Below are 115,343 nucleotides of genomic sequence, written 5' to 3'. Positions count from 1 at the left end.
GATAACTCTTTAACATTTCGGTCTGTTCGTATTCTAATTGAAAGCCACTAATAATTAAATTTTGCCATATTAACGTAAGCTGTAAAGTGATGTCGATTTCATAAAACGGCAATTTTTGTTCAATCAATCGATGAATTGTTTTTATAGAATCTAAAATCTTTTCCCCCCACTTCTTGTTTGCATTTAAATACAAATAAGGTAGATTTGTAGCTTGAATATAGGGATATACATAGGTTGTATAGAGTTCTTGTGATAAAACGAAATGAGGAGAAACATTTAAACAAAGATAGACACAGCCCGAATGATTGTCATCCTTCGCCATATGAAGGCATCCACTATTAATAAATACTCCATCCCCTTCTCGAATGACTACTTTTTCTTCATTTATTTGAAAGGTTGCTTTCCCTTTTACAATTACAACAAATTGAAATTCATCATGCCAATGAAGTGGGATATACCCATGTATATTTTCGTTAATCATTGTTTCATAACAAGCAATCGGCAACACGACTGTACGATGTTTTGTTAACTCTTTTAAGTTATGATCAACCGCGAAATTTTTTGTTTGCATAGGATCACCTCAATATATTTATATTTTTTAATTAAATTTATGTATAATTAATGCTATTTCCCGCTTATTATAACACTATTATTATATTTAAAGGTGGAGAATCAATCATGAATAAGCATACTAGGAGAACTGGATTATTTCTCGTTATATTTGGAGCAATATTTTGGGGTATTGGCGGAACTGTTTCACAAAAGCTTTTTCAACAAAATTCTATCGATGTAAATTGGCTGGTAACGACAAGACTACTCATCGCAGGTTTTTTACTCTTAACCGTTCAATTTTTTATAAAAGACCGTTCTCAAATATTTGGTGTCTGGAAAAATGGAAAATCAGCTATTAAACTAATTATCTTTGGTCTACTTGGAATGCTTGCGGTTCAATACACATATATGGCATCCATAAATCATGGGAATGCGGCTGTTGCTACTCTTTTACAATATTTATCACCTGCAATGATTATCATTTACTTAGTTTTACGAAAGCAAACAGTCTTAACAGGAAGAGATGTGTTAACTGTTTCGCTTGCATTAATTGGCTGCTTTTTCCTATTAACAAACGGCTCTATCTCTCAATTATCAGTGCCGACCCTTGCCATCGTTTGGGGTGTTTTATCAGGACTAGCTGCATCATTTTATACTTTATACGCTGTAAATTTACTGAAGCAATACGATTCACTTGTCATTGTTGGCTGGGCTATGATAATCGGTGGGGTAAGTTTAAGTTTTATCCATCCCCCATGGAAAATAGATTTCGAAAGCATGACAACTACGACTTTTTTATACCTACTATTTGTTATTATATTCGGTACAATGCTCGCTTTTTGGTTTTATATCGAAAGTTTACAAAGTCTTTCTGCGAAAGAAACAAGTCTCCTAGGTAGTTTAGAGCCTCTAGCAGCTGTTTTAACAACTGTCTTTTGGTTAAATGAATCTTTTGGATTTTATCAATGGGTTGGTACCGCTTGCATCTTAGGTATGATTTTATTGTTGGCTTTAAATAAAAATGCTGCCTCAAATACTAAACAACCCCACAAAAATCAAAAGCCCCTTAAAGTTTAGCTAGTTTAACTACGAGGGGCTTCACTGGGGCATGCTAACGACTATCGTTTTCATAAATTAAAAAAATGATGATTCCTGCAACGATAATTCAAATTTGTTTTACATGCCGATAAACATGTTTCTGCTGAAAGGTCCCCAGTTTGCATCATCAAAACCTGTCCTTCCTTCTAAATTAACAAAACATGGGAGAACAATATGCATAAGACCTGATATACATTAACCTTGAATGTCATAACAAATCTCATTTTCGTAATATCGATAGGTTTAATCATTCCTGCATCAGGACGTTGAATTTTTTAACTCTACCATTTTTATATTTTGCAGGTAAATAAATGGAGTTTATCGAATATTATTACTATTAATACAAAAGGGGGAATGTGAATGAAAAAACGTCATGAAGTATTATTTAATCAATTGGAAAGTTATAGAAATTACATCCTAAGTGTACTTAAATCTATAACAGATGAGGAAGCAGAGATTATCCCAAGGGGATTTAATAATAATATTCGTTGGAACCTTGGGCATATTTATCTCGACCAAATTCTATGGATTCAAGCATTAACTAAAGAAAAAAATGATGTTTCTGAACAAATGAATACTTGGTTTGGATTTGGAACGTCCCCAACTGATTTTAACTCTGAAACACCTTCATTCAAAGAGTTAAAGACACTATTAAAAAAACAGCCTGCTCAAATAAAAGAAACATTTGGTGATAGACTAGAGGATGAATATCCTCCTACAGAAATGGGGATGCATACCATTGAGCAAGTATTAATTAGAACTATTTTTCATGAAGGCATGCATTTACAAGCAATTCTAGATATAAAAAAATGTATAAATAGTTCTAAAGAATCTGCTAATATTACTGTTTAAATAATGAAAGGCTCTTTTCTAAAACTTTGTTGCTTTTTTAAAAGAAAATCTTAATAAAAACTACAATATCATGTTAGATAATAAATTATATTTTAGAAAAGATGCCCCGAAACCGAGCTATATTTGAAGGCTATCTTTTTACGATGAATCAACAATCTTTACGAAAACAGCTTTATCAAAAGACAAGGACTGGTTATGTCTTTGTCTTTTTTACATTTCATCCCTGCTATAGATATTTCAGCACAAATATTCCAGTCCTATATTGGACAAAACTATTTCTCTCAACAAAAAAGCGCTCTTCTCCTTTATGAACAACACCCTTTTGCCGAAGAAAAAATTTTGGATTTATCGTATAACTCCTGAAAAATTCCCTTTTAATACTACTTTCTCATTCTGATTTCTACATAAAAAAGATGCGGCAATAGAAGTTCTATTATCTTGCTTTTCGAGTTTCTCAATTGTTACTTCACAAATTATTCTATCCCCTGTAAATACTGGTCTTAAAAACTCAAAATTCATAGTACGTGCAAGTACGTTGTTATCTCCACCTATTTTTGTCGGTAATGTAGCAGTTAGTAACCCCTGAATTATAAGTCTTCCATGTTCGTCAGGGTTAATATGATGTGATCCCTCATCACCTGAAATCTTAGTAAACAATTCAACATCTTCTATTGTGAAAGCCCGTTCAAACTTAATTATGTCTCCTACTTTTAACGCCAAAGTAATCTCCCCTTATTTTAAATGCTATTATAAATATATTAGAATATTAAAACAATTTTTAGTGTTCTTCAACTATTCTGCAATTGATATTTGAATAAGAAAAAGAAACTCAACCTTTACTCTTTTTAATTAAATATGGATTGTATTTTTTCAGCAACTTCTTTTGGTCTTACATCAATTAAAGATAACTTGTCTATATCTACCCACATAGGTTCATAAGTACCACGATTCCTATTTGCGTCAGTAAATTCTTCACCCGTACCAATTCCAATTTCACCTTCAACAATATCAGCTAAAAAGAAAAATTGTGTTCCCTTATATTCAACTTTTCCAAATATTTCTTTAACAATAATTTTTACACCTAACTCTTCATATGCTTCTCTTTTGGCAGCAAGTTCAGGAGTTTCACCTTTATCAATTCCTCCACCTGGAATTACATAATATACTTGACCATCCCTGGATCTTTTTATCAAACAAACTCTACTATTTTCGATTAGAATAGATGACCCTCTATTTCTCAATATGATATCATCTCATTTCTTAATTAAATTCTCCTTCATTTTTAACAAAACTTATCTTTTAGTTCTTTATAATAGGCTGCTTTGATAAACTTATAGTAGATTTTATAAGTTTTCAATCAGAAACAAAGAAATACGTTACCTAAGTTTTTTATCAAACAGTTTACCAAGTTTTTACTACATTGATTATTCGAAATTGTACGATATAAACAATTATAGAACGACCACCGTGAAGGCAAGTGGTCGTCCTAAGAGTAGTCCCATGCACTTATTATTCCTCAATAAGTTTTATTACATCATTCAAACTTTTCTCTGCCATTGATTTTAGTCTCAAGGCATGATTTTCAAATGCTAAAGACTCTGTCACAGAATTTGGTACAATCACACACTTAAGTCCAGCCGATATAGCCGACATGGATCCATTTAAGGAATCTTCAAATGCTACCGCTTCATCTGCTCTGATATTTAAAGCATTAATGGCTTTTAAGTACAGGTCAGGTGCTGGCTTTACCTTATTGACGTCATCACTTGTGATGATGACATCAAAATAGTTTAATAACTTTAGTTCATCTAAATATTGAGTTACCCACTCCTTCGTTGAACTTGAAGCAAGACCAATTTTATATCCTAAGCTTTTAGCTTCATCTAAATAGTCTTTCACACCTTCACGTGCATTTAGCTCTTTCATCTTTTGATTATAAAAACCTTTTGCCATGGTTTCAATTTCTTCAATATTACACTTTTCCCCTAGCTGCTCTTTGAAAAATTCATAAAGTACATTATTATCTGTTCCAATGCATTTCGCAAAATGTTCAAGAGGCAGATCAGAATTATAATAACCCATTGTTTCTTTATAAGCTTCATACCAGGCCGTCTCTGTATCGATAATTAAGCCATCAAAATCAAAAATAATAGCTTTAATCAAAATTTTTTCCCCTTTCATTTATCAGATTATCAATATGGAAGTTTACTAAGTCTCAGAAATAAACCTTAACATACATCGCTTTGACGCATTAATGAATGGATATGCTTTATTCCCTTATCAATAGATGTTTCAATATAACCAACTATCTGGTCAAAGGTAAAAACAGTTAGTGGTTCATCCAAATACTTTGGATCGAAATTCATATCTTCTAATACAAATGGAATAAATTGATACAAATTTCCGATCGTCACTTCATCTAGATCCAGAGCACTACCTTCGTGTTGCAAAGTTTTCATTAAGTAAGATGTTAATCCATAATGGTTGAGTAATTTTCCGTTTAACAATCGAAAATCCTGATGATATTGTTCTAAAATCGACTGATTATTATCCATTCGGTTTTTCAACCAAGCCAAATAAAACCCTTTTAACCAAAGATCATCGGCAACAAGATGGGTATAGTAACCTAGTATATAATTAGAATATTTATACGAATCATACTTATGTAGGAATTCTACAAAATCGATACTCCGAGAATAATCATTTATATCCCCGGTATAGAAATGTGACTGCTCTTTAGATGAAGCGGCATCTGGAGCAATACCTCCGAGTAAAAATGATGTACGATCCTGTATAGAAAATTGTTCAGCAATTTGATTCGCAATTATTAAATGCATTATTCTTGAACCCAACTGTCTTCACCCCTCTCTTGATTTCACCATATTACCATTATTCGTATTCTGATATTTTTACAAAATCCTAGTTTTGTTGTATTTAATGAATATTTTAATGTTGTTCAAGCATATACCTGAACTTTCACATATTTTAAACATAACAATTGTTGAACCAAACTAAATCATTTTATTTTGATAAATTAAAAACTTCCAAGAGATTATTTTTCGATTTGATTATTTTCGTGTGCAACAATCGTTTTTTCATTTATATAGTTGATTACTTTTTGGAGATCTATTTTTGTTCCAATTGGACCATGTCCGGGAATTGCTACCTCGATGGCCATATTTTCAATCATCTGTAATATATGTATCCATTTTTCTAGATCTGTTTCATCAAAAAAGGAGGGATGACAATCAACAAATAATAAATCTCCCATAAATATGACTTTATCTTCTGGAATATAGAGGAAGGAGTCGCAGAATGAATGTCCTCCACCTAAAGTGCAAAGTTTCGCGCTCCGTTTTGATCCATAAAAGTTTATTTCATTTTTAAAAGCTAATTGTGGTAAAGTCAATTCCAATGTTGGCAAAGATGCTTCTATTTCTCTTAAAAAATTGATTTGGTTCTCTAAGCTTATATCATTGGTTTGATTAAATTTCTTATTTAATGATTCAATATACTCCTTCAGACCTAGAATATCATTTTTTTGATGATTGATTCTTGATGGATGATTTTCCTTCATTTTCTCATATGTAATTTGACTTGAAATGATGCAACTATCCTTAAATACTTGATTGCCACGAATATGATCACCATGCCAATGACTATTTATTACCCAACTAACCGGGCAGTTCGTTATGCTTTCTGCGATCGATTTTAAATCTTCTGCTGCTTGTTGCGTATTAAAAGTATCAAACACAATGGTTTGATCACCTAAATCTACAATACCTGCATTCGCAACGGCACCACCACCCTCTTTTGCGATTGCAACATATAACCCCTCATTAACTTTTTCAATTCTAAAATGTTTACTAAAAAATTTCTCGCTCACTCAAAATCCCCCTCAGAATATATTTCAAAGTGATAATATCGTTCATGATTAAATGCATAATAAGATAATATTTTCCAACCAATTTTGTCACTTTAACGTCTATTCCATCATCTCTCACAGCCTAGTTTTACCCAATGAAAAACCATCAAATAACTCACCACCATAAGGCTGGAGGACTTGTTCAACTATTTGAATAATCCTTTGTTTCTCTCCAGTTTTATAAAAAAGATCAAATGCTTCAACAAATTGATTGGCAAATGTTTCGTCAAAATTCTTTAATGTACGGACTAACCATTTCGAAGTTCCAATCCATTTGCCATTGGTTCTCAACACGAATTCGCTTATCAAATCTGCAAGGGAATTTGCAATAAACAGTTCTTCGGACCTGTCTGAGCAACCTTTAAAATCATCCAACGCATCAGTAAGAAAGTAACGCTTGATTCTTATTGTTTCTGCTGACCATTCTACTGGTCCCTTTTCTAAAAGCTCATTCGCTTCTCTTTTTATCGAATCAATGAAGCCCTCATCTCTTAGAATGATTCCCTCAGAAACCATTTGGGGCATAGAAGGTTTCGCTCTTTCACAATCACTTTTAAAAAAATGTTTATATGATGTTAAATTATGAACAAAAGCCTCTATTGCCCAGCCAAAATCAATGAAAGATTCTCTATAGGACGAATTCAGGTTTTTATCAAAAATAACAATATCTAGGTCAGATGTTTCAGTTGCTTCGCCACGTACAACACTTCCAGCTAGAAGTGCTCCATGACAATTTGGAAAATGTTTATTGATAAATTGTTTTGCTGCTTCAATTGGCATTAATTTATTCATATTTCCATACACCCTCTTTTAATTATGGCAGCTAACCTTTTTTCCTCATGGACTTAGCTCTTGTGTAAATTCAATTTCTTCTTCAGTTAAGATAAGTAAATTTTCTATATCTCCACTTGAAGATGAAAAGCCATTTCCGTTTAAAATATTATTAAGATTAGCTTCTTTTCCTTTTTGATTATATGGAATCCATCCAAAGTATATTGATGGATTAGAAAAAAGACTAGAAAAAAATAAGTCAGGCTTCTTTCCTGATTCTATATTTTTAATTGAATCCATAACAGACACCCAATCATTCGGCAGTTTTAGGACTCCATATGGCTTTCCAAGAAGTGATATTTCTTTATTCATTTGAATTTTCGGTTCATAATTTCCAATTCCTTCAGTCACATGATAATTTCTGTCTTTAATTAAATAGAATTGAATCGAACTCAAATTATCATTAGGAGGCATATTCCAAATAAAACGATACGTTGATGGATCTTTTTTATTAATCCTCCACAAGGATGGTTCCCCAATCGAATTTATTGCTACTAGCTTCCATTTATTCTTTTTCCATTCCCAGCAGCTAAATCCATATTGGTTTTCACTTGTTATAAATGGTACAAATACATGACGTTCATCCAAATTATATGTATCTTGAATCTTTTTTACAGATGCTTCAGGAAATAAGTGGTTTATATCTTTCATTAATTGTGCATTTCCCGGAAACAAGGCTGGCTTAGAAAAATAAAACCAATAAATGAAAAGAAAAGAGACAATGAATACAATTCCACCTAAAGCAGCTATTACACCTTTTTTCTTCAATATCATTCTCCTCCCTTCATCATGAATGTCTGATTACTACGAAAGTAATATTGCTTATGCGTAGTAGATATTAAAATTCCCTTACCATCCTTTTCAATATTTATCACGTATGATAATCCACTTCCCCATTTCGCCGATGCTCCATGCAACTGATAAGGAAAACGTTCTTTCATAGTTTTTCGATCATACTTCATAAACGTTTCGTCATACCATGTATCACTAAAAAAATTTTCCTCCTTCATAGTCGGTAACTGGCTGAGCAAGCTCTTCTTATTTAGTAAACTCTTCTTTCCTGAAGGGTGTGTCACGACAATGGATGTATCCTCAATATTAGATAGATACGTAGATGGTTTATCAGGAGGATAGATGAAATGCTGAATGGGTATCGAAACAAAATATGTGATTAGAAAAATAAAATTAGCAAAAAAACCGATCCATGCATATGGTCGATACTTCGTCCAGTTATTTTCTTTACCTCTAAAAAATAAATACAATATCCATACACCGAGTGGCAAAATTGGAATCCTTACTATTTCATCAAATATGTACCAATTTAAGGAGAATGAAAATAAGCCAATGAGTAGGGTAAGAACCACTTTCCATACTTTTGGCTTCTCTTGTCGTTTTTTATAAAAATGAAAGACAAGATAACCAATGATTGCCCAGGCTAAAATCGTTAGAACTAGGTTTATTAAACTTATAGAAAAAAAGAAATTTTGAATCATGCAAACACCTCAGGAATTGTTTTTTATATTTACGAATAGATAGGTATAATTGTTTCATATTTTCTGAAAACAAATAGCAAGAACTTCGTACAAAATATTTGAAGGAAAACTGTCAATCTAGTAACTTTAAAACTACATTTCATTATTCCAAACAATTCATGGCATCGAATCAGCTTCTAAATTTTTAAGTAAATGTACACTCTGTTTGAAGACATAGTTTTAATAATTTTCTATAATAGGAAATTTACCCTCGTACAATGACAATCGTTGTTTTTTCAAAAGTCTTAAAAAATTCCACGTTGCTGTTGACAGTTGTCCATTACTTTTTAACAAATATTGAATATCTTATATTACGAGCTAACCATTCCCCACCCCATCCATTTAGCTCTAAACCGAATCCCCTCTCCAGAAAGGTAGTATATATATCATTTACTACCTTTTTGGTATTTTCTAAATTTGATTTTTTAAATATCGTTACATAAAACTAAAAACAATAATATATGTTATAAAAAAACATATACAAAAAGAGATAAAGAAAACTGATTCCTTATCTCTTTTTATATCGTACTATCCGCTTATGAAAATAATATATTTTAACTCAAAAGGAAAAGACGCCTAGAACGATGCCTCTTTTTCTAAGAAGAACATCCACTAATTATTTTAAAAGATAAGGAACGAGAGTATTGTTTAATAAGATTTTTAATAAATGGACTAAGTCCTTCCGACAATTCATTTACTTTAAAAAACTTTGCATCCATTGTTTCAATTCCATCCGCCTTTAATTTCTTTTGTCACATAGGCTACTGTAACTGGATAAAATGTTTCACCATTTGGTAATTGAACATAATATTGTTTTCCTGAAAAAACTCCAATTAAATCAAGTCCCCCCAATTTCTTCCCTGTTTCTTCCAAAACCTCACTCCTACCAGCTTCCTCAGTAGATTTGCCTAATTCGATAAATCCCACTTGAATTCCCCAAACCCCATCTCTTCTTTTTTGTAATAGAAGTTCTCCATCTTCATTAATCACTGCAACAGCAACTCCAACTAATATGAGAGGCTGATTCCCAACCACTTTTCGTAAATCTTCAATATAACCCATTTATACCTCCAAAAATAATAACTAATGATTTATTCCAACTTTTTTATGAACTTCTTCCCTTTTCTTCATACCACCGTATTATTCTCCACTTTCCGTCTGATTCCTTCTTCCAAACTTCAAGGGATAGCGCTCTAACCATTTTATCTCCGTTTTGATGGGTAATTTCATATGAAACAGCTGCTTGATTTTCAGTTTGAGGAACAATCATTAAACCAGAGTAGATAAATTTAATATTTTTGTTCTTATAATACTCAGCTGCTTCTTGATTTCCTTTCCTTATTTGTTCTGCATTATAAAATTCCAATTCTCCACTAATTGGCATATAAAGCCAGCCTTGAAACTCATCCGAATATAATGCATTCATTTCTTCAAATTTTCCTTCAGAGAAATTCTCGTGAAGTTCTCTTAAACGATAAACCTGAGTTGCAACCTCTGATTCAATATTCATAACTCATACCCCTTTATAGTATATTAATAATATAATTTTCAACGAAATTCCCAAAATTCCTTCAATCACATTATCAATTGTCCCCTTTTCTACATACCGTTAAATCATTTTCCGATTTCCTTTTGACTTCTCCTTGCAGACTTTAAGTTTTTTTGAAAGAAAATTATTAATTTTGCGTTAAAATAAATTTATAAATTAAGAAAGGATGACCTTATAATAAGGCAAAGGTTCGTTACCCAAAACCCAGATTAATAATTAGAGAGAAACAAAGAAGTACTAAAGATATACTTTCATTACTTTGAAGGAGGGATAAAATGAATTATATTAAGTTTGTCATCTTTACATTTATAGTTATGATTGTTGAACTGGTTCTTTCTTATTTGATTGCATACAAATTCAATATTCGACTACTAGATGCAACTTTTTTTGTAGGAGTATTTTTCTCTGCCATTTTTATCTTTTTTTCAAGTTCGGGAGGTCTATTCACTAATGCAAGTGAGACTTTAGTGGCAAAAAGTTATATAGGATTAAAAAATAAATATAAAATTAATAGAACTATTGGTTCCTTAAGAATCAACTGTTTTAACTTTGGTTCTGTTTTATTTTTATTAATAGGATTTATACTAGCTTTCTTCCTTTAAAATTCCTTTTTGGTAAGAACTATATGTAATAACAAAGAAGTGGATAAAAAATCCACTTCTTTGTTTTATATTAAATTGTTAATCTTAATCGTTTGAAGAAAAGAACCTTAATAAAAACTGTACTAAATAGCTTACTTTACTGGAACCAAACCATAAACATTTGTATCATGAGGAACACCGTTCTGATAAATATAATTTTTTAGGACCCCTTCTTTTTGAAATCCCAATTTGGTTAGCATTTGATTAGAAGCTGTATTTTCTAAAAAGACGACAGCACCGATTCGAGTAAGACCGAGCTCTTTTATTCCATATTCAAGTACTTTTTTAGCCGCTTCTGATGCATACCCTTTTTGCCAAAAATCAGGATGGAGTTCATATCCTATTTCTGCTCTTTTATGATGTGGTATCCATGCATTAAATCCAATCGTTCCAATTAGGCCATTCTCTTCTTTTCTCTCAATTCCCCATCTAATCCCGCGTTTATCAGTGAAATTTTTTGAAAATAGCTCTACAAACTTCTTAGCCTGTTCAATACTGACAAATGTTTCTTGTCCATAATACTTCGTTACAATATCCTTTGAAAAATAAGAAAAGATTGCTTCAGCATCATTCTCAGTTATTTCTCTTAATCTTAGTCTTTCTGTTTCTAGTACTGGAAACATGCTATTTCCCCCTTCATATTTTTAATATAATTTGTATATTTATCCAACTTTACCATTATTCTAATTAATTGCAAATAGCATTTTATTTTAATAGAACAAGTTAACTATATTTTCTTGTATTTCTTAAAGGAGAATATCCGACAAAAAGCGAACATTATCTTTAAAACAATCATTTAATTCTAAAAAGCTAAATCCTAATTATATGGATTCCAGCCAAAAGTCCGTATAACTACAAATTTAGACATTTTTATAAATAAGGTTGGTGAATGTATGTTAATAAACAAATTCGTAATGCCAGAAGTGATTTTTGGAAACGGCTCCATTCATCAAGTCGGGGAGAGCTGCATTAGATTAGGGGCAAAAAATGTCCTCATTGTCACTGATCCAGGTGTAATTCATGCTGGGTGGCTGGAGCATGTAGTGAATGGATGCAAAAAAGCTGGACTAAAATATGCAACATTCAGTGATATTACTGAAAATCCGAAAGATTATGAGGTAGATAATGGAGCTGCCATTTATAAAAAAAATGAATGTGATGCTGTTATAGGAGTTGGGGGCGGAAGTGCTATTGATTCGGCAAAGGCTATCGCTATTCTCGTATCAAATGGCGGCAAAATCCATGATTATGAAGGGGTTGATCAAATCGATTTTCCATTGCCACCACTGATTATGGTACCAACAACAGCAGGATCCGGTTCTGAAGTGTCGCAATTTTCAATTATTGTCGATTCGATAAATAAAAAAAAGATGACCATTGTCTCTAAATCACTTGTTCCTGATATTGCCATTGTTGATCCACAAACCTTAACCACTAAAAGTCAGAGATTAACAGCTTCTACAGGACTGGATGTACTGACACATGCCATTGAAGCGTATGTCAGTATCGCTGCAACACCTTTAACAGATGTTCAAGCAAAAAACGCTATCTCGCTCGTTGCCAAGTATTTACGTCCATCTGTCGCATCTCATTTGAATCAAGAAGCAAAAGAAAAGATGGCAATGGCAAGCCTGCAAGCAGGACTTGCATTCTCTAACGCCATATTAGGCGCTGTACATGCGATGTCACATGCCATTGGCGGTCGCTTTCCATTATTACATGGTGATGTAAATGCCTGTCTCCTTCCACATGTTATGGAGTTTAACTTTATAGCAGCTCCGAAAAAATATAAAGAAATGGCCATGCTTTTAGGTGAAAAAGTTGACACCCTCTCACCGATAGAAGCTGGTAGAAAAGCAATCGATCATGTAAAAAAACTGTCCTTAGATATTGGCGCACCACAGCGACTAACTGAAATGGGATTGATAGAAGAGTCCATTATGGAAATGAGCCAAATCGCTATCAAGGATGCATGTATTATTACTAACCCACGCGATATTACGATTGAAGATATTGAAGCTCTATTTAGACAAGCCTTGTAGGAGGAAATTCAAATGGTCAAAAGGGATGAAATGATTGAACTTTTGACAGGTGTTCAATCATCCAAAAGAAACTACTATACAGAATTGAAAAAAACAATCGCTGAAACAAAAAAGAAAAACTTACAGCTTGAAATCATTAATGATGTGATGAAAAGCTTTAATGTAAACATGTCCATGGATGGGATGTTAAAAAACATAAGCGATAAATTAAAAACGATCTTTTTCATTGACCATATCAGCCTATCTATTCGAAAAAACAACCAATTAATGATGTCCAATTTATATCCAATGGAGTGGAAAGATTCCGGTTATGAATTGATCTTTTATAAAGAGAAGTCCTTATTTTGGGAAGCAATCGATTCAAGGGAAATGGTCTATCAAAAGATTTCAAATGGGAGCCGTATACAGCAATATTTAGAATTAGATATATTAGCCAAAATGAAAATGAAATGTGTTCTCGCCATTCCCCTTTTTAGTAAAGACAATATCATAGGCGTACTTTGTATTAGCAGTAAAAAAGAGACTCAATATAATCACGCAGACCTTTCCTTTTTCCAACAATTGTCTGACCAACTAGCTGTCTGCTTAGAAAATGTCCGACTTTTCAATGAGGTTTTAAATAGTAAAAAAGAATGGGAGAATACCTTTCGCGCAGTAAAAGATATGATTATTGTAGTTGATATTAATGGAAAAATATTGCGTATGAATGATGCAGCAAAAAACGATTTAAACTTAAAGGATGAACGAAATCTAGAAGAAGCATTCGGACAGGAAACGGATTTTAAAAAACTGTTACTCAAATGCATTCATACAAGGGAACCTTCCTATGAAGAGTTAAAATTGTTTAATCAAAGAATATGTGAGGTTCATTCATACCCAGTGTTTAATGAAATCGATGAGATGGATGGGATGATCCTTTATTTAAAAGATGTATCTAATAAAAGAATAATCGAAGCTCAGCTGATTCAATCAGGTAAGCTTGCAGCTATTGGTGAAATGGCTGCTGGTGTAGCCCATGAATTAAATAATCCGTTAACCGCTGTATTAGGAAATTCCCAATTGCTTTTAAGAAATACAGAAAAAAATGACTTGTCCTACAAGCTACTTACAGATATCTATCATTGTGGCAAACGATGTAAGCATATCATTCAAAATTTACTTACCTTTTCACGGCAGGATGAGTATTTATTTGAAGAGTTCTCTGTTAATGAGGCAATAGATCAAGTATTAAGCATTATTGGTTACCAAATTGAAAAACAAAATATTCATATCGAAGTAAAAAAAGAGGAACCGATGCTCCCAATTAACGGAAGCATTCAGCAAATAGGACAAATCATAATTAATTTATTGTTAAATGCAAAAGATGCATTGGAGAACTGTCATTCCAAGCAGAAAAAAATTACGATTGCATCCAACATACATATGGAAGGTGAAAAAAAGTGGGTTACACTATCCGTCACAGATAATGGCGCTGGAATTCAAGCAGATAGGATACAAGAGATTTTTAACCCCTTCTACACAACAAAAAAAGCTGTTAAAGGAACAGGACTAGGATTATCAGTAAGCTTAGGAATCGCAGAGGCACATGGCGGGACAATTAAAGTAAATAGCATGTACGAAAATGGAAGTACCTTTACATTAATCCTTCCAACACATATTGAAGGCGGGTTAGAGTATGGCGAACATTTTAATTATCGATGATGAACGAGAAGTAGGAAATTTTTTATTTCATTTACTAACTAGTAAAGGATTTGACATCACAATAGGATATAGTGGAAAAGACTTTCAACAGCTAGCCCCAAAAAAGAACTATGACTTAGCGATGATTGATGTCAAGCTTCCCGACATAAATGGAATCGAACTATTAAAAAAGCTGAAACAGTTAAATCCATTATGTAAGGTTATTATTATGACTGGCTACAGTACGGTTAAAACAGCAGTTGAAGCAATCAAATTTGGAGCCAATGACTATATTGAAAAGCCTTTTGATAACATCGACGAGGTAGAATCTTTAGTTGAACAGCTTTTAGTCAGTACACAAGCAAATTCACAACATGAAATGCATCAGCTTGCAGAAAATCTTGGACTAATCGTGGGAAACAGCACAGAAATGAACCATTTAATTACATTAGCTTATAAAATTGCGAAAAAAAATGTCAATGTGCTAATTGAAGGTGAGACTGGTACAGGCAAGGAGGTTTTAGCCCACTTTATCCATCAAGCAAACGAACGAAAATCACAGCCGTTCGTTGGTATTAATTGTGGTGCTATATCTGAATCCCTTCTAGAAAGTGAGCTGTTTGGTCATGAAAAAGGAGCGTTTACAGGAGCAGTAAAAGACCGAAAAGGAATCTTTGAAATTGCGAATAAAGGAACTTTATTTTTAGATGAAATAGGTGAAGCTTCATTATCCACTCAAGTGAAACTTTTACGAGTTTTAGAAACAGGAGAATTTATGCGAATAGGAGATGAATCGGTAAGAAGAACTAATACGAGAATCATTGCTGCTTCACATGTTAATTTAGCGGAAGCTGTAGAAAATAAAACATTCAGAGAAGACCTTTTATATCGGATCGATGTAGTAAAACTAATCATTCCACCACTTAGAAATAGAAAAGAAGACATCCCTTTATTTTTATCCTATTATTTAAAAAAATACAAAACGGATCTATCCTTCTCGGAGGATTCTTTGAAACTGATGCAAGAATATTCATGGCCTGGAAACATTAGAGAACTAGTAAATATGGTAAAACTAGCTCTTACTTTAGCTGAGGGGGAAACGGCAATCATAACCCCCTCTTACTTGCCAGAAAAAATCAGGAAAGAATGCAACTCTTCCATTCTCGAGCAAGAATTACCATCTATGAACAAAAAACATAATCCACTTGCATTTGATGTTTATATTAATCAATGGGTCGCAGAATTGAAGGAAATTTGGCAGGAAGAAGAGAGTTCCTATGATCAAGTCATTGATTGTATTAAACAGCTTGAAATCACAGCAGGAAAAGCATTTGTTATGAGGACATTACAAGAAACTATGGGGAATCGAGGGGAAGCTGCAAAAAAACTAAACATTAGTATACGCAAATTAAGATATATCTTAAATGAAAAAGGACACTCGATCGCTGAATAGATGGCGAGTGTCCTTTTTATTCGTTTTAGCGTAATTATAAAAGACTCGCACTGTGAATAACTTTACGAAGAGCGAGGTTTCCGTCTAGCTCCAGCGCCTATCGGCTAGCGGATTTCTCCGTCTCCTCCCTACGATAAGTCAACATCGGCTCGTCCCTCGCAGTGTTTCCTTTATCTCAGTCGAAGACTACGAAATCCGTACGCCGATGAGCAAGGCGCTTGCGCTTTTGTTCTTAATCTTGCGTTTTAACATTTAGAATAAGCGCTCCAAACCGATTAAAAATGTTAAAGACACAAGTAATTTGATAATTTCCACTTTATCACATGAACTAAAGTGTTAAAACTACCCTTCCATTGATTTGACCTTTTTCCATTCTCTCAAATACATCATTAATATCTTCAAGTGAAGCAGTTTCAATGTTTGTTTTGATTTTTCCTTGCGCTGCAAATTCCAGGGCTTCCTGCATATCTTTTCTCGTTCCTACGATCGAACCTCTAACAGTAACTCCATTTAATACTGTTTCAAATATAGGGATTGGCAATTCATCATGTGGTAATCCGACGATTACTAATGTCCCCCCGCGTTTCACTGACTGATATGCTTGTTCAAAGGCTTTCTTTGTTACGGCTACACTTACAGATGCCTGGACTCCTCCAACTTTATCATGAATTTCTTGGACAGGGTCTGTTTTTAAACCATTAATAGTAAGATCGGCACCTAGCTTCTTGGCAAGATCAAGTTTTTCATCTTGAATATCCACAGCAATCACATTAAAGCCCATTGCTTTCGCATATTGGAGGGCAACATGTCCAAGACCACCGATACCATAGATTGCAACCCAATCACCTGGTTTTGCATCTGATACTTTCAAAGCTTTATAGGTAGTAACACCTGCACAAAGAATAGGCGCAATCTCAACAGAATCTACATTTTCAGGAATTTTAGCAACATAATTAGCCGGAGCCTTACAATATTCAGCATATCCCCCATCTACTGAATACCCTCCATTTAATTGGTTCAAACATAATGTCTCTTGCCCTGCTAGACAATATTCACACTCTCCACAAGCGGAATATAGCCATGGGATTCCTACACGATCTCCCACTTTAATCGAGGTAACTCCTTCACCTACTTCTTCAACAATCCCAACTCCTTCATGTCCAGGAACAAGTGGAAGCTTCGGTTTTACCGGCCAATCTCCGTGTGCAGCATGAAGGTCTGTATGACAAACTCCACATGCTTCAATCTTCACTAGTACTTCTCCATAATCAAGTATAGGAATTGGAATTTCCTTAATTTCAAGCTTCTTTTTAAATTGATTAACAACTGCAGCTTTCACAACATATTCCCCCTTTAAAATAGTTTCACTTATTAATAATGCAATTATCGTGCCAAACTCTTTATCTTTGAAAATACTAAATAAATATAATTTTTCGTTAATTAAATTGCCGAAATTTCGGCTATTTCGGACGAATGTTGGGCTTGTATTTCTATTTTTTCGGCTGATAAGTATCTATTTCTTTTATTGATGGTTGAATTCGCTTGGTTATCGTTGAAATATTATCTTTATCGTAGATTTCCTTCACTCATTTAAGAATTCTTTGAAAATAAAGAGGAGCCTAGTGTTAACCAAGCTCCTGCCTCTCATGAAATAAATATATTCTCCATCTATATATTCTTGAATAATCGTTAATACTTCCTTGGGTAATACATTTTGTGCATTCAAATATTTCATCGGCTTTGCTCCTCTTTAAAAAATTTAAAGATTTTGCAAAGACTACTAACCTATAAAAACTTTACTCAACAAAAACTTTATTAGCAGTCTTTGCTAAGAGCAAGTAGAAAATAGTTTAAACGCTGGATACTTTGCCATAACTATCCCTCCATATATTCTTACAATTGAAATGTTATCCAGATTTTGTATTCCCCTTAATACGATCTTACTGGTGAAATAAGTTGCAGATATGTAGGATTCCCCACAGGTTCAATTAAGATGGGCCTCATCGAACCACTAAAGCTAATTTTTATTTCTTCTTCCCTAATAACTTTTAATGCATCCTTTAGAAAACTTCCATCTAAAGATATATACAGTTCATCTTGACCAGTTATCTCTTTTAAAGTTTGAATTTCCTCTATTTTTCCAACTTCTGATGAATTCGAGGATATTTTTAACTTAGACCCCTCTATTATCGATAGGTTTACATTATTATTTCTCCATTCACTTGCAAACAAACAAGCACGATCAATCCCTTTTAAAAACTGTTTCGTATTCAAAGTAATAGTTGTTTTTACATCAGTTGGTATTAAACCCGAAGTGTTTGGATAAACTCCTTCTATTAATCTGGAATATAAAGTAGTTGAATCGGATTGAAATACAATATAATTTTCTGTAATAAATAGTTTGATTTCACTTAATTCAAATTCCGTCAATTTTAATAATTCATTTAAACTTGTACTAGGTACAACGATGGAACATTGAATATTCGATTGGATCATTCTTTCCCGCATCGCTAAACGATGAGAGTTCGTTGCTACACAAGTAAGTTTATCCTTTGAGAAGGACATATGTACTCCTGTTAATACTGGCTTCATTTCGCTTTTTGAAGCTGCAAATACGGTTTGCTTTATGATCTCCGTTAATTCATTCCCATGAATTTTTAGGTCATAGTTTTTATTTATCTTAGGGATACGCGGGTATTCTTGCGAATTTAAGCCATTTAAGCTTGTAACAATTTCATTTGATTGAATTGTAATCAAGTGATTATCATTCACTTTAAGATGAATTTTTCCTGGTAATTTCTTAACAATCTCACTTAAAAATTTTGCAGGAATAACAACACTACCCTCATGTACTATTTCTATTATCTTTACTCCATCTTTCATTAATGGAATACTTTTTTCAATGATAATATCCGAATTGCTTCCAGTTAAAGTTAAACAATCGGAGCTTGCAGTCACCTTAATACCTGTTAATATTTGAAGTGGCGTTTTTGTAGAAACTGCCTTACTAACTTCGGAAATTGCTTCGTTAAAATTTTCACTGTTTATAATAAATTCCATGATTTAAATCCTTTCCAATGAGGTTAATTAAATATGCAATTCTTTTTAAAAACTAAAAAAAGATAAAATACTATTTTATTAAGGACAATTCCTCTAACCATTGTTGATTTTAATCCCAAAACCCGCCATCAGAATGAATCACTTGCCCTGTAATCCATTCTGCATCATCACTCGCTAGAAAAACTGCTAGTTTAGCCGCATCGGTTGGTTGTCCAATTCTTCCCATCGGAAATTTTGGTAATAAATGTTCTTTAAGTTTTTCATTCATCCATCCTGTATCAGTTGGACCTGGATCTATGGCATTTACAGTAATTCGCTGTCTAGCTAAATGTGGAGCAATAGATAATGTAAAGGCGGAGATAGCACCTTTTGTTGTTACATAAGCCAAATTCCCAGGCTCGGGTGCTTTATCTTGTCCTGAAACTAAGTTTATTACTCTCCCACATTGTAAGCCTTCGATTCTTTTCGCAAACTCAGTCGTAAGCAAACATGTACCACGAACATTCACTGCATAATGCTGATCAAGAATAGCTGCAGTGATCGTCTTATAATCTACATCTATACTAAATGTTGCATTATTGACAAGAATTGATGGCAGACCTAATTGTTTTTCTACTTCATTTAAAAGTTTTTGTGGTGAATCTGGAAGACTCAAATCAATTTCCATCGAACCAACTCGTACACCCATTTTATTCAAGCTATTAGCTAACTCATTAGGATAATCCCCATCCTCCTCTAAGTAATAATCCATTTTTCGATCGTATGGTTTAAAATGGGTAAAGAAAATATCAGCGCCTTCACGAGCTAGTTCTTCACAAATCGCTGCCCCTATCCCCCTGCGACGACTTGCACCAGTAACGATAGCAATCCTATCCTTTAAACGATTCATTTTGTTTTCCTTCTTTCAAATAGATTTATCAACAATTATTCTTTCTGTAATCAGTGGAAAACTCTTTTTTCTACATCCTCGAAAAATGATGTATAGAAAAAGATTTGATGGAAAAATTATCATCGAGGTGATTTGAATGAAAAAGGCAACTATACTTATCCTTTTTTTCTTTCTGATTGGCAATTCTTCACTTGTGATGGCGGAGACGATTCATCATGATGACAAAATGAAAATTAAACCGCCAACTCCAGAAATGATAATCAAAGCAGTAACACCTGCTGTAACAGAAGCAGTGAAAAAGGAGCATGGTGACAAGGCGACTTGGACTCCTGATCGAATTACCAAACTTTCAATCAATAATGATCATACGGTGCAACCGAAAAAAACCTGGTATGAAATTAAATTGAAAATCCATGTCCAATCTCCTGACAAAAACGAAAAATATGCCGATATGGTTATTTTAAAAATTGATTTCCAAAAGCCAAATCTTGAAGATGCAAAAGTTACACCGCTTGAATATATTCATGATGTAAAAGAATAAGACTCTTCACTTAAACCTAACAAACAGTCCCCCTAATTATTTGGGGGACTATTGTCTAATTAATTTTCCTTTCGCATTAAAAATGATTAATCTCGTAATGCAGCCATTCCGAATTAGTTTGCGTACCGCCCATTTTTTCATATAAAGATTGCCCAACATAATTATCATGTGCGGTTTGCCAAGACATCCCTGCATAACCGTTCTCCTTTGTAAATGCTAAGCTTTCTTTAAAAAGCTGTTCCCCAACCTTCATTCCCCTCGCATCTGGAGAAACAAATAGATCATTTAAGATTGCAGTTTTTTTCACCCGTGTTGTTCTGAATGTAAAATATAAGGTAGAAAAGCCAATGAGCCTTCCTTCTGATTCTGCAATAAATTGAACACCTGCTTCTGGATGTTTTAATAAATGATGGATAAGCTCCTGAACATCCTTTTCATCTGGTCGGGGTCTTTTATAAAAATCTACAATATATTGATACAATAGATTCATTAATTGGTCGACATCTTCTCTTATTGCCCTACGAATGGTGAAAGAATTCATTCAAATAGCCTCCTATTTGCATCTCATTCATCTTTAGATTCGCTCTTTTAGGAAAGAAATCCTGCTTAAAGCTTTGAAAAATATAAATAGAACAGGTAAAATTCATGTAGTATAGATAAAATTCGTCATTAATAGACAGATTTAAAATATCCGCGATTTTTTCAATATATTCGCGGAAATAGCCTATTTATTTTCGAATGAATAAACGGTATTATTAAAAGATTAATCTTTAAGGATGATTTGATTATGGTAAAAAACTCTAGATATTTAGCCCGTACGTCACTTTCTATTATGGGAGTAGGATTTGTTGCAACACTTCCTTTTGAACATACGAATCCTTTTCTGGGCTTACTACATGGAGGTTTTGAAGCAGGAATTGTTGGAGGTTTAGCCGATTGGTTCGCGGTTACTGCCTTATTTAGACATCCGCTTGGGATACCAATCCCCCACACCTCTTTATTAGCGAAGAATAGAAAACGAATGACAAAAGCACTAGTTTCAGTAATTGAAAGAGATTGGCTCTCAAAAGAAAGTATCGTAAATAAATTAAAAAACATTCAACTAACAGAAAAACTTATTATAATTGCTAAAAAAGAAATTTATTCCGAAAGCTTTAAAAAGAGACTACTATCATTTATTGAACAATTGATCCTTCAGATAGATATTAAAAAGTTCGCCCCTATTATTACAAAGCAAATTAAAGGTTACCTTGGTTCATATAACATAAATTCTCTTCTTGCAAATGTTGTTAATCTTATACTTGATCGTCAATATGATCAAAAAACACTGGATTACCTATTGAACCAAGGGGAAGAATGGGTTTCAAAAGAAGAAAGTAAATTACAATTAGGTTCAGCAGCGGTGAAGGCACTTAACAAAATAGAATTAGATGGGTTTTTGCAATTTGCATTAAAATCATTTCAAAGTTTAGTAAACGAAGAAAAACTTGGAAAACTTATTCAAAAACTTCTAAAAAATATTATTAGTGATTTAAAACAACCTGATAGCCAGAACCGTGAAAAACTTCTTTCTTCCATCCATTTCAGATTAGACAACCTTAAAAATAATGAGAAGGTCGTTCATGAAATCGAAGGCTTAAAGGAAACATTTTTACAACAATGGGATCCTAATGAGCAATTAGAAGTCATTTTGGAAAACTTGTCCAAACAATCGATTGAATTTATTCATAATGATCATTTTTGGGATAATTACCTATTTCCATTATTAAATGATTTACTCAACAAACTTAGTGAAGATGAAAATAAAATCACAAATATCGAAAACTGGCTGCATACACAAATCACTCATTTTATTGAAACAAACCATTCTAAAATAGGAAAACTTGTTCAAGAAAATTTAGATAAACTCGATGACGAAATGTTGATCGATATGATCGAGAATAATGTGGGTAAAGATTTGCAATGGATTAGAGTAAACGGGGCCATTTGCGGATTTATTATCGGTGTTTGCATTACGGGAATTAAGCTATTAATCCAATAATTGTTTTCAAAATCCAAAAATAATCCCTAGCTTGGACAAGATAAAATTTCATTTTCTCTATTCTATATTTTTTTGTATAAAGACTACAATCACATTCCATAAAAACACATGAACTGTGTTTTTATGTGTAGAAGTTGAAACAATAGACAAGGAAAAGGAGATACCCATCTCCTTTTTTTATTTTAATTAAAAATAATGATTACTCCACCACCAAAAAAATATTTACTAATCATTCTTATAATGCAAATACATATATTTAAACTAATAACTATTTTGAAAAAGGGGTAGATCTATGTTTATATATGTAGTGAAAATGGGTGACTCCTTATATTCCATAGCTACAAAATACAAAGTTACTTTGGAAAGTATTCGGATAATGAACGGATTAACATCGGATCGATTGGTTCCAGGGCAAGATTTACTTATTCCAACAAATGTGTATACTGTTCAGCCTGGTGATTCGCTATATTCCATCTCTCAAATGAGTCTGATTTCTTTGGAAACGATCCGTCTCATTAATGGTCTGCAATCCGATCTTTTAATGGTAGGAATGCAGTTATATTTACCGCCCAGACCAAAATATGAATCAGAAGGTTTTAGTTATATAACTCCTTCTACACCTGAAAGAAATCTAATGACTGTTCAAAACTTTGCTCCTATTAATACTTATTTCGGAATTTTCGAGTACCATTTTCTCGAAGATGGGAGTTTAAGTACATTAGATGATGAGCAACTAATTAGGATCATGAGAGAGCATAAGGTTGCACCACTTGTAGTTATAACAAATCTAACAACGACTGGATTTAGTCCCGAATTAACAAGACGAGTCTTAAATTCGCCTGAATTAAGAGAGCGCTTGATTAATAATATTTACAACCTAGTCAAGAGTAAAAACTATGCTGGAGTAAATATTGATTTTGAACGAGTTCGTGAAAGTGAAAGGGACTTATATAGTGGCTTTTTACATTCATTAAGAGAGCGTTTGAAACCCGAAGGATATTTTACAACTGTTGCAGTACCAGCTAAAACAAATGATGAAGTTTCGTGGTTAAAGGGGTATGATTACGGAGGAATTGGTGCAGCTGTTGACTTTATTTTTATTATGGCTTACGACTTTCATGAGGCAAGTAGTCTACCTGGACCTGTTGCCCCTATTACAGAAGTAGAAAAAACTATAAGATATGCCCTTAATCTAATAAGATCAGATAAAATTATTCTTGGTGTTCCACGATATGGATATGAATGGACAATGTCCAATGGAACCGTAGAGAGTGCCCGTGCTGTTTCTGTTGCTAGTGCAACGGCAACAGCTATGAAATATCAAGTTCCAATCCAATATTCTACTGAATATCAACAGCCTTTCTATTCCTATAGAGATGAATCAGGAAAGAGACACATTGTATGGTTTGAGGATTCAAGGGCTCGTGCCCAAAAGCTGGAATTAGTGGTTAAATATCGTTTAAGAGGAATTGGAGCTTGGCAATTAGGATTACAATTTGCGCAATCTGCTATTTTAGTAAGAGAGTTTTTGATCACAAAAAAAGTCCTTTGATAAAGTCCTGTGGGGCACATGAACAGCTTATTTTCCTGACTGAAATCACATCCATGTGCCCCGCAGTTTATTATCTACAAAAATGTATTACTAAAGATTTGTTGTTAAAATATTTGATATAAAAGCTCAATTAATATAAATACTATTTCTCTAATTCACTGTGGTCGCTCCAGGGAAAACTGTTCTCCTAACTTCGAATAACTGCTTCCCGCAAGACGACTGACAGGCTGCAATTGACTGGCATTGATTCGTCCGTTTTCATAAAGCTCTTCAGCAATATGGAAGTAGACGACTCTTCCAATAAGTAAATCACAACTTGGCTCATCACCGCCTAGCGGTATTACTTTTTCTAACAAACATTCCATTCGAATTTTCGCCTCTTGAATCCCCGGAACGTCTATCCTATCGCTTTTAACCGGAGTTAATCCGGCGGCTTCCACTTCACTTTGCTCAGGTGGAAAGCTTGCTGCAGTTTCATTTAATGCTTTGATGTATGATTCATCAGCTATATGAACAACAAATTCTTTTTTTTGAATCGCATTTATTGCTGTATCCTTCTGTTTTCCATTTTTTCTTTGTACAGAAACAGAAATCATTGGTGGATTTGCAGTAACGATATTAAAATAGCTAAACGGTGCTCCGTTTAACACACCCTTTTCAGAAAGTGTGGTAACAAATGCTATTGGCCTTGGTATAATACTCCCAATTAATAATTTATAGTTTTCACGTTCACTGAGGCTTTCTGGATTAATGGATTTCATGTAATCATCCTTTACTTAAGTAATGAGTACCAATCAGCAGCCTTTTGAACTTCAGTATGGGTCAATTGGTGGCCATAATTTTCCCAATGAGTCTCAACCTGTGCTCCTGCACCCTTCAGCATTTCAGCTAATTCATTTGTCTCTTCAGGTTTACATATCGGATCATTTGTTCCTGCTCCAATAAAGACAGGTGTTCTAGTTAAATTGGGCAATTCAATTCCACGTAGAGGAACCATCGGATGAAATAAAATCGCTCCTCTTAACGCATCTTTGTAATGATAAAGAAGACTCCCCGCAATGTTTGCCCCATTGGAATAGCCAATAGCGATTACATTGTTTCGATCAAATCCGTAATCATTTGCTGCAGTATCGATAAACTCATATAGTTCCTTTGTTCGAAAAATAAGGTCTTGTTCATCAAAAACTCCTTCAGCAAGTCTTCGGAAAAATCGCGGCATTCCATTTTCTGTAACATTGCCGCGAACACCTAAGACTGATGCAGTATCATCAATCATCCCCGCCACTGGCAATAGATCTGTTTCTGTTCCTCCTGTGCCATGCAAAAGAAGCAATGTCGGTTTACTTAAGTCCTTTCCTTTATGAAAAAAATGTTTCATGATTCATCCTCCTTCAATTCTCGAACTGTTACTGGAATGAGTGTATCTTCTATTGGTTCACGTTTTTCTTCTAGCCAAGCAGGCAGCATTAGCTGTTCTCCCATCTTTTCAAATGGCTCATCACGAGAAAATCCAGGAGGATCCGTAGCGATTTCAAACAATATACCCCCTGCTTCTCGGAAATAAATCGCATTAAAATATTGTCGATCACGAATATCTGTCGGATAATATCCATTTTCTGCTAGATGCTGCCTCCATTCTTGATGATCCTCAAAATCATTAGCCCGCCATGCGATGTGATGAACCGTACCTGCTCCCATCTGGCCTCGAGGACTTGCTGTCAGTTTAATATCTATTATATTACCAAGATCACCTTTGGCAAGAAGCCTTACATAATTCCCTTCCTGTCCGACTTTTTCTAATCCCATGACTTCTTCAAGAAGTTCAATCGTTTGATTAGGAGCAGCCGTGAAAAGGATTGCACCTCCAAATCCTTTGATCGCTTCATCCTGAGTGATTCCATTGAATTCCCACATGCTTTTAGGTCCTTCTTGACGAGCGACAATTTCTAATTGAAGACCATGTGGATCTTCAAATTGTAAGTAATCTTCACCGAATCGGCTGTCTTTTGTAACTGGAATTTTAAAAGCAGAGAGTCGTTGTTCCCAGAAATTGAATGCGTTTTCTGGTACGACAAAGGTTGTTACTCCTACTTGACCAGTTCCGATCCGTCCTTTATAAGCTCCTGGCCACGGAAAAAACGTCATGATCGTTCCTGGTTGTCCACCTTCATTACCAAAATACAAATGATAGGTTCCCGGATCATCAAAATTTACTGTCTTTTTGACTAATCGTAAGCCAAGAATTCCGGCGCAAAAATCAACGTTCTCCTGTGGATCTCCAACTATTGCGGTAATATGATGAATACCTGTAGTTGCTTTTTTCATTATTTTTCTATCTCCTTTCAATCGAAGTGCTATTTATCTTTTATTATTATTTTCCAACCACTGTTCGGAATATTTTACAACTGATATTTTTAAATATGTCTCGAATTCGAGATAATTTACTAAAAAAAATTCTTTTTTATACAAAGATCATTTTCACTAAATTCTTTTCCTATATTTCGAATTAAAATGTTCTTAATTCAAGATTAATATTAATTATTATTATACTATTTGTCAATACGAAAAAAACGTTTTTAATAATATAAGATATCCCGAATAATCTCTATTACATAGATCATTCGGGATTTTTATATTGAGCTTTACTTTAACATTGATACTTAAACTGCCCGATCATTACTCACGTAAATTTAACTCATACTTGAGTAAATACTGTAGCTGGCAATAACAATTCCAAGATACACAATTGCCGATAGCCCCCAAATCAAAACGCTTCGTTTCATTGGGTGTTCCTCCTTCCGAAAATTAGACCTTTAACTTAATTCGTTGTAGTCTTAATGCATTTAGAACAACTGAAACAGAACTAAATGCCATCGCTGCTCCGGCTAGCCACGGTGCTAGAAAACCTGCAGCTGCAATCGGAACACCGATACAGTTATAGGCAAGCGCCCAGAAAAGGTTTTGTTTTATATTGATGATCGTTTTTTTACTCATATAGATGGCATCGGAAATACTTGTTAAATCGCCTCGAATAAGTGTAATATCAGCAGCTTCCATCGCAACATCGGTACCTGTACCGATTGCCATCCCTATATCAGCTGTTGCTAATGCAGGTGCATCGTTAATCCCGTCTCCAACCATGGCCACTTTTTTACCTGCTTGTTGAAGCTTTTTCACTTCTTCCGCTTTTCCTTCTGGCAATACTTCTGCAATGACAAGCTTAATGCCTACTTGATCTGCAATGGCGTTTGCTGTTTGAGTATTATCCCCTGTAATCATGACTACTTCTAATCCCATGTTGTGGAGGCGGCTTATCGCTTCTTTTGATGTTTCCTTGATTGTATCCGCTACAGCAACAATCCCCGAATAACGCCCATCAATAGCTACTAACATAGCTGTTTTGCCTTGCTTCTCTAAATTCTCCATTTTACCTTTTGCATCTTCTACATTAATGTTTTGTTTAGCCATGAGTCTGCGTGTACCGATAAGCAATTGTTTCCCATTCACCATCGATTGAATTCCATACCCAGGTATCGCTTCAAAGGTTTCAGATGAGCTAAGCTCAATTCCTTTTTCCTTAATTCCTTCCACAATCGCTTCAGCAAGCGGGTGTTCAGAATTCTTTTCCGCGGTGCCAACAAGTGTAAGAAATTCAGTTTCATTGACCCCTTCCGCTAATAAGACATCTGTCAAAGAAGGTTTTCCATTTGTAACTGTACCAGTTTTATCTAAAATAACCGCATCTAAACGATGAGTCGTTTCAAGGTGTTCGCCGCCTTTGAATAAAATCCCAAATTCAGCTGAACGACCGGAACCAGCCATAATCGATGTTGGTGTCGCTAAACCGAGTGCACATGGACATGCAATAACGAGTACAGCAATAAACTTTTCCAAAGCCTCAGCGAAATCACCAGGGGTTACAGCAAAATACCAAACAAGGAAGACGACGACCGCAATTCCGACAATGATTGGAACGAATATTCCTGAGATTACATCCGCTAAACGTTGAATTGGTGCTTTCGAACCTTGCGCTTCTTCAACGACTTTAATAATTTGTGCTAATGCAGTGTCTTTTCCAACTTTTGTTGCTTTGATTTTTAAGAACCCATTTTTATTAATCGTTGAACCAATGACTGTATCTCCAATTGTCTTATCGACTGGGATACTTTCCCCTGTTAACATTGATTCATCAAGTGCTGACCTACCTTCGATAATTTCACCATCGACTGGCACTTTTTCACCCGGCTTCACATATACGATATCCCCTAACTGTACTTCTTCGATTGGAATGATCATCTCTTGACCATTACGAACTACAGTTGCACTTTTTGCCTGCAAGCCCATTAATTTCTTTATGGCTTCTGAAGATCGGCCTTTTGCTTTCGCTTCAAACAGTTTTCCTAGTAAAATTAATGTAATAAGAACGGCACTTGTTTCAAAATAAAGGTCAACCATATGGGTTTCAGACCCAATTGACATGATACTTAAATACAAACTGTAGAAATAAGCAGCAGATGTGCCAAGGGAAACTAGAACATCCATGTTTGCACTTTTGTTTCTTAATGCTTTAAACGCACTTATATAAAATTGCTTTCCGACAACAAATTGAACAGGTGTCGCAAGAGCGAGTTGTACCCATGGATTCATAAACATATCCGGAAGCCAAATAAATGAGGTAAATTCAAAGTGGCTTACCATCGCCCATAGCAATGGAATCGATAAAATCGCGGAGAAAAGAAATTTCCCTTGCTGTTTTTCAATTTCTTTTTGTCGATGATCGACATGTTCTCCCGCTTCTTTCTTTGCTTCAAGGGTATAGCCTAATTTTTTGATCGCCTCTTTCATATCAGGAACTGAGATTTGATCAGGATTATATTCTACTTGAACCGATTCTAATGCAAAGTTAACAGCAGCTTTATCTACACCATCTAGTTTGTTTAACCGTTTTTCAATTTTATTGGCACAAGCCGCACATGTCATTCCTGTAACATCAAACTCTGCTTTATCGGTTACAACGTCATATCCTAATGAATAGACTTTCTCCTTAAATTCCGCTACGTCCGTTTTATCCGGGTCATATTTAATATTCGTTTTTTCTAGGGCAAAATTCACATTAGCGTCTTCTACACCTTCTATCTTTTTCAACCCTTTTTCAATTCTTGTCGCACAGGCAGCACATGTCATACCAGCAATTTGCAGGGTTGCTTCCTTTTGACTCATATCTCTCACTCCTTACTCCACATACTACCTGGGGGTATATATTTTTGATAAAAGAGATCGTGCAAGATAGCTGCACGATCATCCTAGTACTCATTAACCTTCTATATCATAGCCTTGTTCTTCAATTTCATCTTTAATTTCATTTAAACTTACTAAGTTAGAATCAAATGTCACATCAACTTTTCCTGTATTAAGAAAAACCTTAACAGATTCCACACCATTCATTTTCCCTACATTACTTTCAATAGAATTAACGCAATGTCCACAAGACATTCCTTGTACATTGAGTGTTACTTCTTTCATATTTAGTTCCTCCTTTAATTATCTCACAATTTAATAATACAATACCCCTGTAGGGTAGTCAATAATATTTTTTAATTTAGTTTGTTAATTTAAAAACTTGTCTTTAACATATTCTTTCCAATGTCAGAATTACTTTATTTCTTGACTAATTACTGGCTTCTTATACACATATAAACCCCGTTGATATTCAACGAGGTTATAATTAGAAAACTGAAGGATTACTACTTCATTTATATAACTAGTAACGCATATTAAATTTTTCCTATTCCATAACCCGATTATTGTCATCAATTGAAAATGAATCAGATCGTACCCGATTTTCTGCAGATACATGTATACCATCGCCTCCACAAACAGGACATCTGTATTGCCAGTTTTCATCATCAGCCAATAGACCAGTTCCATCACAAGCTTTACAAATATGATTTCTGTCTGCCATAATATCCTCCTATATTTTATTAAGGCTCTTTTCGTAAAGTTTGTTGCTTCTAGTCCTATAAATATTCTATAGATACAAATTCCTAATGAATAATGAGTGAATTTACGAAAAGATGCCCAGACTACTAAATTTGTATGGATATATTTTTAATTCGAAAACAACAGGTCAAAATCGGCAACGATTTTACAAAGTAAAAATCAAAGATTTACGAAGTAAATATCGATTAGGAATTTAACAACCAAGGCAAAAACTGCCTTTATTTGTGACGATCTTTTACCCAGTTGATTAAGCCTCCTTTTAACATTATCTCGATCTGTCTCTCGGAAAGAGAATGATGTACTTTAATAGCTAATTCTTTTCCTTTTATTTTTATTGTCAATTCGTTCCCTTGTTTAATTTGATTTTTCAAATCGCTCAACTGAATAATATCTCCTTGTTCCAGTTGATCATAATCATTTTCATTACTAAAAGTTAAAGGCAGTACACCGAAATTGACTAGATTCTGCCAATGGATTCTAGCAAAATCCTTTACTAAGGCAACACGTAATCCTAGAGATCTTGGTGCAAGCGCTGCATGTTCACGACTAGAACCTTGACCATAGTTATATCCCCCGACTATAGCATGCCCCCCATTCTCCCGGATTTTCATTGCCCGGTCATAATATGTCTCATCTATTAATTCAAAGGCAAATTTACTTATTTCGGGAAGATTACTTCGATATGGAAGTACACGGGCACCTCCTGCAAGTATTTCATCAGTTGAAATATTATCTTCCATTTTTAATAATATCGGCAACTCTAACTCATCTGGAAGATCATCCATATCAGGTATGGAAGCTATGTTCGGTCCTTTCACGAGTTCGACTTTTTGAGCCTCTTCTGGTGATAGGGGTGCATCTAATAAATCAATATCAATCGTTGGCTGTTCAGGTTCTTTTATTTTTGGATAATTGACCTTAAGCTCCCTTGGATCGGTAATTTTTCCAGTTAATGCAGATGCAGATGCCGTTTCCGGACTACAAAGAAAAACACTGTCCTCTCTCGTTCCTGACCTCCCGGGGAAATTACGAGGTGTTGTACGTAAGCTGTTCCGCCCTGTAGCCGGTGCCTGTCCCATACCAATACAACCATTACATCCTGCTTGATGTAACCGAGCTCCAGCAGAAAGAAAGCTGGCAATATGACCGTCTTTCACTAAATCCGTTAACATCTGCCTTGAAGTAGGATTGATATCAAATGAAATACCTTTTGCGATCTTTTTTCCTTTTACCATTTCAGCAGCAACTGCAAAATCACGGTATCCAGGATTAGCTGAAGATCCTATATAAGATTGATAAATAGGCTCTCCGGAAATTTCTTGGACTGGAACGACATTTCCCGGACTGGAAGGCTTCGCAATCATTGGAACAATTTCTGATAGATTAATCTCCTCATGCAAATCATATTCCGCGCCATCATCTGCGACTAATTCAATCCAGTCCTCTTCTCTGCCTTGGCTTTTTAAAAATCGTTTAATCTCTTCATCAGAAGGAAAAACGGTTCCAGTTGCTCCAAGTTCCGCACCCATATTAGCAATAACATGTCGATCCATCGCACTTAGATTTTTTAAACCGGGACCATAATATTCTATAATTTTCCCAACTCCGCCTTTAACATCAAATCGTCGAAGCAATTCTAAAATAACATCTTTAGCGCTTACCCAATCAGAAAGTTCACCAGACAGTTTTATTCCCCAAATTTTAGGCATTTTCACGTAAAATGGTTCTCCGGCAATGGCCATAGCTACATCAATTCCCCCTGCTCCCATAGCCAGCATACCCATACAGCCATTTGCACATGTGTGACTATCCGATCCGAGCAATGTTTTTCCTGGTTTCGCCAATCTTTGCATATGTACTGGGTGGCTGACTCCGTTTCCCGGACGACTAAAATATAAACCGAATCTTTTAGTCGCGCTCTGTAAAAACAAATGATCATCGGGGTTTTTACTATCTTCTTGAATAATATTGTGGTCTACGTATTGTGCTGACGCTTCTGTTTTAGCATAATCCAGCTTCATCGCTTCAAGTTCTAGCATTACCATCGTGCCGGTTGCATCTTGAGTCAATGTTTGATCAATCTTCAGTCCAATCTCTTGACCAGGTTTCATTTCCCCTGAAACTAAGTGGTCTTTAATTAATTTTTGTGAAACATTAAAAACCATCATACGCCCCCCAAATAATTTAATATTTAGTAACTCAAAATTATTTTAATCTTTTTCTAACTAAATATTCGTTAAGACTTAGATCAAAAGTGGGAGGCTGGTAATTATGTATTTGTATAAAAAAGGAAGTCCTACTAACTCCCTCCATTTATAGATTTCTCATTTTCAACGACTCTGAAACAGATATACCCAACCAGGTATAATTCACATCAAAAATAAATGCCAGCATTATATATCTGGCTTTGTAACATTAAGACTTAGAGAAGCGTTCAAAAACCTCCATCAATTCCTGAATTGCTTCATCTCCATCTCCATTCTTAATTGCGTCTGTTACACAGTGATGAGTATGATTTTCTAATAAATTTAAACTTACTTTTTTTAAGGCTGCATTAATCGCTGAAACTTGGACAAGGATATCTACACAATAGCGATCATTTTCAATCATTTTTTGTATTCCGCGAACTTGACCTTCAATTCTTTTTAATCGGTTAATTAATTGATCCTTTTCTTTTGTTGATCTTTCTGTCATTTTTGTATCTTCAGAATGATTTGCCATAATATCACCTTCTTCTTTACATCCTCTTTAAAGATTAATTATACCTTACATGGGTATAATATAAAAGTACCTCCATGAAATTTATAAAACAAATGAAAAAAGGATTTTATTAAACTATTTTATTTGTTTTTGAAGACCAGTGTGCAGGACGGGAAAGCAAGTTAGGTAATTTTGTGTGTTCGTCTCCCTTCGCTGAATTAATCTGAACTTGCGTGAGAAAAATACATCCAGTTAGATCTGCACCACTAATATCCGCGTCTCGGAAATCAGCCCCAATAAGGTCAGCCTCTCTCAAGTCGGCACCACGGAGGTCAGTAGCAATAAGGTATGCACCTCTTAAATTAGCTCCTCTAAGATCTGCCCCTTTAAGCTTAGCTCCCATAAGATTTGCGCCACGACGGTCAACTTTCTTTTTGGAGATCTTAAGCTTTGTAAGAAATTGTGTTCGCACAAGTTCGCTAGTTTTTAAAAGCAAAGTATTTACACCTGCTCGGTGTGCTGGAACGTCAAGTTCTATAAGTGATTCGGGACTAAGTTGAGTAAGTTGTTCTGTTTTGTCAAGCATAGAACTTATCTCAATATGTATTGAACGTGTAGCTTTCAATCTCAGTGCTTCGGTTAGATACCAGAGCATTTCATGAAGCTGGTGCATAATGGGAAACACATTAAACATTTTCTTCGCCACTTCTGGGTCTTTGCGCCAATCAACTCCATCAAAAGTGACTTTAGAAACCTTCTGACCTGCACCAAAACATTCAAAAACAGTACATCCTTTAAACCCCTTCTGTCTGAGATCCTTATGGATGCTGCAACGGAAATCTGATTGGAGATTTTGACATGGCTTTCCGGCAACTTTATCGATTGCAAAATCTGCAGAAGCTGCGAAAGGGAGGGCGACACAACACAACCCAAAGCAGTTTTTACAGTCAGCATGCAAACTTTTTTGAACAAGGTCGATTTTCGGATTTGAATAATCTTGATTCTTAAACAATTAGAGCACTTCCTTTGTCACTCAATTTCTTGCTTAGTTTGATATATAGGTAAAAAAATAGTTTATTCTTTTAATAGTGTAGGTTACAATGTCAACTTTTTGAATACTTTTATTTGCTGTATGACACCACACTATCTTTTACATTAGATGAATCTGATATAAAATTAAGGATTTATGTTAATCTATAAATAATAACATAATTTTTCATAGTAATCTGAAGAGAGGGATAGAAATTATAAAACAAGTAAGCTCTACTATTATCGATTCTCTTTGTAATTTATTTCATATAAAGAATAAAACGGCTGTAAAATATATTACAATCATACTATTATTTCTTAGCGTTCTCCTCTCAATGCGATATATTTGGTATGAGAAATTTTCTACGTCTGAGCAGCCTCATGCTATCAATGGTGTACTTGACTTGCGCAACTGGGATTTAGATAATACCAAAACATTCTCCCTAAATGGCGAGTGGCAATTTTACCCTGATAAATTCATTTCTCATAGCGATGTTCGTATATATGAAAGCCAATTTCGTAATATTCAGGTGCCAGGAGACTGGAGTAGTGTGCAACCAAAAGAAAGAGAAAACTCATACGGATACGGAACCTATCGCTTGCGTATCCTTGTCGATCCGTTGAAACAGCCAATCGCACTTTGGGTTCGAGGGATACAAGCCTCATCTGTAGTTGAAATAAATGGTGTAAGTGAGGTAGGTATCGGAAAACTTGCCGATAACGCTAAAAATTACACTCCAAAGACTATTTCTTACACAGCTTCCTACTCTGGGAATGGTGCGAATGAGATTGAAGTGCTTATTCGAGTTGCAAACTTTGAAGATCCTTATAATGGTGGTATCATGCGTTCCATTAGATTTGGGTCGCAGGACGCGATTGATTTCGAACGTTGGTATTCTATCGGTTTTCAATTGGTTATTTTTATTATTTTAATCATTCACGCTGTATATGCGTGTATTCTCTATGTATTTAATCTACAGGAACGGACTTTGTTAATTGCTAGTTTATTGTTATTTTTAGTAGGAATATCTATTGTCGCTGGCCATGATAATATACTAATGCTTTGGCTTCCTCTTAATTATTCATGGGCACTAAAGGTCAGACTTTCATCTCTAGTATGGCAAACCTTTTTCGTTCTTCTTGTCTTCAAAAGGTTCTCTCATAAGCCTCCAAAGGAAAAGTGGTTGAGAGTATATACTGTTGCACTTATTTTTTATTCTGTATTTCTTTTAGTTGCAAACGCTCCATTAGTGAATGGTTCTGTTGAATTAGGAATATTTATTTTCTTTTATTTATTTCCTGTTTTTTGGTTAATTTCTATAATATGGACAATGATTTTTCAGACGCAATCGGATATTGATGCCGTCTTTGTGCTTCTTGCTGCAGCTGGTATTATTTGTAACATTTTTTGGAATGTATGGGATTCTTATCATAAAATAACAAGCGTATATTATCCAATCGATATTATTGCGGCCCTAATAGGTTTTTCTACATATTGGTTTAAGAAATTCTTCCGACAATCTAAGGAAAACAATGAACTAAATCAGCAATTAAAAAGAGCCGATAAGCTGAAGGACCAATTTCTTGCTAATACATCACACGAACTAAGAACACCCTTGCACGGGATTATGAATATCGCTGAAACCGTTGTAACTAAGGAAAAGAAGAAAATGGATGAAAAAAGCGTTGAGGACATGGAACTACTTATAACTATCAGTAACCGTATGTCCCAAATGCTTAGTGATCTTCTTGATGTCACACGACTCCATGAACACCGTATTGTTCTACAACAAGAACCTTTAAAGATTCAATCGATTGTTCCTGGTGTAATCGCAATGCTTAATTTTATGATTGAAGATAGACCTATCAAACTACAAGTGAATATTGCGAAATCATTACCACCAGTAATGGCCGATGAGAAAAGACTTGTGCAAATATTATATAACTTATTACATAATGCCCTTAAATTCACGGAAGAAGGCATAATCTCCATTTCCACCAAAATTCGGGATAACCGTGCCTACATTCATGTCTCCGATACCGGGGTAGGCATGGATGAGAACTCCCAAAAGAGAATATTTCTCCCATACGAACAGGGATCTTATGGGATAAGCGATGGGAGAGGAATTGGACTTGGATTAAGTATATGTAGGCAGTTAGTAGAATTACATGGCGGTGTACTGACCGTTTCCTCCGAAGTGGGTAAGGGCTCAGTATTTAGTTTTGATCTGCCATTAGCAAACGAATCGAATTCCGCTTTATCGTTAAAAACAATATCATCACAAAAGATAGAGGATGGAAATGTGGACTGGTCTTCTAGATTTATATATCCATCCAAAAAAGCAATGGGTGAGTTAGCTGCCTCTGCACTTGTTCCACCACTCTTAAATGGAGGGAAAGTTAATATTCTTGCGGTTGATGATGACCCAGTAAACTTAAAAGTGCTCGTTGGGATTCTTTCTACTGAGCCATATTCCATCACGACAGCTACTTCTTCCAAAGAAGTGTTGGATTTGCTTGGCACACAGCAGTGGGATCTACTTATTGCTGATGTTATGATGCCAAATATGTCCGGATACGAATTAACACAAAAAGTACGGGAACATTACTCATTATCAGAACTTCCCGTTTTGCTACTTACAGCAAGGAGTCAGCCAGCTGACATTTATACTGGATTCTTGGCGGGAGCCAACGATTATATCACTAAGCCTGTAGACTCTCTTGAACTAAAATACCGAATTAAAGCGTTAATAACTCTGAAACAATCCATCAATGAACGATTACGTATGGAAGCAGCCTATTTGCAGGCACAAATTCAGCCGCATTTCTTATTCAACACGCTTAATTCAATTATGGCACTTAGTGAAATCGACATAGAAAAGATGCAAAATCTAGTTCACGCCTTTGCTTCATTTTTACAATTCAGCTTTGATTCACTAAACACAGGTGAACTTGTCTCACTTACACATGAACTGGAGCTTGCAGAAGCCTATTCGTATATTGAAAAAGTACGGTTTGGAGATAGATTGTCTATCGTATGGGATGTTGAGCCCAACATCAACTTACATCTCCCTCCTCTTACCATCCAGCCGTTAATTGAAAACGCCGTTAAACATGGCATCCTAAGCCAGAGCAAAGGTGGTACTGTCAATATACGGATAACTCGTAATGAAAGCTTCACACTAGTAGAAGTAAAAGATAATGGGAAGGGCATGGAACAAGAAAAAGTAATCCAATTATTGAGTTCAACAGTAAATGGAAAAAGAGGAATTGGACTTTCAAATACTAATCGACGATTGATACAATTGTACGGTCAAGGCTTATCTATCGTTAGTGAGCCCAATAAAGGAACAACGGTATCATTTGCCATTCCGAATAAGAATTAATAAGATTTTGATAGAATTAGAGATGAACTTAACTTATCAATAAATAATAGACCGGGAAAAGCATATTAAGTAGTCTTCCCGGTCTTATCTAATATAAAATTAATTTAGTATCCTCAATTAATTAAGGGTTCCACGAGATTTTACCGATTATTAGTATTATTGAGATCAGATTTTTTACAGATGGGATCACTGCCACTTGTGTCAATCAATTGACCGTTGCCATCAGTACTAAATCGATATTTAAATGGGACAGTAATGATTTACTATCTCTATAAGGCGTTCAGATTTCTCTGATAATACATTTTCCGATAGTCTTGCACCAGCAATAATTGGAGCCCATTCAAATACTTCATCTTTTGATAAACCGCTTTTCTCACAATAAATTCTTAAATACATTTCAGCTAATTCTTCTGAAATCTGTGAATACAAAAGATATGTGCGATATACATCGGCACGAATATCACCTGAACTAGAATCAACCCAATCTATTATCGTTACTTTATTATCTGACATAATCAAGTTAAAAAAATGATAATCTCCATGACAAAGCCTTTTCTCAAATTTCATCATATCCAATTTTTGAATTAAAGCAGTCTTATGTCTTTGATCCAAACTGCCAGATTCTATTTGACGACGTAATTTTTCAGACATGGGTTCAAGAGAATCACCTGCAATCATATGAATTTTTTGTTGTATATCAACGGAAATACTCATGTAATATTCTGCTTGTTCCATATTTTCGGATAGGATATCACCTATTGTTCTCCCCTTAATATATTCCATTATGATAGCTTGTTTTCCATTTATTTTTGTAACATCCAATATTTTTGGTACAGAAAGTCCACACGAATAGGCATATTTTTGCTTAAATGCTTCATATGAAGATTCAGTATCCGGTAAATGGTCGTTAAATACTTTGATAATCCTGTTTTCGTAAAGATAGATTTTTGCTGTATTTCCTTTTGCAATTGGAGTTCCTAAATTCATTGGTTATCTCTCCTACAATAAAAATTTCCTTGTTCTAAAAACTACAATTTGTCGGAATCGGCATTCGAAGATAGGTAATTATCCTCGCAATCGGTTGTAAATAAATCATTGATGTTGTTTCAAGCCCCCGCTTTTACCTTGTACCTTTATATTCTTGATTACTTTAAAAATTCCTTCTTTAGCTCCACTAAACCTTCAAGTGTAAGAATTTATTGTTTAATTACAAAAAAATAAATCTTAGTTGACAAATCGGCATAATAGGATTTAAGCTAATATTAAGAAATGTCTCTTTTGTTAAACGAGTAACAAGCAAATATTTTAAAACTTATCAAGAGAGGTGGAGGGACTGGCCCGATGAAACCTCAGCAGCAGATTCTTTTGGAATCCTGTGCTAATTCCTGCAAGCTTTATGCTTGAAAGATAAGTTGAGGTTATAAATTATTTACTGAATCCTCTTCTTATCTTTTAAAAATATTTAATTGTAACCAAAATAATCAGAAGGAGAGGATTTTCAATGGGAAAATTTCTTAAAGAAGCTGTAGAAAATAGACGAAACGAATTAATTAGTAAATTGATTGAGCATGATCAATATAAAAAAGATGGCAAACATCTTTTTGAGTTGACTTTATCCGATTTAGAATATGAATATTTTAAAATTCAATCTCAAGTCCATCCACATAGTGGGATTGACTCCATCCGGTGGACCAATTTTAAATAGTTATACTTAAAGCCTCTTCACAATGTGGAGAGGCTTTTTAGACTTGATAAAAGAATGCTTATTATATCTTTACAGATCTTTTTTTGAGTAGATCCTTATAGATACTTGCATCGAAATATACCCAATAATTAACGATAGAACAAAAGGAATCCAACCATAAATATTTTGCGATAATGAAATAGTAAAATTAATCGAAAGATTAGATGATGTATACCATTTAATCAAATTCGGCAGGACAAAGGGCGTTAAAAATACAATTATAAAACCAATATATTTCGTTTTTTCATATCCAAATTTGACTTGGACAGGTATTAATATTCCAAAAAAAATAGATAATACAAGCATAATAGTACCTATTTTTGTAATACTCATTTGTTGAATATTTGGTGATATCCCTAAGTAGGTTAATATAGTATATAGAATGAAACAGCACATAAAAATAATAAGAATTAAAAGATATTTAGCTTTTATCACACCATTACGTTTATATGGTGTTGTACAAAGAAGAGCAGCTCCTTTGGATTTATCTTCTAAACTTGAAATGGAAATATACAATATATATTCTGTTAATAAAACGGTAATAAGTAAACTAACAAAACCAGTATCACTAAAACTTGATCTTGAAGCAATTAATAGAGGAGAAACAAATGAAAATATAGTCATAAACATTAAGTATTTTTTCGCTAGTAACAGATCTTTTTTTACAAGACTAAATAACATTTTTAATGACCTCCTATATAAGCTAACATGATTTGCTCAATTGTCGGTTTTTCAATGATGATCTGATACATTTGTTCTTTAACTATTGATAATTTATCTGTAAGTCCTTCAAAACCATATGGAGATAAATGCAAGCTTTTAAATAAATTCTTCGTATATTCGTTAATTAAGGCTTTGTCCCCTTTAATCCAAGCGTGTCTATCTAATAGTTCATCCTTATCTTCATTTAATAAAATTCTTCCTTCATCTATTAAAATAAGTACATCTGAAACTTTTTCTAAATCAGATGTAATATGTGTGGAAAAAAATACACTTTTCCCTTCTTCCTTCATAAATTCTAAAAGGATTTCCATTAGTTCACTACGGACTAAAGGATCTAAACCACTTGTCGGTTCATCCATAATCAATAAATCAGCATGGTGGGAAAGAGCTAAAGCAATCGCAAATTTCATTCTCATTCCTTTAGATAACGTAGAAATCTTTTGATTAAGATTTAACTTGAACTTGTCTATATAGTATTTAAAGACGGGTTCATCCCATTTTGTATAGGCAGGGGCAATAACACTTTTCATTTCTTTTAAGGTTAATTCTTCGTAGAAATAGCCTTCATCCATTACCACACCAATTCGATCTTTAAAGGCCCCCTCTTTTTTATCGATATTTTCACCTAAAAAATTGATATAACCAGAATCCTTTAATATTAAGCTAAGTATCGCTTTAATTGTAGTCGTTTTCCCTGCTCCATTTACACCAATAAAACCAGTGATACAGCCTTCTTCAAGAGTAAAACTTACATTATCTAATTTAAAATTTTTAAACGTTTTATTCAGATTTTTTACTTCTAATAACGTTTCCATTTCTAATCATCCTCTTCAATAAGTAAATCCATCATTAAATAAAATTCGTCTTTCGAAATACCGACCATCTTCGCTGTTTTCCAAGCTTCTATTAATTGTGTTTCAACCATTTGTCTTTTGGATTCCAGCAGCATGTCTAGGTTTTCTGGAGCAACATAAGAACCTTTTCCGACCTTTGTTATAATAAATCCTTCTTTTTCCAATTCTTCATATACTCTTTTAGTAGTTAATACACTTACATGCAGATCATTTGCTAAAGAACGTATAGAGGGAAGCTGCTCACCTTCTATTAATTCTTGTTGAAGAATTGCGGTTTTAATTTGATCTTTAATTTGTTGATATAAAGGCTGATCGGACACATTTTTAAGTATTATTTTCATAAAAGAACCTCTTTTTTTATAACTGTTTATGTTACACATATACACCATATACACCAATTACAGTTTTATTGTAATACTGATTTTATTCGATATCAATATAAAATTGTTTTTACTTCTATCCATACTCTTTTTTAAAAAGTTAAATTCAAAAGGAGTTTTTGGAAAACGTGAAGAAATAATATAGTAATTTTAGTAAAAATGAGGTGTATCCTATGGCTAAGACAGCCCTTCTAACCGTTACTCATGATCCTAATGGACGGAATATAGACCTATTTATGGACTTACATAAAAATTTTGAGGAAATTTATTCGGAAATTTTTATAACAATAAGTGATGAATCTTCTATTACACTCATAAAAGAAATTGAAAAAAGTAACTTTAGGATAAAAATAATACCAAAACAAGGTGCTGCCCATGCACGACGTGAAGTATTAAAATTTGGTCTATCAGGTGAAAGCCAATATTTTCATTACTGTGATTTTGACCGAATTCTTACTTGGGGTAAAAATCATTTGAATGAATTAAAAAAGGTTGTTTCCGACATCCCTAAGTATCATTATTTAATTCTAGGTCGTACCGAAAGAGCGTTGAATACTCACCCCATTGAATGGATAGAAACGGAGAAAATTACAAACAAGATTTTTTCTTTAGAAATTGGAAAAAAAGCCGACATAACAGCCGGATCATCTGCTTTCTCAAGAGTATGTGCTAAATACTTAAATAAATATTCCAAAGGAAAAATGACTGATGCCGAATGGGCAATGATTATTCATAGAATTGGGAATCTAAAAGTAGATTATCGATCTGTAGAAGGATTAGAGTATTGTGAAGATATTAATAGTATCAATAGCAATATAAGTGATTCAGAGAAATGGTTAGGCCGTTTAAAACTAAGTTTAATAATAAGCGAAACAGCTATCAATACGGGGAAATAAAGGAACATTTTATCACTGCACCATCCCAAGGCTTAAAATTAATTTGTTCATCGTTTATTTGTTCTAACAGTTTCTCCAACACATTTCGATGCTGCAACCATTCGTTCATCATCTGGATAGCGTGCTTCATTTGTATTCCTTCAATTCGAGTATTATGTGGATGCTCTATCCTTACATGAAAAGCATTTAAAATTTATTTCTTTACTGAACTGAGAAATTCCTTTTTATTTAAATAAGATTACACACAAAAAAAGGATTAATTACAAATTAAAAAGATGAATATGTTTTAAAATCTCCCAAAAATGTATTTTGCAATTAAAAAATGTTGTTTATGGCAGTATGTTTTATGAATGAAAAAAAGCTAAAATATGCAAGAAGTGCAAAAAAAGTTGCATATTTTAGCTCATAAATTTTTATTGTAAAAGAAAAGCTATTTTTCATTTTCCGATTCGGCGATTTTTTCATCAATATTTATTTTTTCCTCTTTCCACCACAGGGCCTCCCCCGGATCCTCTAGAATATCTGCAATTTCTTGTTTTTCCTCTACTGCTGGTGCTGAGCCCCGCAACGCTTTTCCGGTGGTTTCCTTTACAAAAAACATTGTCAAAATACCAATAATGCAAGCAGCCATAATATAATAAGCTGGTACCATTGGGTTTGCTGTTATTTTTATTAGCCACGCCATCATCAATGGAGTTGTTCCACCAAATATGGAAACCGAAATATTAAAAGTAATGGCCAGCGCAACATATCTTACTTCTGTAAAGAATAAGGAAGGCAGCATGGATGGCATTGTCCCTTCGAAGGTAGCTAAAAGAATAGCTAATATCATTAGGCCAAAAAAAACCATCATATTATTCCCACTTCCAATCATCCTGAAAGATGGGATGGACAGAAGAATTAGTCCAATCAAACCACCTAAAATAAGGCGTTTATTCCCAATTCGATCACTGAAATAACCCATGAGTAAAACAATTGGAATCATGATAAACATAATAATTAGAATGAACAAAAGACCCTTCGCTTCTCCATAACCTAGGACAACATTTAAATATGATGGCATATATGATAACAACATGTAATCCACAACATTAAAAAATAAAACTAAAACTACCCCTTTAAGCAACTGTGGCCAATGAAAAACAAAAACTTTTTTTATTACCCCTCTTTCATTGTCTTTGTGTTTCTCTTCATTCATTGCTTCAAAGACAGGTGTCTCCTCTAAATTATTTCTCAAATAAAGACCAATTAGACCCATCGGAGCAGCAATAAAGAACGGAATACGCCATCCCCAATCCAGCATTTTATCTGGTCCAAGCAAATAATTTAGAATCGTCACTATGCCAGATCCAGCAATATATCCTATTAATGTTCCCACTTCTAACCCGCTTGAAAAAAAACCTCTTTTTTTATCGGGTGAAGATTCCGCGATGAATGTCATGGCACCTGAATATTCACCGCCTGTGGAAAATCCTTGGATCAATCTTGCTAAAAGCAAAAGTATAGGAGCAAGCGTTCCAATCGTTGCATAGCCCGGTATCAAACCCATACTTAAAGTAGAAAGAGACATTAACACTAAAGTGATGGTTAATATCTTTTTTCGTCCTAACTTATCACCTAACATACCAAAAAACATCCCGCCAAGAGGACGAACGATAAACGCTACAGCAAAAGTAGCGAACGAATACACTAATTGGAGAGGCCCGGTTGCGCCCGAAAAAAACACCTTTCCTATCGTTACAGCCAAATAAGAGTAAATTCCAAAATCAAACCATTCCATCGCATTTCCAAGGGCAGTAGCTACCACTGCTTTTTTTGCCGCATTTGTATCCACAATGGTAATATCATCTTTTTTTAGTCTTTTTTCTGATTTCTTTTTTAACCCTGTCCACTTTTTCACATTATCAACCAATTGCGTCACCTAAATTCTTATATTAAATCAAATTATTAATGTTATTTTGAACTGGCTTCTTCATTACTATTCAAATGAAATTTTCGTGAAGCTTTTTAAATTTAGTTAACACTTCGTTTTCAATTTTTCTAGTCCACAATCTAGTGCCCAACATCAATTTTAAAATGGAGGGTTACTGGATACCAGCTCTCGAACGAATAGGAGAGTTAAGCAGTTGCAAATGCCCTAGGAGAAAGATTAGTACGGAGTAAATGATTTTGTCCATTGGACCGTCCTCCTAGTTTTTATACGTCTACTTAACTAAGGCATGTCCACGGAACCCTTATTAACATTATAGTGATAGATATAATATTCCTTGAAAATGTTGCTCATTCATTTTTGCCCCTGTAACAAAAGACTTTATATAAAAAAAGGACAACAATAAACATGTTGCAAATATATACATCAATTAAATACCAGAAACTCTAAAAAAGACAAAAATTTAATAATGATTTTTATTTTTTTACTGTAAAATATATGTAAAGGAGGAATACTAATGAAAAAAATTATTATATTAGGAGTTATTATTTCAATAATAAGTGGTTGTTCATTAAATTCTTCGACTGAGGGTATTAAAGATGAAAAAACAAAACCTGAAATGATTACAATTGATAAAATAAGCAATAAAATGATAACGTTCCATAGTATGTCGGATTCTATGGATAGAGGAAACCACGAATATAGTGATAAAGTTTTTGCAATTGATCCAACTATTGATAAAAAAGGAATATCAAGAGGGAACATAGTTTTATTTAAGGATAAAGATGGAGAAAAAAGAATAACAAGAATTGTCGCATTACCAACCGAAACAATCCATATTCAAAAAGGGCAAATTTTTGTAAACGATAAAAAACTAGATACATTTTATGGTTCTATGCATCGTTTAGGAAGTACAAAAGAAGAATATTTTAAAGCTATGGAGAAAAATAATATAAATCATGATAAAAAAGGTATGATTGAATTTTTCGATCAAGATAAAAAGAGTACAAAATTACAAGAAACCGAGTTTTTTACCACTGGTGATGATTGGCTTCGCAGTGATCAGAAAATAATAAATGAAAATGACATCATCGGACTGGTCTTAGGGTATAAAAATTAATATTAAAAAGGCAAAAAGCAGTTCCAATTACCACTTTCAAAAATAACCATCATAATTACTACTACACTTATCTTTAATTACATGTACTCCCCTTTATCAAATAAAACATGATCTTGAACAAAGATGTAGTTCAGAAAAATTTTAATCTTCCAACAGAAGATAAATAATAAATATAATTAGTTTAAAGGCGGTGTAGATAGTGGCAAGTAAGTCCAAAATTGTATCAAATTCATTCTTTACTTTTTCAGTTTTATTATTATTCATTATGTTATTAAAAAGTTATATTGATTATCAGAATTTTATTAAACACCCTGAATGGTCAGCACCTTTATCGACTCATTTATTAGTAACAGGTATAACTTTCTGTATCCCAGTCTTTGTTGCATTAGTATTAGCGATTATTTTTAGATATAAGGAAAATTAGCAATATTATTTGAGGAGGTTTCTGAATTTTCGAGCAAAATAAATTTAACTTCATAATTAATAAGGAGTGGTTTATTTATTAATCACTCTTTTTTACACCTTTCATCTTACTATAAATCCCCTATTTATTATCTTATCAAGCATTCCCCAACAGGAGTAAAAACTTCATTTTCTTCCCTCCAATTTTGAACAACTATTTCATTTAATTTCTTAACGAAAGGCATGACTTCATCAACAACAACACCTATTTCACTGGTGTTAAGTAAATCTTTAGATGTTAACAGGAAATTACTTGCATTATATAATCATGTCTTGTAATGAATTCTAAAATGTTTCCTGATGGATCCTCAAAATAGATCGCTTAGGCATTCCGGCTATTGAAAAACACTCAACTTAATGGACTAAGATTGAACTGATTTACTTTACTTAAGCGTTAAAAAATAATCCTCAATTTTTTGATCCAGCTTCTGTATCATTGTTTTTTCTTTTAATACATCAATCTGTCGATAATGATGTGAATTTCCGGGCTGCTTGTCCTTTTCATCGGCTAAATTGATTATTTTTTGTAATGGAGTTAACTCATAATTTCCTTTTGGAAGTGCAGATTCAGTATGAAATAAAATGGCATGAGCAATCTCTTTTGCTGCTTGTTTGTCCTCTCCTAGACGCACTAATAATTTATGTGCTCTTTCCGCACCTTTTATAGGATGAATATCATAATCACGATAGTGTTGATAATCCCATTGTCCATTGCTATACCATTCATAATGCCCAATATCATGTAAAAAACCTGCCTTAGCTGCCCAATCAGGATTTACATCGTATTCCTTTGCGAGCTGGAATGAATGATAAGCGACTGAAATAGCATGTGCCATTCCGGAGCGTCTAATAAATTTTTGTGAAATCGGATGATTGTAAATATCAATTAATTTAACGGATGTCATCGATAATTCCCTCCTTAAAAACTAGTAATTAAAGGTTAAATTATCGATATATTAGCATCTTTGTAAGGTAAAATCAATGCAAATTTTTAGTAGAAAATTTAACTTGTTTAGTTCTGTTTAATAAGTTACTATTATAGAGGTAACCTTCAAAGAAAGGAGCTATACCATGGATAAACGTGTATATTTATTAACAATTGTTTCGTTTGTTGTCGGAATGGCTGAGTTAATAATTGGTGGAATTTTAGACCTAATTTCCAAAGATTTAGGAATTAGTCTTGGAAAAACGGGATTTCTTATAACAATTTTTTCACTTGTGTATGCTATTTCAGCACCAGTTTTGTTAACTTTAACATCAAAAATTGAACGGAAGCGTTTAACTATTTTTACTTTATTTATATTCTTCATAGGGAATGTTACTGCAGTACTTAGCTCATCCTATATGATGTTATTAATAGCGCGCATTATCTCTGCTGCTAGCGGTTCATTGCTTATTGTTTTATGTGTTACGATTGCGTCTAATATTGTTAAAGAAAAATATCGTGCTCGTGCAATCGGAATCGTTTTTATGGGAGTTAGTGCCTCCCTTGTATTAGGAGTTCCTATCGGATTGATTTTAGGAAATTCCTTTGGATGGCGAGCTCCTTTTATCTTGATTTCACTATTATCCTTGCTTTCTATAGCTGGAGTATATTTCTATATGGGCAGAATCGAACCGAAACCATCTATTTCAATTGGAAAGCAAATACGTACATTAAAAAATCGAAAAGTTTTATTTGCACAATTAACTTCTTTTTTATTTTTAGCGGGACACTTAACTTTGTATGGATACCTTACACCATTTTTAAAAATGACGTTAGGGTTGAACGGAACATGGGTTAGTATGGTATATTTAATCTTTGGTATTGCTGCAGTGGTTGGCGGAGGTTTTGGAGGCTGGCTAGCAGATAGATTTGATACTAGATTTGCCATTTTAGGTGTGATTGTTGTCTTTGGACTATCTATCTTTATGATTCCTTATACTACATTCGCATTTCCATTATTCCTAATCGTAATGGTCATATGGAGTATGCTAAGCTGGGCGATTACACCAGCGATGCAAAGCTACCTTATCAAGGCATCTCCTGAAACATCTGATGTTCAGCAAAGCTTAAACAATTCAGCCCTTCACTTTGGAATAGCTTTTGGCTCTTTCATCGGAGGTCTAGTAATAGAGCACGCCTCTGTTATGGAGAATGCTACAGTTGGCGGTGTATTTATTATCATGGCATTAGGAACTGCAGTTATTTCCATGGTAAAAGGAAGAAATAAACCAAAGACATTCGTTGCAAATAACGAGAGACAATAGATGAATTTTTTTGGATAGCTTTGTTAAAAAAGATTGCTGTTTCTAATTTATTCTGTAGGTATGAGATCAGCTAGTTTTCACTACGTAAAGAAATCACTTCACGCATTCCCTACAATGGATATTATCAACAATAACTATTAACGAAGACTTTTTAATATATGTAATAATAGAGGCTGATTCGAAAATAACTTTAATGTTATTTTCGAATCAGCCTTTTTTTATTCTGAAATACTAGTATCTTAGCTTCATTAAAATACTTCTTATCTCTTCATCATTCATCAGTAAATCGAAATGTTTTTCGTTAATTTTCGCTAATGCAACATCATGATAGAAGAATTCCGTGAAAACTTTTATAAATGGTTTAGACATCGTTTTTAATGCCTGCCATGAATGATTTTCCATACCGGCAAAGATAACTTCTTTATCATCAGCAATAATTAAGCGAAATCTTTCAAGCGTTTGGTGCTCTTTTGCAGGAATTAAAGTATGTATTTGGGATAAATTCGTTTTTAAATCACCTACGACAAGAACTTCTACTTCTACCCCTTCCCCTTCTTTTTCATGTAATATTGGCAAATATTCGATTAAATCGTCTTTCCATGCTGAAATCCGGATCGATTTTTTTGCCTCTTGAACAAGCTGCTTACTTTGAACCTTGATCGATGAGTCCATTTTTAAACTCCAAACATGTTCATCGTAAAAAGTTCTCTTGTTTTTATTATTTTTTAATTCTTTTACATTGTCCTGAAATTCAGCTGTAAGCTTATCGATAACAAGTTGAATCGGCAATGCCGTATAAAGCTTTTTCTTTTCAGAGATTGAATCCAATACCATTCCTTTTTCGATCAGCCTTGAGATCACCTCATATATTTTTGCTTTCGGGACACCGGAATATTTAACAATATTTGTCGCATCCATTGGCTCCTCGCTAGAGGCAAGGACTTCAAAAACTTTACTTTCGTATTGTGAAAAACCAAATTTTTGTAACATATTTCCTCCTAAACAAAATCAATTATTTTAATGCTTTCTCATAGATTGCTTTAATTTAATTAAAACTTACTTATGTTAATCTTCAAGATCTATTGAAAATTGCATAGCAAAACTTTTTCATGATAAAAGATTCCACAAAGGACATGATATCTATAATAATAATGCATAAATGAAAGCAATTCCATTCAATGCTCCTGCCTTATACTATTGAAAAAGGAAAAAATCAACATTGTCAGCATGCTTAAAAAAATATACTATATTTATTGTAATTTTCATTTTGAAAGCACAAACATAGCCACTAGAGTAAATTTTTTATTATGCTTTATCAAACAACCTAGAATAATTTTCAGCTTAGATGGAGGAAACGTATGAAATATATCATTTCAGCAATCGGTTTATTGGTAGTTTTAGGATTAGCATTACTTGCAAGCAATGCAAAGAAAAAGGTTAAACTTAAACCAGTTTTCATTATGCTTGTTATTCAAATACTTCTTTCAGTTCTCCTTTTAAATACGAAATTTGGATTATTATTTATCCAATTTATTTCAAATATTTTCAGTCAATTGCTTAGTTTTGCTCAAGAAGGAGTTTCTTTTGTCTTTGGTGGTATTGCCAACAAAGGTGAGAGTCCATTTTTCCTTAATGTATTACTTCCTATTGTTTTTATCTCTGTATTAATTGGTATTTTTCAATATTTAAAAATTCTTCCTGCCATTATGAAAGGAATTGGCTTCCTATTAAGTAAAGTCAATGGAATGGGGAAATTAGAATCATATAATGCTGTTGCTTCTATGATGGTTGGACAGTCCGAAGTCTTTATTACTGTTAAAAAACAACTTGGCCAGCTACCTACACATCGTTTATATACACTCTGTGCATCTGCAATGTCTACGGTTTCTATGTCCATTGTTGGAGCATATATGACAATGATTGAACCGAAATACGTTGTAACCGCACTTGTGCTGAATCTTTTTGGCGGTTTCATTATTGCCTCCATTATTAACCCATATGAGGTTGAATCTAATGAAGATATTTTAGAAATTAAAGAGGAAAAACAATCTTTCTTTGAAATGTTAGGAGAATATATTCTTGATGGGTTCAAAGTAGCAATTATTGTTGGTGCGATGCTGATTGGTTTTGTATCATTAATGGCGGCCATTAATCATACCTTTTCTTACTTATTCGGCATATCTTTCCAACAAATTCTCGGTTATATTTTTGCTCCCATTGCTTTTATTATGGGAATTCCAATGTCTGAAGCAGTACGTGCAGGAGGCATCATGGCTACCAAATTAGTAACGAATGAATTTGTTGCCATGATTGATCTAACTAAAATAGCTAGCGGTTTTAGTTCTCGTACAATTGGAATACTATCGGTCTTTTTAGTTTCTTTTGCAAACTTTTCTTCCATTGGCATCATCGCCGGGGCTGTTAAAGGGTTAAATGAAAAGCAAGGAAACGTCGTTGCCAGATTTGGCTTAAAACTTTTGTATGGCGCGACTCTCGTTAGTGTTTTATCTGCGATTATTGTTAGTTTGGTTCTATAATGACCTTGCCTAATCAATATGATAAATCCCTGCTGGGTATGAGTTCAGCTAGTTATGTTCTATATCCCTACAGACAATTATATTAAAAATAAAATCGAACAAAGCCAAATAAATATGATAAAAACCCTCATATTTTTTATATGAGGGTCCTATTCCAATTTAAAAAATTTCTCTCTCTCAGGTGCAATCCACGAGTCAAAGTCTTCCGCGTTTTCTTTAACTATCCTATTTACTAAGACATCATGCCAAATATAATTTTCCAATAAGTAAATATGTACTGGATCATCTGTGTAAAAAGCTGTATCTTTTTGTTCTGTTGAGTGACCATATACCATTTCCTTCCCATCAATTGACAGGATAAACCATTTTTGTTCCCTAATATTATTTACATAATCTGTAGTTCGATGAACCTCTAGGCCTGGTAATGGGGTCGCTATTTGAAAGACCATTCCTTTAAGAGAACAATCTGCTAGCTTCTTCTCTAGATCCTCTAATAAGTGGTGATACATCGATTCCCATAAAGATACGACTACTCTCTTTTCCGCGCGACGCAAAAGGATCCGACAAAAGGAAAGAATGTTTTCTTCTCCTTTCAATGTCGTGATACGGGTATCCGCTTCCGGACCTTTTTTTTCAAAACATATCAGTTCTTTTTTTACCGATTTAAATGTGTCTTTCCATTTCGATTCAATCAATTCTAAAAAAACGTCTACAGGTAATGGAGAATAAAGAATAGATTCATTTACTTCTTCCTTTAAAACGATTCCTTTTTCCTCTAAATCATTTAATACTTCATAGATTCTGGCCCTAGGAACTCCTGAATCTTTGCTTACTTGATAAGCATTTGATGTACCAATTCGCACTAAGGAAACATAAGACATTGCCTCATATTTGTTAAAACCTAAAGATTGGATTTTTTGTATAAGATCTTCCATCAGGCATCCCCACAATCAAGTTCTATATTACTTTTTATTATAACGTGAATAAGACTATTTACAAACGGAAAAAACATAGTTACTATTTAAGTAGTGACTACAATATTATAGGAGGATGAATCCTTTTGCATGATATTCATTTGTATACCCTACTTTTCTTAATAGCAACTGGTTTTCTTGCCTCATTTATCGATGCAGTCGTTGGAGGCGGCGGTCTAATTTCAATACCAGCGCTTTTATTTGTCGGACTTCCTCCATCGACAGCGATTGCTACAAATAAATTAGCCAGTTCCATGGGATCGTTGACTAGTACGATTTCCTTTATTCGATCAGGAAAAGTTAATTTTCGCTTAGTTTCGAAGCTATTCCCTATAACGTTAATCGGTGCTCTTTTCGGTGCTTATATCGTAAAACATGTGTCATCTGAAATACTAAAGCCACTAGTATTAACATTGCTAATTACTGTTGCCATTTATACTATTCTTAAGAAGGAATGGGGAAAAGATTCAAAATATAGAGGAATGACGAAAACAAAAGCCGTTCTTTTTGCATTAGTTATTTTTTTGATCGGTTTTTATGATGGATTTTTCGGTGCAGGAACAGGGGCATTTTTACTATTTTCTTTTCTTATGATCGGATTTGATTTTGTGCAATCAGCAGGAAACGCAAAAGTTCTTAATTTTGCTAGTAATCTTGCAGCTCTATTTATGTTTTTATATTTAGGTATTGTCAATTTCTCCTACGGAATACCTATGGGGATCGCTATGATTCTCGGAGCAATAATCGGCTCTAATTTTGCCATCAAAAAAGGTGTATCCTATGTAAGAGTTCTATTTATTTTAGTTACACTATTCCTTATCGGAAAAAATATTTTTGACTATATTAAATAAAATTCGCCGATCTCCTATTCATAAGGAAGATCGGCAATGACAAATCAATTAAAAATTATCCTGTTCCCCTTTCAATCTTCTAACCTCGTTTTCTAAATGATCCAGACGCCTGTGTATGCGATATATAATTGGCAAATAAGCTATAATAATAATAATTACCCACCACACTTATGAATCCCTCCTAAAATATATTAATTAGGTTGACAACACAAATTCCCTTCGCCCTTTTCAAGTGCTGATTTTAAGCTGCTGAGTACTTGCGACCAAGCCAATTGATGCCAATTATATGCCTCAATCCAATCTGCCTGATCTTTAAAACCTTCATGTTTAATGAGGACACGTGTTGAATTTTCATCGATAGATTCAAAAATAACTTTAACAGCAGTCAATTCTCCTTGATTCATGATTTCCTTAAATTGATCAGGTCCCTTCCATGTGAAATACAGTTCTTTTTCTTGAACAAGCTTAGTTACTTTACATCCCTTTGTATTCATTTCTTCCCGATTTCCTGGTAAAAAGTACAGTTCATAGGTGCCTCCCTCAACAGGTTCAACCACTGCTTCAGGTGCAAACCATTCTGAAATTCTTTCGGAAATCGTCCATGCGTACCAAACTAATGATAGAGATGCGTGAATAGTCACTTCCTGAGTCAATATTTTTTCTTTTGAAATCGTATTCATATTAACCTCCCCTATTATATACTTAATTTTCAATCATTTTTCTCAAATCTTTATTACTCTCCATTCACAAACCTCTGTCATCCCTAAGTTTCTATACACCCGCCTAGCAGCGGGATTATTGTAAAATAAGTATGGATACTTTCCTTCCTTTAATAGCTGTTCAAACATACCTATTAATACATCGGTACCATAACCCATACCTCGACAGCTAGGGTCGGTACATACACCGATAATAATTGCACTGTTTACTCCCTCTTTGATAGTAGCTGCTGTAGCGACCATCTTATTTTTAACACTTAAATAAACGGTACGATCACTGGTAGTTTTCAATCTTTCCTTTTCCATTCTAATGTAATCACTCTTACTTTCAGGTAAAGTGCTAACAAATTCAGCCGTTAATCTAAATAAATCAAACTGCTGTCCAATTTCTTCATCTGTTTGGACAATTTTTATGTCTAGGTTAGGGAATCTTCGTTTGGCAGTTATATTTTTTACTACCCCCATATAGGATAGTGTATCTTCTTTTGCCCGAATCAAAGGTTCAAATTTAGTTATTAACTTGCTGGGCCCTGTTAATTTTTGATATGGCAGTATTTGTAGTATTTCGCTGTATGTTGTTACGTCACGATCAAATGGAGAATAGTATGTTACGTTGTTAAACTGGTTAAGAAGAATCGACACTAAGTGTTCATTTTCATACTCACCATACACATTTTGATAATTTTGATTGACTAAATCATTGATCAGAAAATAATAGTTTTCGACTTGATCTCCAAATAGCTTTAACACCTCCTTATGATTCGAATTTGATAACTGTTTAATCGTCATGTATTTCCTCCTTTGATGCATTCTATCAAGTTGATTTTTAAAGTGATTATTATCTTGAGATTTTCCCCTTAATTATATAATTTTACCATATTTTAAATAAATTACTCAATATTTTATAATTATTCAAATAATTCAAATATTATTAATGAGAGCTTTTTCAGTGATAAATGTAGGCTGTTTTCGCATAGATTGTTGCTTTTCGTAAATAGCTTTAATCCTTAAATAAATAGGCTTCGTGCTCTTTTCATCATCCCATACTCCTTATGAAAGTAGTAAAATAACCGTAAAAATCCTACTGCCGATTTTTACATTGTTGCACAAAGTAACAATGTTTCAGAAAAGAGCCTAAATAAAAAAACGACTAAAAATTCCTAGTCGTTTTCTTTTTATATGATTCACTTTTTCTCCATCACTGCAAAGTAATTGTTTTCATTATCAGCAAAGTTAAATACTCTACCAGCAGGCATATTGACAATTTCTCCAACTGTTATATTTTTACCTGATAAGTCTTGATATAATTTATCAAGATCATCTGAATAGAACATTAATGAAGGTGTATTAAGATTTAATTCCGGCTGCATTTTAGCGATCAGTTCCTTATTGTGGAGCACGATGCTTGTTTCCGCTTTTTTTGTTGGAGCAATTTCAATCCATCTCATTCCTTGACCATTGTCCTCTTCGGAAACGATAATAAACCCTACTTTTTCTGTCCAAAATTCTAACGATTCATCTTGATTATTCACATAAAGCATAATTTGCCCAAGTTTATTTATCATTATATTTCCTCCATTTCATGATTCTCAATAGTTATTATATAACTGCTCAGAGAAATCACCAAATATCATCCATTTTAAAATTGAATCATCATAACTTAAAAGGAAATAATACTTAATCTTGTTTTATTATTTTTCCCTTTTCAGCAACTCACTTATTGCATTAGGAAACAAAGGTTCACTTAGCTGCAATATTGCCTTTGCATACTCTTGAATTTCTTTCTGAGCATCATGCTCCAGTCTTTGATTTAAAAAATGACAAACTGATTGTAAAGATGCCGTCCAATACCAACGTACATACATTCCATAGGCTGGCAGGAAGAGCCTTGCTTGCTCTGCACATATTCCATCCTTAAGAGCTGATTCATATTTTCGTATCCCTTCATCAACATATTGCATAAGCTCTTTTGTATATTTATCACCCTGTTCCATTGAAACTGAATGACCACTGCCCTGCTTCGAATTTTCTGGTTTACTTCTCCATTCATCTTGGTCAGGTATATAAAACTCACAATCTTCCGTAATGTAACGTCTACTAGATTCATTCCAAGCGTCCATTGTATGGTCTGAACCTACAACGTATTTCCCTCTTATGTTACGGAGTAACCGTTTCCGTTACCCCTCTCATAGTTTCCTATGAGGACAGACTATCTCTTTACCTCATTTGAGGTATTGGGTGCTTCGAATTCACTTGAATTCTACTTCCTTACGGAATAGTCGTTACACCTTCCGATTAATCGGCTCGGCACGGTATTACCATATCACTGTTTGTTATGACTTAGGCTTTCACCGTTTTCACCCAATGCACTCAATACATCTCTGTATTGAGGGGCAATTATATAACGTCCATTGTCAAATTTAATTACACCTAATTTAAATAATTGGAAAGCGAATTGTTCTAACTGATTGTGAATGTCTCTATGTGAAGATAAATTTTTGCAAAGATAAAGGTTAGTTATATCGTTATTAGTTTTGTCACCGTCAATGTGATGTATAATTTCACCTTTTTGAATTTCTCTACCCAAGTAATCTTGCATAACTTTTCTATGCTCTATTACATATTTACCTTTATTTCTTCCGTACTTTTTAGCTTCACTTTCTCCAACATAAATTTCAACATATCCGTGATGATTAATGTATTTTGAGCCTTTTTGAATTTCATGTTCTGGTTTTCTTTTACCGCTATTCCAAGAAGGTATTCCTCTTTTTGCAATTCCATTTCTTTTGTTGGAACATTTCTTGCAGGGATGTTCTTTCTTATTTAAAATAGCAGTATTTCTTTGAACAACTCTTTCATTTCCACAATCATCACATTTCAATTTTATTTTCGCTTTTCCCTCATATTTGACAATCATCAATACCACCCTTTTGCCTTATTGTAAAACAATTATGATGATATCGTCAAACAACGTAATATAATTTTTACCATTGTCTTGCAACCATTAAAGGAGCATACACTTCATATTGCAGTGTAGCGTGTCTGAATGGACTTGTATGACCTTCCCTAGCAAGAAATTTAATCAATTTAATATCTTTTTCATTTAATTCATTTGATTCTTTCGCATAGGAAACTCTCGCAGAATTTACAACCGTTAAATCTGATCCCATATGATCAACAAGTCGAACATAACCTTGATCTAACACATGAATCATATCCATCTCTTTTATCTCCCCTTCATCTATTCATTAATTATTAGAGAACTTTTAAACCTAAAATTCTCCCTCATAATAATTCCATGCCTCTATATTAAATTCCTTTTTTTATTTAATGATCTGGAAATTTCAGCAACTGAGTTTACTCTTCTATTTCTGATATAGTTTACTAGCAAATTACAGTAAAAAAGCCAACAATAGTATGTTGACTTTTTGTTTTTCTTATTCTTTTATTTTTTTACAAACATAAATCATTGCATAACTTTCATTTGTGATCGGCCCTTCATTCCAATCTTTATATACATTTAGAATCTCAAAGCCGTTTTCAAACATTAATCGTTCCATCTCTTTTGGATAAACATATCTTAAACTGATGTTCGTTCTTATTTCATCTACCATTTGCTCTTCAGTATTTAATATTTTTCTTATAGTCGTGTAGTGTTGAACCTGATTAAGTGCATCATAATGACTGATTGTATAAACATCTATTTTCTTTTGAGTCTCGGTATCAATATACGATTTCCAGTATTCTTCTGTACTTGGCTGTAATAACTCCTCTTTAGATGGAAACCTCGTATCAAAAATAAATATCCCGCCAAGTTCAAGATGTTTATTCACAGAGCTTAATAGTCCATCCTGCGCCTCATTTGTAAGAAAGTGTTGAAAAGAATTACCGACTGAATAAATCAATTGGGTTTTTATATTTAAATTTAGTTTAGTACAATCTTGTTCAACCCACTTAATTGGTAAATTCAGTTTACTAGACTTCTGTTTCGCTTCATTTAGCATTCCCTTATGTACATCCACACCAATTAGCTGATATCCTTTACTTGCTAGTGGAATCGTTGCTCTGCCTGTCCCACATGCTAAATCAATAATTGATCCTTCTATTTTAGAAGCCCATTTTAATAAAAACGGAATGTCATCTTTGTACGGTTCATTTTCTTTATCATACAAAACAGGATTATCATATTCCTCAAAATTCTCTAATTCCAAAAGATTCACCTTCTCTTTTTTTCTTTCTTTTTTTATAGAAAAAAAATATAATATACCCCCAATCATCCAGAAAGGCTCCCAAAATACTAATCTCCAAAAGGTGGCATACCTATCTAAATCAAAATAATAAAAGTCCATTGCACTTAGAGCTATGGTAATAAAATTTACCAAACCATACAAGAAAAGTAATATTCCACAAATTTTTATAATCAGATACAGTGACTTTTTAATCAAAGAATTGTCCCAATTAATAAGCAGCATTGCGAGCAAAACTGCACCGAACAATTTGATCAATCCAGTCATCCAAACGATTACTTTAAACGATGGCTCTGGATTCAATGACATTTTATAAATGGAACCTCCAAGTGAACGAACACCGATCATGCCTCCTGCTGCCCAATAGAAACTCAAGAGAGAAAATAAAATCGTCCATGTCATTCCTAAATAAACACACCGCTTATTAATTTCCATAAAAGTAAGCTCCTTATTTTAAACCTATAAGTTAATCGAATCTATTTTCTCCAAACTTTTTCCTCAATTTTATTTGCCACAAGTTCGGCCGCTTTTCACCGTGCAAGTTATTTCGTTTTGAATTTGGTTTTGCCTGTCTCGAAGTGCAAAAAATGGGAGCTCTGTTATTGATGGATGGGCTCCAAAAAATGATTGGACTTGGCTGATGGTTGCTTTTAATTTAATCATTAATGAAATCGTAGTAATGATGTCCTTTGCTTGATGACCTATACAGGTACCCCCAATAATAGTTCCATCTTTATTCCAAACGATTTTAATAAAACCGTCTCTTTTGTTATCCATAAACGCACGAAAATTCCGTTTTTCATAAGGAACTTTAATAAAATCTACTTCTTCGTTACTCGTAGTAACATATCCTACTGTTGCTACTTGTGGATTTTCATTAAAAGCTAATGGAAGTGTGTTTGGATCAATTGGATCTGTATTTTGATTGAGTGCATGCAATGTAGCAACACGGGCCATTGCTAAAGCTTGTGTGACAGTATAAGAATGGGGCATCCGCGCATCACCAATTATATATATCGATTCATTGTCACTCTGACCAAATGGATTTGAATCAATTGATCCTGTATGATTCATTTGAAGGTTCGCATGCTCCATTTGTAATTGATCTAGATTTGAACGAAAACCTAGTGTAATAAATGCTGTTTCCGCTTCAAAAACTTTTCCATCCTCCCGAACTGCCCTTACTATATTTCCACAATTGTTTAATTCCTTAACCCACGTGCCTCTCTCAATTTTCACCCCATTATTAGAATAATAGGAGATGAGATATTCAGTAATGTCTTCATCGAATAGTTGATTTCGTTTTTCCGGAAGTAACCAGGTCACTTGAATGTTTAGTTGGATATAAAGATTTACCATTTCATATCCAATTGGTCCATCCCCAATGACAATAATTGAAGCTGGGATATAGTTCATTTCATAAAGATTACGAAAGGAAAAAATCCTCTTTCCATCTGGTTGAATCGACTCCGGAAAAACTGGCCGTGATCCATTAGCAATAATTATCTTTTTGCTAGTAATAATCGTTGTTTCTCCACTATCATGAACAATCTTGACTGAATGACTATTTTGAAAAGCAGCTGTTCCAAATAATATTTGAACCCCTGCGTTCACAAGCAAATTTTTTTGCTGTACTTCCCATTCCTTATTAATGTTATCCACAGATGGTAGTGAAAAGGATTGATGTTTTTTAATTTCCTCAACATTTGCAAGAAAAATATTGGTATAGCCTGCCTTCCACTCACAAACATTCCCCTTAGTAACTAAAGTGACATGGTTCGCATACCTGCTTGCCGTTAAAGCAGCTTCAACTCCGGAAGGTCCTCCACCAATAATTAAAATGTCCGTATCCATATAGAATCTCCCCCTTTTTTGGGACATTAGACCTGACCCCATGTCCCATTAAGTCAATATTTTTCTTACGTCTCTTGTTAATGCAGCACCGCCGTTATCATTATTTGCAAGGACTATAAAAATGTACCCTTCGTTTGGGAATATATCTAATCGATTATTGACTCCTGGAAATCCTCCATCATGACCAACAATTTGGAACCCATTAATAGTTTCCACAAAAAAACCGTATCCGTAACCTAATGTTGAATGATCATCCGTGTACACATTTTCTTTTTCCGTAATAACCTTATTAGTCTGTTCAGTACTAATTAATTCATTATTTAATAATCCTTTAGAAAACTTCCATAAATCAATAATAGTTGAAAATGCACCACCTGCTGGCGAACCTTTTGCACTCATTGATAGATTATCTGTCTTTACTTCATGGAATGAACCATCAAATTGAAAATTAGTATATCCAATAGCCAGTTGTTGGTTTTCACCGTCTATTTCATAAAAATCAGTATCATTCATATTTAATGGTTGGAATATATTTTCTTTTACAAATTCAAAGTAACTTACATTTGAGATACTTTCTATTATTAACCCTAATACTATAAAACCTCCGTTACTATATTGAAATCTTGTGCCTGGATCAAAGTGGAGTTTATCCTCTATAAACAATGGAAGATAATCTGAAACATTTTTTAGGTTTGTTCTATTTACTAAATATTTCTCATTAAAATAATCTCCCATACCGGAAGAATGGGTTAATAATTGATGAATCGAAATATTATCAAAAGGAAAATCAGGAATATATTGTATTACAAAGTCATTAAAAGACAATTTCCCTTGCTCTTCTAAAATTGCTATTGCTATACCAGTAAACATTTTATTTAATGAAGCTAAGTTGAATTTTGTATCGATAGTATTTAAAATTCCTTTTTCTATATTTGCCATTCCAAACGCTTGATTGTACAATATTTTATCTTTGTCAGCTAATAGTACAGAACCTGAAAATCTATCCTTTGCTACTAAATTTTCAACGGACAATTTTAGTTGATTAATAACTTCTTGCTTCTTGATCTTTAAAATAACCCCTCACCCTTTATCAATTTTTAAAATAATTTAAAGAGAAAAATTTTAGAATACTTTAACTTTCATAAGAGGTAAGTTCCGGTTAGGAAATACTGTAGAAAGTAACTCCAATTCTTTCTGCTCCCATTTTCAAGTAAAAACCTTCAGCATTTGGATCACTGTCAAGTGTAAATTCTTTCAAGTTTAATTCCTTAGCTTTATGTAGTAAATCCTCCCATAATACCTTACCAAGACTTTTACCTATATAATCAGGATCAATAAACAACGCTTCTAGTTTTTCTTCTTTTATAGAGAAACAATAAAAAGCAACTATCTTACTACCAATCTCCATTACAAAAACAGGATTTTTTTCAATAAATTCTTTAGTGACTGTTAAATCCTCTTTGCAACTTTTCAAAAATTCCTCAGAATATCCCCAGTAAGCTTTAGAATGATAAGCAATAGTACTAAGAACATGATTATCTGTCGATTTAGCTTTTCTAATGATCAAAATTAGACCTCCTTATAGCTGGGACATTGTACCTGACCCCATGTCCCATTTCTTGATTCTTACGATATAATGATTCATAAAGGAGCTGATAACATGATTAACGTCTTATTCGTATGCTTAGGTAACATTTGCCGCTCACCAATGGCAGAAGCACTCTTTCGAGATATGGTTGAAAAAGAAAATTTAAAGAATAAAATAACAGTCGCTTCCGCAGCTACAAGTTCATGGCATATTGGAGATCCTCCACATTCTGGAACTCTTTCTATTTTAAAACAATATAGTATCTCAACTGAAGGCCTTATTGGAAGTCAGATAAAAAAAGATGATTTTGAGAAATACGATTACATAATAGGAATGGACCAAAGTAACATAACGAATATTTATAAAATAACTGGCCAACCTAATCATCCGAAAATTTTTCGCCTACTCGATTTAACAGAGGACAATAAGGATGTTCCTGACCCTTACTACACGGGTGATTTTCAAGAAACTTATGATCTTATTTCGAAAGGCTGTCGGTCTTTATTAAAGAAAATTGTAATTGAACATCATTTAAATAATAATTAAGCTCGTCAGAAAAGTTTTTTCCTCAGAGATTGTTTACTATACGATACAGTAAACAATCTCTATTAGATAAATGTGCATTTAATTATTACTTTTTAATTCTAACTTTTTTTTGTTATAATACGCAGCATACGCTTTTGATAGCTTATCAATTGGACCGTATGTTTTTTCCATCGCATTGATTGCTCTTTTAAAGATAATTTTCTCTTTATTTTCATTATCATTTTCAATGATATCTTCTTTTTTTAGTTCACTTAGCATTTCTAAATATTTATCTAATCCAAAAGTTGTTATCAAATAATTAGTCACTAAATACCCCAAACTATAAATATCAATGGAACCATCTGTATAATTCGTATTTAAATAGCTAATTGGTTTAAATGATTTAATATTTTTTAATAGGATTGTTTCTCTTTCTGTTGATGCCCCCTCCAAATTAAAAGTGATTTCTCCGGATGGCTCTTTTGTAATCGCATCGGAAATAAACATCGCTAGACCTTCCTGCATAAAATTGGGTGCATTATCATTGGTAATCTCTGCAAGCATTGTGTGAACTACCTCATGCTTCATCAATCCAAAAGTGATGTCTGTGTTGTTTGTTTCCACCAGGAATTTAAGTGATAACAATGACAAACTAACCCCATACAATGACTCCCAAGGTACTGAGGCAGAAAGTTCCTCAAGAGAGTCATAAAGTTTAATATTTACTTCCTTTGGATCCCAAGGAAACTTTTCCATATATACATTAACTATTTTTCGAACATCAGCTAAGACAGCTTCCGCTTGATTTTTTAAAGAAGGCAAATAGTAAAGTTGGATAGGACCATCTGATCTTTTCATAAATGGTAGATCGTCCATTTTCCAGTTACCATCAATCTTTATAATCGGATAAGTAATATGATTGCTATATTTCTTTTTCTGTTTTTTCATATTAATTTCTAATTCTATACTCCCTTTATCCGGCGATGAAATATTAATATCTTTTATGACTTCATCAAAATTCCATCCCTCTTTTCTCTTTTGCATCACCCCTAGCAGCCATGCTTCCTGTTCTCTGCAGAAAAGTTTATTCGCATCATTTTGAAAAGATAAAAATTGTTCCTTATTATGCTCATTCACCGCTAGAATCATTTTTTCAAAGTAATCCTTTGCTGCTTGTTGTTCTCTTTTAATCTCTTCTGTTGTCATAACAGGTGCTTTTTTATTTTGCTTCTGCTTCACATTAGTACTAGATTGTAAGTGACAACCGCTCAGAAATACTACAAAAACAACAATTACTATGGCTAACTTTTTCATCTTTTCCCCCTGAACTATTTTTTCTCACATGTTTGTCTAGAATATTAACTTTCTATAAATAAATTTTCGCTTTAACATATGTCAATACTAAAATCTTTTATTAGTTCTCTTACTTGTTTGTCGGAAAACTTTATAAAAAATATGAATCTAGCTAAATCATAATTTTTTCAAACTTTTAATTACTGAATTCACAGTTAGTCGATGAAAAGTAATGAGCTGCTTTTTATAAATAACTGAAAAAATACCATATGGTGTCGGTGACAGCCTCATTAATTCTTCTCTATTTTTCAAATCAATGATTTCTGCCTTTATGCCAAGTTTTTCAGCACCTTCTAAAACGTTTTGTGTAGCTATATCTACATATGGACATTGAAAGGTTCGTAAAATTGTTAACTCATTAAAATGTTTTAGTCGCTCATCCCAATTAGATGGAAAATATGGAGGTAGTGCATCCATCTGACACTCGTATACTAACAGCTCAAATCCAAACGGAGCATTATCAATTATTTTAAAACCATTTTTAAGAAAAATGTCCTTACTTGGTGTCCAAGAGGTTTCAGAATTGGTCATCACAGCAATACCTGCTTTATTCCTTTTTTTAGCCTCCTCTATACAATGACTGATGAGTTTCGATCCATATCCTTTACCTGTTACACTTACCCATAAACAATGTATTACTAAATAATGCTCTGCATAAACAACTCTTGAAGAGAATTCCGCTTCTGTGTACTCGATAAATCCAACTGGCTTTTTATTCTCAAACAATTGCACATATTTTAATCCTTCTTCAAATCGATCATTCAACCATTTATTTTTATTTATATACCCTTGAGACTGTTTCTTACTTCTAAGACAAAAGCTTCCCTTACCTTCTAGAATCTCATGATCCAACTCTACTAATTGTACATTTTCCAAAAAAGCCCACTCCTTTCCTTCTCATTATTATTTCTATTTAAAAGATTCATTTACCTTTAATGAAATTAATAATGATTACAAAAAAACGGTTCTTATTTGTCAGACTTGAGGTTATAAAAAATCGATAAAAAAAGAAGTATTAATTGTAGATGATGTGGAGACAATTACAAATGTTTTAGCTTTTTATTTTAGGATGTTTTCGTAAAGTTTGTTGCATTTTAGTGATATTTTATTAACAATCTGAGTTGATTGTAGCGGAGGGCACTTGACTCCTGCGGGAAAAAGAGGAAAGTGGGAGACCCCACAGGCGGTAACGCCGAGGAGGCTCCCATCCCTCCCCGGGGAAAGCAAGTGTCTGGAGCTGAAATCAACGGACTAAGTTTATAGTCTAAAAACAACAATTTATACGAAAAGAGCCTTATTTTAAAAATGATGAGTCAAAACTTTATTGCCAGAATTGGTGGGTTAGCCATTCATTTAGTCAGATACTAATTTACGAAAGGAATGGTTGTTATTTGAAAAAATTAAAAATAAGTTACGTGATAGTTAGTTTAGGTTTATTAACTGCATGCAGCCAAGATGGTTCCAATTCTAGTAAGAAAAATATGAATGGAATGGACCACTCATCCATGAAAATGGGAGAAATGGATCACTCCACGATGAAGAATGAGGAGATGGATCATTCAACCATGAATATGAGCCACGAATCTACAGCGGAACTACAAAGCAGTCTTGGTAAAAATGAATTAACATTACCCAAAGTATTAAAACCTGATCAGGAAGATACCAATAATGTTTCATATACCATTCGTGCACAACAAGGAAAGGCGGAAATATTAGATGGAACAAAAACAGCTACTTATGGCTATAACGGAAATTTCTTAGGTCCTATCATTCGTGTAAAAAAAGGAATAAACGTGAAAATTCATTTAATCAATGATTTAAATGAAGAAACTACTTTTCATTGGCATGGTCTTGAAGTACCTGGCTATGCAGATGGTGGTCCACATAAAGTATTAAAACCTGGTGAAACAGAAACGATTCACTTTACTGTTCAACAAAATGCAGCTACCCTCTGGTTTCATCCGCATCCGATGCATAAAACAGGGAAACAGGTTTTTATGGGTCTAGCAGGGTTACTTTATATTGATGACAGTCATAGTGAGCAATTAAATATTCCAAAGACATATGGAGAAAATGATTTCCCTCTTATTCTTCAGGACAAAACATTCACCGCTGACAAACAACTAGATTATGAAAAAGTAATGAATGAAGATGGCACAACAGGAGATACCTTATTGATTAACGGAGTTGTCAACCCGAAACTAACCGTTAATCGCACAAGCGTTCGCCTACGTATTTTAAATGGCTCCAATATGAGGAACTACAAATTACGATTTGATAACGGAATGGATTTCCAACAAATTGCGAGTGATGGGGGATTTTTAAATAAACCAAATGCATCGAAAGAAATAGAAGTCGCTCCTTCCGAACGAGTGGAATTAATTGTGGATTTTTCAAAGATAAAAGGTGATAAAGTGGCACTTGTAAATGAAGATGGCACAACGATTTTACCAATTCATATAATTGAGAAGAAAAAAATTTCTAACACAGCAGATGTACTCAATAACCTTTCAATCTCTGACAAGGTTAAAAATGCTAAAATATCGAAAAAAATCAAATTAACCGGGATGGGGAAAGATGTGACCATCAACGGCAAAAAATTCGATCCGAATCGAATCGATTTCACCCAAAAACAAAATGAAACCGAAGTTTGGGAAATAGAAAATCTGAAAGATTCCATGGGCGGTATGAAACATCCATTTCACATTCATGGCACACAATTCCAAGTTATTTCGATTGACGGAAAAGAACCGCCAGCCAATTTATCCGGTCTCAAAGATACCATCACCCTAGAACCAGGGCAAAAAGCAAAACTAGCCGTTACATTCACCCAAAAGGGCACCTACATGTTCCACTGCCACATTCTCGAACACGAAGACAATGGCATGATGGGTCAAATAAAAGTGAATTAGGGACGCGGGGTCTGGTCCCTTGTCCCTACCACTATTATTTAAAAATCTGACCTTTTAAATGATGTTCCATATGTTCAAGATAATCTTGGATTAACCACTCTAAATTCTTAATTTGCTGATTACCTAGATCACATTGGTATGCTAGTTTTTCACATGGTACCTTCTCAATAACTTTTACTATTTGTTTATTTAAACTTGTCCAAAGATCAATAATCTCTTCAATAGGTGTATCTTGATAGTTTTGCAGCTCAACCCATTGATCTTGATTATACGGGCTTAGAACGAATGGTAGTTTTTCATATTGGATTTTGATAAATCTTTCGAGATTGTTAATCGCAGAATCACATAAGTGACCTAGTATCTCTTTTTTGGACCATTTATTAGGCAGTGGTCTTTTTGACACGTCAGCTTCAGACATTTGATTAAATTCTTCCGGAACTTTTATAATCCACTGATTTAATCTCTCTATAATATTTTGTATACTTTTCCTCCTGCCTAACATGTAAATTTTTCATAACTCTATGTATCTATTTAGTAATTATTCCTCTAAAACCTTTAACTTTTTCTCCACCTTAATAATCATATAAATAATCAAACCAATCATAAGAACAACAATAGCAAACATCGTAAATGGAGATTTAAATAACAGACTAATAACACTTCCAATTACAATCACGTAATAACCATTTTTCTTCATTATTTCTGCGCTGTATTTATTCCCAGCATTCCATAAGTCGATATTTTTCATTGAACGACGAGTTCGATATCCAAATACTGCATTAATATCTGTTGGCGGATATTTCTCCAAAATAACAGCAGATAGAATAAAGATGATTCCTATTACCAAACTTAATCCTATATTTATAATTGCAAACTCCAAATTACTCTTCCCCTTTTTTTTCTTCAGGAGGCAGTTTATACACTACATTCCCATCTCCATCTAAAAATTCCATCCTTGGAACATCATTTTCATCAATGACCATCTGTATACGCGGCTTTCCTTTACTGTCTGATAATTGAACAGACACTAAAAAAATTTAACTCACATTCCTTAATTCTCGCAGAATATTCTCTCTTTTATTTGTGCGTTTCCATAATATAATAGTAAATACTATAAGAATAGCGATAATAATATAAGCAACATAAATGTTTCCTTCCACTTTCCCCATAAAATTCAAGAAATTATTAAATCCGTGAAAGGTAATTGTTAGCATTATGGATTGATTATTGATAATTAGTAAAGAAAGTACAAGCCCTACCAAGAAAGCATAAATAATTTGCAAGATAGTATCCTCAAGCGACTGCCCTCCAAGAAGCTGCAAGGAATGAGTAATACCAAAAAGGAAGCTAGAGATTAAAACAGACTTTTTCATCCCTTTGGATAATAATATTTTAAGCATAAAGCCGCGAAAAAATGTTTCTTCAATGAAAGCAACAACAAAAAATTGCATAATGAACATTAGAAGCAAATTCATCATAGATGAAGTGTTCAAGCCTTTATTTCCAACCATTATAACTAGCAAGACAAGGAGAAGAGGAGAAAATAGTAATATACTAGTTTTCGTTATTTTTTTACTAAAGAAATAATGATTCCATTTCTTCTTTAATAACAGATATACAAATATCCCTGCAGCTAATGGAACTAAACCAATAAATTGCAGTAATGGGCTAGATGGCTCTTTTATGGTAGAGTATGCTCCATTAATCGTATAAAAAGCATTAATAAAATCTCTAACCCGATAATTTTCAAAACCATATTTTTGTTCATCAACAAGCCTTCTTTCCATTTGGTCAATTATTCATGGTAATTATATACTATTATCCGGAAATTGATAAGAATATTAAGAGAATTTTGTACTGAAACCAAAACTCTAAAATGAAACCTTTTATTCTCACCATTCGTAAAATTATCTGAGGTGATTAAACATGGTTAATACTGGAGATTTGGCTTTCCAAATTTTTATGATTTTGGTGCTAGTAATTCCAATCTTTCTTGTAGTACTATTAATTATTTCACTTGTAAAAAGAAATAAGAGACTATCAAGAATTGAAGAGAAGCTTGATAAATTAATGAATGATCAAGATAAAAAATAAAAAAAGCCAACATATCGTTGACTTCTTGTAAAACATGAGTGTTCATATACTCTTTCTACGAAAATCTATTATCAAATCCTTGGTTAATGATGAGAAAGAATATTGATGAGTTTTCCAAATGGGTCACGGACATAGAACCGCCTGACTCCCCAAGATTCATTGACTGGACCATATTCAATTGGAAACCCAGCTTTCTTCATATTTTCAAATGTTTCATCTATATTATCGACTTCAATTGAAAGATCAGGTGTAGGTGTTAGTGAACCTCCCTCAGAAGCAAAGCTAATTTGAACACTCATCTCCTCGCTCGAGCCATAAGTTGCAATCCATCCATGGTTCATTAGCAAATTAAGTCCAAGAATATCCTGATAAAAGCTTTTAGCTGCATCAAGATTTTGAGTACTTATATTGGCGACAATTCGTTTGACCGTCATTTTATCCTCCTAAGATTTTTTGGGTAAAAAAGCCTTTCCACTTCGCGTGTTTAAATAAGTTGATTTATGTAGTTCTTTAAGATATTCCTGCAAAACCAAGACTAAATCCTAAAAAGTTTATAATATACTCAATTTTTTTCCACACTAGGCATGGTAGAAGATATATTTTTGAAATTAGTATGTTTCCGTACGGATCTTTGAAACCATATTAAGCCAGCTCCTAAAAATATAATTGAACTTATCATTAATACACCTAGACCAGTCCAAGTTTGGATGGCGCTATTATTTAGTAAAGATGCTAATTCTCCATTTGCAATTTTCCCTACATTTAAGTATGTAAACGGAGACATATGGGCTATGGATGAAGCTAATGGACTAATACTTGCAAAGTAACCACCTATTGTTAGAGTAAGTGTAATTGTAAAAGATCCAATGATATTGTTAGTAAAGGAAGAAATGAATAATGAGATTGAAATGATAAACAATACCACACACAAGAATATAAGAACCGTTTCTAGTAAGTATTTTCCCATATTAATAAAGTGGAAACCTCCTTCTTGAGCAGTGATGCCTGTATAATTGGCCGATCTTATTACATCCGAAGTATCATAATGAAGTACAGGAAACGTCCAATCACCAAATCGATTCCCAACCGTACCAAGTATCGCCAATAACAATACTAATCCAATCGCTATTCCTAAAGCTAATAGTAAAGAAATCGCTGATTTCCCTATAAAAATTTTATATCTTGATAATGGTTGTGTTTCTAGAAAGTTGAGTGTACGTTTTTTTCCCTTCTCAGCTGTAAACCCTGACCCAAATAATGAGACGAAGACAATCAATGGGAGCAAAAAGATAAATGAGTTGAAAAATATATACAAATAAAATAAACCTGTATTACCCATTTTAAATGTATTTTTTAGTTGTTCCATTCGATCAATCAGGTTCGGAAAATGATCCTGATCATAGAATGTATACAAGTATTCAGGAGGAAGAACTGGTTTCAAGTTTCGTTCTGCCAATAACTTTTTTTCTTCAATACTTGCTTTAGTCGTAAAAGAACTCACATAACTTTGATAGTTTAAATCAACTGATATTTCCCCATTCCATAACTGGTTTTGGTAAATCCAATATTCATAAAATCTTGGCCAAGCTTTTTTCAAATAAGCATTTAATACTTCCTTCATTTTTTCCAAATCTAATTGATCATTCTCAAAAGTAGATTTTGTTCTTTCTATAGAATTTTTTGTCCCTTCTAATCGAAGCTTTTCGGTCTCATTTAAATGGGTTCCTTTCTTCTCCAATTCATCTACTATATCTTTCTGTTTTTGAAGAAGTTGTTTATGCCATTGTATGTAACCTTTTTGTGATTCTATATTATCTTTCATTTCTGCAATAAAATTCTGATGTTTTTGGTTCGTTAGGTACGTTAAAAATATATACCCTAATGAAAATATAAGCAGTAGCACAATAATAATCTGTTTTGTGCTTCCTTGACGCCATGCTTTCCGCCATTCAAATAGAATGATGGCCAAAAAACCTTTAGACGATGAAAATGTTTGCCCTTTTCGGAAAGGACGTTTAGTTGGCGACTCACTAAAAAATAGCAGTCCCTTTCCTTGTGCGACATAGCAGATAAACAGTACCACGAAGGAATAGGAAAATAATATCCAAATATTTGTAAACCCTAGTGTTTCAGGTCGTTCAATAAGTTCGGTCAAATTAAAATAATAGAATGGATTTAGATAAGTCTGTAATGCATCTATTTGATTGGTCAAAATAAATCCGCATAAAAGGCTGGGGAAACTAACAAGAATCGTACTTAACCTATTTTTAAGTAATATACTGAATAAAATTACAAGACAAAATGCAAAACTTGCTACTCCAATAAAAAGAAGGATAAGTTTGATTAAATATTCACCTGTGGGAATATAGGTAAAACCATTTGAATATTGAACCAATTGAGGATAGGCAAAGCTTCCCGCTTTTCCACCGAACAACAATGGAGCAGCCATACTGAGTGTAAAAAATACCACTAACATAAAGATAGTAATAGTTATCATACTGACATATTTACTCAATAAAATCTGCCATCTTCGTAACGGTTGCGTATACAAGGTTCGAATCGTTTGGTTTTCTAATTCTTCACTCATTTGATCTGCCATTATAAACACAAGAATAAGAACACCAATAACGCTCATGAATAAACTTGCAGCAGATTTCATAAAAATGGGCATAGAAAGCGAGTAATTTTCATCTTCATATGGCAATTGATGTTCTATCAATATAGCATTCTTTATAAGTCTTTTAGAAAACTCATCTCCTTGAAGGGCCTTATATTCACCTCCCAGTTCAAGATGAGTGGTAACCGTTTTCAAAAATGTGTTTTCAATTTTAGGAATGGATTGCCACTCATGATTATCAATGGCACTTTTTAGTTCAGAAATAGCATTTGTCATTTTTACCAGGTTCTCGAAACTTGCTTGAAGTGCTTGGTTTTTAGGGTCCTCTTTCATTTTTGCTTTCAATTGTATAAGCAAATTATTGGCTTCTTGATGATGGGGAGTAAGATTTATATAGGCCCTTTCTATGATTTTATCCTGCATGAGAATATTACGAATCAATACCCCTATGACAAATAGAAGGACAATAAGAAATAGAAGGATCACTTTTTTTCGCCGAATAATTTTTTTAAGTTCAAATTTAAAAAACTTCATCTTTCTTCTCCTTCTCCCCAAAGATTTGCCGATAACGATCTTCCGAGCCAGACACGCGTTTCTCAATATCTACTACTTGAACCCCATTCTCATGGAGGATCATCAATATCTCTTGAAGGGAGTGATTCTTTACTGGAATTCTTAAACGATCATTTTCTATTTTCACCTGGATTTGACATTCCAACAACGGCTTAACAGCTTGATTTTTCTTATCTACAGTGAAAGAATAAACCGTTTCTTCGAACATGGAAAGATCTTCTTCGATTAGTTGCCCTTTTTTTATAAATAAAATATTTGAAGTAACTCGATCAATTTCACCAAGGTTATGTGAAGAAAGTAAAATGGTGGTCCCTTTTTTTAACAACTCCATTAAAAGTTCTCTTACTCGAATGGAGCTTGTTGGATCTAATCCATTTAACGGTTCATCTAAGATCAAAAGTTTCGGTTGATTTATGATAGCCATTGAAAGAAGAAGATGTTGTTTCATTCCTAATGAATAATTTTTTACCTTTTTGTTTAAATAAGATTCATTCCCTATCAATCTAGCAGTTTCTATAATTCTTTCTTTCGGTAATGATTGTACCTCTGCTATAAACTGTAGATGATCATACCCTGTTAAATAATCATATAAAACTGAATGATCCTGCATAAAAGAAGTTTCTTTAAAAATATTAGGATCTGAATTCGGTTTATCAAAAATTCTTATTTCCCCATTATCCGGTTGGAGTATATTGGTAATAATATTCAATAAGGTTGACTTGCCAGATCCATTTGGTCCTACAAGCGCAACGATTTGTGGATTCAGTATCTCAAAAGAAATGTTATCAAGCACTAATTCCCGTCCATAGGATTTTTGTATACTATCAACTTTAAGTATAGACATTATTTCCCCCCTACTAATGAAGTTTTTAAAAAAAGAACTAAGATAAATCTTTCTTAGCTCTGTTAAAAATTAAAACAATATGATGTTAGCTCTGTATTATTGTGACTGGAACATAAACGGAAAAACATACCCAGCATAGATCCGACCCAAGTTGTAGAACTCGTCGCGTACCAGTTCTCTAAATAAGATAACCAAGAAACTTACTATCACTATAATAATATGAATTAAGTGGAAAGCTTTAAAAGGTATTTTATATTCGCATTCCCTTCATTCCTTTTTTTAGTTTTTTTAGATAAAATTACTATTATAATACTACCGCTAAGATCACGTTGAATCAATCAAAATATTCCGTTATTTTTTTATTTTCATAGTATTTTAACGAAAAGTCTAAAGCATTACAAATGTAGCTATGCCGGAGTGATAACGACGAAAGAAAAGTATTCTTTCTACCTTTGTATCTGCGTAGAAATAATATAGATATTTAATTTTATTTCTACAAATGAAGTAACCACCTAACAATTTAGTTGATAGGTGGTCATTAATTGTTTTTGATTAATAATTCATTATAACTATTGAACTCCATCAGTATGTCTATTATCCCCCATCAAATAGTTGGAACTATCTCCTGGTTTAGCATTTGGATGGGTTAATTTAAGGGGATGATTATTGATTTTCTTCCGTTTTCTTTCAATCAGTGATGCAAATGTAATAACCACTAAAACAGAAATAATAATAAACCAAAACATTAGCCCACTTCCTTTATATTTTTTGTGTATCACAGCTCCTACTTTCCTGTTATATAATATGACGATTCAAAAATAAGTTTGTTACAAACTCCTCAATAATCATCAAAAAAAAGCCAACAATTAATTTGTTGACATTATGATCCAAATTTTCGAAAATTCACTCCATGAATTTTCATTTAATTTCATAATCAAGGGAATTAGATCCCATTATAATATCCTTCATAATTTTTTGGGTAAACTGATCATCTAGAAACTTTGCTTTTTGACGACAAGTAGAAGACAATTAAGTTTTTTCCGCTCGAGAATCTATACAAGTCCTGTAATTGTTGAGTTCTACTACTTGATTTAAAAAACTGTTAAACACTTTTAGACCTTACAGTCCTTTATTCTTTTCTTTAACTTCTTCTTTCAGAATTAACGATGGCTTCAATTTAAACACAATGATCCCTGCAATCATTATTCCGAGGCCAAGGAATTTGTTTAAAGAAAAAGGAATAGGGATAAAGTCGAACCAGCCAAATGTGTCAATGAAAACGGCTAATGTAAGCTGAGCAACAAGAATAATAGATACGGCGTAAGCGGGTCCAAGATGTCGAATAGCTTGCATAATGCAGTAGACTAGTATGACCCCGAAGACACCGCTTAATAGATAGATCTTGTTCATGTGTCCGATATCTAGTAAGTTAGTACCGTCTATAATGATAAAGAGTGGAAGTGATGTAAAAAAACCTAGCCCAAGAACAAGAACGGTAGTAGCCCATAACCCGACCTTTTCACTCACCTTCGTGTTAAAGACAGTTTGAAGACTTATAAAAACGCCGGCAATAATGGCAAATAAGATTCCCTGCATAATATTTAATCCCCTCACTTATTCATATATATTTCCGGCAGCCCTTTCACGCAGTCTTGGCAAATCCTTAATATAAAGGGTTCCTTTTTTTCGTTGAATAATTTCTTCCATACATAGTTTTTGTATGACTCGATTTAAATGACGATAGCTTGTTCCAATAAGGTCTGCTATTTCTGTTATAGTTGACGTTCTCATTTCTTTATGAAACATAGAGCCTTCTCCATCCGAAGAAAGAGACAAGAGATAACTTGCAAGACGAACCTCAACAGAATATAGCATATTCAAACTTGTAGCATGGGATTCTGTATAAAATTTTTGGGTAACAATTTCTAATAAAAATTGCAATAACTCAATTTGATTCGTTTCCATCTTTCTTAAGTCTTCAAAACGCACTCCGATTGCCACACCTTCAGTAACTGCCTCAACAGTGTTAAATATATTCGTTCTCTTTACATATTCTACATCTCCAATTATAGACAACGGAGTTTTGAAACGGACAATTAGTGTCTTTCCTTCTATAGATGTCGTGAAAATTTTAACCTTTCCCTTTACGATGAAAAACATCCGTTCAATAGTGTCTCCTTTTGAACAAAGAATTTCTCCGCTATGAAATTGATAGAGTGATAAGTTTTTCTTTACTTCATCTGAAAAAATCGCACCCAACTCGTATCGGTTTAAATAATACAGGAGCAGGGACTGATCATTTATTTGTTTCATACTTTATCACCTTTTTACAGTTTAAATATGATTATACCTGCTATCATCATAGTCATTCCTATCATTTGTTGATTTGTCACCCGATTCCTCATCATACCGAATAGTCCTTTTGCATCCACGAGAAAGGCGCAAAGCAGCTGAGCAATTAACAGAGTTGCAATACCAAATGACATACCCAGATGATTAATGGCTGTCATTTCCCCAAATACAATCACAACACCAAACATTCCTCCAAACAAATATAAAATAGGAACCTCTCGAAAACCTTTCGGTCTTCCATCCCTTATAAACGAATAAAGGAAGATAGAAAAAATAAAACCGACGAGATGAACAATCGTCGTAATATGCCACGGACTTATTATCTCACTCATTCTTGAGTTAAACACACCTTGTAGAGAAATAAGCACCCCAGCAATAATCGAAAATATAATTCCTTTCACTCATACTCTCTCCTTTTTTAAATAAGAATTTCACAAAAAAGAATCTTTACTTATTAAAATACAGGAGTGAGGAGCTGAGAAAGGACAAATGTCCCTTTTTGATGATTTTTTTCAATGAATGCCAATAAAACTCATTTGTACTTTCCCTTATCAAAAAAAAGCAACCAATTAACCGCATCTCCCAAATCACTTGCTATATAATCGGGAGTCACTTCTGCCCAATGTCCAAAGAATTCGTTATTTATGTATTTATTCCACTCATCTTTGCCAGCACCAGTTTTTACTAAAATCTTGCTGCATCCCGCCTCATCAGCAGCAAGTAAATCAGTCCATCGATCTCCGATAACAACACAACGACTTAAATCTAAGTGATTTTCTCTGGCAGCCTTTAATAACATTCCTGCAGAAGGCTTCCTACAATGACAGCCTTCACCATGTTGATGTGGACAAATATACACTTTATCAAAGCCTAATCTAGTAAGTTCAATTTCAAAATCCTCTTTAGTCGCCCCCCTTTTTCCAATTCCCGGTTGATTCGTAAAAGAAAAGACCTTTATATTTGAACGTTTTAATTGCTTAATTGCATCTAAAGCATAAGGGAACAATTCAAAATCTCCAGGATAAACGACGTTGTCGCCACCTCCAATCGTTCCATCTCGATCGATAAAAACAGCTTGAAACGAACCTAACATCTACAAACATCTCCTCTCAAAAGGCGTTAGCTAAAAATATTTATAAAAATGACTACCAATACAAGCATAAACATACAACCAAACATCATATAACCAATTATTTGAATACCTTTTGGAAGAGTACTTAATTGAAAACTGTTCCTTTTAGGTACCAGCCCTTCAATTCGCTGCAAATCCTCTAATGGTGAAAATAGCTTTTCATCATCGACATGCTGATCATCCTCAGTCTGTGTTTCATGAAATTTGTTAGTTTTCATTTCTTCACCTCGCCATTTTTAATTATTTGTTCATTACCTACATTATAAAAACTAAGCATAGGAGGAAGTCCACGAATATTTATCTTCCTCTTATGATTCTTTATTTCCCACTGCTATCCATCTTCCATCAATATCCTCAAAGACAAATTCTTTATTATTATAATCAGTCGAGGTAAGTGAACGTATGATCTTCACTCCTAATGATGTAAATTCCTTTTCAATTTCTTCTTGTGATTCCGAAATAAAGTAAGCGTCATAACCATATCCATGTTGAATCCTGTTAGGGATTAAGACCTTATTATTCGATTGAGTCAACACTATTTCTAGCATATCGCGATAGAGACATATATGTGGTTCTAACGACTCAAGATAAAAAACAGCTTTAAAACCTAATTGCTCATAATAATTAGCTGTTTTTTGAAGATTAGGAGTAGGGAATATTTGTAGTGAATGAGACAATCCTTTATTCATTTATTATTTCCTCCAAACAATTTATCCATAAAGTATAGTCAATTTTTGTGTTATCCTTTCAAACAAGAAGCCTTTCTTGATAAACTACTCAGCATTGAAAATTTACTGACTCTATTTTTTTATCTATTTATATTATTCACTTTGAAATTATGAAACTCCTTTATCAATCAAATAATTAAGCACAAGAATATAAAAAACCTAACTTCTCTATTAAAACTGATCGAGAAATTAGGTTTTTATATCAAAAAATATTGTATTCACTTTTTTAAAGATTCTTTTTCATCTTCGTTTTCCTTCTCAAATTATCCTGACCTACTAATCTTTCTTATTATTTTAGACTTAATTGATTAGTTATCGTTCGTTGGATTAAAGATGTTAAAGCTTCAATCCCTATAGGCACTAAATGGACACCGTCAGGAGAGAAATATTCTGGATGATTAATTGCAATAGAATGCCAATCTACCAATGTGATATGTTTATTCTCGTAAGCTTTGTTGGCTAAAGCACGATTCACATTGCTTTCCCATGGACGTGGTACACGTGTGTTCACTAAAAATATTTGTGCTTTCGAAAAAGATCCAAGTAGTGAATCCAACTGAGCATTTGCGAAATACCCATTTGTACCTAACTCAATAATGACTATATTATTTGGACGATTAAAATTTGCATAAGCAGGTGCAAGTTGAGCTGCTTGGAATACCTGCCTTCCAATTTTTGCATCTATCGTGATGTTTGGATATCTTTTATGCAAACTTGATGCAATATCCAGCATAACTGAGTCCCCGATAGCCAACATACCTTCACCATTCTTATAGGCGGATGAAGAGTTTGAATTTGCCTTTTTCTCGTTTTCAGACGTTTCTTTTTTCACCTTTTGTTTTTCTTTATTTTGTTCTGTTTTAGGTCTTACTTCATGTTTAGGCTGCTCTTCTACATTATTATTTAGTATATGTTTTTCATCTTTAGCTGCTTTTTCATCTTGCCCCGTCTTTTCATCTTTCTCTAAAGCTATATTCTCCGTTACTTTCTTTTCTTTTTTATGTTTAGAAAGGTGATCACCATTTTGACTAGAAGGTAACTCCTCGTCATTACTTATTTTGATTTCTGTTGGCGTTTCTTTGTCATTCTTTTGATCTTTGCTTTCTGCAAAACCCGTAATCCCAGCCGTAAATATAAGAAGAACGAGCATTGAAAGTATGGTTGTTGTTTTTTTCATATAGGGAACAGTTCTCCAGTTTCTAAAATTTATATAGAGATACTGTTTAAAAAATAATCGGAATCCTTGTTTGCGAATGGGCATTTCAATAAAACGATATGAAAGTTCAGCGATAATTAATATAAAAACTAATTGTAGGCCAACATGCCAGTATACAGGATTTCCTATTTCATGGACAGGAGTACTTAACACTATGACAGGATAATGCCAAAGATAGATTCCATACGATCTTGTACCTATCCAGCGAAGAGGTTTCCATGAGAGCAGATTTCCTAAAAAACTGCTTGGATGGCAAATACATCCGATCAGTATGGCCGTATTTAAACCTACTAGTAACATGCCTCCTCTATATAGGAACGATTGATATTCGTTTAATGTTAATACAGAAAGAATAAGAATACCGAAAGTTATGAAACTCGTTACATTTAATAAGTTTCCTAATTTCGTAGAAAGATTTTTTGACGAAAGTCTTTTCATTGGCCAAACAAGAGCTAATAAACATCCGGTAAGTAACTCAAATGAACGTGTATCTGTCCCATAATATACACGGCTAGGATCTTTACCTGGTTCATACAGCAGAGCCATTGTTATTGCCGAAACTAACACACCAATAAGAACAATGAATGAAAATTTGCTTCGTTTTTTTAAAAAATAGAATCCCATAATTAATACAATAGGCCATACGATGTAAAACTGTTCTTCTATAGCTAAAGACCATAAATTCTTTAATGGTGAAGGTGATCCAAAACTATCAAAGTAAGAAAGTTTATGAAAGATAAACCACCAATTGCTCGTATAAAAAATAGAAGAAATAGCATCCCCACGTATGGTATTTAATAATTCTCGATTAAACAATACAACCCATACGAATGTAGTAATAATCATTACATAGGCTGCAGGTAATAATCTTCGAACACGACTAATCCAAAAATCGCGTAAATTCAGTTCAATTTGATTTCCTTGTGCCGGTAAAATAATAGATGTGATTAAATAACCTGATAAAACAAAAAAGATGTCAACTCCCAAGAATCCCCCTCTTGCCCAGCTAAAGCTGAAATGGTAAGCAATAACAGAAAGGACAGCGAAAGCTCGAAGTCCATCTAATCCAGGAATATAGCGTTGATTCTTTGCCATGCATAAAAACCTCCTTCTATCTGCAAATACCTCTTGGTGTCTGGAGATGTTACTTCATTGAAAACTACTTATTTTTTCTTTCCGTTAATAGACGTAATCACTTAATCATTTAGTTTCAAAGAAAAAAATTTTTTTGATATTGATTCAGGTTAAAAAGAAAAATCCATGGAACATCCCATGGACTTCCTTTTTCACATTGATATACATGGTTTTATTCTTAGCGTTACATTTTAAAATTTTCAATTCCATTTAATATTATGATTAACTTTTTCGTATGTTTGGTGACAATAAAGTTACAAAAGTAAACCTTTAAAGAAATAGCTACAATCTTTTTGAACAGTCATCAATATACGTATCTATCTCCTACAAGAAGCTTTGAGATGATTTTCGTTGGAATTTCAAATTCAACTGCTCCCATAAATCCTGGCGCTACTTCATATTCATCAAAGGAAATCACCAATTTATGATTTTTATTGATATAAAACTGCTGATTTGGTCTAATTTGCTTAAAGGGCTCGATATCCTCATTAGTAATCCAATAAATTTTATTCGGATCTATCTTCATCTGCTGTTTCATTTGTTCCTTAATGTTTTCACTAATTACTTTTATATATCGATCATCTTTAAATAAGCCTTTTAGTGTTAACAACACTTGATTCTGTTTGTCAATTGTAACGAATTTCCTTTGAACATACCCTGAGGCTTGTATCTTTTCAATATCCCGACGTACGGCTAGAATGACAGGTGTTTCTGCTACGACATCATAATCACTATAGATAGAAAAATGACCTTTTTTCCCTTTTTTCGTAAATTCTTTATATAAGTTCTTGCTTTCATCCAAATACTTCTTATTTATGTTTTCTTCCAATGTTTTATTTTCAAGACCTGAAATAGCTGGAGTTTTGACATCTATACTCGATCTATTCCTTTCTTCTTTAAACTCCTTAAACGTGATCACCTTAACAATCTCTTTTACAACTGGAATTTTAGACATTGCCCGTGCTGCATCTGGACTAAAATTAACGATTGCTGTAAATAGGATGGCTGCTGCTGCGACACTAGCAGGCCATATATAGATACGTTTCGTTTTTCGTGTTGGTTGGAGTGCCTTTGTTATTATTTCATCTAATTCTTTTGGAATTGGGACATTTTCATAATCCCTTTTTAATGCTTCTAATTTTTTATCCACTATTCGACATCCCCCTTATTAATTGTAATGCGCAATAACTTTAATCCCCTATATAGACGTGTTTTAACTGTATTAATGTTTTCATCTACAATTTCAGCAATATCTTCAATCTTTAAGTCTTCAAAAAATCGTAAAATGATAACAGTTTTATACTGAATCGGCAACTGATCTAAAGCTTTATGAAGATCAATATCTTCATATACTTCCTCTTTTCCATGGCTCAAAAAGTCAATTGTCTGATTATCCATATAAAGATGCTTTTTTTGACTTCTTAAAAAATCAATCGAAGTGCGAACGACAATTTTATAAAACCAGCTTTTTATTGAATGTGGATCCTTAATTGATTCGATAGATATTAGTGCTTTTTTTATTGATTCTTGTACGATATCTAATGCATCCTCCTGATTTTTCACATAACTATAAGCGAGCCGATAGAAATCCTCCTTGTGCTCAGTAACACATGTGACGAATAATGCATGTACTTCTTTTTTCTTCATTACATGAAAGAGCTCCTTTTCAAATGAAGTTTGTCATAGGCTGTTACATAGAATAGACGTTGGTATGTTGTAAATAGTTTGAGTTACTAGGATAATTTTTATGTTTTTCATCCTCATTACAAAATTCCTTGATCTTTCCTAAAATATTTATGTTTCAATAGAGACAAAAAAACGGCAGCGAAATCGCTGCCGTTTTAGCATAATTAAAGTATACTAGTTTATTTATATCTTAACTTTTATAATTTTACTTTTTACCTTCATGAACAAATCTATATTATCATGTATTTGTTTCATTTTATCCCACACCATAATAGGTCAGAAATCGGGATAAAGCTATCTATTGGCTTGAAATAGGCATCATTGTTAAATTTGTTATCCTGTACAAATCATAATAATATTTCGATCCGGATCACTGATTGTAAAAAATGAAAAGTCTGGAAAATGTACAATGTCAGATTCAATTTTATAGTCTAACTGCCTAACATAATCATATGAACGATGAATATCATTTGTATGAAAATTAAATAATGGATAAGAAGAAGTATTAGGCTGTTTCGTTACTCCTTCAGGACCAGCATCCAATGTTAATCCAGTATGATGATTGATTTTGATATTATATACTGGATTGGATACTTCTGTTGGATCATATTCTTGACCAAGTAATTTAGAATACCATTGGACAGATTTTTTTAAATCACTAGCATGTACAAAAATTGTGTTAATTTGGTTATTTATCGGACTATTCATCACATTTCTACACTCCTAATTTAGTAACGATACTAGCTTTTTAGAGCAAAATTCACTGATTCAATAGCATGAATCAAAGTCGTATCGAATATTGGTGCCTCTGCATCCTCTTGCTTTACTAACAAACCAACTTCAGTACATCCTAAGATAATTCCTTCTGCACCACGATCCACCAAGTTTTGGATCACTTTTTTATAATAATCTCTTGAAGATGGGTTTATTTCCCCAAGACAGAGTTCGTCATAAATCACTTTATTTACTAGCTCTCTTTCCGTAGTATTAGGAACTAAAACTTTTATTCCATTTGATTCAATTCGCTCTTTATAAAAATCTTGCTCCATCGTGTATTTAGTGCCCAATAACCCTACCGTACGGACTTCAGCTTCTATAATTTGGTTTGCTGTTGCATCAGCAATATGTAGAATTGGAATGCTAATTTTTTTATTAATATCGGCCACTACTTTATGCATTGTATTGGTACAAATGACAATAAAGTCAGCTCCCGATTTTTCCAAAGACTGTGCTGCATCCCCTAAGAGCTGGCCAGCTTTTCTCCAATCCCCGTTCGCTTGATATCGTTCAACTACTTCAAAATCAACACTATATAATATACATTTTGCTGAATGTAATCCACCTAATTTGTTCTTTACTTCTTCATTAATGATTCGATAATACTCTACTGTAGACTCCCAGCTCATTCCACCGATTAGTCCAATCGTTTTCATTAAGGACCCTCATTTCATTATGCTTATATTATTTCCATTTTTCATATCCTGCTTTTTCAAACGCTTTTTGCATTGGGACATTTTCAACATCTGTATCAGCAAAAATCCTCCAAACTCCAATATCTTGTAAGACTCTCGTTGTCCTTAACAACAAATCATTAATTAAACCTCTTCCTCTAAATTCCGGTAGTATGCCAATATAGTGAATAGTTCCTTCCATTAACCCATCCTTCTCTGCGCCTTTAAAAACAACAGGCTGTATCATTCCAACTAATTCTCCATCAACGTATGCCAGTTCCCACCAGTCCTTTTTATATTCAAAGTATTGTTCATCCACCTGAAAAATAGATTCAACAAATTCGTCACGATTTTCATCATTATTATGTTTTTTATCCACTCTATCTAATGAATTGATTATGATTTGGCTAATTGCCTTTTTAAATTCCTCTTCTAAATCCGTTGTCATTTTTTTGAATTGACAACGTTTAGGTACCATTACCTTTTCTTTCGGTTCATTCCATACGTATGCAATTTTCTCATAGTTCGTTTCCAAAACAGTTATTCCTCCTAAGGTTCCTATACATTAAAAGTTTGAATGTAGCACGGCTCATCATCAACAAGTTCATTTCTTTCTTCAACTTCAATCTCTAATTGGATGTATACCTTTTTCCAAAATCCATCTGAAGTTTAAGTGTCATATGGGCATCTCTCCTTTTCCATCAATGCTCATTTTCCCACTGTGATGTTTATTTTTTTCACCATAAAAAACGTGGGAAAATGTTGAACTTTTGATAAAAAATCATATTTATATATATTTCTATTATTTATACTCAAAACCCTTTTTCTTTTAGTCCAATAGAAGTTTCATCATACTAAGGAAACATTTTTTTATAGGCACTGTTAAATTTCATTTTTGATTTTTGAGCGAAGGAAAAATGACTGCTTCATGCAGCCATTGTATATTCTCTTTTGTAATTAAGAACCCGGAACATCTTATAATATTTTAAAGTTTAAAACGGATTTTCACCCATTATAAAAGGGATAAAGACTACATAATTTGAGACAATAAAAAATAGCCAAAAAAGTGCAGATTTTAGTCGAAAATTAAAGAGTATACTTCCCTTAAATATAAACAATCCAAGTATTAAAGTGTAGATGACAAATAGAATATAAGAAACTGCAAACCAGTTTATCCATACATTTCCTATAAATTGAATTCCAAAGCCCTCATAAGTAGGTTTTAAAATATTTATTGTGAATAGCAATCCGATTACTAAGATTGTAACGATTTCAATTAACCTCATAGTAATTTTCTTCAATTCGCTCAAAAGATTCACCATCCATTTTTAGAAAATCTCTTATTACACTTTATTCATCATTTACAGAGGTATGTCCTGAATAGGATTGTTTAACAATTCTGCAACAGTAAGTTAGTTGAATAATAAAGGCTATTTTCGCAAAGAATGTTGCTTTTTCGTACAAAGTGTAAAATCCTAACATCATTTGGTTTCGGAGCATCTTTTCTTAGAAAAGTGCTTCTTCTTAAATGTTTTGATACTGATGATTAAGATTTTCGATTCAAAAACAACAAAGTTTAAGAAAAGATCCATAATAAATCATCAAATGGCTTTAACAGACCGTATAAAAAAACTGCTGACCCAAAAGTCTAGATAATTAGACTTTTAGGTTAGCAGTTTTAGTTGCACGAACATACGTTCTCTTTGTGAAGCATCCAAATTAGGACGTTAGTATCCCCAATATTCATATTATTAGTATAAAACAAAAAAATATATAAGTCTATATATTTTTTTGTTGATCTCTTATGATATGAATACCTGGCCGGGGACAAATTTTTCAGGAGGGGTATTTTTTGAAGTTCCAATTATGGGATACTAATTTAAAAATTCGTTTATTTGGCGAGACATTGTTTAACCTATTTTATTGGATGTACTTTCCATTTATTACGGTCTATTTTGCCAAAGCATTAGGAAATCATACTGCAGGACTATTGATGACGATTCCACCGTTAGTAAGTATTATAGGCAGCATGATTGGAGGGGATTTAGCGGATAAGCAGGGGCGTCGTCCTATTATGCTAGCAGGCGCTTCCTTTCAAACCATTATGTTTGCTATCTTTGCCTTCTCAAGCTCCCCTTGGATTAATTATTTTGCATTTATTGCTATTGGGTTTGGAAAAGCAATTTATCGACCTGCTAGTCAGGCAATGGTAGCTGATCTTGTACCCGAAAAAGAACGACGCCAAGTTTTTGCTACTTTTATAACTACAAATAATATTGGTGCAGTGTTAGGGCCAGCACTAGGTGCATTCTTTTTCTTCCATTATAGAAGTGAATTACTATGGACTTGTACAATCGTCATGCTATTTTACTCTATAATTATATACCTGAAAATTCACGAAAGTTTGCCTCGTACTCAAAATAAGGTTAAAAAAATGTTTAAGCTATCAACTATGATGAAAGAACAATGGAGTGGATATGGAACGATCTTTCGGGATAAAATATTTGTTCTGTATATTTTAGCGGGAGTACTTTCCACGATTACAATTTTGCAATTGGATTTGTATTTAGCAGTTTACGTAACGAATGAAGTCCCATCACAAACTCTTTTTAGTTGGAATAATTGGTCGTTAACCCTTCAGAGTACTGAGGTATTAGGATGGGTCCTTGGATTAAATGGTCTCATGTTTGTTTTCTGCGTATTACCTGTAACAAAATGGTTAAAAGGATGGAAAGATCGAGATGTGTTCATCCTTTCATGTATTTTAGCTGGATTCGGAATGTTTGCTGTTGGATTAACAACGAACATTTGGATTCTGTTTATATTTACAATTATTTTTACACTTGGTGAAATCGTACGATCACCCGTTACAAATAACTTTGTTAGCAGTTATGCACCAACAAATGCAAGAGGACAATATATGGCCGCTTCTGATTTACAATTTACGATAGGTAGATTTTTTGCACCTGTAACAGTATTCTTATCGGCGTGGTTCCCACCTATTTGGGTTTTTAGTATTATACTTGTATGTGCGTTAATTAGTATGATTCTTTATAATAGACTTTTTAAAATTTATACACCTGCAATAAAAGAAACATCTTTTTAAGATACTAAAGTAAGCAATTTAATGAAGAGGGATTTTTTCTGTAACATTTGAAACACATTAACTGCAAAATAATAATAAGAAGTATAAATGTATTAGCTGTTAATCATTTGGATTAGCAGCTTTTTTTTATTATTCAAGGTTTTATTTTTTTCCAACTTCCACCGTTATTTAACCTCTCAAAATCCTTAATTTCTTCCTACACAATATAAGTCAATTGCGACATACTCTCTTCAACTCTTCTCAATAAAATTTATTTAATCTGTACACTAAGTTTACAAGGCCTTAATATTCAGATGATATAATCGGTTTATCAAAGAATGAGGAGGCAGTTTAAATGAATGTACGTGCAATATTTATTGATATGGATGGTACACTACTAAAAGCCTCAAACAGCATTTCCCGCCGAAATATGGAAGCTATTTATAAGCTCATTAATCAAGGAGTCAAGGTTTTTCTAGCAACTGGTCGTCACTATGAAGTAACCGCTCCCTACCATAAAGAAATTGGATTGCGAACTCCAATGATTTGTTTGAATGGTGCCGCCATTCACGATGCAAAGACAGGAAGAGCTATGCAAATAAAAACCGTCCAACTAAACGAAGAACGATTCCACCATCTGACCACTGAAAATCCCTGTAATGTTATTATCCATACAGTAAATGGGGTTTATTGTAAGGAAACAAATGAAGAAATCGATTATTGGACAAAAGTTGGGCAAATTCCTCCACGTTATATTGGAGATTTAAGACAGGCAAATTATCAACATGTTCTTAAATATAGTGTTCTAACAGGTGCACCAAGACCTGAATTATCCGCTTTGTTTAAAAAGGAAGCAGAAGTCATCAATTGGAATAACGGTTTTGAAATGGTTGCTCCTAATGTTTCCAAATGGTCAGCTATAAAAGTCTTACTTCACTCATTTCGAATTAGCCCAAGCGAAGTCGTAGCCATAGGAGACGGACCCAATGATATAGAGATGCTTCGACATGTCGGTACTGGCGTGGCAATGGGAAACGCTAGCGAAGAAGTTAAAGCTGCAGCTGATTTTGTTACAGGGCACCACGAAAATGATGGATTAGCTGAGTTTATAGAACGTTATCTTCATAAATCATATGAATCATATGTAATTTAGGGTTATTTTAAAATGACTTTTTGAAATAAAAATGACAGGTGTGATCTATTTCGTTAGATTCATATCTGTCATTTTTTATCTTCAATATTTTATAATCAGATGGTGTATCTTCATTTGAACATTCTCATTTGTGATGATTTTCAACATATTTCCAATTACTTAATAAAATTAAAGAATAGCTAACCCTTGTGATCCAAAGTAAGGAAAGTTAGTCCAAGCAGCAACCTGCAATCTAACCAAACTTCCATCATCTTGAATAGTAAATACAGAGACTGTACCCTGGTTTCCATTAAGGGTGTAAAAATGCCGTCCATCTTTACTCACTCCAACATCCATCGGCAGTCCTGGAGCTGTACCTGGCGGTGTACTGGTAATATGCCTTACCACCGATAGTGCTCCATTAGGATCGATTCGATAGGTGGAGATAGTGCCGCTTAAGGTATTGGTAATGTATGCAAAACGTTCATCCCTTGTTGTTACAACCCAGCACGCTGTTTTATATCCGTTTGGTACAGAGCCACTGATCACATGAAGGATTCCGTCATTACTCATTGAATAGGATGACAGAGCATTTGAATCTGCTTCAGTAACTAAGAGGATTCCAGAGGATAAAAAATAGGCACCCAATGGTCCTTGACCATAAGAATCATTAACGATTGGTTCAGTAACCGTACCATTTTGATTTACATGGAATACACTGAGATGGTTTGAAGTAAGCTCGGATACAAGGATATTTCTACCATCACGAGTGAAGAGAACTTGAGCGGGCTGAGCATTGAAAGTACTGAGAGAATGAGTGGATCTGGGAATAGGAGTAAGGCGTCCGTTATTATCTATGCGAAAACCAGTGATATTGGAGGCGAAATTGTTAGCCACATTCCCTACATTGGCAACATAGACAAGATTACCAAACACATCTACGGTATTGGGCTGAGCACCTCCTGATGGCTTGACATCCACGAGAACGGGTGTACCGCTGTCAGTAATGATGAAACTGCTGATACTATGGCTGCCTGCGTTAACTGCAAGCAAGAAACGCCCATCACGGGACAAAGTTAAGGCGCCTTGCGATGTGAGTGGATCGATACCATCGTTTGCTGTTGCGGTAGAGACTTCCTTTGTTCCGGTACCTTTGCCATAAGTGGGGTAGGAACCGACAAAGGTAAGCATTCCATTCATATCCCTGTAAAAGGCAATGATTTGATTCATTGATTCATTATTAGTCATAATGTAAACCATACTCGCATTCGCACGGAAATATTTGTTTATATGCATTTTATACTTTCCTCCTTTCATTAGTTTTATATGGTGCTTTTACCATTTCAATTCCACAAATTAATGTAAAATGGTTTAAAGGATTACTTCCACTTATCCTACTAACCTATCATTAGTAAAATACCAACAAATGAAAAGGACTGCAAAAACAGCAGTCCAATTGTTGTTTTACTAAAGCCCCTATTGTTTATATACATTTCTCCACAAACTTAGATTTTTTTTGAGGGAGATTCATTTAAGTAAGGATTTACAACGGTAAAGAAATTTCAATATTATAAAGCCCAATTTCACAAAATAAATTTAAAATAAAAAAATAGTAAGGATGCAATTAGAAATCTATTTTGTATTTCTACATTTTACTTTCTTCGGTGTTTACACTTGGTTTAATAACTATCTAATTTTTACAATTATTTTTCCTTTAGCCCTTCCTAATTCCGAATACTCCATCGCTTTTTGAGTATCTTTAAAAGAAAAAACTCTATCAATTACAGGATTTATTTTTCCAGATTCAATAAAGTTTGCAATAGTGCTTAATTGATCTCCATTTGGCTTCATAAACAAAAACGTATAATGAACATTATGCCTATTTTCAAGTGTAGTAAGTTTATAACTTGCTGCAGAAAAAATCATCCTTTTAAAGAATCCTAAACCATACTCTTTAGCAAAACGAGCATTTGGTAATCCAGAAACGGAAACAATTCTCCCCCCGCTTTTTAAAACATTGAATGATTTTTCGAGTACCTTACCCCCGAGTGTATCAAAAACTGCATCATAATTTCTCAGTTTATCTTCAAATTTTTCTGTTTTGTAATTTATAATTTCATCTGTACCAAGAGATTTTACTAATACCGTACCTGCTTCACTGGTAGTCGTTGCAACAGTAGCACCCATTAATTTTGCGAGTTGAATAGCAAAGGTACCTACACCTCCAGCCCCAGCTTGAATCAAAATCTTTTGTCCTTTTTGTAATTGCAGTATGTCATGTAAGGCTTGATATGCGGTTAGCCCAACTAGTGGAATCGATGCTGCTTCCTCAAAACTCAAATTTTTAGGTTTTAAGGCTATATCATTTTCATGAATTGAGATATATTCTGCAAAAGTACCGATGCTACTCTTACGTGGGCGTCCATATATTTCATCTCCAACTTTAAAACGATTCACTTTTGCTCCAACCTTTGCAACGACACCAGAAAAGTCATTCCCAAGAATAAGTGGCATTTTATAGTTAATTAATAATTTCACTTTTCCATCACGTATCTTAAAATCAATAGGATTAATACTAGCTGCATGAATTTCTGCGAGTACCTCATATTCTCTAATTTCAGGTAGGGGCATTTCCGCCAAATGTATTGGGACTTTTCCATCCCCATCAATAACCATTGCTTTCATTGCCAATACCTCCAAATCACGTATGTTATATTACATAACTTCATAAAACTGCATAAATTTTTCGATATCCAACACTAGATTTTTCAATAAACCTAATTTTGTACGAACATTTATATAGTAAAAATTTTTTGTGCCCTCTTTACGCATTAAAATAACACCTGCATCTCTCAAAATCTTAAGATGATGAGACACAGCCGGACGAGAAAGATGTGTTTGTTCTGTGATTTCACCTACACGCAATCCTGTTTTACAATCGGTTCCCATTAAAACTAACAAGATAGATTGACGTGTTTCATCACCAATCGCCAATAGTACTTTTTGACAATTAATAAAATCTTCTTTGATTATCTTTAGTTGTTCATGTTTATTCATTCAATCAAATACCTCCATTAATCAGTCAAATGGCTTTAGTTAACGAACCATAAAACCGAATACAACAATATACTATTGTTGTATTTGATGCAATATTGAGAAAGCAAATCGAGACGAATAATAAACATGCAAGTGGAAACTCATTGACTTTAACTCGATAACTTAAATAAAGAGGCTATATTTGACAATACGCTTCCAGAAATGAAATAACTTTCTTATTTCAACTAATATACCCGTTAGAGCTTAATAAGAAGTGCAATAAAAAGCGCTTTAATCCTGCTTGTTTAAATGCAAAGACACCATCTACAATTCCGGTGACTAATAAAAACAGTTTTCGATATGTCCATATTAATACCCACATGAAGCCCTACCAAAAAAGGACCAATATTTAAAGGTAATTCCCCTGCCCTAATTTGTATACTAATAGAACAGTTCTAATCATATTTTTATAAAAGTAAACAATAAGAATAGGGTGAGAAATTAGTTGATAAAACTTAAGGTTAGTTTACGTCCCATTGTTAGAAAGATAAATTTACCCACTGTTTTGAAATCGACTATACTTCCAGGCGACTCTATTGAAAGTTTATTTATAGCAACCCAGGAGGAGAGATCTTTTACATAGGAAACGGGAGTTTAAGGACTTTTTTAGATATTCGACCGTGAGTCATAAAATTAGGTACTTCTGAACCAGGTGTTTCAGGTCGTGGATATGATGAACGGGGATTGCTAGGGCTAGCGTTTTATCCACAATTTTATTATAACGATCTGTTTTATCTTCACTACTCAGTAGCTGGAACACAAGGTCCAGGTGCTCTTCCTAAACCTTTTAAGCCTAACCCGTGTGATCCCAGTACTTTAAATCTTTTTGAACAATGGCGAAAATCACTCCTTTTCTTTGATGAATATTATCTTCCCTTTTTGTTCAAGGAAGGAAACCATACCTCTCCTATGCTGACCACGATCATACTTTTCGCTAGAGGAGGTATTATTCCAGGTTTGAAATATGGAGAGCGATTTCTCTTATTCTTTCATCAGTTCTTTCTTCAAGTTCATCTCTTTCTTTATTGCTTGTATAGAACGTGTCACCTTTAATAATGTGATCAGATAAATTAAGTAAACCTATTGCTCTTTTATTAAATTTTTTTGCAACTGCAAAAGTTGTAGCTGTTTCCATATCTACTCCAAAATGACCGTTATTAGCCCACCCTTGGACCATATCACTAGTTTCTGCCATTATAGCCCCTGTTGTGAAGACTGTCCCTTTGACATATTTATAGCCTTTATCCTCACAGTATTTAACAGCTTCCTCTACTAGGCTATTATCTGCATGAACCGTTTTTTCATTAGGAAGGTACCAATGAGAAACACCATCTTCCATTTCAGCAGCAGTAACAATTAAAATGTCCCCATATCCGATATCATGTGATAAACCACCAAAATAACCGGTCTGAATAAAATTATTAGTCCCAAGGATAGCAAATCGATGGACAATAGATGCTGCAATTGGCCCTCCAAACACATTAGCAAATCCTATCTTTTGGTTATTATACCTACCGATAATAGCGTTCCAGCTTGGTATCCATTGATCTTGTTCTAAAATCTTTTTCCATGAAGTAATGTTCATTTCATGCTCCCATTCACCATGCAATACGAATGACTTTGGAACGTCTTCTTCGGTTATTTCTAGTACTTCTAACCAATCATCTTTGGTAAATTCACCGTATAACTTCAATTTATGCCCTCCCCTTTAGGTCCCAAGAAACCGTTCTTATTTTTAGTAATAATCTGTATTTGATTATTATCAATGACATATTTTCAATAACTTACTATAGTTAAACAAAAAAAGTAGGTTTGTATTATAAAAACATTCAAAAAAATTATTCAAATGGGAAGTCATATCCTACATAATTAAATACATTTGTAAACCCAATATTTTCTGCAACTGCAATAGATGGCTTGTTTACTTCCATACAATCCCAATAAGGAACCTTATCATTTTCTAAACAATCTTTTACAAAACGATGCGCTACCTTTTGTGCTAATTTTTTTCCTCGATAATCCTCTAAAGTTTCAATATCTATACAATGTACATTTCCAGCAGCAAAACCTGAAAAACAAATACAAACAATTTTATTATTATGAACGATACAATAACCAATTCCATCGTTAAAGAAAAGATCGGCTGAAGACCAAAACTCTGAAACTTTGGAGTGTAAAAAATCAATGTTTATTAATGAATTTTCATTATTTTTGTAGAGAGTTTTACTAATTTTCAGGACACTATACCCCTGTTCAATCATTGGTTCATCGCTACCATTATAGTTTTCGAGCATATACACTCTTTGATTCCAACTTCCTAATTTACGATGTTCAAATATCTTTTCAATAATTTTATTCCATTTTTGGTGATTACCAATCCCTTCAAACCAATTTAATCCGACTTTCTTAGCTTCTGGTACGATTACTTTATCAATGAAGTTATTAATCTCACTATTAAATCCCTCATTATCTTCCTTTCCAATAAAGAAAAATCCATCATTATTACCTAACCAAATAAGTCCGGAATTTGGAGAAACAAGATTATCCACAAAGATACGACCAGGATTAACTCCTTCAATTACTGCTTTAACTTCCATATGTCCTTTTTCATTCACCAAGCCATTGCACTTATAAAAATCACTCTTATTTAATTCAGAAATCAACAACATGATCCCTCCTAAGCCACTTTTAGTTACTCTACTACATCTAACTAATCACCCTTAGATCAACTATTCTATTTTTTAGAGGAGATTTATTTCCCTTCACATCATTTTTGGTTCTAATTCAAAAATAGAGTAGCACACTGTTATAAAATTTAACTATGAAAATAATATTCAAATACTTAATTGTTTCTGAAACATAGTTATCGGATAAAACGTTTGTCTTATCAATGCTTCTGTAATTTGTTTTATTACATCAGGGTTTCGAAGTTCATGATTTTCCCATTCCAAAAGTTCATTTACAGGAATCCATTTACTATCTATTATTTCAGTTTCTTCTATCTTCAATGAACCACCGATAATTTCACCTACAAAATGAAATAATATTACTTGATGATTTGTACTACTATTAAAATTATATATTCCTGTCGTTTTCGATAGTTCCACATCATAACCTGTTTCTTCCTTCACTTCCCTACAGGCAGCAAAAAGAATATCTTCCCCTTCTTCAATACGTCCAGATGGAAAATTCCACTTATTCTTTACATTAGGTTTATTTTCCTTAATAAGTAAAACTTCATTATTTTTGATTATTGATACACTTACAACTAAAACAATACCATTTTGAGTCATTATTACTCTCCTAAATCAAATTTAAAGAATATATTACTAGATTCGGGACATAACTCCAAAATACCTTCCTACCTAAAGTGACCTTTTTTAGTACAAAAAAAGCCGCCTTAATAGCAGCTAGAACGTCAAGTTTGTTTCCGTTTAATTATCCTTTTACAAAGCATATTATTCTACATTCAAAAGTTCCCCATTTTAAATTATGCTTTGAAATAGTACCTTCGTGGTAAACCATTCACCAATAATCCTACATTAATGGAATACATTTCAACGATGTTATACCTATTCTATGGCTTTATTATTATCGTATATCAGTCTTTCTATCAATGATGCATATTGATCTGCTACGATTGCAGCGCCAGTACTATTTAAATGAATGCCATCTAATGTAAAATGAAGTCCCCGCTTTTTGGATAGCTGGTCGATTCGAGTTGGATTCTTATAGAATAAAACATCCATCATTACTCTCATAACATTGGTGCTTATATAATCAGAACAAGTAACTTCAGCAAGATGTTTTTCAAACACGGCTTGCATATTAAAAAAACTTACATTTGGATGTTTACTAGATATTGTTTGGATAATGGCAGACAAATCCTTAATTTCTTTATTCGATGCATTCTTTAAATTTTCACCCACTAATGCTGGTGATACTGTAATCACATGATTACAAGTTTTAATAATTATATCTAAAACTTGATTAAAGTAATCTCTAAATTCTTCATGGTCTTTTGCTACAGGCTGTGCTTGAACGTTCAGCAATTTGGAATAGACATCATTCACCCCGATCCAAAGGAAAGCAAGGTCGAAATTCATTTCTAAATTTGAGGTAGTTAATCTTGTATGTAAACTCTTTACTGATTCCCCTGGCTTTCCAAGATTAACAAATGTATCGGCTGGAAATTTTTTTTGAAGAATTTTAAAGAAAGAAACTCCTGGACGACCTTCTGTTAAGCTGTCACCGATTAAACCTATTTTCATTGTTATCCCCCTAATCTTTTTTTCTAATCGAATTCAAAAAGATCGTAACTGCATGTTTAAAAATAGGCTCAAGAGAACTGTATTCTTGAGTGTTCGTGAGCTGACATAAACCTCCAAGCCATGTTCCTAGCAACACAGTCCATTCGTCTAGATTTCCAGCTATAAATTCTCCCTTATTAACCCCTTCTTGTAAGATAGCGCGATAAGAACTCATCGGAACAATTGCTAACTCATATAATTGTTGTACCGATTCAGGACTTGAGTTTGGATGTGAAGCTAATTCTTGTCCTGATTTTAATAAGGGGGTTTGGTAATTATAGAGGACGTGCATTGCCATACCATACAGTTTCTCTGTTGCTGAAGTGAAAATTGATTCCTTTACCATCCATTTGTCATACCAGTCTTGCATCGTTTTTTGTGCTAAAAGAACAAATAGCGTTTCTTTGTTTTGAAAATGATAATAAATGTGGCCTTTGCTATAACCAGAAGCTTTTGAAATATCTCCTACCGAAGTTTGATTGTAACCTTTTTGAGAAAATATCTGAAACGCATTTTCTAGAATTTCTTTTTTTGCTTTATCACTATCATAACGTCTTTTTCCCAAAAAATGAAAACTCCTTTCCGAATTTGAACAACCGTTCTAATTTAATTATACAAAATTTATCAGACTAATAAATATACAGATAATAATATTCATTATATTGTCACTTTTCTATATAATTTATAATCCAAGCTACACTTATATCAGTTCTGAAAACTCGTTTACATCATGATAATTTATAATAAAAAAACGTCTCCACTATAGTAGAAACGCACCCTTTGCTTATGACATTAACCTTCTTATTGATAGTTATTTAATCTTCTTAATCCATGTCTCCCCTATATTCGAGAATATCACCAGGCTGACAGTCCAAGGCCTTACATATCGCCTCTAAGGTTGACAATCTAATCGCTTTTGCCTTTCCATTTTTCAAAATAGAAAGATTGGCCATTGTGATTCCAACCTTTTCTGAAAGTTCTGTAACACTCATTTTTCTTTTCGCTAACATCACATCAATATTGATTATAATAGCCACATGATCACCTCAGACTGTCAACTCGTTTTCCACTTTCAATTTCAATGCATTCTTAAATAATTCCTGAAGGACAGCTGAAAAGAGTGAAATAACAAAAGCTGTAAAAATTATTAATAATCCAACAATTGCAATGCCAGGATGCAGAGCGTTCTGTAAACCAAGCATAAAAATTCCTAGTACATATAGAATAACAACTGTAGCTGCACAATATTTTATACGACTCAATGCTCCCACTGCTATTTCAGAAAATGCATTATTGCTCTCAATACAGGTTAAAAGTTTAAATGCTTGATATAAAGCAAAGAAAAATGGCACTGCTGTCATATACAAACCGTATAGAACAGGGTATTTAAAATAGGAAAACTCTGGATTCATCTTTGCAGCATAACTTGCCAAGGATGGTAATGCGAATATACATAAACTGAGTATTATAAACCCGATAAGAAAAAGAGCTACCTTTAAAGAAGTTATTGATCCTTGTTTCATAAAGCACCTCACTTTAAATTATTATCTAAATCATAAAACATTATTTATCGTTTTACAATAAATTTTTATTATTTTATATGAAAATATTATTGTTATTTATCATTCTTATTTTTAGAACATGACTTTGTTTCTATAAAGATTAATAATTATTAGAATACCTGATTACACAAAAACGCTCCTTTCTTTAAATGTTATCCCACTAAATTAATAATCTTTTATTTGATCTTACTTCCTAAATGGAAAAGCATACAGATTTGCATTTTCTGTTGTTCTTGCTACGATGATAAAATGTCCAAATTTATATTTTTTTCCAAATGAATTTAATGTACACTTGAATCATGATATTTCATGTTGTTTAAATGGACCATATAAATAGAAACACAGTTTGTAAAAATATAAGCTGGAGATGACTAACATCTAAGAGTAGGAATGGGAATTGATATTGGTGGTGAACTATATTTAGCCTATAACGCTGATAGTTGTGAAGATAATACAATTACTCATCGAGTTAGCTGGAATTCAGTGATAAGTAAATTTCAAACAGTTTCTTTTAGCTCAAAATTTATCCTTTTGAAAGAAGGGAAAAAAATGTTTAAGTTCCTCTATGTAATATGTACAGGGCTAACTATGTTGCTTTTCTATCTTTGTAACAAATTCACAGAACAATTAATAATAAAAGATGGATTGGGTGGCGGTGGTGGTAACGGAAATCCAGGTTTATTCCCTTGGCTTTTCCTATTTCCCTTCTTTCTAGGATTTTTATTGGGAACTTATATGTATACATTAAAATGGATTCGAAAGCTCAAAAATAAATCAATTTACTATGTTATTTTATCTTCGTTTTTTTTTATCATTAGTAATCATAATTTTCACTTACAAAAGAGCAAATAAACTGAGAGAAAAAATTATTGAGGTTCATCCATCATTTACTAATGCTGAACAAATAGGATTACTAAATACATTTTCGAATAACATATTCTTTAATCCTTATACTTTTATTCTGGATATCCTATTAATTCTTTTAATTAGTTCAATATATACTATTTCAAAAAAATCGAGAGCTTCATCATAACTCTCTTTTTGAGTATATGTCTTCATCAACTGTTAATTTAAAAATTTCACTGGATTGTCGTAGCAGTCAATCTCCCGATTATTGAAAATCTTTACAAAAAACTTGTTTAAGATAAACAACCTTAACCATAAGTACAATCCCTGCAAAGACTTTTATATTTTTATCACTCGTCTTCCGCTAATCCTAAGAAATTAATAAATAAAATATAAATAGGATAAACAATTAATGCTCCTATTGCTATAAGACCAGTAACAGGGTTAGGGTGATCCCCTCTGTATGTAATCGGGAATAGAGAAGCGAATATATAAACTAAAAGAACAAAATATGGGACCCAAATGATGACTGTCCAAAAATTAGCTTTTCGACCTTTCATCCACTTTTTTGTTAAGAAATAAAGAAGGATTGTACCAAAAATAAATATTATAATATTAGTTACGTCAATTAATATATTCACAGTGCCAAGATCCCAGTCTGTAAGTCTGCTAATTCTATATACATTTGCCATAAGTTCAAGAGGAACAAATATCATAAAGGCATACAAAATACTTACAACATTTAATTTTAAGAAATATTTCATTTAATTAATCCCCTATTTTTATTTCTTTCGCTTTATGTCAAATCGCGCTTCCGCTATTTCAATAAGCATCAAACTATAGTGTTTGTTTTTTATCTCTAATCCTCCATTAATAAAGTTTTTTCTTCGCTGATTAAAGTTCCTATTGGTTCACCTGAAGCTAATCTCTTCATAGCCCCTACCTCATTAAAATTAAATATATGCACTGGTAAATGAAAATCTCTAGCAAGTAAGAGTGCTGATTGGTCCATCACTTTGATATTATTTTTAATCACGTCATTATAGTTTAATTTTAAATACATTTTAGTCATTTTATCTATTTTTGGATCGGATGTATAGACACCATTAACTCCTTGTTTGGCTACAAATAGTGCATCGCAATTCATTTCGACCGCACGTTGAACACTTGGATAATCGGTTGTTACAAAAGGCTGACCATTTCCTCCACCAAAAATAACTATATATCCTTTATCTAAATGGTGCATAGCCCTTAGTCGTATATATGGTTCTGCTACCGATGGGGCGGGAACAGCTGTCATTACACGTACTTCTTTATCTGTCTTAGCTTTCAATACTCCTCTAAGCATTAGACTATTAATAATCGTTCCTAATGTACCTATATTATCAGCCTCAACTCTGTCTATCCCCCATTGATTCGCTAAGTTTCCGCGAAAAATATTTCCTCCTCCAATAACTACTGAAACTTCGATACCAATTTCCGTGATTGAAATAATCTCATTTGTTATATGTTCTAAATTATCAACACCAAAACTTTCACCGTCTTTGCTTGCTAAAGCACCACCACTTAATTTTATTAAGACTCTTTTATACTTTTGCATATACGAATTCCTCCCCCAAAAATAAAGGAGCCAAAGTTAAAAACTTTGACTCCATGTAGTAAAAATAATATTTTAAATAAAATAAAAGAAGTGAATTAGATGGATACTTTCTTGTAATCATTGGCTTCACTCCTTCTCATATTATTTACAAAAACATAAATTTTTTATATTTTATAACAATAATTAATTTTAATCAAGAAATCAATGATTCTTTCTCAACTAAAATGCAAGTTTTGAGGCAAGTAAAAAGAATGTCAGAAATATAGTAGGATTACGCTGTATAACCTATTGAACCGTGTATTTGAATATAATTTCAGCGGATAATCATAACAAGCAATAAAAATTTCAAGATACTATTGATAAAAAAAATTTAATATGCTATTATAAAATATTTCGTTATTGATATATATTAAAATGTATGATAAATTCCATATATGATTTAACTTATTTATCCAATATTTGAACTTTAAGGAGTGATTTTAGTATGGAAACACTTCCTTGTAAAGGGTGTAGAGGATTGTGCTGTGGACCTGTTCCTGTTACAGCAAAAGAATTAAATAGAATTAAAATGAAGATTAAGAGAATGCCAAAAAAACTTCGTTCAAATCTTGAAGATCAAACAAGATATTTGGGAACATGTATTTTTTATGACCAGGACAATGATAGATGCGGAATTCATTCTATAAGACCTGAGATATGCAAGATGTTTGGTTATTACAAAGATTTAGCTTGTTTTCGCAAACCGGAGTTGGCAACACAAAGTTTACCTGCAATGAAAGAGGACCCAGTCGGTATCCTATCTGTAGATTTCAAATGGGACTATTTTTAAATAAGTTTGACATACTATCACTCTGATTATTTCCATAAAGAATATATTAATCCAGCAATGCCTAATGAGATTATTCCTATCAAACCTGAATACAATGCAATTTTTGTTTTAAGCTCCCTCTCTTCTCTTGGTTCCGAACGAAAATATGTTCTTTTCCTCCGACTATCTTCCCAAGCTCCTATAGAGAGTCCTGAAACAATAATTCCAACAATACCAACAATAAAGAAGAACTGTAACATCTCCCCCTAGCCCCCTTCCTATTTAATTTATTTAGCATGACTAATCTTATTTAATTAAATTTAATTAAATCACCAACTACAAATTCTTTTTTTATCTCTTTTCCCTCCTTTGTCACCCAGGTTACGATAATAATTGCTGACTGATATGCCTTCTTTATATCCCCTTCACTTAATCCTTTTGAATAAAAGACGAACTCCTTTGTATAACTTGCAAAATTGTTTTCTACATTATCTCGTTTACTTTCATTTCCATACCAATATCGATCTCCGTCTATATAGTTTATAAGCCTTCCCATATTTTTCGGAATGCTAATTTTTCGTGAGCTTATTTTACTAAAATTTGCCATATTTAGATTTAAGGTAAATTTTCTAAAATCATCTTTTTTTGGGTTATTTAAACCTCTAACTTCGACATCATTCATTTCTTCTTCAGTTAACTTTGACACTTGTACATTTATCGTAATCTGTGGATCTGGTGTGTTGATGCAACCACCAATAGATATAAGCAATAAGACTAAAAGCAGTGAAAACGTACTTATTTTTTTGTATTTTTCCATTTTAATTTCCTTCCCTCTTTCCATTGCTTATATTTCTTTAAAATTAATGTATTCAAGGGAGCAATTCTTTTTGCTAATTCAATAAATGCCTTATCATTTTTTTAAAAAAAATTGCTTACTTTCATTTACTTAATATTCAGAAATATATTTTCACTCTAACATATACATGAACTATAATGGAAGTATTAACGTACAAGGTGGTCATTTAGATGAAAAACATAATGAAGCAAACTGTACAAACATATAAGGGTGAAACACCTTCATAATTGTAACGTTGTACCTCTTATATGTGTTTATTTAAGTTGCACAAATTAAAAAAGTTCTGTGATTACACTTGTTGGTAGCAAAAAGGGAAATGACTTTATAAAAGAAAATGTATAAAATCAAATAGAGCATGTCCTGTTTTATAACATTTGGAGTCGGTACTTGTTTTGCCTTTTGAAATATTGCATTAAGTCAGATGACTGGGATATGAAGGAGTGGGGGAAAGTATGGTTCATGCTAAAGATGTTTTATCTGATCAGTTGTTAGCAAATGCTAATGACCCAAGCTGGTATCTACCATTTTTAGACTCAGTTGAAAATTTATCAGAAGAAGAAGCATTTTGGAAACCTAATGAAAATACCCATAGCATCGCTGAAATAGTGCAGCATCTACTTTATTGGAATGAAACCTGGCAAATTAGATATCAAAAATCTGATTTCAATGCTGTACCTTTCATAGGAAATAATAATAACAGCTTTATCATTACAGAAAATCAAACATTTAATGATTTAAAAGAAGAATTATTAAAGGTTCTTTTACAATGGCAAAGTCTACTTACTGAAGAAAAACTAGAAAGTAATGTAGATAATTTCCCTGTCCCTGCCCGGTGGTGGGCGATACTTGGAAATGTAGCAACCCATAACGCTTATCATATTGGTCAAATCATTTATATTCGAAAGCTGCAAAAAGGTTGGAAAATAAATGCCAAAGAGTAATCTTTAAAAAAATCATCCGTAATCAGGTCATATATTGAAAATTCAGTTATAAAAAATCAAAAAAGTTTAATATTCTATTATCAACTTGTAATTAATTTTCCATTATATAAAATTGTAATAGAGTAATTTTACAGTTTTATATAATGGGTTGCGTTGATCATATTATTTTCCTTACAAAATCCACGCGAAGTATAAAATCTATCAGCTTGCTCAGTATCTGTGTGAAGTACGATAGTAGTAAAATATTTTTTTACATCGCAAAGTATTTTTTTCAACAAAAGACTTCCAATCCCATTTCTTCGATAATTTTTTGAAACATAGAACCTTCTTAATCTTCCAATACTTGATTCATTTGAGAATGGATCTTTATTCAGTCCACCAATTGCAATTATTTCTCCATCTTTATTAAATACACCATATAAAGCTTCTCCCGGTTTAGTAAATGTATTCGTCCCATTTTTATATTCATTAACTAATCTTTCAAGAAAAAGAAACCCTTCTTCCTTGCTTTCGTTTAATAAATGATCTATTTCAACTTCAAACAAATTTTTTATTTGTTTCACATCGTAACCTTCCATTTAATCACCTCATTTTTATGTAACTATTTTATACAATGCGATTTTGTCCAAATCCCTTCATTAGCAAAAGGGGAAACCTATTTTTTTATGACATTTTCCCAGCATCGTCACGCTTTTTTATAATCACCCACTCAACGATAACAAAGTTCAGAATTATGCCAACCCAAATATTCACATTTAATACCTCTTCAACCATCCTAGCCCTCCCTTCTGGAAGAGTGAACCCATGAAAAATGGAATATGCAAGAAGAAGAACCGGCACTAATAAACGGAGTGAAACAGCTACCAAAGTAATACCAAAATTACGTATCATCCACTTTCGATGATCATTAAAGCGTTTTTTAACTGCCGCACGATACCCCTTCCAGCAGGTAAATAACCATAAAACAGCTAATGTAAAGAAAGAAAGGGCTTTTGTAAAATCTTCAACATAAAAGACTATTAATAACGCAAGAAGTCCACTTACAAAAACACTCCCGACATAAATTCTGCCAATATAACGATGGATTTTGCGATTTTTAAGACGAATACGATCAATAAATTGAAGAAAACCGGTTATTAATGCAATAAAAGCAAAAATAATATGAGTAACAAGCACAGGATATTGTAGTGTATTCGAAGTTATGGTAATACGACTTTTTTCAGGATCAAAAGTCAAATAGGGAACCATAAATGGAATCATTACTCCAATAGATACGATGACTAAGACCCACCAACTTTTTTAGGATTTTTTTTCATTCTTTTCACCCCCATTTTTGATACTTATTTCTAAAATGTAAAAATTTCATATAAATAAATTTAATCCATGATTTTATAAGCTAGTTCAATTCTAATTTCAAACAATAAAAAAACTATAAACAAATTCCAAAAAAAAAATAAAATCGTTTATATATTCTTTTTCCATAAAGGTTTTGTTAATGGTTATTCATTATAAAATCACCTGTAGGATATACATGAAGCGATTTTATAAAGTAGTAAAACAAGCTGAATTCATACGCTACAGATTTTATTAAAATAACAAAATTGTTATCAAAGCCTACATAAAAAAACGAACATTTGCAGTTCGTCTACTTAGTTGGTTATTATCTAATTTTTTTGAGTCCATTTAAAGTAGTAAATTGAATTCCTAATTCATTGCAAATGTTCCTTCACAACACTCATTCAATTTTTATTTAAATGTTTTACAAATAATACTCAATCTACAAAAAAGTTAAAATACAATGAGACTCAATTAATCCAAACACTCCAACTTCGCCAATAGCTCCAAGACCTGGATAGTAAGTGCAGTGTTTTCTACCCTCAGCCTTTCAAAGTATGGAATTGCATCTTTCAACAACAAGGCACTGTAGTAATAATAACTTGAAAAAGGCAGTTCCGTGTAACCACGTGGCTCTTCTTCCTCCCATATTAGCTCGTCTTCTTCATCGGTACTTGGCCATAAATAGCTTTCTTCTAACAACAATCCTAGCTGCTCTACATGTGAAATGGAATCCAATTCTCTACCGATCAATGAATCTGCCACAAAGCAATATAACTGTAATTCAGCAAGAGTTACTTCTTCCGCCTGTTTTCTCTTCAACTCTCGTAGTAAAAACAACAATACCCATGGGGTGACTTGCCAAAGAGTACCTTGATGCTCAATCAACTCCTGTATTTCATCATATTGTCCTTTTTCCATTAATCGAGGCAAATCACTTCCTCTTCCATATGGCGTAGTCAGTCTTTGCCAAGGAATATCATCAACTTCAATTTTTTCTAAGGGAATAGACATAATATCCTCCATTTGTCTTTTATTTTAAGAATATAAATGCTTTATAAATAATACTCTGTCTTGGTTAGGACCATCATAATCCCTTTGAACTGGAATACCCTCAACCATTTTATCTCCTACTTCAATTTCAAATCCCATCTTCATATGAAATGCAATAGATCCCTTGTTGACGGGTGATGTAACACAACGGACAATGCTTCGACCATTTTGTTTCACAAGTTTAATAAATTTATTATACAACTGGTTTCCTATATTGTTTTTTCTAAAATTAGGGTGAACACCAACAAAATGAATATACGCTTCATCTAAATGGACTTGCGAGAAAAAACCAATGAGAAAGCCAATTATTTCACCTTCCTCCTCAACTATAAAACTTGTATTTGAAAAATGATCAAAGAATAATTTTGGCAGCTTATCTGACATTTGTCTTCCACCCCACCATTCGTTAATTAATGGTGAAATGATGTAGTAATCAGATCCTTTTACTAAACGAATTTCCATTTCGATACTCCTTTATTTTTAACTGTTAACTTTTTTACCCTATTTCTATATATGTATTTCAACTTAGCCAGATAAAATATTGATGAGCTTGTTTTTATGCTCAGTTGAAAATTTAATTAAATCAAACTGATCATTATGTATACGTTTTAATAGTTGATTCGCTTCATCCCATGCTATTTGGTAAACAAATTGATTAATTTTTCCATCCGAAAGGGCATCTTCAAGTTCTTCAACAACAAGCAGCATCACTTCTCCAGACGGGAGTATAACAATATCTAAAAATAAATCCTCCATCCAAGGAACACCGTTTTCAATCCCAATATCAAAACAAATATCTATATACCACTGCACCACTTCACCTGCTGAATTAAACATCGTCGTTAATGAATAGCGTTCCTCTTTTGGAAAATGCTGAAGCCAACAATACCCATCATCAACAATACAAATCTTCTTATCATTATAATGAGCATATAATTGCTCTTTCACTTTCTCCATGTTTAACAAGGTTACATATCCACTAAACTCTTTTAATTCAAAATAAGATTGCACATATCTTCTTTTAAGAATACGCTTCCAGTCTGAACGGTCACCGTATTTTCTTTTCAGCATTTTTTCTAACATCCTTCTATGAATCGATTCATAGCCTTAATTCCATTCGACTAGTTCTCGTCTTCATCCCCATTGATTGATATAATCGAATTGCCGCATTATTACTGTTAAAGACGTCTGTATTCTCTTATTCTATTAAAAAATAAATATTAGTGATAAATTAATAAAATCCAAATAATAAACTGACTAGATTTAGTAAGTATTTTATATCTATGAAATTATTTCAATAACTTTAAATCTTTAATAATTTCATCAAAAGGAACATCACTATTTCCATCATAACTTTTAACGACTTCGCTATCTTTGTTAATCAAATAGAATGATTACTAAGAATTACTTACCCATTTTCAGGTTTGTTTGCAACGGTTTTAAAATTATTTAATGCAACTTCCTGAATATAATCTAGTGTATATCCTGTTAATAAATACCAATCCCTTGTATTGTCTGTAAACTTTTTTACATAGGATTCTAATTTTTGCGAAGTATCTAAATCAGGATCTACACTAAATGAAACAAACTTTAGGTTTAATTTATTTTACTATTTGAAAATCTTTAATAGGCCAATAAAGTAGTATTGGTTTTCCTATAACTTTGTTAATCGGTATTACACCGATTTCACGGCTATCCGTGCTATGACGTCTATTATCCCCCATTACAAACAAAGACCCTTCAGGAACTGTTTTTCGGCCAATTTTATCTGTTAAAGAAAAATCTTCTGTAAGAGGTCCTTCTATTTTAAGTCCCTTAAGTTGTTTTTTACTTTTATCTAAGTATTCTTCTTGATAAACTTTTCCGTTTATATATAAATTGTCATTTTTATACTCGATTGTATCTCCAGGTAATCCTATTACTCGTTTTATATAATCCTTGTTTTTGGTTGCATGGAAAACAATAATATCAAATCTTTTCGGTGTTCCGATCTTAGACACAATCATTCGGTCTCCATTATATAGACTTGGTTTCATTGATTTCCCTTGAACTATAATTGGTGTAAAAAGAAAATAACGGGCAATTACTACTATTAAAACAGCAATTATCAGGGATTTAATCCAATCGAATAGTTCATTTTTCTTTTTTGTCTTTGTCATTACCATCATCATCCTTTTAATAAATGTAGTAACATAACAATCTCTTATTTTTATTATAAAGAAAAAAACTAATTTGATGGGATTTATTTCAGAATTTTTATATTTATATAAAAATATTTTTTGTATAAATCATAATATAGATAAATATTTAATTATTATTAAATAAATAAATTCTCCCTCCATTGTGATTAATATATTTAAAATCATAATATTCAGATATTTATTCGTGACTATTCAAATTGAAATAAATATCTAGTTAAATAAATGTAGTTTCAAAGATATTTTGATAAACAGGATACACTTTTCATAAGCTTAAACTATTTTTGAGTAGGTCAATAATATTTTCTCGGAGTGACATAAGCATATTCTCCTATTGATATAAACAATACTTTTTAATATATTCATAACAGCTTTCTGGTAAAAGGTATTTGGGTTCTCCTCCTAATTTAAATTCTTCCCGAATATAGGTTGAACTGATTTCCATTGCCAAGCCTTTATCTATCAAGTGAAATGTACTTCCATCATCATTATTTCGTAAAATAGGGGATTTGCTGATTGCTTTTACCATATCAATTCCATCCCGAGCCATAACAATAAATTTATTTTCTTTCACAAGCAAATCTGCATTACCCCAACGTCCTTCACCTATATCAATTAAAAGGTCAGCACCCATAATAAAGTAAATATCATCATTTTGATATTTTTGTTTAAAATATTTTAATGTTTCATAGGTCGTTATGTTCCAAGCTTCCTGAAGCATTTCATAATCATCTGTAATAAAACGCTCATTTCCTTGGATCGCTAACTGAACCATGTTCCAGCGGTGCTCATCTTCTGTGTTCATTTTTTTGTCTTTTCGTTTATTTGAACAAGGCAAAAAAATCACTTCATCAAGTTTGCATCGATGGGCAACAGTATTTGCTGTCCAAAGATGTACATTTGTAATTGGATCAAAAGAAGAGCCGTATATTCCGATTTTCGCCATTATTGCTCACCTCGATTACTTAATTGCTTGTTAATTTTTTCTTTTACTTCATTGATCTTATTCATTTTGTGATCCCAACACTCTTGACTTAAGTCGACTGGGTATTCTTCCGGATTTAATGGTCGTTTATATTCGTCCCAAAGCAGTTCTAAATTTTCTTTAACGGTATCCTGAATACATTGTAGAGTCGGTATTTCATATAAGAGTTTCCCATTATTGAAAATTTCATGGTGCAGCTCCCTAGCCTCAAAATTCGTCACAAACTTGCTAATAAATGTATGAACAGGATGAAACATTTTCAACCTTTTTTCCTCCTGTGGATGTTCATTTTCAAGCGCAATATAGTCGCCCTCGGATTTGTGATTATCCTTATTAATAATTCGATAGACTCTTTTCAATCCTGGAGTAGAAACCTTTTCTGGATTCGCACTGATTTTAATCGTATCAACCATATTTTTACTATCATCTTCGATAGAAACTAATTTATAAACCGCACCTAGTGCCGGTTGATCATAGGCAGTAATGAGCTTTGTGCCTATTCCCCATACATCAATTTTTGCTCCTTGAGCCTTTAAATTCATAATTGTGTTTTCATCAAGATCATTGGATGCGATAATTTTCGCTTCCTGAAATCCAGCTTCATCCAGCATTTTTCTAGCTTTCTTTGATAAGAATGCAAGGTCGCCGCTATCAAGTCGAATTCCGATAAAATTGATTTGATCACCTAGTTCTTTTGCCACTTTGATAGCATTAGGTACACCAGATTTCAAAGTATCGTATGTGTCCACAAGAAAAACACAGTTTTTGTGTGTGTTTGCATATTTATGAAAAGCAACATATTCATCTTGATAAGCTTGAATCATTGAATGAGCATGAGTTCCAGAAATAGGCATGTTGAATAATTTCCCGGCTCTTACGTTAGAAGTTGCACTAAATCCTCCGATAAAAGCTGCTCTTGTTCCCCAAATCGCAGCATCCATTTCCTGAGCTCTTCTCGTTCCAAACTCCATTGCTTCTTGATTGCCGATTACTTGTTTAATCCGAGAGGCCTTCGTCGCAATAAGTGTTTGATAATTAACGATATTAAGAATTGCTGTTTCAATTAATTGTGCTTCAGCTAGTGGAGCCTCAATACGAAGCAATGGTTCATTAGCAAATACAATTTCCCCTTCTTTCATTGAACGGACGTTTCCATTAAAACGCATTTCTTTTAAATATAATAGAAAGTCTTCTTGATAGCCCTCTTCCCTTAAATAATCAATGTCTGTTTCGGTAAATTGAAAGTGTTGAATATAATCAATCAATCTTTCAAGTCCTGCAAAAACCGCAAAGCCGTTACCAAAAGGTAGCTTACGAAAATATACTTCAAATACAGCTTTCTTCTGATCAATCCTATCTCTCCAATACGTTTCAGCCATATTTATTTGATAAAGATCTGTATGCAATGCGAAGCTATCGTCTATATATTTATACATTTACATTTCCTCCCTTTAAACAATTTGTACACCTAATGTATGTTTAAAATGGTCTAGTGTCCATAGATGTCCAGCTTGATTGAAGCTTGCAACTCCATCTTTGTAGACCGTTATTTGAAAGCCTTTATTATAAGCATCCACTGCAGTGTGTAGAACACAAATATCTGTGCACACCCCAACTAAGTGAATTTCTGAAATTCGGCGTTCTCGTAATTTGATGTCTAAATTAGTTCCTGCGAATGCTGAATATCTAGTCTTATCCATCCAATAAACATTTTCCTTATGTTTATTCTTTTCATAAATCTCTTTCACTTTTCCAAATAGCTCTCTTCCCCTCGTATTTTCGATGTTATGAGGTGGGAAAAGCTTTGATTCCGGATGAAATTTATCATTTCTCTTGTGTAAATCAATCGCAAAGACTACAAGATCATTATTCTCAATAAATGAACAGGTTATGTTTGAAATTACCCCTTCGATTAATTGCCCTGGTTCACCACAGGTTAACGCCCCATCTTTATCAACAAAATCATTCGTGTAATCAATAAGAATTAATGCCTTTTTCATAATTAATCCCTCCTATTTTAATTATCATTTTGTTAATTATTAATTCTAAAAAAATATATATTGTAGTGGGAATGAGATTTCTCATTCCACTAGTATCTAGCTGTATAAATCGGTTTAACGACATCCATATCAATAAATTCATATAATTGTGTAGGAATTTTCGATGTTCTTTGTGTTTTTTTCCCTATTACTGGTTTAATAAAGGGCAGTGATTTTATTTTTCTTGCAAAGCTTTGTTCACTTATGATAGCTGGATCTTTTGTAACAGTTAAAAGCACAGCTTGCAGCTCAGAATAAGTAAAATGCATTGGTAAAAAGTTTTTTGCTACCGTTGTTTGCAATAAATCACTTGTTATACGTTCAATTGCCTCTTTAATAATTTGCACATGATCAAAGGCTAATTCAATGGATAGAACATCTTCAATTGAGAATAACTCTACCTCTGCCGCATCATCATTAGCTTTTCTTGTTACTAATGAACGCTCTGGAACGATAGCATAATGTGCATTGGAAATGATCCAACCGCGAGGATCTCTTCCTGGCTGATCATATACTCCGAAATGCTTCAAATGAATATTTTTCACACCTGTTTCTTCTTCCAGCTCTCGTTTCGCCGCTTCAAAGGCAGATTCATTCTCTTGAACAAAGCCACCAGGTAATGCCCATTTCTGCGCTTCAATATTTGGCTGTCCTTCTGCATTCAACTCTGAACGTTGAATAAGCATTAGCTTTAAACTCATTTTTGGCGGTTTATATTCTGCTACTTTCTCTGAAACAATCGTAAAAACAGCAATGTCAGATGTGTATCCATCCGGTGTACGGAATTTTTTTATATCGTATTGTTTTAATGCTTCTTCGTTTGACATTGGGTGTCTCCTCTTTATTTAACAATTTGTTAATTATTAATTCCATTATATAATTGTAAAACGAAAAGTCAATAAAAAATAAAGGTTTTCTATAAAATAATTTAATTGTCTCTCTTACGTTCATTTCCTCTTTTAAAATTACCAGTCACTTTCGCAAGTATGAGCTGAACTTCCTTCTCATTATTAGCGGCATTAATTCTCTTCAGAATTTTTTCAGCTTCTTTCCCTTTTAGCATTTTTACTTGGATACCTAGATATTTTATTAAAACCACATTATTTTTAGTTACCAAATAACTAAAAGGATTTTCATCTAAACGATTTCTCTTATCAATATTATCCAATAACAGTCCCCCAGATAAATATATTCATAATAAAACAATTATTTTTTTAAAACTAATAGATTACAGGAAAGGTACACAAACGCAATATGAAAAACACAAATATTTTGTTCAAATCATTCATGTTTGTTTCTATACCTTTAGATCAAAATTATTGTTAATGTTTACTTCAAACCTCCCATCCTTTTTAATCCCCTTAATTTCAACTAAGATATTCCCGACAAAGGAGTCGGTCAGCTCAGCAAAGATTTCTTGATTTTCCGTGATTCTCACTTTCTTATTAACGTATGTGAGGTACAGCATTCTTTTTCCTAAATATCCCTTATTATAGATTGAAACTGATTTTCTTTCTCCACTTTTTATCTTCTTGATCGTGGGCAGCTTTCCTTGAATCCCTTCAAATGTGAAGCCAAGATTCTCTATTGTTTGATTGGTTAGATTATCAACATATACAACAGGCAATATTTGAATTCCCATAAACATCAATATCTCCCCCTTTACTTATATTCAATCCCTTAAGAATCGAGATTTTTTCAATCGTTACCAGTACCTCAAAAATAGTTATTTATCTTCTTCATTCGATTGTTCCTTCTATATTTGTATTTGTAATACATTCTACTAATTATCAAATTTTTCCTGCTGTTATTTTTATTAGCTCCTGTTTACCATTTATTAATCATTCATTTTTTGAATTGTACATTTTACTATTGATTTTATGATGAAAACTTTAATTCAGAATCATTTTATAATCTCCTTCTTACAAATGCTGTAAGAAGGAGATTTATGCTTTAAAGCGCTATTCTTGCATATATACATGTATCTGTTAGATGCTTTCCATCTGCTGATAAATCTTCATTTCGTAATACCCCTTCCAATTGGTAGCCTAATTTTTCAGGAATTGTACGGCTTTTGATGTTAGTTGACTCGCATCTTATTTCTACTCGTTTACATTTCAATTGTTTAAGCGCCATCATCGTTAATCCATTAATAGCCTCTGACATATATCCATTTCCGCTAAATCTTGTATGAATCCAATAGCCAATTTCACATTTTGGAATTTCCCACATAATATTATGCAATCCGGTAGATCCGATAAATTCCTTTGATTCCGAATGAAAAATAAGATACCGCAAATCTTCCCGTTTTAAGAACTTAAGGTTTGCTTCTCTAATATTAATCTCTGTTTCTTCTTCAGTTGGTATATGTTGTGCAAAGGGCAGCCATGGTTGTAATTCATTGATGGAAGCTTTTATAGCCTCATTAACGACTTTTCCATCTCCAAACATGGGCATTCTTAATAAGAGTCTTTTCGTTTCAATAGTCGTTGGTACGTTTATTAATATAGGATTCAAATCGATTCACTCCATTTCATTTAGTTGAAATATCGTCTCCAGGGGAGATATAGATTGTTGTTAAAATATTATTTAAAGAAACATTATTTTTTTCGTAGATTTCCTATCTTTATTGTAGAATTCTTGTCTTCTCGGTTTAATTCTAATGTTGAAGGGAGAATTATCATTTCTATGGTTGAATTATTTTTCAAGAAAGTAGAAATATTTCAAATTTCCGTAGATAAATGAAAGAATATCGTTGAAGTCATTAGTTTACGGTTGAAAAAACAAACTTACAGTCGAATTCGTGTTCATAACACACAACGAGCATTCACCACAACAAAAAAACTCCCACCTCCAAGATCAATTCATCTTGAGGACGAGAGTTGCAGCTTCGTGGTACCACCTCAGTTTGTTAATATGTCACCATATTAACCTCATCAGGTACATTCATACCCTATCTCTTTATCGGGAGAACCCGCTTACGATCCCTAATTTATCAATTAGTTTAGTAAATAGCTCCAAGTCTTTTTTCGTTAAGTTTATTATTGCTCATTTTCAGCAAACAGAGCTCTCTGTGAATAATCTTTCTTAACTACTCTTCTCTTCAACGCTTATTATATATAAATTTTTCATAATAATATAAGACTTTTCTGAATTCGTCAACTGAAAAATTTGATCATTAGGCGAAAAATGCTTCATAAGTAAACATCTGGTTTACTTAATTGTCCTTTCTCAACAACTAAAAATAATAAGTAAAGGATTCCACCTTCTCTTCCCCAGACATCATATCTTTTACTATATATTGATTCCTTTTCACTTCAGTTTCTCCAATAATAATAACTTTACGAACTTTTTCTTTGTTTGCTCTGTCCAATGCCTTTCCAATTTTTTTGTTCCCCATTTCCACTTCAACCACATAACCTTTTTTTCTTATATCACTTGCGACTAATAATGACTCCTTCCATGTATTAAGTGGAATAACATAATAATCGATAGGAGAAGCATTCTTTTTCATCCCATTAGATTGTAATAGAGCAGTATAAATAACATCTAAACCAAATGAAATTCCGACGGTTGAAACCTTTTCGTTTGTTCCTAATAATCCTCCAATCGCGTTATCATATCTTCCGCCACTCCCAATGCTAGATTTCAATGATTTATCAGTCATGAATATTTCATAGATAGTCCCCGTATAAATTTCTAAGCCTCTTGCTAAAAATGGATTGAATATGCATTTGCTCTTAACCTTTAAATATTCTAAATATGTTTCAAGCTCCTTCAGCTCATCTATTCCGGATTGAATGAGCGCATTCCTCTCTGCAAACTGCTCAAAATAGGAATAATCAGTGTTATTTTCGTTTATTAAAAACCCCTTAATTGAATCAACCGTTTCTGATGGCAGCCCTTGAGCAGCAAGCTCCGATACAACTGCTTCCAAACCAACCTTTTCAAGCTTGTCAAGAATTAATACCACTCGATTGATTTGGTTTTCAGGTGTCTCAAAGGCTTCGAGCATACCTGTTAATAGCATTCGATTATTGTATTGAATCGTTACATTTAAATCTAATTTATTAAAAGCATCGATCGCCATTACCATTAATTCGGCTTCCGCCACTTGAGACTGAACCCCTACAATATCAACATCGCATTGTGTAAATTCTCGAAGCCTTCCAGTCTTTATAGGACCATCTCTAAATACTTTTCCGATTTCATATCTTTTAAATGGCATCCTAATAGTTGGATTCATTGCCACAACCTTTGCAAATGGAATCGTCAGGTCATATCTTAAAGCTAATTTCCTTTCTCCCCTGTCTGATAATGTATACATTTCCTCTAAGATTTCTGCACCTCCACCATACTTTGATGCAAGCAGTTCTTCGTAATTTAATATTGGAGTTTCTAAAGGCTTGCATCCATATTGAATGAAGACATCCTCAAGAGTTCGTCTAATTTTACTACGAATTTCTTCTGCCTCTGGTAGATAATCCTGTGTTCCTTTTACATTTTGATAATCCATTTTTTTCATTTTCTAAACCTCCAATGATTTTAAAATAAATAAAAAACCGCACTAGATTTAAGTTTTTATACTTAATCAATGCGGTTTAATGAGAAATAGCCTTCCTATTTGCGATTGTTAAAAATCGAATAGCAAGGCTAGAAGATATGATGATGGAATTGTGAAAAAGTAATGAAATTATTGAATTTTAGCATTTTCTCCACCTCTAATTTTCAATTACTTTATCACAACTTAGTTGGGATATCAATTGATTTTGTCTATTTCATAAGCAATAATTTCATGAAGAATTTCCTTAAATCTTCTCAGCTAATTAGAAGGACCCGTTTCCACTTACCATTCTAAAGGAAAAATAAAATTATTGTTCATTTACTGAAAGGAACCAAACATCTTCATTTTCATACACATCTCCAGTGGGGAGAAAACCAAACCTCTTATATAGTTGGCGAGCAGTATGATTATCATTTAAAACTGTGAGACGAATTTCCCTACAGTTTCAAAATCTATTTGTGATCCAATGTATCATCTCAGCTAGTGCTGCCCTACCATAGCCTCTCCCCTGATACTTCTCATCGATTAAAAAGCCATTTATCCAATACATATTTGTTGTATTTTCTTCATATGCATGCATGATAAATCCAACCATTTTCTCTTGGTCATAGATAGCAAAAGGGATATATTCAACATTGTCTCCGTCTGGTTTAATATATACTTTAGCAAGAGATACCGCCACTGGGGGAGTAAGTTCACTTTGGGATTCCTTCACCTTCAAAGTTAAAGCTTCTTCCCAATTTTCTCTAGTAACACGTTTCAATTGTACTTTCTTGAACTACCCCCACGTATCGACCGTTCAGTCTGATTGAAGTGGGAGATTCCTAAGAACACCAATGTATCCACAAGTTATTGATTAGGCTATCTCCGTAGTCCCTACGGTTAGAAGTCTTATGGCTCCATTTTTAAGATTTTGTCCTGCGTTAATATCTCTTTGGTGATGAGTTCCACAAGAAGGGCATTCCCATTTACGTAATTCGAGATTTTTAACGTCTTTGTTTTGGTAGCCACAACAAGAGCATAGTTGACTGGAAGGAAAGTTCTTCGCAACAGTAACTATTTTTTTGCCATACCAGTTGGCTTTGTATTCAACCATTGTTTTGAATTGTGACCAAGACACTTCACTGATGGCTTTTGCAAGATTGTGGTTTTTTAACATGTTAGATACAGACAACTCCTCCATTCCGATCATGTCGTGGTTTTTGACAATTTCAGTGGAAATCTTGTCTAAGTAATCTTTTCTTGCATTCGTAATCTTTACGTGAATACGAGCAACTTTCATTTTGGCTTTGTACCAATTCGAACCACCTATAGTACGTCTGCTCATGCTACGTTGTGCTTTGGCTAATTTTTCTTCTAAGCTACGGAAAAACTTTGGGTTGGAGTAGACTGTACCATCCGAGAGAATAGCAAAATCTTTGAGACCTACATCAATTCCAATAGCCGAATGGGTCTTGGGTAGTTCTGATACTTCTGTTTCGGTAGCTAAAGAAACAAAATATTTACCAGAAGGATTACGTCTAATGGTTACACTAATAATGCGTCCTTGCACTTCCCGACTTTTAGCGAAGCGAACTTGACCTAATTTTGGCAATTTAATATGATTGTCTATCACGGTGATATTTCCATTTATATTTTTCGTAGTTTAAGACTGAACAGGGTTCTTTTTCGATTTAAAGCGTGGTTGTTTGTTTTGTTTTTTGTAGTATCTACTATAGGAGTCAGCTAGGTTTTCAACAGATTTCTGCAAGGCAATACTATCTACTTCTTTTAAAAAAGAATAATGCTTTTTTAGATGAGAAAGGGCTTTGACCGTTTCATATTTATTTAGACACTCACCTTTCCACTCGTTAGTTGGAAGCTGACCATTCTGTTTCATTTCTTCGCAAGTATACCAATAAGCATCTTTCTCTTTCTGCTTACCAAGAAAGAAATTGAATACAAATCTTGAACAGCCAATGGTTTTGTTAATTAATTCGATTTGTTTTTTGTTGGGGTAAATACGAAACTTATAGGCTTTATTGACTACCATGTATTTCACCTCATTCATCAGGAACATTTGTTCCTATCATACCATAATAAGGAACGTTTTGGCTATCGCCAGCCAACAATCATCTCCCACTTACTCATTAAGCTACGCCCTTCACTTTCCTTGAAATGGGAGCCTTCTGTTGGAAGATAATAAAATTTACCCCTATTAAAAAAACATTTTCTTCTTTTTAATTCCCCTCAAATGTTGAAAAATCCTTTTAATAATTTGTGTTCTTTTATTTTTATAAGAAAACTAGTCTTCAATTTTCGCTATTATAATTTCTACGCCCTGTGCTTGGATCATATTAATCTTTTCTTCTGCTGTTTCCTCATCCGTAATAATTAAGTCTAATTTTTCAACTGGATACATTCTCGAAAACATATCGATACCAAATTTTGAATGCCCCAATATTGCAATAATTTTTTTCGAATTACCATACACAGTTTTGTGGAATACTGAAACTTCTGGAGTTGCTGTGCTTAATCCTTTTGATGATATTGCCCCTGCAGTAGCAAAGCATAAATCAATTGTAAATTGTTGAGCAAACTCGGTTGCTAAAGCATCAGTTATATTTCCTGAACGTTTTACATTCCCACCAATTAGATAAGTCTGGATATTTTCAAAATCCCTTAAATGATAAGCAATTTCTACAGAATTAGTAATAACAGTAAAAGCAATGTCTTTTGGGAGGTATTTAAGCATTACATAATGCGTTGATGTTCCACCAATAAACACGGTTTGATTTGCCGTAATATAAGAAACTGCTAATTTCGCAATAGCATTTTGATAGACATTTCCTTCTCCATAACGTTTGGAAGGCGGCCCAGGCATACTTCTTACATTAGGAATAGGAATTGCCCCCCCATGTGTCCTTTTAAGAAGACCTTGTTCTTCCATAATAGATAAATCACGTCTAATTGAATCAATTGACATTTCAAATTGATCCGCTAATTCCTTTGCCAACACACGACCATTTTGCTCCAACCTTTTCAAAATTTCTTGTCTTCTTTCTTCAGAAAACATAATCATCACCCTTTTTCATTTTTAATTGGTACCACTTACCACATTATTTCATGTTTATTCTGTTTTTTCCAACTAAAACATTAATATTTATTAAGTTTTTTTCGTGTTTTTTCATGTTTTTTGCATTTTTATAATTACATATTTATTAGGAGTGTATTTCTACATTCTCTTTATAGGACTAAAAGCAACAAAGTTTACGAAAAGAGCCTATAGTTAAATAAAAAAGCAATTCTCAATCAAAAGAAAAACACTGCACGAGTGCAATGTTTTTCTTAATTATCAATATTCGAACTCTTTTCAAAAAAAATGATCACTATTTCCCGTCTAGGAAGGTCTACCAAGAGATTAATACACTTTGGTTGAGTGTCTAAAAAATTATCACCAGGAATCTGATTATTTAATTGCTCCACTTATATACATTATTGAAGAAATTAGACCCTGACTTCACACTAAGTAATAAAGAAGGTAAATTGTTTATATTATTGGTACAGATTACCGTTCTAATGTTATTTATGCATACAAGGTTAGCAAGAGCGATAGATATTTCAATGTGGCAAATGGTTATATTGATAGTTTAAAACCAGACCTTTTCAATGAAGTAAGAAAATATGAGATATAAGGTCACAACTATAATAAATAAAAGCCACTCCTATAATATACATTGGCTTAAGATTTATATACGAATTTGAGACTCCCACGGCTAAAGCCGCAAGCCCTGCACCTTACGGTGTAACGGGTGGGATTCTTGAGTGACTAAGCGTTCGCAGTCCATTTCTGTT

The 115,343-nt window shown here is 33.3% G+C and carries 118 protein-coding genes, 8 pseudogenes, 1 riboswitch and 1 other annotated feature (1 of these 128 running past the window's edge); of the genes and pseudogenes, 26 read left to right on the top strand and 100 right to left on the bottom strand.

The window, feature by feature from the left end; translation table 11 throughout:
• Positions 1–571, bottom strand: the 5' portion of a protein-coding gene (locus ACQKP0_RS13750) for an AraC family transcriptional regulator (protein ID WP_427406423.1). 314 nt of this gene lie to the left of the window's left edge; only the first 571 of its 885 coding nucleotides appear in the window; it begins with the start codon at positions 569–571; its stop codon lies beyond the left edge, outside the window.
• Positions 572–678: 107 nt separating this feature from the next.
• On the opposite strand from ACQKP0_RS13750, the gene ACQKP0_RS13745 reads away from it, so the two are divergent.
• Entirely contained in the window at positions 679–1,629 is a 951-nt protein-coding gene (locus ACQKP0_RS13745; protein ID WP_427406422.1) for a DMT family transporter, read from the top strand.
• Positions 1,630–2,010: 381 nt separating this feature from the next.
• Positions 2,011–2,502 (top strand): DinB family protein, encoded by a 492-nt coding sequence (locus tag ACQKP0_RS13740; protein WP_427406421.1) that lies wholly within the window; start codon positions 2,011–2,013, stop codon positions 2,500–2,502.
• A gap of 345 nt (positions 2,503–2,847) precedes the next feature.
• Here ACQKP0_RS13740 and ACQKP0_RS13735 read toward each other — a convergent pair whose 3' ends face one another.
• The 10 genes and pseudogenes from ACQKP0_RS13735 to ACQKP0_RS13690 form a co-directional block, all read right to left on the bottom strand.
• Positions 2,848–3,222, bottom strand: a complete 375-nt coding sequence (locus ACQKP0_RS13735) for a hotdog domain-containing protein (RefSeq protein ID WP_427406420.1) — start codon at positions 3,220–3,222, stop codon at positions 2,848–2,850.
• Positions 3,223–3,347: 125 nt separating this feature from the next.
• A complete protein-coding gene (locus ACQKP0_RS13730) occupies positions 3,348–3,743 on the bottom strand; it encodes an NUDIX hydrolase (RefSeq protein ID WP_427406419.1) in 396 nt (131 codons plus the stop codon).
• Between the two features lie 268 nt (positions 3,744–4,011).
• Positions 4,012–4,662, bottom strand: a complete 651-nt coding sequence (locus ACQKP0_RS13725; RefSeq protein ID WP_427406533.1) for an HAD family hydrolase — start codon at positions 4,660–4,662, stop codon at positions 4,012–4,014.
• Between the two features lie 68 nt (positions 4,663–4,730).
• Entirely contained in the window at positions 4,731–5,354 is a 624-nt protein-coding gene (locus ACQKP0_RS13720) for a zinc dependent phospholipase C family protein (protein ID WP_427406418.1), read from the bottom strand.
• Positions 5,355–5,554: 200 nt separating this feature from the next.
• A complete protein-coding gene (locus tag ACQKP0_RS13715) occupies positions 5,555–6,388 on the bottom strand; it encodes an MBL fold metallo-hydrolase (RefSeq protein ID WP_427406417.1) in 834 nt (277 codons plus the stop codon).
• A 114-nt stretch (positions 6,389–6,502) separates the two neighbouring features.
• Positions 6,503–7,219 carry a nucleotidyltransferase domain-containing protein gene (locus ACQKP0_RS13710; protein ID WP_427406416.1) on the bottom strand — a complete coding sequence of 239 codons (717 nt, stop codon included), beginning with the start codon at positions 7,217–7,219 and terminating at the stop codon, positions 6,503–6,505.
• A 45-nt stretch (positions 7,220–7,264) separates the two neighbouring features.
• The gene (locus tag ACQKP0_RS13705; RefSeq protein ID WP_427406415.1) at positions 7,265–8,026 is read right to left on the bottom strand and encodes a hypothetical protein; all 762 of its coding nucleotides are present in this window, start codon (positions 8,024–8,026) and stop codon (positions 7,265–7,267) included.
• A gap of 2 nt (positions 8,027–8,028) precedes the next feature.
• Positions 8,029–8,751, bottom strand: a complete 723-nt coding sequence (locus tag ACQKP0_RS13700) for a hypothetical protein (protein ID WP_427406414.1) — start codon at positions 8,749–8,751, stop codon at positions 8,029–8,031.
• Positions 8,752–9,386: 635 nt separating this feature from the next.
• Positions 9,387–9,852, bottom strand: a pseudogene (locus ACQKP0_RS13695) (NUDIX hydrolase).
• Positions 9,853–9,895: 43 nt separating this feature from the next.
• Positions 9,896–10,300 (bottom strand): DUF4440 domain-containing protein, encoded by a 405-nt coding sequence (locus tag ACQKP0_RS13690; protein WP_427406413.1) that lies wholly within the window; start codon positions 10,298–10,300, stop codon positions 9,896–9,898.
• Between the two features lie 314 nt (positions 10,301–10,614).
• On the opposite strand from ACQKP0_RS13690, the gene ACQKP0_RS13685 reads away from it, so the two are divergent.
• Positions 10,615–10,941: a hypothetical protein gene (locus ACQKP0_RS13685; protein ID WP_427406412.1), complete on the top strand. Its 327-nt coding sequence runs from the start codon at positions 10,615–10,617 to the stop codon at positions 10,939–10,941.
• Between the two features lie 131 nt (positions 10,942–11,072).
• On the opposite strand, the gene ACQKP0_RS13680 is transcribed toward ACQKP0_RS13685, so the two are convergent.
• Complete coding sequence (locus ACQKP0_RS13680; RefSeq protein ID WP_427406411.1) at positions 11,073–11,603, bottom strand: GNAT family N-acetyltransferase; 531 nt, start codon at positions 11,601–11,603, stop codon at positions 11,073–11,075.
• 270 nt (positions 11,604–11,873) lie between these two features.
• Between ACQKP0_RS13680 and ACQKP0_RS13675 the strand changes: the two genes are divergently transcribed.
• Genes ACQKP0_RS13675 through ACQKP0_RS13665 form a run of 3 tightly spaced genes read left to right on the top strand, consistent with a single transcriptional unit; the run spans position 11,874 to position 16,155 of the window.
• The gene (locus ACQKP0_RS13675) at positions 11,874–13,022 is read left to right on the top strand and encodes an iron-containing alcohol dehydrogenase (RefSeq protein ID WP_427406410.1); all 1,149 of its coding nucleotides are present in this window, start codon (positions 11,874–11,876) and stop codon (positions 13,020–13,022) included.
• 12 nt (positions 13,023–13,034) lie between these two features.
• Entirely contained in the window at positions 13,035–14,723 is a 1,689-nt protein-coding gene (locus ACQKP0_RS13670; RefSeq protein WP_427406409.1) for a GAF domain-containing sensor histidine kinase, read from the top strand.
• Positions 14,698–16,155: a sigma-54-dependent transcriptional regulator gene (locus ACQKP0_RS13665; RefSeq protein ID WP_427406408.1), complete on the top strand. Its 1,458-nt coding sequence runs from the start codon at positions 14,698–14,700 to the stop codon at positions 16,153–16,155. The genes ACQKP0_RS13670 and ACQKP0_RS13665 overlap by 26 nt, the downstream gene beginning before the upstream one ends.
• Positions 16,156–16,483: 328 nt before the next feature.
• Here ACQKP0_RS13665 and adhP read toward each other — a convergent pair whose 3' ends face one another.
• From adhP to ACQKP0_RS13650, 3 genes are all read right to left on the bottom strand, one after another.
• The gene (gene adhP, locus ACQKP0_RS13660) at positions 16,484–17,494 is read right to left on the bottom strand and encodes an alcohol dehydrogenase AdhP (RefSeq protein ID WP_427406407.1); all 1,011 of its coding nucleotides are present in this window, start codon (positions 17,492–17,494) and stop codon (positions 16,484–16,486) included.
• Between the two features lie 590 nt (positions 17,495–18,084).
• On the bottom strand, positions 18,085–19,215 hold the full coding sequence (gene dnaN, locus ACQKP0_RS13655) for a DNA polymerase III subunit beta (protein ID WP_427406406.1): 1,131 nt from the start codon (positions 19,213–19,215) through the stop codon (positions 18,085–18,087).
• 109 nt (positions 19,216–19,324) lie between these two features.
• On the bottom strand, positions 19,325–20,104 hold the full coding sequence (locus tag ACQKP0_RS13650) for an SDR family oxidoreductase (RefSeq protein ID WP_427406405.1): 780 nt from the start codon (positions 20,102–20,104) through the stop codon (positions 19,325–19,327).
• Between the two features lie 136 nt (positions 20,105–20,240).
• On the opposite strand from ACQKP0_RS13650, the gene ACQKP0_RS13645 reads away from it, so the two are divergent.
• The gene (locus ACQKP0_RS13645; RefSeq protein ID WP_427406404.1) at positions 20,241–20,645 is read left to right on the top strand and encodes a DUF3888 domain-containing protein; all 405 of its coding nucleotides are present in this window, start codon (positions 20,241–20,243) and stop codon (positions 20,643–20,645) included.
• Positions 20,646–20,721: 76 nt separating this feature from the next.
• Here ACQKP0_RS13645 and ACQKP0_RS13640 read toward each other — a convergent pair whose 3' ends face one another.
• On the bottom strand, positions 20,722–21,186 hold the full coding sequence (locus ACQKP0_RS13640; RefSeq protein WP_427406403.1) for an N-acetyltransferase family protein: 465 nt from the start codon (positions 21,184–21,186) through the stop codon (positions 20,722–20,724).
• A 246-nt stretch (positions 21,187–21,432) separates the two neighbouring features.
• Between ACQKP0_RS13640 and ACQKP0_RS13635 the strand changes: the two genes are divergently transcribed.
• Positions 21,433–22,686: a DUF445 domain-containing protein gene (locus ACQKP0_RS13635; RefSeq protein ID WP_427406402.1), complete on the top strand. Its 1,254-nt coding sequence runs from the start codon at positions 21,433–21,435 to the stop codon at positions 22,684–22,686.
• 292 nt (positions 22,687–22,978) lie between these two features.
• Positions 22,979–24,238, top strand: a complete 1,260-nt coding sequence (locus tag ACQKP0_RS13630) for a glycosyl hydrolase family 18 protein (RefSeq protein WP_427406401.1) — start codon at positions 22,979–22,981, stop codon at positions 24,236–24,238.
• A gap of 155 nt (positions 24,239–24,393) precedes the next feature.
• On the opposite strand, the gene ACQKP0_RS13625 is transcribed toward ACQKP0_RS13630, so the two are convergent.
• From ACQKP0_RS13625 to ACQKP0_RS13585, 9 genes are all read right to left on the bottom strand, one after another.
• On the bottom strand, positions 24,394–24,999 hold the full coding sequence (locus tag ACQKP0_RS13625) for a flavin reductase family protein (RefSeq protein ID WP_427406400.1): 606 nt from the start codon (positions 24,997–24,999) through the stop codon (positions 24,394–24,396).
• 11 nt (positions 25,000–25,010) lie between these two features.
• Positions 25,011–25,616, bottom strand: coding sequence for an alpha/beta hydrolase (locus ACQKP0_RS13620; protein WP_427406399.1), 606 nt, complete (start codon positions 25,614–25,616; stop codon positions 25,011–25,013).
• Positions 25,613–26,563, bottom strand: a complete 951-nt coding sequence (locus ACQKP0_RS13615; RefSeq protein ID WP_427406398.1) for a ring-cleaving dioxygenase — start codon at positions 26,561–26,563, stop codon at positions 25,613–25,615. The genes ACQKP0_RS13620 and ACQKP0_RS13615 overlap by 4 nt, the downstream gene beginning before the upstream one ends.
• A gap of 480 nt (positions 26,564–27,043) precedes the next feature.
• Positions 27,044–29,458 (bottom strand): heavy metal translocating P-type ATPase, encoded by a 2,415-nt coding sequence (locus ACQKP0_RS13610; protein WP_427406397.1) that lies wholly within the window; start codon positions 29,456–29,458, stop codon positions 27,044–27,046.
• Between the two features lie 93 nt (positions 29,459–29,551).
• The gene (copZ, locus tag ACQKP0_RS13605; protein WP_427406396.1) at positions 29,552–29,761 is read right to left on the bottom strand and encodes a copper chaperone CopZ; all 210 of its coding nucleotides are present in this window, start codon (positions 29,759–29,761) and stop codon (positions 29,552–29,554) included.
• Positions 29,762–30,023: 262 nt separating this feature from the next.
• Positions 30,024–30,200 (bottom strand): hypothetical protein, encoded by a 177-nt coding sequence (locus ACQKP0_RS13600; RefSeq protein WP_427406395.1) that lies wholly within the window; start codon positions 30,198–30,200, stop codon positions 30,024–30,026.
• A 256-nt stretch (positions 30,201–30,456) separates the two neighbouring features.
• Positions 30,457–32,403, bottom strand: coding sequence for an aconitate hydratase (locus ACQKP0_RS13595; protein ID WP_427406394.1), 1,947 nt, complete (start codon positions 32,401–32,403; stop codon positions 30,457–30,459).
• 250 nt (positions 32,404–32,653) lie between these two features.
• Complete coding sequence (locus ACQKP0_RS13590; RefSeq protein ID WP_427406393.1) at positions 32,654–32,959, bottom strand: metal-sensing transcriptional repressor; 306 nt, start codon at positions 32,957–32,959, stop codon at positions 32,654–32,656.
• Between the two features lie 109 nt (positions 32,960–33,068).
• Positions 33,069–33,950: a pentapeptide repeat-containing protein gene (locus tag ACQKP0_RS13585; RefSeq protein ID WP_427406392.1), complete on the bottom strand. Its 882-nt coding sequence runs from the start codon at positions 33,948–33,950 to the stop codon at positions 33,069–33,071.
• Between the two features lie 352 nt (positions 33,951–34,302).
• On the opposite strand from ACQKP0_RS13585, the gene ACQKP0_RS13580 reads away from it, so the two are divergent.
• A complete protein-coding gene (locus tag ACQKP0_RS13580; protein WP_427406391.1) occupies positions 34,303–37,353 on the top strand; it encodes an ATP-binding protein in 3,051 nt (1,016 codons plus the stop codon).
• A 240-nt stretch (positions 37,354–37,593) separates the two neighbouring features.
• On the opposite strand, the gene ACQKP0_RS13575 is transcribed toward ACQKP0_RS13580, so the two are convergent.
• Complete coding sequence (locus ACQKP0_RS13575; protein ID WP_427406390.1) at positions 37,594–38,340, bottom strand: aminoglycoside phosphotransferase family protein; 747 nt, start codon at positions 38,338–38,340, stop codon at positions 37,594–37,596.
• 322 nt (positions 38,341–38,662) lie between these two features.
• Positions 38,663–38,767, top strand: a riboswitch (SAM riboswitch).
• Positions 38,768–38,854: 87 nt separating this feature from the next.
• Here ACQKP0_RS13575 and ACQKP0_RS13570 point away from each other — a divergent pair.
• On the top strand, positions 38,855–39,058 hold the full coding sequence (locus tag ACQKP0_RS13570; protein WP_427406389.1) for a Fur-regulated basic protein FbpA: 204 nt from the start codon (positions 38,855–38,857) through the stop codon (positions 39,056–39,058).
• Positions 39,059–39,127: 69 nt separating this feature from the next.
• Here the strand turns inward: ACQKP0_RS13570 and ACQKP0_RS13565 are convergent, their stop codons facing one another.
• Genes ACQKP0_RS13565 through ACQKP0_RS13555 form a run of 3 tightly spaced genes read right to left on the bottom strand, consistent with a single transcriptional unit; the run spans position 39,128 to position 41,015 of the window.
• Positions 39,128–39,778: an ABC-2 transporter permease gene (locus ACQKP0_RS13565; protein WP_427406388.1), complete on the bottom strand. Its 651-nt coding sequence runs from the start codon at positions 39,776–39,778 to the stop codon at positions 39,128–39,130.
• Positions 39,779–39,780: 2 nt separating this feature from the next.
• Positions 39,781–40,635, bottom strand: a complete 855-nt coding sequence (locus ACQKP0_RS13560) for an ABC transporter ATP-binding protein (protein WP_427406387.1) — start codon at positions 40,633–40,635, stop codon at positions 39,781–39,783.
• Between the two features lie 2 nt (positions 40,636–40,637).
• The gene (locus tag ACQKP0_RS13555) at positions 40,638–41,015 is read right to left on the bottom strand and encodes a GntR family transcriptional regulator (protein ID WP_427406386.1); all 378 of its coding nucleotides are present in this window, start codon (positions 41,013–41,015) and stop codon (positions 40,638–40,640) included.
• Between the two features lie 212 nt (positions 41,016–41,227).
• Between ACQKP0_RS13555 and ACQKP0_RS13550 the strand changes: the two genes are divergently transcribed.
• Complete coding sequence (locus tag ACQKP0_RS13550; protein ID WP_427406385.1) at positions 41,228–41,950, top strand: hypothetical protein; 723 nt, start codon at positions 41,228–41,230, stop codon at positions 41,948–41,950.
• Here ACQKP0_RS13550 and ACQKP0_RS13545 read toward each other — a convergent pair.
• Entirely contained in the window at positions 41,934–42,080 is a 147-nt protein-coding gene (locus ACQKP0_RS13545; protein WP_427406384.1) for a hypothetical protein, read from the bottom strand. The genes ACQKP0_RS13550 and ACQKP0_RS13545 overlap by 17 nt on opposite strands.
• Positions 42,081–42,380: 300 nt before the next feature.
• Positions 42,381–43,862 (bottom strand): glycine betaine/L-proline transporter ProP, encoded by a 1,482-nt coding sequence (gene proP / locus ACQKP0_RS13540; RefSeq protein ID WP_427406383.1) that lies wholly within the window; start codon positions 43,860–43,862, stop codon positions 42,381–42,383.
• A 535-nt stretch (positions 43,863–44,397) separates the two neighbouring features.
• On the opposite strand from proP, the gene ACQKP0_RS13535 reads away from it, so the two are divergent.
• Positions 44,398–45,000, top strand: coding sequence for a S26 family signal peptidase (locus ACQKP0_RS13535; protein WP_427406382.1), 603 nt, complete (start codon positions 44,398–44,400; stop codon positions 44,998–45,000).
• A gap of 199 nt (positions 45,001–45,199) precedes the next feature.
• On the top strand, positions 45,200–45,424 hold the full coding sequence (locus tag ACQKP0_RS13530; RefSeq protein WP_427406381.1) for a hypothetical protein: 225 nt from the start codon (positions 45,200–45,202) through the stop codon (positions 45,422–45,424).
• A gap of 421 nt (positions 45,425–45,845) precedes the next feature.
• On the opposite strand, the gene ACQKP0_RS13525 is transcribed toward ACQKP0_RS13530, so the two are convergent.
• On the bottom strand, positions 45,846–46,367 hold the full coding sequence (locus tag ACQKP0_RS13525; RefSeq protein ID WP_427406380.1) for an HD domain-containing protein: 522 nt from the start codon (positions 46,365–46,367) through the stop codon (positions 45,846–45,848).
• 166 nt (positions 46,368–46,533) lie between these two features.
• Here ACQKP0_RS13525 and ACQKP0_RS13520 point away from each other — a divergent pair, with 166 nt between their 5' ends.
• On the top strand, positions 46,534–47,712 hold the full coding sequence (locus ACQKP0_RS13520; protein ID WP_427406379.1) for an MFS transporter: 1,179 nt from the start codon (positions 46,534–46,536) through the stop codon (positions 47,710–47,712).
• A gap of 231 nt (positions 47,713–47,943) precedes the next feature.
• Here ACQKP0_RS13520 and ACQKP0_RS13515 read toward each other — a convergent pair whose 3' ends face one another.
• Entirely contained in the window at positions 47,944–48,702 is a 759-nt protein-coding gene (locus tag ACQKP0_RS13515) for a TrmB family transcriptional regulator (RefSeq protein WP_427406378.1), read from the bottom strand.
• A gap of 368 nt (positions 48,703–49,070) precedes the next feature.
• Here ACQKP0_RS13515 and ACQKP0_RS13510 point away from each other — a divergent pair, with 368 nt between their 5' ends.
• The gene (locus ACQKP0_RS13510) at positions 49,071–50,249 is read left to right on the top strand and encodes a NupC/NupG family nucleoside CNT transporter (protein WP_427406377.1); all 1,179 of its coding nucleotides are present in this window, start codon (positions 49,071–49,073) and stop codon (positions 50,247–50,249) included.
• Between the two features lie 149 nt (positions 50,250–50,398).
• Here the strand turns inward: ACQKP0_RS13510 and ACQKP0_RS13505 are convergent, their stop codons facing one another.
• Entirely contained in the window at positions 50,399–51,184 is a 786-nt protein-coding gene (locus tag ACQKP0_RS13505) for a TrmB family transcriptional regulator (RefSeq protein WP_427406376.1), read from the bottom strand.
• Between the two features lie 125 nt (positions 51,185–51,309).
• Between ACQKP0_RS13505 and ACQKP0_RS13500 the strand changes: the two genes are divergently transcribed.
• Complete coding sequence (locus ACQKP0_RS13500) at positions 51,310–52,074, top strand: TSUP family transporter (protein WP_427406375.1); 765 nt, start codon at positions 51,310–51,312, stop codon at positions 52,072–52,074.
• Positions 52,075–52,265: 191 nt separating this feature from the next.
• On the opposite strand, the gene ACQKP0_RS13495 is transcribed toward ACQKP0_RS13500, so the two are convergent.
• From ACQKP0_RS13495 to ACQKP0_RS13445, 11 genes and pseudogenes are all read right to left on the bottom strand, one after another.
• Positions 52,266–52,754 (bottom strand): SRPBCC family protein, encoded by a 489-nt coding sequence (locus tag ACQKP0_RS13495; protein WP_427406374.1) that lies wholly within the window; start codon positions 52,752–52,754, stop codon positions 52,266–52,268.
• A 42-nt stretch (positions 52,755–52,796) separates the two neighbouring features.
• Positions 52,797–53,582, bottom strand: a complete 786-nt coding sequence (locus ACQKP0_RS13490) for a GNAT family N-acetyltransferase (protein WP_427406373.1) — start codon at positions 53,580–53,582, stop codon at positions 52,797–52,799.
• 395 nt (positions 53,583–53,977) lie between these two features.
• The gene (locus tag ACQKP0_RS13485) at positions 53,978–54,358 is read right to left on the bottom strand and encodes a VOC family protein (protein ID WP_427406372.1); all 381 of its coding nucleotides are present in this window, start codon (positions 54,356–54,358) and stop codon (positions 53,978–53,980) included.
• Positions 54,359–54,484: 126 nt separating this feature from the next.
• Entirely contained in the window at positions 54,485–54,913 is a 429-nt protein-coding gene (locus ACQKP0_RS13480; protein ID WP_427406371.1) for an FAD-dependent thymidylate synthase, read from the bottom strand.
• 203 nt (positions 54,914–55,116) lie between these two features.
• Positions 55,117–55,710: an HNH endonuclease gene (locus ACQKP0_RS13475; RefSeq protein ID WP_427406370.1), complete on the bottom strand. Its 594-nt coding sequence runs from the start codon at positions 55,708–55,710 to the stop codon at positions 55,117–55,119.
• Positions 55,711–55,783: 73 nt separating this feature from the next.
• Positions 55,784–56,014, bottom strand: a pseudogene (locus ACQKP0_RS13470) (FAD-dependent thymidylate synthase); the annotation flags it as partial.
• A 216-nt stretch (positions 56,015–56,230) separates the two neighbouring features.
• Positions 56,231–57,004 (bottom strand): class I SAM-dependent DNA methyltransferase, encoded by a 774-nt coding sequence (locus tag ACQKP0_RS13465; RefSeq protein WP_427406532.1) that lies wholly within the window; start codon positions 57,002–57,004, stop codon positions 56,231–56,233.
• Positions 57,005–57,064: 60 nt separating this feature from the next.
• Positions 57,065–57,442 (bottom strand): annotated as a pseudogene (locus ACQKP0_RS13460) (DUF3995 domain-containing protein); the annotation flags it as partial.
• A gap of 102 nt (positions 57,443–57,544) precedes the next feature.
• Entirely contained in the window at positions 57,545–58,894 is a 1,350-nt protein-coding gene (locus ACQKP0_RS13455; RefSeq protein ID WP_427406369.1) for an FAD-dependent oxidoreductase, read from the bottom strand.
• Between the two features lie 48 nt (positions 58,895–58,942).
• Positions 58,943–59,926 (bottom strand): serine hydrolase domain-containing protein, encoded by a 984-nt coding sequence (locus tag ACQKP0_RS13450; protein ID WP_427406368.1) that lies wholly within the window; start codon positions 59,924–59,926, stop codon positions 58,943–58,945.
• A gap of 90 nt (positions 59,927–60,016) precedes the next feature.
• Positions 60,017–60,461 (bottom strand): annotated as a pseudogene (locus tag ACQKP0_RS13445) (GNAT family N-acetyltransferase).
• A 93-nt stretch (positions 60,462–60,554) separates the two neighbouring features.
• Between ACQKP0_RS13445 and ACQKP0_RS13440 the strand changes: the two are divergent.
• Complete coding sequence (locus tag ACQKP0_RS13440; RefSeq protein WP_427406367.1) at positions 60,555–61,028, top strand: low molecular weight protein-tyrosine-phosphatase; 474 nt, start codon at positions 60,555–60,557, stop codon at positions 61,026–61,028.
• 78 nt (positions 61,029–61,106) lie between these two features.
• On the opposite strand, the gene ACQKP0_RS13435 is transcribed toward ACQKP0_RS13440, so the two are convergent.
• Both ACQKP0_RS13435 and ACQKP0_RS13430 read right to left on the bottom strand, forming a co-directional pair.
• On the bottom strand, positions 61,107–62,321 hold the full coding sequence (locus tag ACQKP0_RS13435) for a hypothetical protein (RefSeq protein ID WP_427406366.1): 1,215 nt from the start codon (positions 62,319–62,321) through the stop codon (positions 61,107–61,109).
• Between the two features lie 156 nt (positions 62,322–62,477).
• Entirely contained in the window at positions 62,478–63,236 is a 759-nt protein-coding gene (locus tag ACQKP0_RS13430) for a GNAT family N-acetyltransferase (RefSeq protein ID WP_427406365.1), read from the bottom strand.
• Positions 63,237–63,751: 515 nt separating this feature from the next.
• On the opposite strand from ACQKP0_RS13430, the gene ACQKP0_RS13425 reads away from it, so the two are divergent.
• On the top strand, positions 63,752–65,272 hold the full coding sequence (locus tag ACQKP0_RS13425; RefSeq protein ID WP_427406364.1) for a multicopper oxidase family protein: 1,521 nt from the start codon (positions 63,752–63,754) through the stop codon (positions 65,270–65,272).
• Positions 65,273–65,306: 34 nt separating this feature from the next.
• Here ACQKP0_RS13425 and ACQKP0_RS13420 read toward each other — a convergent pair whose 3' ends face one another.
• The 4 genes from ACQKP0_RS13420 to ACQKP0_RS13405 are packed head-to-tail and all read right to left on the bottom strand — an operon-like array spanning position 65,307 to position 67,059.
• Positions 65,307–65,753, bottom strand: a complete 447-nt coding sequence (locus ACQKP0_RS13420; protein ID WP_427406531.1) for a DinB family protein — start codon at positions 65,751–65,753, stop codon at positions 65,307–65,309.
• A gap of 57 nt (positions 65,754–65,810) precedes the next feature.
• Positions 65,811–66,152, bottom strand: coding sequence for an SdpI family protein (locus ACQKP0_RS13415; protein ID WP_427406363.1), 342 nt, complete (start codon positions 66,150–66,152; stop codon positions 65,811–65,813).
• Between the two features lies 1 nt (position 66,153).
• On the bottom strand, positions 66,154–66,300 hold the full coding sequence (locus ACQKP0_RS13410) for a hypothetical protein (protein ID WP_427406362.1): 147 nt from the start codon (positions 66,298–66,300) through the stop codon (positions 66,154–66,156).
• Positions 66,301–66,309: 9 nt separating this feature from the next.
• The gene (locus ACQKP0_RS13405; RefSeq protein WP_427406361.1) at positions 66,310–67,059 is read right to left on the bottom strand and encodes a CPBP family intramembrane glutamic endopeptidase; all 750 of its coding nucleotides are present in this window, start codon (positions 67,057–67,059) and stop codon (positions 66,310–66,312) included.
• A 139-nt stretch (positions 67,060–67,198) separates the two neighbouring features.
• On the opposite strand from ACQKP0_RS13405, the gene ACQKP0_RS13400 reads away from it, so the two are divergent.
• On the top strand, positions 67,199–67,366 hold the full coding sequence (locus ACQKP0_RS13400; RefSeq protein ID WP_427406360.1) for a hypothetical protein: 168 nt from the start codon (positions 67,199–67,201) through the stop codon (positions 67,364–67,366).
• 83 nt (positions 67,367–67,449) lie between these two features.
• Here the strand turns inward: ACQKP0_RS13400 and ACQKP0_RS13395 are convergent, their stop codons facing one another.
• The 17 genes from ACQKP0_RS13395 to ACQKP0_RS13315 all read right to left on the bottom strand — a co-directional run bounded on the left by ACQKP0_RS13395 (position 67,450) and on the right by ACQKP0_RS13315 (position 82,418).
• Positions 67,450–67,800 (bottom strand): VOC family protein, encoded by a 351-nt coding sequence (locus ACQKP0_RS13395; protein ID WP_427406359.1) that lies wholly within the window; start codon positions 67,798–67,800, stop codon positions 67,450–67,452.
• 128 nt (positions 67,801–67,928) lie between these two features.
• A complete protein-coding gene (locus ACQKP0_RS13390) occupies positions 67,929–70,517 on the bottom strand; it encodes an ABC transporter permease subunit (RefSeq protein WP_427406358.1) in 2,589 nt (862 codons plus the stop codon).
• Positions 70,504–71,400, bottom strand: a complete 897-nt coding sequence (locus ACQKP0_RS13385) for an ABC transporter ATP-binding protein (RefSeq protein ID WP_427406357.1) — start codon at positions 71,398–71,400, stop codon at positions 70,504–70,506. Before ACQKP0_RS13385 ends, ACQKP0_RS13390 begins: the two co-directional genes overlap by 14 nt.
• Before the next feature lie 569 nt (positions 71,401–71,969).
• Positions 71,970–72,146, bottom strand: coding sequence for a hypothetical protein (locus ACQKP0_RS13380; protein WP_427406356.1), 177 nt, complete (start codon positions 72,144–72,146; stop codon positions 71,970–71,972).
• 373 nt (positions 72,147–72,519) lie between these two features.
• Complete coding sequence (locus ACQKP0_RS13375) at positions 72,520–72,996, bottom strand: DMT family transporter (protein WP_427406355.1); 477 nt, start codon at positions 72,994–72,996, stop codon at positions 72,520–72,522.
• A gap of 18 nt (positions 72,997–73,014) precedes the next feature.
• On the bottom strand, positions 73,015–73,713 hold the full coding sequence (locus tag ACQKP0_RS13370; RefSeq protein ID WP_427406354.1) for a Crp/Fnr family transcriptional regulator: 699 nt from the start codon (positions 73,711–73,713) through the stop codon (positions 73,015–73,017).
• Between the two features lie 14 nt (positions 73,714–73,727).
• Entirely contained in the window at positions 73,728–74,153 is a 426-nt protein-coding gene (locus ACQKP0_RS13365; protein WP_427406353.1) for a DMT family transporter, read from the bottom strand.
• A gap of 131 nt (positions 74,154–74,284) precedes the next feature.
• Entirely contained in the window at positions 74,285–74,845 is a 561-nt protein-coding gene (locus ACQKP0_RS13360) for an HAD-IIIA family hydrolase (RefSeq protein WP_427406352.1), read from the bottom strand.
• 26 nt (positions 74,846–74,871) lie between these two features.
• Positions 74,872–75,102 (bottom strand): hypothetical protein, encoded by a 231-nt coding sequence (locus ACQKP0_RS13355; RefSeq protein ID WP_427406351.1) that lies wholly within the window; start codon positions 75,100–75,102, stop codon positions 74,872–74,874.
• Between the two features lie 90 nt (positions 75,103–75,192).
• The gene (locus ACQKP0_RS13350; protein WP_427406350.1) at positions 75,193–75,573 is read right to left on the bottom strand and encodes a VOC family protein; all 381 of its coding nucleotides are present in this window, start codon (positions 75,571–75,573) and stop codon (positions 75,193–75,195) included.
• 328 nt (positions 75,574–75,901) lie between these two features.
• Positions 75,902–77,923 carry an acyltransferase family protein gene (locus tag ACQKP0_RS13345; protein ID WP_427406349.1) on the bottom strand — a complete coding sequence of 674 codons (2,022 nt, stop codon included), beginning with the start codon at positions 77,921–77,923 and terminating at the stop codon, positions 75,902–75,904.
• Between the two features lie 343 nt (positions 77,924–78,266).
• On the bottom strand, positions 78,267–79,112 hold the full coding sequence (locus ACQKP0_RS13340; protein WP_427406348.1) for a DUF3298 domain-containing protein: 846 nt from the start codon (positions 79,110–79,112) through the stop codon (positions 78,267–78,269).
• On the bottom strand, positions 79,112–79,609 hold the full coding sequence (locus tag ACQKP0_RS13335) for an RNA polymerase sigma factor (RefSeq protein WP_427406347.1): 498 nt from the start codon (positions 79,607–79,609) through the stop codon (positions 79,112–79,114). Before ACQKP0_RS13335 ends, ACQKP0_RS13340 begins: the two co-directional genes overlap by 1 nt.
• Positions 79,610–79,981: 372 nt before the next feature.
• Positions 79,982–80,356: a VOC family protein gene (locus tag ACQKP0_RS13330; protein WP_427406346.1), complete on the bottom strand. Its 375-nt coding sequence runs from the start codon at positions 80,354–80,356 to the stop codon at positions 79,982–79,984.
• A 32-nt stretch (positions 80,357–80,388) separates the two neighbouring features.
• Complete coding sequence (locus ACQKP0_RS13325; protein WP_427406345.1) at positions 80,389–81,081, bottom strand: aspartate/glutamate racemase family protein; 693 nt, start codon at positions 81,079–81,081, stop codon at positions 80,389–80,391.
• A gap of 28 nt (positions 81,082–81,109) precedes the next feature.
• Positions 81,110–81,634 (bottom strand): GNAT family N-acetyltransferase, encoded by a 525-nt coding sequence (locus ACQKP0_RS13320; protein WP_427406344.1) that lies wholly within the window; start codon positions 81,632–81,634, stop codon positions 81,110–81,112.
• Positions 81,635–82,091: 457 nt separating this feature from the next.
• On the bottom strand, positions 82,092–82,418 hold the full coding sequence (locus tag ACQKP0_RS13315) for a hypothetical protein (RefSeq protein WP_427406343.1): 327 nt from the start codon (positions 82,416–82,418) through the stop codon (positions 82,092–82,094).
• 533 nt (positions 82,419–82,951) lie between these two features.
• Between ACQKP0_RS13315 and ACQKP0_RS13310 the strand changes: the two genes are divergently transcribed.
• Positions 82,952–84,205 (top strand): MDR family MFS transporter, encoded by a 1,254-nt coding sequence (locus ACQKP0_RS13310; RefSeq protein ID WP_427406342.1) that lies wholly within the window; start codon positions 82,952–82,954, stop codon positions 84,203–84,205.
• Between the two features lie 334 nt (positions 84,206–84,539).
• On the top strand, positions 84,540–85,337 hold the full coding sequence (locus tag ACQKP0_RS13305; protein ID WP_427406341.1) for an HAD family hydrolase: 798 nt from the start codon (positions 84,540–84,542) through the stop codon (positions 85,335–85,337).
• Between the two features lie 168 nt (positions 85,338–85,505).
• Here the strand turns inward: ACQKP0_RS13305 and ACQKP0_RS13300 are convergent, their stop codons facing one another.
• From ACQKP0_RS13300 to ACQKP0_RS13290, 3 genes are all read right to left on the bottom strand, one after another.
• The gene (locus ACQKP0_RS13300) at positions 85,506–86,612 is read right to left on the bottom strand and encodes a lactonase family protein (RefSeq protein ID WP_427406340.1); all 1,107 of its coding nucleotides are present in this window, start codon (positions 86,610–86,612) and stop codon (positions 85,506–85,508) included.
• Positions 86,613–87,002: 390 nt separating this feature from the next.
• A complete protein-coding gene (locus ACQKP0_RS13295; protein ID WP_427406339.1) occupies positions 87,003–88,001 on the bottom strand; it encodes an NADP-dependent oxidoreductase in 999 nt (332 codons plus the stop codon).
• Positions 88,002–88,031: 30 nt separating this feature from the next.
• A complete protein-coding gene (locus ACQKP0_RS13290) occupies positions 88,032–88,373 on the bottom strand; it encodes an ArsR/SmtB family transcription factor (RefSeq protein WP_427406338.1) in 342 nt (113 codons plus the stop codon).
• Positions 88,374–88,857: 484 nt separating this feature from the next.
• On the opposite strand from ACQKP0_RS13290, the pseudogene ACQKP0_RS13285 reads away from it, so the two are divergent.
• Positions 88,858–89,237: pseudogene (locus tag ACQKP0_RS13285) on the top strand (PQQ-dependent sugar dehydrogenase); the annotation flags it as partial.
• Positions 89,238–89,358: 121 nt separating this feature from the next.
• Here the strand turns inward: ACQKP0_RS13285 and ACQKP0_RS13280 are convergent.
• The 7 genes from ACQKP0_RS13280 to ACQKP0_RS13250 form a co-directional block, all read right to left on the bottom strand.
• Positions 89,359–90,105, bottom strand: a complete 747-nt coding sequence (locus ACQKP0_RS13280) for a nucleoside phosphorylase (RefSeq protein WP_427406337.1) — start codon at positions 90,103–90,105, stop codon at positions 89,359–89,361.
• A 145-nt stretch (positions 90,106–90,250) separates the two neighbouring features.
• Positions 90,251–91,075 (bottom strand): GNAT family N-acetyltransferase, encoded by an 825-nt coding sequence (locus ACQKP0_RS13275; protein WP_427406530.1) that lies wholly within the window; start codon positions 91,073–91,075, stop codon positions 90,251–90,253.
• Between the two features lie 171 nt (positions 91,076–91,246).
• A complete protein-coding gene (locus ACQKP0_RS13270; RefSeq protein ID WP_427406336.1) occupies positions 91,247–91,705 on the bottom strand; it encodes an NUDIX hydrolase in 459 nt (152 codons plus the stop codon).
• A 279-nt stretch (positions 91,706–91,984) separates the two neighbouring features.
• A complete protein-coding gene (locus tag ACQKP0_RS13265) occupies positions 91,985–92,683 on the bottom strand; it encodes an SGNH/GDSL hydrolase family protein (RefSeq protein WP_427406335.1) in 699 nt (232 codons plus the stop codon).
• 10 nt (positions 92,684–92,693) lie between these two features.
• Positions 92,694–93,287: a TetR family transcriptional regulator C-terminal domain-containing protein gene (locus ACQKP0_RS13260; RefSeq protein ID WP_427406334.1), complete on the bottom strand. Its 594-nt coding sequence runs from the start codon at positions 93,285–93,287 to the stop codon at positions 92,694–92,696.
• 259 nt (positions 93,288–93,546) lie between these two features.
• On the bottom strand, positions 93,547–93,759 hold the full coding sequence (locus tag ACQKP0_RS13255) for a helix-turn-helix domain-containing protein (RefSeq protein WP_427406333.1): 213 nt from the start codon (positions 93,757–93,759) through the stop codon (positions 93,547–93,549).
• 9 nt (positions 93,760–93,768) lie between these two features.
• On the bottom strand, positions 93,769–94,245 hold the full coding sequence (locus tag ACQKP0_RS13250; protein ID WP_427406332.1) for a DUF2975 domain-containing protein: 477 nt from the start codon (positions 94,243–94,245) through the stop codon (positions 93,769–93,771).
• 429 nt (positions 94,246–94,674) lie between these two features.
• Here ACQKP0_RS13250 and ACQKP0_RS13245 point away from each other — a divergent pair, with 429 nt between their 5' ends.
• A complete protein-coding gene (locus ACQKP0_RS13245) occupies positions 94,675–95,136 on the top strand; it encodes a hypothetical protein (protein WP_427406331.1) in 462 nt (153 codons plus the stop codon).
• 344 nt (positions 95,137–95,480) lie between these two features.
• Here ACQKP0_RS13245 and ACQKP0_RS13240 read toward each other — a convergent pair whose 3' ends face one another.
• On the bottom strand, positions 95,481–95,894 hold the full coding sequence (locus ACQKP0_RS13240) for a hypothetical protein (protein WP_427406330.1): 414 nt from the start codon (positions 95,892–95,894) through the stop codon (positions 95,481–95,483).
• A 95-nt stretch (positions 95,895–95,989) separates the two neighbouring features.
• Entirely contained in the window at positions 95,990–96,730 is a 741-nt protein-coding gene (pyrH, locus tag ACQKP0_RS13235; RefSeq protein ID WP_427406329.1) for a UMP kinase, read from the bottom strand.
• A gap of 484 nt (positions 96,731–97,214) precedes the next feature.
• Here pyrH and ACQKP0_RS13230 point away from each other — a divergent pair, with 484 nt between their 5' ends.
• Complete coding sequence (locus ACQKP0_RS13230; RefSeq protein WP_427406328.1) at positions 97,215–97,559, top strand: YkgJ family cysteine cluster protein; 345 nt, start codon at positions 97,215–97,217, stop codon at positions 97,557–97,559.
• A gap of 26 nt (positions 97,560–97,585) precedes the next feature.
• On the opposite strand, the gene ACQKP0_RS13225 is transcribed toward ACQKP0_RS13230, so the two are convergent.
• Positions 97,586–97,798, bottom strand: coding sequence for a DUF5316 family protein (locus tag ACQKP0_RS13225; protein ID WP_427406327.1), 213 nt, complete (start codon positions 97,796–97,798; stop codon positions 97,586–97,588).
• A gap of 50 nt (positions 97,799–97,848) precedes the next feature.
• Positions 97,849–98,355: a hypothetical protein gene (locus ACQKP0_RS13220; protein ID WP_427406326.1), complete on the bottom strand. Its 507-nt coding sequence runs from the start codon at positions 98,353–98,355 to the stop codon at positions 97,849–97,851.
• Between the two features lie 491 nt (positions 98,356–98,846).
• Between ACQKP0_RS13220 and ACQKP0_RS13215 the strand changes: the two genes are divergently transcribed.
• On the top strand, positions 98,847–99,335 hold the full coding sequence (locus ACQKP0_RS13215) for a DinB family protein (protein WP_427406325.1): 489 nt from the start codon (positions 98,847–98,849) through the stop codon (positions 99,333–99,335).
• A gap of 128 nt (positions 99,336–99,463) precedes the next feature.
• On the opposite strand, the gene ACQKP0_RS13210 is transcribed toward ACQKP0_RS13215, so the two are convergent.
• From ACQKP0_RS13210 to ACQKP0_RS13125, 18 genes and pseudogenes are all read right to left on the bottom strand, one after another.
• The gene (locus ACQKP0_RS13210) at positions 99,464–99,913 is read right to left on the bottom strand and encodes a GNAT family N-acetyltransferase (RefSeq protein ID WP_427406324.1); all 450 of its coding nucleotides are present in this window, start codon (positions 99,911–99,913) and stop codon (positions 99,464–99,466) included.
• Positions 99,914–99,998: 85 nt separating this feature from the next.
• Positions 99,999–100,595, bottom strand: a complete 597-nt coding sequence (locus tag ACQKP0_RS13205) for a DUF2306 domain-containing protein (protein ID WP_427406323.1) — start codon at positions 100,593–100,595, stop codon at positions 99,999–100,001.
• Between the two features lie 549 nt (positions 100,596–101,144).
• Positions 101,145–101,684, bottom strand: coding sequence for a hypothetical protein (locus tag ACQKP0_RS13200; RefSeq protein WP_427406322.1), 540 nt, complete (start codon positions 101,682–101,684; stop codon positions 101,145–101,147).
• Positions 101,685–101,708: 24 nt separating this feature from the next.
• On the bottom strand, positions 101,709–102,185 hold the full coding sequence (locus ACQKP0_RS13195; protein WP_427406321.1) for a GNAT family N-acetyltransferase: 477 nt from the start codon (positions 102,183–102,185) through the stop codon (positions 101,709–101,711).
• A 63-nt stretch (positions 102,186–102,248) separates the two neighbouring features.
• Positions 102,249–102,794 (bottom strand): DUF402 domain-containing protein, encoded by a 546-nt coding sequence (locus ACQKP0_RS13190; RefSeq protein WP_427406320.1) that lies wholly within the window; start codon positions 102,792–102,794, stop codon positions 102,249–102,251.
• Positions 102,795–103,131: 337 nt separating this feature from the next.
• Positions 103,132–103,308, bottom strand: a pseudogene (locus tag ACQKP0_RS13185) (SCO family protein); the annotation flags it as partial.
• Positions 103,309–103,324: 16 nt separating this feature from the next.
• The gene (gene lepB, locus ACQKP0_RS13180; RefSeq protein ID WP_427406319.1) at positions 103,325–103,882 is read right to left on the bottom strand and encodes a signal peptidase I; all 558 of its coding nucleotides are present in this window, start codon (positions 103,880–103,882) and stop codon (positions 103,325–103,327) included.
• 370 nt (positions 103,883–104,252) lie between these two features.
• Positions 104,253–104,867, bottom strand: coding sequence for a nicotinate (nicotinamide) nucleotide adenylyltransferase (gene nadD / locus ACQKP0_RS13175; RefSeq protein ID WP_427406318.1), 615 nt, complete (start codon positions 104,865–104,867; stop codon positions 104,253–104,255).
• On the bottom strand, positions 104,867–106,342 hold the full coding sequence (locus ACQKP0_RS13170; protein ID WP_427406317.1) for a nicotinate phosphoribosyltransferase: 1,476 nt from the start codon (positions 106,340–106,342) through the stop codon (positions 104,867–104,869). Before ACQKP0_RS13170 ends, nadD begins: the two co-directional genes overlap by 1 nt.
• 15 nt (positions 106,343–106,357) lie before the next feature.
• Positions 106,358–106,906, bottom strand: coding sequence for a cysteine hydrolase family protein (locus ACQKP0_RS13165; protein ID WP_427406316.1), 549 nt, complete (start codon positions 106,904–106,906; stop codon positions 106,358–106,360).
• Positions 106,907–106,995: 89 nt separating this feature from the next.
• Positions 106,996–107,772, bottom strand: a complete 777-nt coding sequence (locus tag ACQKP0_RS13160; RefSeq protein WP_427406315.1) for an NUDIX domain-containing protein — start codon at positions 107,770–107,772, stop codon at positions 106,996–106,998.
• A 101-nt stretch (positions 107,773–107,873) separates the two neighbouring features.
• Entirely contained in the window at positions 107,874–108,113 is a 240-nt protein-coding gene (locus ACQKP0_RS13155) for a hypothetical protein (protein ID WP_427406314.1), read from the bottom strand.
• 129 nt (positions 108,114–108,242) lie between these two features.
• Positions 108,243–108,593 carry a hypothetical protein gene (locus ACQKP0_RS13150; protein ID WP_427406313.1) on the bottom strand — a complete coding sequence of 117 codons (351 nt, stop codon included), beginning with the start codon at positions 108,591–108,593 and terminating at the stop codon, positions 108,243–108,245.
• A gap of 305 nt (positions 108,594–108,898) precedes the next feature.
• On the bottom strand, positions 108,899–109,462 hold the full coding sequence (locus ACQKP0_RS13145; protein ID WP_427406312.1) for a GNAT family N-acetyltransferase: 564 nt from the start codon (positions 109,460–109,462) through the stop codon (positions 108,899–108,901).
• Between the two features lie 351 nt (positions 109,463–109,813).
• Positions 109,814–110,061 (bottom strand) — a binding site (T-box leader).
• A gap of 122 nt (positions 110,062–110,183) precedes the next feature.
• Complete coding sequence (locus ACQKP0_RS13140) at positions 110,184–111,470, bottom strand: histidine--tRNA ligase (RefSeq protein ID WP_427406311.1); 1,287 nt, start codon at positions 111,468–111,470, stop codon at positions 110,184–110,186.
• A gap of 346 nt (positions 111,471–111,816) precedes the next feature.
• Positions 111,817–112,272: pseudogene (locus ACQKP0_RS13135) on the bottom strand (GNAT family N-acetyltransferase).
• A gap of 93 nt (positions 112,273–112,365) precedes the next feature.
• Positions 112,366–113,541 (bottom strand): annotated as a pseudogene (gene tnpB, locus ACQKP0_RS13130) (IS200/IS605 family element RNA-guided endonuclease TnpB).
• A gap of 252 nt (positions 113,542–113,793) precedes the next feature.
• Positions 113,794–114,564 carry a DeoR/GlpR family DNA-binding transcription regulator gene (locus ACQKP0_RS13125; protein ID WP_427406310.1) on the bottom strand — a complete coding sequence of 257 codons (771 nt, stop codon included), beginning with the start codon at positions 114,562–114,564 and terminating at the stop codon, positions 113,794–113,796.
• Between the last annotated feature and the right edge of the window lie 779 nt (positions 114,565–115,343).

The organism is Heyndrickxia sp. NPDC080065 (assembly GCF_050281185.1).
In the GTDB taxonomy this organism is placed as follows: Bacteria; Bacillota; Bacilli; order Bacillales; family Bacillaceae_C; genus Heyndrickxia.
The sequence above is the reverse complement of the archived record's forward strand: the minus strand, read 5'-3'. Positions and strand labels throughout refer to the sequence as shown.

What these genes read in the sequence shown, in the direction of transcription:
- ACQKP0_RS13745 (WP_427406422.1), top strand. Translation starts at nt 679, where the DNA reads ATGAATAAGCATACTAGGAGAACTGGATTATTTCTCGTTATATTTGGA.
- ACQKP0_RS13740 (WP_427406421.1), top strand. Translation starts at nt 2,011, where the DNA reads ATGAAAAAACGTCATGAAGTATTATTTAATCAATTGGAAAGTTATAGA.
- ACQKP0_RS13710 (WP_427406416.1), bottom strand. Translation starts at nt 7,219, where the DNA reads ATGAATAAATTAATGCCAATTGAAGCAGCAAAACAATTTATCAATAAA.
- ACQKP0_RS13700 (WP_427406414.1), bottom strand. Translation starts at nt 8,751, where the DNA reads ATGATTCAAAATTTCTTTTTTTCTATAAGTTTAATAAACCTAGTTCTA.
- ACQKP0_RS13690 (WP_427406413.1), bottom strand. Translation starts at nt 10,300, where the DNA reads ATGAATATTGAATCAGAGGTTGCAACTCAGGTTTATCGTTTAAGAGAA.
- ACQKP0_RS13685 (WP_427406412.1), top strand. Translation starts at nt 10,615, where the DNA reads ATGAATTATATTAAGTTTGTCATCTTTACATTTATAGTTATGATTGTT.
- ACQKP0_RS13680 (WP_427406411.1), bottom strand. Translation starts at nt 11,603, where the DNA reads ATGTTTCCAGTACTAGAAACAGAAAGACTAAGATTAAGAGAAATAACT.
- ACQKP0_RS13675 (WP_427406410.1), top strand. Translation starts at nt 11,874, where the DNA reads ATGTTAATAAACAAATTCGTAATGCCAGAAGTGATTTTTGGAAACGGC.
- ACQKP0_RS13670 (WP_427406409.1), top strand. Translation starts at nt 13,035, where the DNA reads ATGGTCAAAAGGGATGAAATGATTGAACTTTTGACAGGTGTTCAATCA.
- ACQKP0_RS13665 (WP_427406408.1), top strand. Translation starts at nt 14,698, where the DNA reads ATGGCGAACATTTTAATTATCGATGATGAACGAGAAGTAGGAAATTTT.
- dnaN (WP_427406406.1), bottom strand. Translation starts at nt 19,215, where the DNA reads ATGGAATTTATTATAAACAGTGAAAATTTTAACGAAGCAATTTCCGAA.
- ACQKP0_RS13650 (WP_427406405.1), bottom strand. Translation starts at nt 20,104, where the DNA reads ATGAATCGTTTAAAGGATAGGATTGCTATCGTTACTGGTGCAAGTCGT.
- ACQKP0_RS13645 (WP_427406404.1), top strand. Translation starts at nt 20,241, where the DNA reads ATGAAAAAGGCAACTATACTTATCCTTTTTTTCTTTCTGATTGGCAAT.
- ACQKP0_RS13640 (WP_427406403.1), bottom strand. Translation starts at nt 21,186, where the DNA reads ATGAATTCTTTCACCATTCGTAGGGCAATAAGAGAAGATGTCGACCAA.
- ACQKP0_RS13635 (WP_427406402.1), top strand. Translation starts at nt 21,433, where the DNA reads ATGGTAAAAAACTCTAGATATTTAGCCCGTACGTCACTTTCTATTATG.
- ACQKP0_RS13630 (WP_427406401.1), top strand. Translation starts at nt 22,979, where the DNA reads ATGTTTATATATGTAGTGAAAATGGGTGACTCCTTATATTCCATAGCT.
- ACQKP0_RS13625 (WP_427406400.1), bottom strand. Translation starts at nt 24,999, where the DNA reads ATGAAATCCATTAATCCAGAAAGCCTCAGTGAACGTGAAAACTATAAA.
- ACQKP0_RS13620 (WP_427406399.1), bottom strand. Translation starts at nt 25,616, where the DNA reads ATGAAACATTTTTTTCATAAAGGAAAGGACTTAAGTAAACCGACATTG.
- ACQKP0_RS13615 (WP_427406398.1), bottom strand. Translation starts at nt 26,563, where the DNA reads ATGAAAAAAGCAACTACAGGTATTCATCATATTACCGCAATAGTTGGA.
- ACQKP0_RS13610 (WP_427406397.1), bottom strand. Translation starts at nt 29,458, where the DNA reads ATGAGTCAAAAGGAAGCAACCCTGCAAATTGCTGGTATGACATGTGCT.
- copZ (WP_427406396.1), bottom strand. Translation starts at nt 29,761, where the DNA reads ATGAAAGAAGTAACACTCAATGTACAAGGAATGTCTTGTGGACATTGC.
- ACQKP0_RS13600 (WP_427406395.1), bottom strand. Translation starts at nt 30,200, where the DNA reads ATGGCAGACAGAAATCATATTTGTAAAGCTTGTGATGGAACTGGTCTA.
- ACQKP0_RS13595 (WP_427406394.1), bottom strand. Translation starts at nt 32,403, where the DNA reads ATGGTTTTTAATGTTTCACAAAAATTAATTAAAGACCACTTAGTTTCA.
- ACQKP0_RS13590 (WP_427406393.1), bottom strand. Translation starts at nt 32,959, where the DNA reads ATGGCAAATCATTCTGAAGATACAAAAATGACAGAAAGATCAACAAAA.
- ACQKP0_RS13580 (WP_427406391.1), top strand. Translation starts at nt 34,303, where the DNA reads ATGCGATATATTTGGTATGAGAAATTTTCTACGTCTGAGCAGCCTCAT.
- ACQKP0_RS13575 (WP_427406390.1), bottom strand. Translation starts at nt 38,340, where the DNA reads ATGAATTTAGGAACTCCAATTGCAAAAGGAAATACAGCAAAAATCTAT.
- ACQKP0_RS13570 (WP_427406389.1), top strand. Translation starts at nt 38,855, where the DNA reads ATGGGAAAATTTCTTAAAGAAGCTGTAGAAAATAGACGAAACGAATTA.
- ACQKP0_RS13565 (WP_427406388.1), bottom strand. Translation starts at nt 39,778, where the DNA reads ATGTTATTTAGTCTTGTAAAAAAAGATCTGTTACTAGCGAAAAAATAC.
- ACQKP0_RS13560 (WP_427406387.1), bottom strand. Translation starts at nt 40,635, where the DNA reads ATGGAAACGTTATTAGAAGTAAAAAATCTGAATAAAACGTTTAAAAAT.
- ACQKP0_RS13555 (WP_427406386.1), bottom strand. Translation starts at nt 41,015, where the DNA reads ATGAAAATAATACTTAAAAATGTGTCCGATCAGCCTTTATATCAACAA.
- ACQKP0_RS13550 (WP_427406385.1), top strand. Translation starts at nt 41,228, where the DNA reads ATGGCTAAGACAGCCCTTCTAACCGTTACTCATGATCCTAATGGACGG.
- ACQKP0_RS13545 (WP_427406384.1), bottom strand. Translation starts at nt 42,080, where the DNA reads ATGAAGCACGCTATCCAGATGATGAACGAATGGTTGCAGCATCGAAAT.
- ACQKP0_RS13535 (WP_427406382.1), top strand. Translation starts at nt 44,398, where the DNA reads ATGAAAAAAATTATTATATTAGGAGTTATTATTTCAATAATAAGTGGT.
- ACQKP0_RS13525 (WP_427406380.1), bottom strand. Translation starts at nt 46,367, where the DNA reads ATGACATCCGTTAAATTAATTGATATTTACAATCATCCGATTTCACAA.
- ACQKP0_RS13520 (WP_427406379.1), top strand. Translation starts at nt 46,534, where the DNA reads ATGGATAAACGTGTATATTTATTAACAATTGTTTCGTTTGTTGTCGGA.
- ACQKP0_RS13515 (WP_427406378.1), bottom strand. Translation starts at nt 48,702, where the DNA reads ATGTTACAAAAATTTGGTTTTTCACAATACGAAAGTAAAGTTTTTGAA.
- ACQKP0_RS13510 (WP_427406377.1), top strand. Translation starts at nt 49,071, where the DNA reads ATGAAATATATCATTTCAGCAATCGGTTTATTGGTAGTTTTAGGATTA.
- ACQKP0_RS13505 (WP_427406376.1), bottom strand. Translation starts at nt 51,184, where the DNA reads ATGGAAGATCTTATACAAAAAATCCAATCTTTAGGTTTTAACAAATAT.
- ACQKP0_RS13495 (WP_427406374.1), bottom strand. Translation starts at nt 52,754, where the DNA reads ATGAATACGATTTCAAAAGAAAAAATATTGACTCAGGAAGTGACTATT.
- ACQKP0_RS13490 (WP_427406373.1), bottom strand. Translation starts at nt 53,582, where the DNA reads ATGACGATTAAACAGTTATCAAATTCGAATCATAAGGAGGTGTTAAAG.
- ACQKP0_RS13485 (WP_427406372.1), bottom strand. Translation starts at nt 54,358, where the DNA reads ATGATAAATAAACTTGGGCAAATTATGCTTTATGTGAATAATCAAGAT.
- ACQKP0_RS13480 (WP_427406371.1), bottom strand. Translation starts at nt 54,913, where the DNA reads ATGGACGCTTGGAATGAATCTAGTAGACGTTACATTACGGAAGATTGT.
- ACQKP0_RS13475 (WP_427406370.1), bottom strand. Translation starts at nt 55,710, where the DNA reads ATGATTGTCAAATATGAGGGAAAAGCGAAAATAAAATTGAAATGTGAT.
- ACQKP0_RS13455 (WP_427406369.1), bottom strand. Translation starts at nt 58,894, where the DNA reads ATGGATACGGACATTTTAATTATTGGTGGAGGACCTTCCGGAGTTGAA.
- ACQKP0_RS13440 (WP_427406367.1), top strand. Translation starts at nt 60,555, where the DNA reads ATGATTAACGTCTTATTCGTATGCTTAGGTAACATTTGCCGCTCACCA.
- ACQKP0_RS13435 (WP_427406366.1), bottom strand. Translation starts at nt 62,321, where the DNA reads ATGAAAAAGTTAGCCATAGTAATTGTTGTTTTTGTAGTATTTCTGAGC.
- ACQKP0_RS13405 (WP_427406361.1), bottom strand. Translation starts at nt 67,059, where the DNA reads ATGGAAAGAAGGCTTGTTGATGAACAAAAATATGGTTTTGAAAATTAT.
- ACQKP0_RS13400 (WP_427406360.1), top strand. Translation starts at nt 67,199, where the DNA reads ATGGTTAATACTGGAGATTTGGCTTTCCAAATTTTTATGATTTTGGTG.
- ACQKP0_RS13395 (WP_427406359.1), bottom strand. Translation starts at nt 67,800, where the DNA reads ATGACGGTCAAACGAATTGTCGCCAATATAAGTACTCAAAATCTTGAT.
- ACQKP0_RS13390 (WP_427406358.1), bottom strand. Translation starts at nt 70,517, where the DNA reads ATGAAGTTTTTTAAATTTGAACTTAAAAAAATTATTCGGCGAAAAAAA.
- ACQKP0_RS13385 (WP_427406357.1), bottom strand. Translation starts at nt 71,400, where the DNA reads ATGTCTATACTTAAAGTTGATAGTATACAAAAATCCTATGGACGGGAA.
- ACQKP0_RS13380 (WP_427406356.1), bottom strand. Translation starts at nt 72,146, where the DNA reads ATGTTTTGGTTTATTATTATTTCTGTTTTAGTGGTTATTACATTTGCA.
- ACQKP0_RS13375 (WP_427406355.1), bottom strand. Translation starts at nt 72,996, where the DNA reads ATGCAGGGAATCTTATTTGCCATTATTGCCGGCGTTTTTATAAGTCTT.
- ACQKP0_RS13370 (WP_427406354.1), bottom strand. Translation starts at nt 73,713, where the DNA reads ATGAAACAAATAAATGATCAGTCCCTGCTCCTGTATTATTTAAACCGA.
- ACQKP0_RS13360 (WP_427406352.1), bottom strand. Translation starts at nt 74,845, where the DNA reads ATGTTAGGTTCGTTTCAAGCTGTTTTTATCGATCGAGATGGAACGATT.
- ACQKP0_RS13355 (WP_427406351.1), bottom strand. Translation starts at nt 75,102, where the DNA reads ATGAAAACTAACAAATTTCATGAAACACAGACTGAGGATGATCAGCAT.
- ACQKP0_RS13350 (WP_427406350.1), bottom strand. Translation starts at nt 75,573, where the DNA reads ATGAATAAAGGATTGTCTCATTCACTACAAATATTCCCTACTCCTAAT.
- ACQKP0_RS13345 (WP_427406349.1), bottom strand. Translation starts at nt 77,923, where the DNA reads ATGGCAAAGAATCAACGCTATATTCCTGGATTAGATGGACTTCGAGCT.
- ACQKP0_RS13335 (WP_427406347.1), bottom strand. Translation starts at nt 79,609, where the DNA reads ATGAAGAAAAAAGAAGTACATGCATTATTCGTCACATGTGTTACTGAG.
- ACQKP0_RS13330 (WP_427406346.1), bottom strand. Translation starts at nt 80,356, where the DNA reads ATGAATAGTCCGATAAATAACCAAATTAACACAATTTTTGTACATGCT.
- ACQKP0_RS13325 (WP_427406345.1), bottom strand. Translation starts at nt 81,081, where the DNA reads ATGAAAACGATTGGACTAATCGGTGGAATGAGCTGGGAGTCTACAGTA.
- ACQKP0_RS13305 (WP_427406341.1), top strand. Translation starts at nt 84,540, where the DNA reads ATGAATGTACGTGCAATATTTATTGATATGGATGGTACACTACTAAAA.
- ACQKP0_RS13300 (WP_427406340.1), bottom strand. Translation starts at nt 86,612, where the DNA reads ATGCATATAAACAAATATTTCCGTGCGAATGCGAGTATGGTTTACATT.
- ACQKP0_RS13295 (WP_427406339.1), bottom strand. Translation starts at nt 88,001, where the DNA reads ATGAAAGCAATGGTTATTGATGGGGATGGAAAAGTCCCAATACATTTG.
- ACQKP0_RS13290 (WP_427406338.1), bottom strand. Translation starts at nt 88,373, where the DNA reads ATGAATAAACATGAACAACTAAAGATAATCAAAGAAGATTTTATTAAT.
- ACQKP0_RS13270 (WP_427406336.1), bottom strand. Translation starts at nt 91,705, where the DNA reads ATGACTCAAAATGGTATTGTTTTAGTTGTAAGTGTATCAATAATCAAA.
- ACQKP0_RS13265 (WP_427406335.1), bottom strand. Translation starts at nt 92,683, where the DNA reads ATGAAAATAGGTTTAATCGGTGACAGCTTAACAGAAGGTCGTCCAGGA.
- ACQKP0_RS13250 (WP_427406332.1), bottom strand. Translation starts at nt 94,245, where the DNA reads ATGAAACAAGGATCAATAACTTCTTTAAAGGTAGCTCTTTTTCTTATC.
- ACQKP0_RS13245 (WP_427406331.1), top strand. Translation starts at nt 94,675, where the DNA reads ATGGGAATTGATATTGGTGGTGAACTATATTTAGCCTATAACGCTGAT.
- ACQKP0_RS13240 (WP_427406330.1), bottom strand. Translation starts at nt 95,894, where the DNA reads ATGAAATATTTCTTAAAATTAAATGTTGTAAGTATTTTGTATGCCTTT.
- pyrH (WP_427406329.1), bottom strand. Translation starts at nt 96,730, where the DNA reads ATGCAAAAGTATAAAAGAGTCTTAATAAAATTAAGTGGTGGTGCTTTA.
- ACQKP0_RS13230 (WP_427406328.1), top strand. Translation starts at nt 97,215, where the DNA reads ATGGAAACACTTCCTTGTAAAGGGTGTAGAGGATTGTGCTGTGGACCT.
- ACQKP0_RS13225 (WP_427406327.1), bottom strand. Translation starts at nt 97,798, where the DNA reads ATGTTACAGTTCTTCTTTATTGTTGGTATTGTTGGAATTATTGTTTCA.
- ACQKP0_RS13220 (WP_427406326.1), bottom strand. Translation starts at nt 98,355, where the DNA reads ATGGAAAAATACAAAAAAATAAGTACGTTTTCACTGCTTTTAGTCTTA.
- ACQKP0_RS13215 (WP_427406325.1), top strand. Translation starts at nt 98,847, where the DNA reads ATGGTTCATGCTAAAGATGTTTTATCTGATCAGTTGTTAGCAAATGCT.
- ACQKP0_RS13210 (WP_427406324.1), bottom strand. Translation starts at nt 99,913, where the DNA reads ATGGAAGGTTACGATGTGAAACAAATAAAAAATTTGTTTGAAGTTGAA.
- ACQKP0_RS13205 (WP_427406323.1), bottom strand. Translation starts at nt 100,595, where the DNA reads ATGATTCCATTTATGGTTCCCTATTTGACTTTTGATCCTGAAAAAAGT.
- ACQKP0_RS13200 (WP_427406322.1), bottom strand. Translation starts at nt 101,684, where the DNA reads ATGTCTATTCCCTTAGAAAAAATTGAAGTTGATGATATTCCTTGGCAA.
- ACQKP0_RS13195 (WP_427406321.1), bottom strand. Translation starts at nt 102,185, where the DNA reads ATGGAAATTCGTTTAGTAAAAGGATCTGATTACTACATCATTTCACCA.
- ACQKP0_RS13190 (WP_427406320.1), bottom strand. Translation starts at nt 102,794, where the DNA reads ATGCTGAAAAGAAAATACGGTGACCGTTCAGACTGGAAGCGTATTCTT.
- lepB (WP_427406319.1), bottom strand. Translation starts at nt 103,882, where the DNA reads ATGACAAAGACAAAAAAGAAAAATGAACTATTCGATTGGATTAAATCC.
- nadD (WP_427406318.1), bottom strand. Translation starts at nt 104,867, where the DNA reads ATGGCGAAAATCGGAATATACGGCTCTTCTTTTGATCCAATTACAAAT.
- ACQKP0_RS13170 (WP_427406317.1), bottom strand. Translation starts at nt 106,342, where the DNA reads ATGTATAAATATATAGACGATAGCTTCGCATTGCATACAGATCTTTAT.
- ACQKP0_RS13165 (WP_427406316.1), bottom strand. Translation starts at nt 106,906, where the DNA reads ATGAAAAAGGCATTAATTCTTATTGATTACACGAATGATTTTGTTGAT.
- ACQKP0_RS13160 (WP_427406315.1), bottom strand. Translation starts at nt 107,772, where the DNA reads ATGTCAAACGAAGAAGCATTAAAACAATACGATATAAAAAAATTCCGT.
- ACQKP0_RS13150 (WP_427406313.1), bottom strand. Translation starts at nt 108,593, where the DNA reads ATGTTTATGGGAATTCAAATATTGCCTGTTGTATATGTTGATAATCTA.
- ACQKP0_RS13140 (WP_427406311.1), bottom strand. Translation starts at nt 111,470, where the DNA reads ATGAAAAAAATGGATTATCAAAATGTAAAAGGAACACAGGATTATCTA.
- ACQKP0_RS13125 (WP_427406310.1), bottom strand. Translation starts at nt 114,564, where the DNA reads ATGTTTTCTGAAGAAAGAAGACAAGAAATTTTGAAAAGGTTGGAGCAA.